The organism is Psychrobacter sp. BF1 (assembly GCF_019279065.1).
Classification (GTDB): domain Bacteria; phylum Pseudomonadota; class Gammaproteobacteria; order Pseudomonadales; family Moraxellaceae; genus Psychrobacter; species Psychrobacter urativorans.
The window spans coordinates 1-115,343 of sequence record NZ_JAGYWV010000010.1 but is presented as its reverse complement, the minus strand read 5'-3'; the positions used below and the strand labels follow the sequence as shown (position 1 = coordinate 115,343).

Below are 115,343 nucleotides of genomic sequence, written 5' to 3'. Positions count from 1 at the left end.
TTTGAGCTGTTAAAGCATGTCTTCGGTACAGTTATGAGTAACTTTACCAGCTATGAGGCTATTTATGGCGCCTTTGCAGCGCTACCGATTTTCTTGCTATGGATTTTCTTATCGTGGAATTTAATCTTGCTTGGGGTTGAGATTAGCTATACTTTAACTATTTTTGCAACCAAAGAGGTTTATCCCCGCCATCCGTTGCTAAGCCTGCTAGATATGCTAAATCTGGTTTATAGCCATCACTTAGAGGGTGACGCTGTCAGTGAACAAGACTTACGTAATGTGCTGGGTCGTAAAGAGCTGCCTAAATGGTATACCTATATTAATTATCTGCAAGATAGCAACTTGATTACTCTTACTGAAAAAGATGAATATGTTCTTAAAAAAGACTTAAATCGGATGACTCTATGGGACTTCTACCGCACCTTGCCCTATCCACTGCCTATCAAAGATGAATTGGATGAAATGAAGCGTGGCAGCCAATATCCTTGGCTCAGCTTATTGGTCAATCGTTTTGTCAATACTGAAGCTTGTGCCAAACAGCAGCTGGACTTGTCATTAGCGACTATCTTTACTCATAGTGAACCTGGGAAAAAAACCTCTGCAGATGGCAAGAAACACTCCCATAATGGGCTTATAAGTGAGCAAGAGCAGCATGATCGGCATGGCTATCAGAGCAATGGTCATAGCGACGATGACAGTACCCCACGCTTTGAAGCCGAAGCTTACGATAAAGACAGCGAAGTTATCCATGACAACAATAACCATGATATCGTCATTCCAGATGGTGATCCAGCTGAGGCTATGAGCAAAAATATGAACGTTAATCTTACTACTAGTAAGCCCGCAGCTATGCCAAGCAAAGCCAACATCATTACTGAAGCCGATAATCCAGCAGCGTCGCTGTAAGCTTGAACGCTTACATAAGGTTATTAGCCCAGCTAGCACTCAAGTTACGCTCTGTATTTGAGCTTGGCTTTAATAGAAAAACCTCTACTTATATTGCGGAGCTCGTGCCGGTGAAAGACCACTCTAAAGATAATCTGTCTGCCTCTATCTTTGCCACACTAATAGCTTGGTTAAAAGATTTTAGGCAGCGCTGGTCGTTTAAAAATCTGACCAATTTGCCCGATCGTTTAAAAAATATTTGGCAAAGGCTGCTTGGCTCTTATTGGTTTATTCCTACCGCTTGCATAGTATTAGGGCTACTTTTAGCGCCGCTATTGCTGTCTATTGATCAGCACTTTGATCGTGAAACGGTGAAAGACATTAGCTTTGCATTTACTGGTGATGCGGATGCTGCGCGGGCTATTATGACAGCAATCGCTGGAGCAGTATTAGGAGTAGCAGGCACCACGTTTTCTATTACTATTGCCGTATTATCGATGGCTTCATCACAATTTGGCCCACGGCTACTACGGAACTTTTTGACCGATACTCCTAATCAATTTGTTCTAGGTATCTTTTTGGGTACTTTTAGCTATAGCTTATTAGTACTGAAGGCTATTCATAAGTTTGACGTTGGTTTTGGTGTGCCGCAGTTGGCAGTTACTTTTGCTATCGCTCTTGCGGTCATTTGCGCGCTATTGCTAGTGTATTTTGTCCAGCATATGGTACATGCGATTCAGGCCTCACATGTCATTCAAGATGCCAGTAATGACGCCATTAACAATATCAATTATTGGTACAGTGCCACTTGTGATCTGCAGCATCAACAAAATATGACTGCCAAAGATATTGATCGCTATCAGCAGTGGCCAATGACTCCGCTCTATGCTCCAGCTTCAGGATATTTAGGACAATTATATGTAGAAACGCTGATAGCGCTAGCGAGTGACTATGGTGGCGTTATCCAACTGCATACTAATCTTGGCAACTTCGTTACTGATGCTAATGTTATAGGGCACTTCTATCAACGCCCAGCTGATCATGCAAGCTTATTACAAAAAACTAAAACCTCAAACTTAGCACTTCTACCACGCAGACCTGATGGTTTATTCTGGCAGCGCTTTGCCGCAGGCTTAGCTATTGACGCTAGACTGTCACACTCAAATGATATCGCTTACAGCTTAGGCCAAATGACTGAGATTGCGCTACGGGCCTTATCTCCAGGAATTAATGACCCTAAAACAGCAGTAAACTGTGTGCAATCTTTGACTACTTGCTTGAGTATCATGTTGCGTCGACAGCCTCCAAGCCCCTATCACTTCTATATACCACCACATGATAGCGATACTGACGATATGGCGGTCAACCAGCCAGTACCCGCAATCTTAGCGCTCATTACTAAGATCCCTAAGATATCAGACTTTATCGATACTTCACTAGGTGAAATACGGCGTTATGCTACCGCAGATTTGATGGTGCTAAAAGCGCTGTGTCAGGCGATTACTGATCTAAATTATGCTAGAGTGAATAGCGCTCAACGTCAGACCTTACTGCATGAACTAACGCTGATTGAACGAGCTGGACAACAAAACTTAGCTTATAGCGAGCTCACCGCCGACTTGCAAGCCATGTGTTTACAGGCAAGAGCGTTTATCCATGATGATAACGCTAAGCACTTACACTTTGAATATGTTAGCGAATTTAATGCTCATATTCGTAAGGCGCTAGAGACTCAAGCTAGCTAGCTTGTTTAATCCCCATTTTATATATTTGAGAATTTTTTATGGCTTCTGCAACTAGTCTAACCGTACTCGAAATCAGCGCCATATTTTTATCGATCACTGCTTTGCTGACTTATTTTAATCATCGCTTTATCGGTCTACCGACTACTATTGGCGTGATGGTAATCTCTATATTATTATCTATTGCCGCGATATTCCTAGGTTTCTTAGGCTTTGATCAGTTAATTGATTATGAGGTCAGCTTACTAGATCAGCTTGATTTCACTGAAGTATTGTTAGATGGTATGCTCTCAATGCTATTATTTGCTGGTGCTTTGCACGTCAATATCGGCGATCTAAAACGTTATAAGCTGCCCATTGGTATTTTAGCTTTCATAGGAACCATAGTCTCAGCCGTGCTTATCGCTGCTGCGGTCTATTATATGCTGCCCCTATTTGGTTTTGGTTTACCTTTTATTTGGTGCTTGTTATTTGGCGCTTTGATATCACCAACGGATCCGATTGCAGTGATGGGCATCTTAGCTTCAGCGAATGCGCCAAAGAGCATCGAAACTGTTATCGCTGGCGAGTCATTATTTAACGATGGCATCGGAGTAGTGATCTTTGTCATCCTTCTTGGCATTTTGAGTAGTGGTAATATCCCAACAGTCAATTATGTCGCTCATGCGCTAGCATTCGAAGCTGGCGGTGGTATCGTCTTCGGCTTAGTACTCGGAGCTATCTTGTACTATATGCTCAAGAGTATTGATAGTTATCAAGAAGAAGTGCTATTGACCTTAGCTGGGGTAATCGGTGGTTATGCACTCGCCAGTCATTGGCATCTATCGGGACCATTAGCTATGGTAATGATGGGACTAATGGTTGGTAATCGCGGTCGCGAATTAGCAATGAGTGATAAGACTCGCCACTATATCGATCTATTTTGGGAGTTAATCGATGAGATATTGAACGCTATTTTGTTTGTATTAATCGGTTTAGAAGTAGTAATGATTGCTTACTCAGGTAATCTATTTATCGCTGCAGGCTTAACTATTGTCATTGCTCTAGCAGCACGGCTTATCGTAGTCGGCATGACCACTAGGACCTTTAGACACCAACTCAATTTACCAGTAGGTGCTTGGAAAGTGCTGACTTGGGGTGGCTTACGTGGCGGTATCTCAGTGGCGCTAGTGTTGCAGCTACCATCCGGTGCCGAGCGTGATATCTTATTGGCCCTTACTTATGCGGTAGTTGTATTCTCAATCCTAGTACAAGGCTTAAGTATCGGTAAAGTTACCAAAAGCATTAGACCTATCAACGAGCTTTAGATGCAGGCTTATAAAACCATTAACCATTCACCATTAACTATTAAAGCAAAAAGCTATCTTATTAAATAATAAAACCGCCAGAAGAGAGTCTCTTTTGGCGGTTTTGTTTGTGCTGTTAAACAGGGCTAATAAACAATGCTGATAAACAATGCTGATAAACAATGCTAATAAATAACATTATCTGTAGTTATACCTGTCTAGTTAGGGAACTAAAATTATCAACAATCAACTTAGTAGCACAAACTAGTAAACCTAAATCAAGCCTTTATGCTTCATATTTCGATAAACTACGATAACGATGACTATGTTTAGTAGCAATATAAATAAGTTAAACCCATCAAATGTATTAGCGAACAGATAGTACAGCTCTACAGGTATAAAAATACCGTATCCGATGACGCTAAACCAATAGGCCCAAGTTTTATCTTGCCATAAGCCGTAAGCTTCCATGAATCGCAAACTGGCATAAGCAAAAATCAACAATAAGAATAACGTCCAGTTGTGACTAGCTTTTTGTGCTAGCTGTACTATGCTTTCTACTTGCGCTGCTAACAGCTGACCAAAGTTTTGCTGCCAAGTATTAGTAGCCGTCGCTAGCCACTGATCTAAATCTTTGTGCCATAGCCATAAAGCAGTCGCTCCTAGCAGCGCGCCAATACCTTTGATTATCTCATAGATAGCTACTGCCTTGATCGACTCACTAGATTGACTAGCTGTGCTCACCTTTATAGGCAGCTTGGCATTAGATAGATTAGCCAAAGAATGTCTCCACGACACGACCTTGTAACTGTTGGCCAAAGAAAGGGGTATTTTTACCATTAGACAGCATAGTTTCAGTAGTTACTTGCCATTTCATATCAGGGTCTACTAAGATAGCTCCGCCCGTTTCTAGATATTGATCTTCAATACCAGCAATCTTTGCCGGATTGAGACAAATTTTAGCTACTAGTTGCTCTACTGTTAGCACCTCATCACGCACTAGCTGACACGCCAGCGCCATAAAAGTATCGAAGTTGGAAATACCTGGGGTACTCTCAGCAAAAGGGGCTTTTTTGGCAGTAACGTTGAGCGGCTCATGATGGCTACAAATGGCATCGATAGTGCCGTCTTTAAGACCACGACGTAGCGCTTGCTGATCAGTGTTACTGCGTAATGGCGGCAGTACATATGACATAGCATTAAAGCCTTCTAGATTATCATCGGTCAAATGCAACTGATGCATCGCCACATCACAAGTGACTGGTAAACCCTTATCTTTAGCCCAGCGCATAAGCTCCACTGAAGACTTACAAGATAGTTGACTAAAATGAGCGGCAATGCCGGTCTCTTCAACCATTAGTAATTGCGTTGATAAAGCTACAGTCTCGGCAATCCAAGGAATACCTTGCAAACCATGATAAGAGGCGATATAGCCTTCATGAGCCACGCCATCACCAGATAAGCTAGGCTCATCAGGATAGAAGAATACTTTCATCCCAAAGGTAGCGGCATACTCCAAGGTACGCAACTGGACTAAATCATTTTCAAAAGGTCGACGAGCATTAGAAACTGCAATACAACCGCCTTTTTTGAGACCAGCAATATTAGAAGGCCTCTCCCCCTTTAACCCTGCCGTCAGTGCACCTAAAATATGTAAGTGAATGCCACCATCTTCTAACGCTCGTTCTCGTAAACCCTTTAGCAATGAGCCATTCTCTAATATAGGATTAGTATCAGGCGGAATGACTACATGCAAAAACCCGTTGGCCAGTGCTGCGCTGCCTTCTGATGCCAGCGTTCCATGCTGTTGCAATCCTGGTTCACGTAAGCGGGCGCACAAGTCAACCAAAGGCGGTAGTAGCCACAGTTGATGATCTGATGCGTTATTAGTCAACTGCTCACTCACTGAACTGGGTAGTGATTGGCTAAAAGCGGTAGGCAATAGGTCGATTATCTGTGCTGTAGTGTTATTATTATCGATCATGAGCTGGGTACCATGTAAATAAGTTAAATAGGAAAGTAGACAAAAACTAATCAACAGCTATGGGCTAAATTAGTATCACATCAAAATCTAATCTACTGTTAGCAATTATCCTCTATTCGCTTGGTGAGCACGCTGCCCTTCCATAGTCAAAGCCAATACTGCCATGCGGATAGCGACCCCATTACTCACCTGCTTTAAGATAACGGATTGCGGGCCATCAGCCACGCTTGAGGCAATTTCCACCCCACGATTCATTGGCCCAGGGTGCATAATTAGCGCATCGGGTTTGGCTAACGCTACCCGCTCAGGGGTAATGCCATACTGCTTATAATATTCACTCGATGAAGCTAGTAGAGGCGAGCCAATACGCTCGTTCTGTATTCTAAGCCCCATAATCACATCACAGTCACGCACGCAGCTGTTCATATCCTCATACACTTGCACCCCAAAACGCTCAATACCTTTTGGTAGCAGCGTACGTGGCGCTATCACTCTTATATCTTTGACACCTAAGGTTTGCAAGGCACTGATATCGGATCGAGCTACTCGTGAATGCTTGACATCGCCAATGATAGCCACTGACAACTCTTCAAACGGACGCGGCGCTTCACGGTGAATAGTGAGCATATCGAGCATACCTTGCGTAGGATGTGCATGCCAGCCATCACCGCCATTAATAATAGCAATATCTGGGGTCACCTCAGTAGCCATAAAATGTGCAGCGCCAGAAGCGGAATGACGCACTACAAAAATATCAGCAGTCATTGCTTGTAGATTCCACAGCGTATCGCGTAGGCTTTCGCCTTTTTTGGCACTAGAGCTGGCAATATCAAGGTTCAACACATTAGCACCAAGACGTTTTTCAGCGACCTCGAAGGTAGTCCGCGTACGAGTTGATGGCTCAAAAAACAGATTCATCACCGTACAACCTTCCAACTCAGGACGATTAATCAGTTGCCCATTTTCATCGAAGAAAGTTTCAGCTTTGGCAATGATAGCTTGCAATTGCGCTTTATTAAGACCTTCCACTCCCAAAAAATGCCTTATGCTACCATCACTATTTAATTGTGGTCGACTAAGCGAAGTATTGAGTCTTTGATGAATAGTACTAGGATCAAACTTGGCGTATTCAGAAGGGGAAACGTTATTCTTGGTATCGTGAGTATTTGGCATAATGGCAAGTCTTTATGATAGGTTTATATTTAGGATTGAATTTACTGATTCAAACTGAATATTACAGCTAAGGTTATTATACTTATAATCATTGGTATTTTGCTTAAAACACTTAGTTAACCGTCTAGCAATAAGGACATTTTGTCGCTTATTTGCTACACTTTACCGCAATAACTTTATAATGCTAATGACTACTGATAATGAATGCTACAACTTAAGGCTATTATCAACTCTTTTAATGACGGTTGTGCCAAAATTTATCAGCGCTAATGACATTAAGACGGATCATCAATTAGCGGATGAGGATAAAAATGCGCTACATTTTCGTCAATCAAAATAATTGTTGTAGAGAATATCATCTTATTGTCTATAAACGCTCAAAGAGTCACAGTAATATAGAGAGATAGCCATTTTAAGCACAGTAACTATTTATGCTGTTAAATAAGGACATGCCTTAGCCATAGTGTAGCTGATTTTGTCATAGTCATAAACATAGCGCTCTGACTAATTTAGCACAGTTATGTAGGTAGCTATTATTTGACTACTAAAGATAGGCTAAGGTCTATTAATATAACTTTTTATCGAGCTTACCAATAGCCTTCAACCGCCATCATTACCTTTAATAGCTAATAATTAACACTGTAATGCACTGCCTGATCACTATTTATTAAAGATTCAGTTAAGATTTATAGCCCAGTCGTTTTATCACTTTTTTATGATAACACTTTTATTATAATCCTACTTACTAGGAAGCTTTATGACCACTTTGACCGACTACTTAAACCATGTTTCTTGCGACGCTGCGCTTAGCGAAGTAATCACCACTGTTACTGACGTTGGTAAAACCATTGCCCAGCTATTAAGAAAGGGCGCGCTTGCAGATATCTTAGGGGAAGCGGGCAATCAAAACGTTCAAGGCGAAGATCAAAAAAAGCTCGATGTTTTGGCCAATGATTTGTTATTAGACGCTTTAGCACAAAATAGTCATTGCGCTGGGGTTGCCTCAGAAGAACTAGATCATGCTACTCCTGCCAATGTAGACGGTAGCTTATTAGTGTTATTTGATCCTCTTGATGGCTCTTCTAACATCGACATCAATATGGCGGTGGGAACTATTTTCTCCATCCTTCCTTATAATCGTCAAGGCCAAGCGAGCGAAGATCAAGACTTTTTGCAACCAGGCACTAAACAGCTAGCAGCTGGCTATTTATTATATGGCACTTCTACGATGCTAGCGCTGACTATCACTGATACAGTAGTTATGTTCAGTCTCGATCCTGATACTGGAGATTATATCGTGGTTGAAGAACAAGTCCAAATCGATGCAGACACTAGCGAGTACTCGATTAACAGCTCCAACTATCGCTATTGGCGTGCGCCTATGCAGCAATATATAGATGAGTTGATCGCTGGTGAAGCTGGTGTGCGCGAGCGTGATTTTAATACCCGTTGGGTAGCAGCCATGGTCGGTGATGTGCACCGTATTTTATGCCGCGGCGGTCTCTTTACTTATCCGTTTGACACTAAGTATGCCAATAAAGCTGGCAAATTACGCTTGATGTACGAGGCCAACCCGATGAGCTTATTAATTGAACGAGCTGGTGGTAGTGCTACTGATGCCGTCAACCGTATCCTCGATATCGAGCCTACAGATATTCATCAGCGGGTGCCTGTAGTCCTTGGTAGCAAAAACGAAGTCAATTATGTCAAAGAGCTACATTTACAGCATGCTAATAAACAGGGCTAACTTAGATGACCGTCTGTAATAGGCGGTTATCCATAAATGACCTTGACTGGGTTTACCTTTTTGACGACTAATTTTTAGCCAGTTGAACGGTTAAGCCGCGCAACTTTATATTGATTTTTAAGCGGTCTATTATGACATTATATGCAAACGAGCTAAACCCCCTAGTTACTTCTGATAAGAACCAAACGATAAAGCTGGCCAAAGCTTTATTAACTCAAGCACGCCAACGCAATAAGCAAGCGCAGACTGTACTTGAAGGCATACATTTAATTGATGCCGCTTTACGCAGCGATTACCCATTCGAACAAATACTAGTAGCAGAATCCGCTCATGGGCACCCTGAAGTACAGCAAATACTAAGCCGCCTGACTACTGACATTAGTGTTTTAGTCATGTCAGACTCGTTATACAAGAGCATTCGTAGTTTAGGCTCAGGTATTGATGTTATGGCCATAGTCAAGATACCAGCGCCTATTCTGCCGATGATTACTACTGACTGTTTGATATTAGATGACGTCCAAGACAGTGGTAACGTAGGTACTTTACTGCGCACGGCTGCAGCTGTTGGCATTGATACTATACTTTGTACTAGTGGCACCGCTCAAGCATGGTCACCGAAGACTTTACGGGCTGGCATGGGTGCGCAGTTTGCATTGACTATCTATGAAGGGCTAAGCGTGACCGATATTTTAGACAAAGTACAAGTACCGCTCTTAGCTACGAGCTCACACACTGATACTTTAATCTACCAGCATGATCTACGCCAGCCTACTGCTTGGATTATGGGTCACGAGGGTCAAGGGGTTTGCGCTGAGCTCATGCAATGTGCTACTCCTATCGCCTTGCCGCAACCTAATGGTCAAGAGAGCCTGAATGTCGCTATTGCCGGAGCGCTTTGTCTGTATGAAACTTTGCGTCAACGTCAATATTCCTAAAAACAGTGATTGAAGAAGCACTTTGATGGGTGACAAGTGTATAAAAAATCCCGCTATCATTGATAGCGGGATTTTTTATATAATAATATATTAAACAGTCAATGATTTGGCTAAGCTTAAATCTTGCTAGTCAACTCAGGTAACGCCTGGAATAAATCTGCTTCTAAGTAGTAATCAGCCACGCTAGCGATAGGTGAATCTGGATCATTATTGATAGCTACGATAACTTTAGAGTCTTTCATACCCGCTAAATGCTGAATGGCACCTGAAATACCAGCGGCAATGTATAGATCTGGGGCAACGATTTTACCAGTTTGACCAACTTGCATATCGTTAGCAACATAACCTGCATCGACAGCAGCACGTGAAGCGCCAATAGCAGCACCTAACTTGTCAGCAAGCGGTTCGATATACTTAGTAAAGTTCTCACTGTTAGCAAGCGCACGACCACCTGAAACTACGATTGATGCTGAAGTCAATTCAGGACGGTCAGACTTAGCCATCTCTTCATTAATAAAAGTTGCTTTACCAGCTTCTTGTACATTATCGATAGTTTCGACAGTGGCTGAACCACCTTCGGCAGCAACAGGATCAAAAGCTGTAGCACGTACCGTTATCATAACTTTTTCTTCTGTAGTCTTAACGGTAGCAGTAGCATTACCTGCATAGATAGGACGTTCAAAAGTTTGTGGATCTATAACTGCAGTGATTTCAGACAGCATACTTACATCAAGTAATGCTGCTGCACGTGGCATAAAGCCTTTACCAGTACTGGTTGCAGGAGCCAAAATATGGCTGTAGTCACTAGCAATATCAGCAACTAATAACGCAATATTTTCTGCCAATTGATGCTCATAAACGGCGTTATCTGCTAATAGGACTTTAGTCACCCCTTCAGCTTTCGCAGCTTCGTCAGCTACCGCTTGATTGCCACTACCAGCAACCAACACATGAACATCAGCACCTATTTGTTTAGCGGCGGCGATAGTGTTTAAAGTTGCCTTTTTTAGACTGGCATTGTCATGTTCTGCATATACCAAAATAGCCATGATTTTTGTCCTTTATTTATTCGTATCATCTATTCGTATGGTCAGCTGTTAGCCTAAATGACTTTGGCTTCATTTCTTAGCTTGTCGACTAATTCGTCTACTGACTTAACCGTGATACCCGCTTTACGCTCAGCAGGTGGCTCAACTTTGGTGATCTCTTGTTTAGAGGTCATATCTACCCCAAAATCAGCAGGCGTTTTTTCATCAAGTGGCTTTTTCTTGGCTTTCATGATGTTAGGCAGCTTGGCATAACGTGGCTCATTAAGGCGTAAGTCAGTAGTGATAACTGCTGGTAGAGACAGTGCTACTGTTTGTGCACCACCATCCACTTCACGAGTGACGTTTACTTTATCGCCTTCTACTTTAACTTCTGAAGCAAAAGTACCTTGACCAATGCCCATCAATGCCGCCAGCATTTGACCAGTTTGATTATTATCATCATCAATCGCTTGCTTACCTAACAAAATAATATCAGTACCTTCAGACTCAGCGATACTTTTTAGGATTTTGGCCACTTGTAGTGGATAAGGCTTAGCGTCAGTTTGTACCAATACGCCACGGTCAGCTCCTAAAGCTAATGCCGAACGAATCTGTTCTTGTGCTTCTTTAGGACCAATTGAGACTACGATAATCTCTTCGATAACGCCTGCTTCTTTTAGACGAACCGCTTCTTCAACCGCAATTTCATCAAAAGGGTTGATAGACATTTTGGTGTTAGATAAATCAACCGCTGAATGATCAGCTTTTACACGAACTTTTACGTTGTAATCAATGACACGCTTGACCGCGACTAATGCTTTCATACGTTCCTCGTTTGTTATATGTGAATTTAAAAGTATTAAATAAAAAACAGCTATAAATAAAAAGTGGAGCTTTACGGTCGTTCAAAGTTATATTTAGCAGTTTTAGCTTATAGCACATAATGGTTAGCACTTAGCTGTACTTATTAGACTAGACTATCTTGCGTGAGAGCGCTTATAAGGTCAAGATGACGCCGTGAATAATCGGTCATAAATTTGTCACTATTTCTAAAAAATAGCCAATATAAGCTTAAAACCTTTAGTTATAGCTAATTATATATAGTCATAATAATTATAATAGTTATGCTTTGTATCACAGCTAAGTGCTTATTTACTTAAGGTTTTATCATTACTTCTATAGTATCTAAAGCTGAGATTTTTGCTTGATATTACTATTATAAGTAGTTACTAATACTTGCTTATCATCGATATCATCAAATAATGACCAGTCAGGAACAACTTCATTATTCTTGATCACACTTATATCGGCCGTGGTTTCCATAATCACGGCAAAAACCTCAGACTTAGCCTTAATACCATTTTTGCGTAAAATCTGTTTAATATCATTAGTACTAAGTTTGGCTTTTTCTAAGTTATCCCAAAGATACTCACCGTTAGCCATCAAAACAACAGGCTGGTTGTCTATCAGCGCTTTGATGGGTTTAAATTTGCGTCTGACAATAGACAGCAGCGCTTGTAATAGAAACAACACGCCAATAGCAAAAACACCTTGTAATAGCGAGGTTGATTTTGATAGCACGGTAGAGGCCAAAATGCTACCAATGCCAACGGTCATGGCAAGATCGTAACTTGAGAGCTTAGAAAAGCTTCGTAAACCTACGATACGAGTAAACATTATCAAAAAGAAATAAAAACCAATAACCGATACAGTTATGCCAACGATTTGCTGCCAATCCATCCATAGCCAAGCTTGCCAATCCATAGTACACCCTCAATAGTTATCAAATTATTTATCTTCACTACTATCAATCACCAGCTAATGCAAAAATTTGCTTCTCCCCCTTGTTTTACTTATCTATAGCTAAATTTTGGCCAAAAAAAAGCAACCCAATAAGTGGTTGCTTTTGCGATACAGTCTAAACAATATTTTTTTTGTTTTAACAAACAAAGTAATCTGATGACGATTTAATCTTTATAGAATTAAGCTAACTGATAAATCAATTGAGCCTAATAAATAAGATTAGATAGCTTCGATTTGCTCAGCTTGTGGGCCTTTTTTGCCTTCACCTAAAACGAAAGACACTTTTTGACCTTCGGCTAGGGTCTTGAAACCACCACCTTGGATAGCGCTGTAGTGAGCGAATACGTCTTGTCCGCCGTTATCTTGCGCGATAAAACCAAAACCTTTAGCTTCATTAAACCACTTTACAGTGCCTTCAACTTTATCAGACATAAATTTTCCTAACTCTTTAACTGTTGGCAAGACGTATGTCGTTGCCTATTGATTGATGAATACTTAATTAATTTGTTAGCAGAATGCTAAAACTAAATAACGCTTTATCACAGTGATATTGCACTATTTTTGTCGCAAACCTCTTAAGTACAACTTTATTATAGCAGTTTTTATAATCAATGATAGATTAAATTAAGGAGTTTTGTAAAAGTTTTTTACTAGTACTAAAAGCTGTAAATACCACCGAAACTAGTGGTTATTAAATTTAACCTTAACCTTTATGGGTAAGACTTTTATAGCATTAAGGCTGCATAAATTCACTTAGTTGCATATAGTATCTTCTAGTAGCTAAACTGAGGTAAAAGCTGCACTACAGTTATAGAAAAGTCATAGAAAGCAAACAGCACTTGCCCAAACCAGCAGTTACTTGATCATCGAGTAGGTAGTGCTAGCCAAGGTGAAGATAATACTAATAAACACAAGGCAAAGAATACTAGCGCAAAAGATTGGCTGTAAGCGATGTATTTAGAAGGTACCACTAAGTCTTCAGTAGAATCAGGAATGCCTGTACGCTTGAGCAGACGAGTGCCGTATATCCAGCCAAATACGGTATAAATTCCATAAGCAGCAGGAACCGCAACTGCTAACGGGGTCAGCTCAATCACATATAGCATAGCTACTGAGATAAAGAACCAAGCCGTATCTAATAGTGAGCTGACTCGAAAAAATAATGATTTAGGAAGTTTGCCATTATTACGCTTAAGCATCTCCCCTTCTATCAAAATAAGTATAGCAACTACTGCACTACAACCTATATATGCAAACTGTGGATTCAACCATTCTGGAAAAGACATTAGTGCGACACAACCTATAGTTTATAAAAAGAGAAAATAAAACAATGGGGATCAAAGAATGACAAGATTTTAAATAGCCCTTTATTCGGTGGCTTTAATGACTAACAAGCACTCTATCGCTTGCTTATATTGGGCGGCTAATAGTGGTTTTCAACCATTATGCTCAACTTAATTGCAAAACATAGCTTAAATTTGTGCGTATATTCGCTTGCCTTTACCGCTATTATTTTATTAGCAGAGCAGCATGAGAATAATAGTGAAAGAACAGAACTGCCAATAAATAAAAGCCCATGCTATCAATTTGATAACATGGGTTATAAGTCGCGGATCTAATAACTATTAATAATTAGCTTTTACTAAGCAAAAAATTATTTGATTAATTAGTTTTTGTCTTTATCGATGATTTTATTACCACCAATCCAAGGCATCATACCGCGCAATTTAGCACCAGTTATTTCGATTTGATGCTCAGCATTGTTACGACGACGTGCAGTCATTGAAGGATAGTTAGTTGCCCCTTCAGAGATGAACATTTTCGCATACTCACCAGACTGAATACGTTTAAGAGCGTTGCGCATAGCTTCGCGAGATTGCTCATTGATGACTTCAGGGCCAGTAACATATTCGCCATATTCAGCGTTATTACTGATTGAATAATTCATGTCAGCGATACCGCCTTCATACATTAAGTCAACGATAAGTTTGAGCTCATGTAGGCACTCAAAGTAAGCCATTTCTGGAGCATAACCGGCTTCAGTTAGGGTTTCAAAGCCCATTTTAACTAGCTCAACAGCACCACCACAAAGTACCGCTTGCTCACCGAATAGATCGGTTTCTGTTTCATCTTTAAAAGTAGTTTCGATAATACCTGAACGACCACCACCAACACCAGCAGCATAAGATAAGGCTAGTTGTTTGGCTTGACCAGACGCATCTTGGTAGATAGCGATAAGATCAGGGATACCACCGCCTTTTACAAACTCATTACGTACGGTATGACCTGGTGCTTTTGGCGCTACCATGATCACGTCAAGATCGCTACGTGGCTCTACTTGGTTGTAATGAATGGCAAAACCATGAGCAAAGGCAAGGGTTGCACCCTCTTTGATATTAGGTTCAATCTCGTTTTGATATAGCGCTTTTTGGAACTCATCAGGAGTCAAAATCATGACCACATCAGCCGCTTTTACCGCATCGGCAACTTCAGCAACTTTTAGACCAGCATTTTCAGCTTTTTTCCATGAGCTAGAATCAGCACGTAGACCAACAGTAACATCGACACCTGATTCTTGTAGGTTCAAAGCGTGGGCATGGCCTTGTGAGCCGTAACCGATAATAGCAACTTTTTTGCCTTGGATAATAGATAGATCACAATCTTTGTCATAAAAAACGTTCATAGGTAGAGTCCTTTTCCTCAATCATGGAGAGCCATGGATAGTAAGATACTTATAACGCACTATTCCTATAAGAAAAAGTGCGCTTTATAAGCGTTATGTTAAATTCTAAGTGTTAATTTTTAAATTGAAATTTGGTCCTGGTTAAACGCTCAGCGTTCTTTCACCACGAGCGATACCGATGACGCCTGAACGTACCACTTCTAAAATACGTTCACGACCAAGCACATCTATAAAGCCATCAAGCTTGGCCGTATCACCAGCGATTTGAAGGGTATAGATACTAGCGTTAACATCAACGATTTGCGCCCGAAAAATATCCGCACTGCGTTTAATCTCTTCGCGTATATTACCGACTGCGCGAACTTTAATCAGCATCAGTTCACGCTCAACGTGTACAGTATCAGATAAGTTAAGGACTTTGACTACTTCTATTAGCTTATGCAACTGTTTAGTCATTTGTTCGATTTTTTCTAGTGAAGTAATAGTCGTCAAGGTCAAGCGTGAAATAGTAGGATCGTCTGTCGGTGCGACGTTCAGAGTCTCGATATTATAGCCGCGTTGGGAAAATAAACCAACGACCCGCGACAACGATCCCGCTTCGTTTTCCATCAATACCGAAATCAGATGTTGTTGCATTAGGTACGCTCTCCTTTAGTTAACCACATATCACGCATAGTCTGTCCAGCAATTTGCATGGGATAAACATGCTCATTACGATCGACATAGACGTCAATGAATACTAGTCTATCAGTCATAGCCATTGCTTCAGCTATCTGTGCTTCCATAGTCTGAGGATCAGTAATTTTGATACCCACATGACCGTAGCTCTCGGCGAGTTTTACGAAATCTGGTAAAGAGTTCATATAAGACTGGGCATGACGACCTTCATAAAGCATATCTTGCCACTGCTTAACCATACCCAACTGCGCATTATTTATATTTAGGATTTTGACTGGTATATTGTATTGTAAGCAAGTTGACAGCTCTTGAATATTCATCTGAATAGAGCCTTCACCAGTGATACAAACCACATCACGATCCGGACACGCCAGCTTAGCAGCCATAGCATACGGCAAGCCGACGCCCATAGTACCAAGGCCACCTGAGTTTAGCCATTGGCGCGGCTCTCTATAAGTATAATAAAGCGCAGCGAACATTTGATGCTGACCAACATCACTAGTGATGATAGCGTTGCCATCGGTTACTCTGCACATTGCTTCTACTACACTCTGAGGCTTGATGCCATTTTCGGTGCTAGTGTCATAGCGTAGACCATGACGCTTACGCCATTCATTAATCTGCGACCACCAATCTAACAATGCCGGCTGATCTAACTGACTATCAGTGCCAATCAGCTCTAACATATCAGTCAATACAGATTTTACATCACCAACGATAGGCACATGCGCAAAGATAGTTTTCGAAATAGAGGTAGGATCAATGTCAATATGGATAATAGTAGCATCAGGACAGAATTTTTTGACGTTGTTAGTCACTCGATCATCGAAACGCGCACCAATAGCTAAGATAACATCCGCATGATGCATGCTCATATTGGCTTCATAAGTACCATGCATACCGAGCATGCCTAGGAACTGCTCATCGAAACCGTCGAAAGCACCTAAACCCATCAAGGTATTAGTCACTGGTAAGTTCAAGCGATGAGCAAGATCTCTAAGCTCGTGATGAGCATTACTCCAAATTACTCCACCACCAGAATAAACAACCGGACGCTTGGCGGCGAGTAGAGTCTCAACCGCTTTCTTGATTTGACCACTATGGCCTTTTATCGATGGCTGATATGAACGGACAAATACTTCGCTTGGATACTCATAAGCATACTTCTCACTCGGAGCGGTCATATCCTTAGGCACATCGATAACCACTGGACCTGGACGGCCAGACTTAGCGATATGAAAAGCTTTTTTGACAATCATCGGGATTTCGCTAGCATGGCGCACTTGGAAGCTATGCTTAACGATAGGGCGCGATACACCGATCATGTCAGTTTCTTGGAAGGCATCTTCACCAATCAGGCTGCTCGGTACTTGTCCGGCAATCACTACCATCGGTACTGAGTCCATAAAAGCTGTAGCTATAGCAGTAACCGTGTTAGTCGCACCAGGACCTGATGTCGCTAGTACTACTCCAGTGTCACCTGTCACTCGTGAATAAGCATCAGCCATGTGACCTGCTGCTTGCTCGTGACGCACTAAAATATGCTCGATATTATCTTGTTGGAATAACGCATCATAGATATGCAGAACCGCACCACCTGGATAGCCAAAAATATATTTGACACCCTCGTCAGTGAGCGACTGTACTAGCATTTCAGCACCAGTCATCATTACTGGTTCGTTACCACCTTCAGCAAGCAGTTTTTGTTTCTCTTGGAAGTTTTTGGCAGCATTAGCCGTTTGAGTATGTCCAGTCATATTTGGACTTTGAGTAGTTTGCGTCACTGTCATCACCTTTATTTACGGCGCAGACTAGCAGAGTTTTGTCAGTATTTATAATGGCGTCAGTTATGGCTTAGACGTAGTTATAGTACCTAAAAATAGTGCTGGTCGTTGTCTATATAAGAATATGTACCCACTATGTAAAAGTAGCGCTACTTTGTAGGCTAGCCTGCTATTTGCACATAACAATTTATAGGGTCAGCTTTGTGATGGGATATTATCGGATACAGTGACAAGATGCGAGCGCATCTATAAAAGAAAAAGAAGCTTATTATTATTTTAAACACTCATATTCAACGATAAAGTAGAGAGGCCTAACAGTCATATATAGCTAGCAATCATTGTAGATTGTGTTATCGCTAACTGTTGCCCTTTGCAGGTTAACAGTAGCCTATTGACTATCATTTAAGCTGTCTATCCTATCTATCAAATTAGCAAAAACCATTATCCTGATATAGGCTTATGTCAGTAATGACAACCAGCAAATACAGCTATGGCTAATGAGTAGTACAAATAATGGTAAATAATAAGTTTATCTTAGTCATTGTAGACCGATAAGTCCGGAGACAAATAACACTGCTGATAATTATAGTCATGATGACCATTATCTTTACTGTGCTATTGCCACAAAGAAGGTAAACCAACAGAGCTACTGATAAGTAGCCAAATAGGCTTTATCTTCAAGTGCTACGGCAATATTGTAAATGCCGCTCACTGACCAACCAACTAGGATTAGTTTCAACGGTTTAGCCCCTATTGTCAAGAAAAAATTATAAAGCCTATCCCCAACTAATGGTTATTAAATAATATCCATTGATAAGTATTTTTTGTTAGAATCAATAGTTAGCATATAAGCATTGGCTATGCAAAGCCCTAAGGTTTTACTCCTAAGCTTGGCTTACTATTGCTCGAATCGATAACTGGCTGTAGGCCTTGGCGTTACCATACTTTTAATATTAAATCGACAGGACAGCTATTATGGCAGCAGTATCTATGATGAATTATGTGACTAAACTATTTATGCTATTAATGGCTATTAGTATGTGGGCACTATCAATAAATGCTAGCCACGCTGTTGAAGTTTATAAATCGATTGGCAGTTATGGCGAAGTCAAATATAGTCAACATCCGCCAAAAAACGGTGAGAGCATCGAAACGATTGAGTTTCGCAATGATGGCCGCCAGAATACTCCAGGGCAGCTGGCCGGTAAAACTGACGCTAATCAAACTAATAATAGCCAAAGCGCTGAACAACAGCGAGTGGCTCAGCTAGAAGCTCGTATTAAAGATCAAGAAGCGCAAGCTAATGCTCAGCGCTGTCAAACACTACGTAATAACTTGACTAACCTCAATGCCAATGGCCCTATCTATGAGACGGATGCTAGTGGCAAGCGTGAATATCTTGACAGTCGTGAAATCGAACTAAAACGTGAGCGAGTACAACAAACTATTGGTCAATATTGCAGTTAATCTATGCTATTGCTAGATTAGATAGCCAATACTATTAGCCCCTCTCTATCATTAGCCGATATTTAAAGGCTAATTAGCGCAATAACTTGTCGAACAGCCGCAGGCATATCTTGTGCTTGCAGGCCACGCTGACCTATTAAGGGTCGTCTATCTAAGTTTGCCGTACAGCTGAAACTATTATCCCCTTTGTCAGATAATTGGTTCATCAACAAATCTGCTGCTAGGCCATGAATAAGTACCGCTTGGCGTAGACTGTGCTGCTCAGCGCTCAAGTCTTGTTGAGCCAATAACCCAGCGCTCACCCCTGATAACACATCACCCATGCCAGCGCTTGCCATACCCGCATTACCAGCTGCGCAAACATAAACTTGACTCTGTGTTTCTGATACCTGCCCTAGCCCCTTTTCTAAAACTAAAGAACCGGCGCCTTTTAATACCCAATCACCACCATAAGTAGCTGCGCATTGTTTTATCGCCGCTAGTCGATCATCCTCTATAGCTATAATATCTTTATCTAATAGACGGGCTGCTTCGCCACTGTGCGGAGTCAAGCAAACTTGGTGAGTAACAGAGTAGTGTTTTAGCTGAGCAATTATTTTATGGCCTTGTTTATGTAATGAAGCCAAATGATAAAGGCCATCAGCATCGATTACTATGGCATGATCTTGCTGCATTACCGCTTGCAGGTAGTGGGCCAATAGATTTTCCGCACTTTTATCACGGCCAAGCCCCATCCCTATCGCCACGACACTCGCCTCTTTAATGAGACTTTTGACTCCTGCAATATCATGTAAATCAATAGTCATAGCGTCTGGTAGCGAGGTTAGTAGCGCCCCATGAAAGGCGGTATGACAAGCGACTGTTATTTTACCGGCCCCAGTAGCCATAGCACTAGCCGAGGCTAGGATAGCAGCTCCGCCCATACCTTGTGAGCCCTCTATCTGATTACCGCCTATTACTAACACATGACCATAACTGCCTTTATAACTGTTTTGGCGACGCGCAGATAATCTCTGTGCGGTACTCAATAAGGTAGCGGCGGCTGTTAGTTTGCCATAAGGTATCAGTGGGATATCGATGATGACGCCCGCATAGTCCATACCGTCTTTAGTATGGAGGCCAAACTTACGAGCTATCAAACACAAAGTTACGTCAGCTTCGATAGCTAGGCGCTCGAATACTTGGCCAGTTGTAGCTACTAAACCACTAGGAATATCTACAGCCACTACTAGCGCTTCACCATAGTTATGATGCTGTTTAGCAGCTTTATTAAAGCACTCAATAGCTTGTTTATAGATACCGCTTGGTGAGCGATTTAGACCAATACCGAATAGCGCATCGACAAAGACATCAGCCGATAAGTTAGAGGCAAATGCCATATTGTTAGCTTGCTGATCCTCGAAGCGTAGACAAGGAACAGCTGCCCTCAAAGCCAACTGCTGAGCTTTTATGGCGTCTGGCATTGGTTCATTTTTAGAGGCTTTATCTCCATCTTGTTCCTCATTACGGTTATGACTAAGGTCGTCAATAGCTACTGTCAGTACGGTTACCTGCCAGCCTGCTTGTTGCAGATAATAAGCTACTAGCCAACCGTCACCGCCATTATTGCCATGACCAACCCAGATAATTGCACTTGGCGTTCTATCAACAACAGCATAAAGGTACTCCTGTCTTAATGCAGCAGTAACTAGCTTTTGATGGTGCTGCGCTTCAAGTTGAATAATATGCTGAGTCATTTGCCAAGCTGCTTGTTGCATAAGTGCAAAACTATCATAACCTTGTGCAAACCAAGCTTGTTCCATAGCATAGAGCTGTTGACTATCATACAAGCTGACAGGTAACTTAGTAGTTGCCATCGCCATTGTTGGGTCACTAATTAATAGATGTTTTTTAGTAGGCATACATAGTCCTTAATGACTGGTTTAAAATGGCTATCTCTAAGCGGCTATCTGATAGTTTTAATAAGCTGATCTAAGCATACCTGATATTGTCTAATAACATGAATGACTATTTATTAGCGGTTATATTATTAGCTGCTATACTCACACTACTAGTCATCTAAGCTATGCATCTTATCACTATGGCATACATTTAATGATCTTAACTTTGTTCTTTCACGCTACTATTTATTACCCACTATGACTATTAAACCCACAGTAACAAATGTAGAAAACAATATTATAATGGTCAATCAAGGCGCATTTGCGACAGCCGATGATGTCAAGCTATGGATAAAAGCACAAGCGCAAGCCTTAGGCTTTGGCGACTGTGGGTTTTTATCTGTACATCATCCACTGTTTGCTCAGCAGATGGAACAGTTACAGCTTTGGCTAGCTAAAGGCTATGAAGGTCAGCTCCAGTTTATGCATCAAAACCATGAGCTGCGTGCTCATCCTGATCAGCTAGTGGCTGGGGCAAAAACTATCATTAGTGTGCGCATGGACTACCTGTCTCAAGCACCAAAATCCCGTACTGTTGAGGATAATGATCGCCCTAATCACGGCATCATTGCGCGTTATGCCCGAGGTCGTGATTACCATAAGACTATGCGTGCTAGACTCAAACAATTAGCTTTAAAGATAGAAACTATGCTTCCTGAGTGGCAACATTTGGCTATTGGTGCTGACAGCGACTTTGTGTTTCGACCTTTTAGCGACTCTGCACCCATATTTGAGCGTCCGATAGCGGATGCCGCAGGGCTTGGTTGGACGGGCAAACATACGTTATTATTGAATAAACAAGCGGGCTCGTTCTTTGTATTAGGCGAGCTGTTCATGAGCTTAGAGCTACCTGACGACCAGCCTATTGCTGCTCATTGCGGCAGTTGTAGTGCTTGCATCGATATTTGTCCTACCCAAGCAATCGTTGCCCCTCATGAACTCAATGCCGCCGCTTGCATCTCCTACCTGACTATTGAGCATAAAGGCAGTATCGACATAAAGTATCGCCGTGCCATAGGCAATCGAGTATTTGGTTGTGACGACTGTCAACTTATTTGTCCTTGGAATCGCTATGCGCAGCTGACAACCGTCAACGACTTTGCACCTAGGCATGGGTTAGATAACAGCAGTCTGCTTGAGCTTTGGCAATGGCAAGAGCCGGATTTTTTGCGTTATACAGAAGGTAGCCCACTTAGACGTACTGGCTACCTCAGCTTTCTACGCAATATTGCTATTGGTCTAGGCAATGTTGCTGGTAATCCTGAGGTTATAAGCCGATTACAAGCTAAATTAGGTATTCATGGTGATTTGCTCGATGAGCACATTGATTGGGCCTTATTAGAGCAGCAAGCAAAGATAAGCACTAATGACTAACTGGCTAGTCATTAAATAGAAAGTTATTGCCTCGAATGAAGAGCTATCCCCTCCTTCATTTTTGGTTTTTTGTTATTCATGGTTAATAATCGTTAATTAATAAAGGGCAATAGTAAAAAACTTAATAAATGAGGGCAATAAAAGCCCTTAACTAATAGTTACTATCAAAACACATTTAATAAAAATTAATTAATAGACAGCCTTTAATAAAGCTATTTAATAAAAAAGCGCCTCTTAGCTATTAAGAGGCGCTTTTTGCATTATAGTAACTAACTTAAAAAAATTAATACTAAACAGTGTTTTATTTAAAATCTTATGGCTTAGGAATACGTAGTACTTGACCTGGATAGATCTTGTCAGGACTAGATAGCATAGGCTTGTTAGCTTCGAATATTTTCATATAATCGTTAGCTGAACCGTATACGCTCTGTGCAATCTTAGACAAGTTGTCACCAGATTTTACGGTATACATAGTTGATTCAGGTGCATCTTCTTCAATATCGATGTTATCAATGACTTTAGCTACGTTTTGTACGTTACCAATAGCGATGATAGCTTTTTCACGATCTGCTTGAGTCTTAGCGTTACCACTGATTTCAGCAGTATCAGTAGATCCATCATACTTAATTTTTAAGTTAGTGATGTTAAGGTTCTGTTGTTGAATACGACGTAACAAGATATTGGCTACTGACTGGGCAGAAGGCTCACTATCTTTTACTGGCGTATTAGAATCTGCTTTACTTTCTTTTTTGGCATCGTGTTTAGCATCATCACGATTAAAAATTTTATCACCAATATCCTTTGCGAAACTAAAAATTCCCATTAAATTATTCCTTAAATTGTTGTTATTGAGGTTTGTGGCTTGTTCTGACAATAAGTATAACAAACCAATAAAAATTACATAGTAGGTGTTTGTTGAATAATGTTAAGGAAATTTAACTCATACGGTAGCAAAATATGGATAAACGTAAAGCGGATAATATTTTTCTCACAAAAAAACCGCTTATCTATAAAGATAAGCGGTCTAGTACTATCTACTAAAGTATTAAGTTATTACAATTGTGCTTGTACGTAGTCTACTGCTTTTTGAACAGTAGTTAATTCTGCTGAATCTTCGTCAGGAATAGTGATACCAAAATCACTTTCGAATGACATAACTAGCTCAACTAAATCTAATGAATCAGCACCTAAGTCTTCCATAAAAGAAGCTTCATTGCTGATATCTTCAACATTCATGCCTAACTGTTCTGCTACTGCAGACTTTACTCTTTGCTCAGTATCATTACTCATGTAGGTAACTCCCTTTTATTTATCACTTTTAAAAATAACCATCTGACTGCTTAGATGAGCCGATGGCATATATAGAATTTGGCAAATTATGTCAGATTAACACTCTCAACTTGCTTCAACGGTTTTAGGGCACACTTGATGTCAGTTGAGACCTTGTTATAATACAAGGTTTGACATAAAAGTGTCCGTTATTATATCACCATTATTTATAGTTTACACTCGTTCACACAGATTTTTGTTGATTGAATGTAACTAGTTATCCACTCTACATATACATGCCGCCATTGACTGGTATTACAGCGCCAGTAATATAGCTAGCTTCATCGCTGGCTAAGAATAATACTGCAGCGGCAATATCTTCTGGCTGCCCTAAACGACCGATAGGCACAGCGTCCAGCATAGAGTTGAGCAAACGCTCATCCATCTCATCCGTCATATCAGTTTCGATAAGTCCAGGAGCCACACTATTGACAGTGATTTGGCGTGAACCGATTTCACGGGCCAGCGTACGGCTGAAACCTTCAACACCAGCTTTGGTAGCAGCGTAGTTAGCTTGGCCAGCATTACCCATTTGGGCAACTACTGAACTGATATTAATAATACGACCACGACGTGCTTTCATCATGCCACGGATAGCACGCTTACTCATGCGATATACTGATGATAAGTTGGTATCTATGACATTATCCCAATCTTCATCTTTCATGCGCATTAATAAGCCATCTTGAGTGATGCCTGCATTATTAACTAGTACTTGTACCGCACCATAAACGCTCTCAATCTCTTCAAACAGCTTTTCGATCTGCGCACCATCACGCACATCCAATACTCGACCAATACCACCAGAATCATGCAAATAATCATTGATAAGCGTTGCGCCTTTGTCACTAGTGGCAGTACCTATAACGAAATGACCTTCTTTAGCAAAGCGTTTGGCTACTGCTTTTCCGATACCACGACTGGCACCAGTAACTAATGTAATCGTACGACTCATGATAATACCTCGATTAATTTGTCTAAGCGAACAGGTTTGTCGGTTGGGTAACTGGCGATAGGATGAGCCTGGCGCTTAGCTAAGTTACTCAACACATTACCACTGCCACATTCTATCAAAATATTAATTTGCTTATCAGCCAGCTCTTGCATAGTTTTCGACCATAATACGGGCTCACTAAGCTGCTCAGTTAAGGCTTGCTTAATACCTACAGCGCTGCTTTCAACATGAGCGTGACGGTTCTGAATAACTGGAATAGTAGCTTGGTCAAATTTTATTTTAGCCAAAGCTTCAGCGAGTGCTTGACTTGCTGGCTGCATCAAGGCGCAATGTGAAGGCACGCTTACCTTTAGCGCTATAGCCTTTTTGCCAGTATTTTGCACTTTATCTATAACGGCATTCACCCCTGCAGCATTACCAGAAACCACTACTTGTCCTGGACTATTAAAGTTCGCCGCCCCGACTATAGCCTCTTCCACATGTTCAGTAGCTTGCTCACATAAAGTGACAACTCTACTATCCTCAAGACCTAACACTGCAGCCATCGCTGTATCAATACCGACAACGGCGTCTTGCATCAACTGACCACGCTTATGGACTAGCTGTATCGCATCGGCAAAAGAGATCACCCCAGAGGCACATAGGGCGCTATATTCGCCTAAAGAATGCCCAGCAAAGTAGTATGGCATTTCAGTCATTTTAGTTTGCAAAACTCGCCAAATAGCAATACTAGCTGCTAGCAAGGCTGGCTGAGTATATTGAGTTTGATTGAGTAGGTCTTCATCTTGGCAGATCGCCCACAAATCTTCACCAAGCGCTTGGCTAGCCTCAGCAAACGTTTCCTTAATTTGTGGGTAAAGTTCACTCAGCTCGGCAGTCATTCCTAAAGCTTGCGAGCCTTGTCCAGGGAAGATTACCGCAATGCGTGGTGCCGGTAGTGCTGTATCGGGTGCCGATGCCATAGCCAATATTCCTTAAGTAAATTGGGCAGATAACTAGAACAGATCTGCTATCTTATTAGGTGTACTGCGTATTTAGATATAATAATTAACGAGATAGGTGCAAGAGAATTATAGCAACTGCTTAGTAGCAAACTATACACTGCTGAGCGCTATTCTCCTAGTCTAGCTAACCTAGGAACAATAACTATATAAAAAATTCGCTGTTTATGACCTGCACCTATTATTCATAATAGTAACAATAATAACTAGGTATCGGTAATAAATACTAAAGGGGACAAATTAAACATAATAAAAAGCCAAGTTATCCAGCCACATAATATATGGTAGCGAAATAACTTGGCTTTTATTAGCTCAATAGCTATGACTTTATTATAGTGATAAGCAGCAGTTACAAATGATGATAAACACCTTAGGAACTAACCGCCTAGACTATCATTAAGTCAATAAACTAAGCTTCTTGACTGACTTTAAACAATTGACGACCACGGTAGAAACCATCTTTAGTCATGTGATGACGACGATGTTTTTCACCAGTAGTGGCATCTATGCTTAGCTCAGCAATTTCCATGCGGTGATGTGAACGGCGCATGTCACGACGAGAACGGCTTTTACGACTTTTTTGAACAGCCATGATATAGCTCCTATGCTTAAAAAGGGTAAGCTTGAAATTCAGCTTTAATGGATATTGGCTTGGGCTTATATGATAATTTATATCACAATTATCACCAGCTGACCTACCATTGAATTAAAAGGGTGACTACTTGCAATAAACCGCTGATCGAATCTAAACTCTATGGATAAATCCGTTCAATCAGTAGTGCTTGGCAAACAGGGTATTGTCAGTATGCAATAAACCGGACATTATACGCATGTTTAACTAAATAATAAAGCCCTGCCAGCAACACTTTTATACAAAGACCACAAAAGGTCTCTCAAGACTTTATCAGCTAGTAGTAAATCGAAGTATAGCGACTATAGCTTACCTTTTAGTGCTCCTAGAGCGGCAAAAGGATTTTCGGTCTCTTCTTCAGGAATATCACCTACTTGCTCGACACCCATTTCGCAATCATCATGCTTGGGCGCCATTGGTGCTTTAAGCAATATTTCATCTTCAACTAACTTTTTAAAAGGCAGTAAACGTTCAGGCGCAGGCTCAGTAATGACTTCGTCTAGTACTAAGTAATCTTGCTCTTCATTAACCATGTTTATTTGGCTTTCATCATCCAACAGCGCGATATTATAGTCATCCGTAAGATCTATAGCTATAGGTTGCAGACAACGCTGACACGTAAGCCATACTTCACCAGTTAAGGTGAAAGCCAAGTGCAGCACATTATTACGACGGTATAGGGTCGCATTTAGTTGTAAATTGCTTTGTTGGTGCTCATCACTTAATAGCGTGGTAAGACGACTAAAGGTCGCTGGCGCTACCTCTCCTGTCCACTCAAATCCACTATCTGCCCACTTATCTAACGAGATAGTTTCAGGCATAGTTGCTGAGTCAAGCGCTTGGCTGCTGTCAGGACGAACATCAGCTGCAATGCTAGCTTTAGGGTTTGACATAAGCGGTCTCAACGATCAAAAAGGAGTATAATATTGCCTGCCATACTAACGGAAACTGTCTCTTGACGCTAGCGCTAGTATGTTACGATTTTTGCCACTGACAGTGGCCAATTTCAGGCTATAAGGACAAGTTGTGGCTCAATATTATTAGATAGTACTGCCTCCTGATTTTACTACTTTATTGACTAGCGATAGCGCTGCTTTTTTAAAAGCTAGACCCCAAAGCTTAGAATCAAACTACTTTTTTTGTGTATAAGTTTATATTCACAAAAAGGCCTCACCCATAAAATAGGCAAGGCTAAAACGCTAGTATTTATTTACAAAAACAACAATCCCAAACCAATGATTACTCCGCTGACAACCAGTACAATCGCACAAAACCCCATGATATCTTTGGCTTTGAGTCCAGCTATTGCCAGCGCTGGCAAGGCCCAGAATGGCTGAATCATATTAGTCCAAGCATCGCCCCATGCAACAGCCATGGCAACTTTCGCCGGGTCACTGCCAAGCATTTCGGCAGCTTCTAACATAATGGGTGCTTGAACGGCCCACTGTCCACCACCTGAAGGGACAAAAAAGTTGACGAGTCCTGCACTTAAGAAGGCAAAAAGCGGCAGAGTGTCCGTTGTCGAAACACTGACGAACGCGTCTGACATGACTCCGGCCAAACCGGATGCTGTCATCATACCCATGATTCCGGCATAAAACGGAAATTGAACGATGATGGCGCCCGCTCCTTTGACCGCTTCTTGAACCGCAATCAGATATTTGCGAGGCGTTCCATGGAATATAATGCCTAGGAACAAAAACATAAAGTTAACTAAGTCGAGTGTTAACGCAAATCCATTTTGCACAAAATAATAAATGATAAAGGCAATGCCCATTGCGCCAATGAGCATTGATAAGACCCAGCTGTTTTCTATACGCTCTGCTGGTGTCATAGCCGATTTTGCAGGGAGTTCCTCAATGACTGGATCCATTAGGACTTTGGGATCTACTGTAACCGTATCTTCTTTGCTCGGCATCATCAAACGGTTTAGTAAAGGTACAGTAATAACTAACGCAGCAACAATGATTAAGTTATAGCTCGCAAAAATGGTTGCGCTTGTTGGAATGATACCAATCTTATCAACGAACGGATGTCCTTCTGTCGCAATTGACAACGGAATAGATCCGGAAAACCCAGCATGCCAGATTATAAATCCAGAATAAGCGCTGGCAATCAACAAACGGTAATCGACATTTTCAACACGCTTCGCTAATTCCTTTGCGAATAACGCACCAATAACCAATCCAAATCCCCAGTTGATCCAGCTGGCTGCAAGCGATACTAAGGTTACCAATATAATCGCACTACCTGGCGAATTGGCAAAACTTGCCAATTTGCCTAATCCTGTTTTAAATATTGGACTACTTGCCAAGACAAAACCAGTAACTAGTACCAGCACCATCTGCATTGAGAACGCCAGCAACGCCCAAAACCCTTCACCCCAAAACGCCACCATCTGTACAGCTGAAGAATCGGTTAAGCCTAAGCCTAACCCAAAGATGACTACCGTTAAAATAATGACGAATAAGAAAGGATCCGGTAAATACCTTTCCATCAAATTATTTGAGAAACGTGTGATTCCTCTCATTTCCTAACTCCCTTTTATCAAAATTGCCACTTCCTTGTTAGTGCTGGCTAATTTTTTATTGTTAATTATTCAATAAAAAGCTGTTTTCTAACACTAGGTTGCCTTCTCAAACTGCCCTTATCACCTTTCAACACAAAAAGGCTCTGTAGAGTTCTATGGCTCTGCAAACATTTGCAGTCATTCTTATATAAAAAAAGATAGTAATCAGCTACCTATCATGATCTAAATACTTTTTATTTAACTATTTTTTATTTATATAAGCTGTAAAACGCAGTTGATAGTTAAAACGAACCAAACAGCGTACCTAAAGTAATCACTACCACTACGGCAACGAGCGGGATTGCCATAGTGACCATAGCAATGTTGAGATAAGACTGTCTATGGCTCAAGCCACAAATGGCTAGCAAGGTGATAACTGCACCACTATGCGGTAAGGTATCAAGTCCACCTGCGGCCATGACAGCCACGCGGTGCATGAGCTCTGGATCAATACCAGCTTTGAGCGCCATCTGCAAATAATCCTCACCCAACGTTGATAGCGCAATACTTAGACCACCAGAAGAGGAACCAGTAATACCAGCAAGAGTGGTCATTGCCACCGCTTCTGAAATTAACGGGTTTTCAGGACTTAAATTCAAGATGCTGTCACGAATAATAATGAAACCAGCAAGTGAGGCAATAACAGCACCATAACCCACTTCTGAGGCTGTGTTAAAAATAGGCAGCATTGAATCATAAGTACCACGGTTAATAGTTTTTTGTAGATCGTTCCAATGACCGATACGCATCACAATCAATACTATAGAGGCAACGACCAACGAGATAATAATAGACCATAGTCCCAGTGATCCTGCGATATTAAGATCTGGGAACTGAGTTTGCAAATCATTGAAATCCATTGAAGGAAAGATGGCATAAGTAAGAAGGGCATTAAGAATAATGACTAGTGTTAGCGGTATCATAGCAACTAGGAACGAAGTGTGATGAGTATCGCGTGCTTCAGCAGTAGCTGCTAGATTGCTTTGCCCATTATGATTTTTGACATCGCTATTATGCATATCGTTAGCGGATTTTTTTTCAATATCAATACTATCCAAATCTGCATCTTCATTATGCTCACCGTAGCCTTCACCCATAGCACTGGCTTTTCGCGCCCGTGACTGTAGCCATAACCAGCCCAGCATAAACATAATCGTCCCACCAATGATGCCTAAGATAGGCGCGGCGAAGACGTTGGTATTATAGTAAGGAATAGGAATAGCATTCTGAATCGCTGGTGTACCTGGTAGTGCCGTCATGGTAAAGGTGAACGAGCCTAAGGCAATAGCGGCTGGAATCAAGCGCTTAGGAATATCAGCAGCTTTAAATAGGTCTTTAGCGATAGGATAGATGGCAAAGGCTACAACGAATAGCGAGACACCGCCATAAGTTAAAATGGCACAAACCAAAATTACGGCAAGAATAGCTTTGTTTGCGCCCAGTTTGTTGACTACACTGTTAGCGATCGCTGTTGCCGCTCCAGAGTCTGCCATCAAGCGGCCAAACAGTGCGCCTAGTAAGAATATAGGAAAGAATTTGAGTAGAAAACCACTCAATGCGCCCATAAACACATCGGTATAGGCAGGAATACTGCTTAAAAAATCACCTGAAAATAAGACGGCTAAAGCAGCCATAATCGGTGCTAGAATTAGCACTGAATAACCGCGGTAGGCAAAGAACATCAATAATAACAAAGTAATTACAATAGCAAGTGTGCTAAACATGACCGCCCTCCTTGGCTAAGCTAAGCTTGAGAGTATGCAGTGCATAGAAAAATAGGTCAATAAGATTAAACTTAACGTATTTTATCCAACGTTATTCTAGCTAAATAGTGTAATTATCTCCCCTATATTGATCAAGCTGCTCTACCCTGTAGGCGCTTCATACTATCTTCTAGTCGCTACTAGAATTATATGTTAAGTTGTTACGGCTACACTCTGTATTTTATAGTGATATAAAATTTATTACTTTAAATGTAAGACTAATTAGTAATCTAGTATTTGCTTGAATGAGCGAAACCCATAATAAATCAATGTAAATAATAAAAACGAGACTTGCAAGGAGATAAGCATGAGTCAATCAAAGGTGTATCACAGCGCAAAAGCGGCGCTGAGTGGTGTTGTGCGTGACGGACAAACGCTCGCAATCGGTGGTTTTGGTCTATGCGGTATTCCTGAAGCATTGATTGAAGCACTGCATGATAGTGAGGTTAAAGATTTGACCTGCGTCAGTAATAATGCAGGAGTTGATGAATTCGGTCTTGGTCTATTGCTACAGACTCGGCAAATAAAAAAAATGATTTCCTCTTATGTAGGCGAAAATAAAGAGTTTGAGCGTCAGTACTTAGCTGGTGAACTAGAAGTAGAGCTCACCCCGCAAGGCACACTTGCTGAGAGACTGCGTGCAGGTGGTGCAGGTATTCCGGCATTTTATACCGCAACCGGCGTTGGCACCTTAGTCGCTGAAGGTAAAGAAACCCGTGAATTTGACGGTCGCACTTATGTGCTTGAGCATTCATTACGTGCCGATGTCTCTCTAATTAAAGCGCAAAAAGCAGATAAGGCAGGTAACTTAATCTTTAATAAAACTGCGCGTAACTTTAACCCAGACTGTGCAATGGCAGGCAAGATTACTATTGCTGAAGTCGAAGAAATCGTAGAGATTGGTGCACTTGACCCTGACGAGATTCATCTACCAGGCATTTTTGTGCAGCGTATTGTGCTAAATAGCAGCCCTGAAAAGCGTATTGAAAAGATAACGACTAAAGCGGTTGAGAGCGTTTAATTCATGCTACACACAAGTGAATATTATAAAAATTAAGGAAGATACTATGGCTTGGACACGAGAGCAGATGGCGCAGCGTGCAGCGCAAGAACTACAAGACGGTTATTATGTGAATTTGGGTATTGGTCTGCCAACTCTAGTTGCTAACTATATTCCAGAAGGTATGGATGTGTGGTTACAATCAGAAAATGGCCTATTAGGTATTGGTGAGTTCCCAACGCCAGAAAATGTCGACGCTGATCTAATAAATGCGGGTAAGCAGACTGTTACGACGGCACTAGGTGCCAGTTACTTTAGCAGCTCTGAGTCATTTGCAATGATTCGCGGTGGTCACGTTAACCTTGCGATTTTAGGGGCGATGGAAGTTTCAGAGAAAGGTGACTTAGCTAACTGGATGATCCCGGGTAAGATGGTCAAAGGTATGGGCGGTGCGATGGACTTAGTCGCAGGCGTGCAGCGCATCATCGTAATAATGGAGCAAGTCAATAAACATGGCGATCCAAAAATCCTTGCTCAGTGTGAACTGCCATTAACGGGTAAAGGTGTGGTTGACCGTATTATTACTGAGCTGGCGGTGCTCGATGTTACTGATAAAGGGCTAAAACTGGTTGAGTTAGCAGAAGGTATCAGCTTTGAAGAGCTGCAACAAAAAACGCCAGTAACTATTATTAAATAATTATTATCTCACGAGATAGCCACAATAAGGATCGTTCATGGCAACGCTATTAGAGAAAGACTTGACTGGTAAAGTAGCCTTAGTTACGGGTTCTGCTAGTGGAATCGGACGCGATATCGCCGAAATCTATGCACTAGCAGGTGCTGCTGTTGGCATTGCTGATATAAATATTAATGCGGCGCAAAGCACGGTTGATGCTATTGAAGCTGCTGGTGGACGTGCGCTGGCTATTGAGATGGATGTGACTTCTGAGGATGCTGTTAATAGTGGTGTGCAAAAGCTAATAGATACTTTTGGCAGCATTGATATCTTGGTTTCTAACGCTGGTATTCAAATTATTAATCCTATTGATAAAATGTCTTTCTCCGACTGGAAAAAGATGCTAAATATTCACTTAGATGGTGCATTTTTGACCACTAAAGCCGCTATAGAACATATGTATAAGGATAATAAAGGTGGTACCGTCATCTATATGGGTTCAGTACATTCTCACGAAGCGTCAATGTATAAAGCTCCTTATGTCACTGCTAAGCATGGCTTGCTGGGCCTATGCCGCGTACTAGCTAAAGAAGGTGCCGAGCATAATGTGCGTTCGCATGTGATCTGCCCTGGATTTGTCAAAACACCCTTAGTTGAAAAACAAATTCCGCAGCAAGCCGCTGAAAAAGGTATTAGTGAGGAGTCAGTAGTTAATGATATTATGCTAGTAAATACAGTGGATAAAGAGTTCACAACAGTAAATGACATAGCTCAGTTAGCACTATTTTTAGCCGCTTTTCCAACCAATGTGTTCACCGGACAATCCATAGTTGCCAGTCACGGTTGGTTTATGAATTAATGTTTTAGATAAATAATAGTGAATGGGCAAACTTTAAGTTTTAATACAAAAGGGCTATCGTTCGCTATCTATCAGACTGTTTTTAAGAGCAACGTTAGACTAGACTAAAAATTATTTTATGCATAATAAAAGATTCGGTTGAAACTAGGAATATTCAATACGACTGCAGTTTAAGCAATCTCAATAATAACTGCCACAGACTCACCCTCACTGATATATAAAGCTGCAATGCTAGCTTTAGGGTCTGACATAAACGGTCTCAACGATCAAAAAAGTGTATAATATTGCCTGCCATACTAACGGAAAGTGCCTCTTGAAACTTGCGCTAGTATTTTACGACTTTCACTAATGACAGCAGTTAATTTAAGGCTATAAGGATAGGTTACGGCTTTATGTTATTAAAAACTACCACTCCTGATTTTGCCGCTTTATTAACTAGCGATAATACTATTTTATTATTAAAACAACTTCATAGGCTAGCAGATACTAGCAGGCATGGTCTACACCAAACCTCTACACTCACTGATGATTTATGCTTTTGTCCAGCGATTGATCTAAAGCTTTTAGCAACTCACAACTCATCGCTAAATTACACAGCGTTATCAAGTTTGGACAACGAACCACTGGCTACTGAGTGGCTAATCGAATTATTTAATGCTTTGTTTGTTGAGCAAAATGTCCAGTTGGTACGCGGCGATGATGAGCCTGAGTACTTCCCTGCTACTGCCAGCAGTCCTGCACGTATCGAGTTCGCTCACGGGTTTTTTGCCAGTGCGCTACATGAAATAAGTCATTGGTGTGTGGCAGGTCATAAGCGCCGCCTACTTAGTGACTTTGGCTATTGGTATGCTGCCGATGGCCGTAGTCAGTCTCAGCAACAAGCTTTTGAGTCCGTAGAGATCAAACCTCAAGCGTTAGAATGTCTATTCACTACTGCCTGTCAGCAACCTTTTAAAGTATCACAAGATAATCTATTTGCCAGCTTTGATACTAGCGCTAGCACTTTCGCTAATGATGTCTATACACAGGCTAAACATTACATTGCTAACCCGCAAACGCTACCTAGGGATGCGCAGACTTTATTAGCAGCATTATTAATGTTTCAGCTAGAGAGCTAGATTTATAAGATACTGTTAGTCCTTAGAATGAAAATTAGTCAAAATAAAAGAGCTCTCAGAATACTGAGAGCTCTTTTATTTTAAAACGATTTCGATCAAACCTGATAAACAATTTTTCTAAATATTACCATTGACAAAGTCAGCACAGACTTGATCTTTCCAAGTTAACTTCTCAACACGGTTATTTCTATCAAAATCAATTCTCAAACGACAGTTTTGGTAGTCGTTATTTGCTGAGAGTTTCAACCCAAGGGCATAATTCCAAACTTTTGGGCTAAAAATACCTTCATTAAAATGAGGGTTACCCAATATTTGTCTGACTTGGTCTTTATGCTGTGCAACTTCGAGCAGACGTACTTGACTGACATCGTAATTTGGTAAACCCTTTAGATGACTATATTCTACCTCTGAAAACGCTGGTGTTTTTTGTGAATTATTCATAAACACGTTGGTACAAGCAGTTAACGCTAGTACAGCTGATAGCATTACAGCTTTCAAAATTACTTTCATAACTTTCTCTCAAATAGATTAGGTGAGGTGACCTAATAATTAGACCACCTGCAAAATATCTCTAGTTCTAGTTAATAACACCACTAATACCGATACGTGCACTTGCTCCGCCTTCAGAGTCTGTTGCTACACCACCGGTTAGACTCCAGCGACCACTATCAGCTGTACGACGCAATGAACCACCAATGGCATTTTCACCGCGATGATAACCTGCTCCTATAGAGTAAGTGAACTTACCTGGAATATATGGCGCAGACTCAAGTGACAAGGCTGCAGCAATACCAGCATTGCCTTGTTTTTCAACTTCATCGATACGGTCATTAGTGTAATAGAACGCATCATCAATCCTACTATTTAGAGAGTCAAAGCGTTTGAGAGAGGCGCTATCGACTGCCGCTAAAGCAGAACCAACATCAGTATATGCCTCACCTGCTACACTATAACTAGGGGCCGTAATATTACCACTAGCATCTACTTTAGAACCACCACCTAGAGCATTAGATATATTGGTATTGGCTGCATGTAATTGTGAGCCATTGACTGCCTCATTACTCTTAGCGGTCACTGCTCCGGCTTTGACACCGCTCACTGTACGATCACCAGCTGTCCCTGACATGTTGACTGAATTACCGCCTTTGTCTGCGGCAACTTTAATCTCCTGAGTTATCGCATCTTGCTTCACAAGACCAACTCCACCATTATTAATATCATTTTTTAAGTTATTAATATCAGTAGTATTGCTTTCAACTCGCTGCTCAGTTTGAAATAGCTGATCACCAGTTATGGCATCTTTACTACCTTTAGCAACTTTACCATTTTTTACATTGGTTAAAGTTGTGCCGTCAGCACCGCCACCTAAAGTAACCCTATCTTTATTAATGGAACCATCAGCGTTTTTATCATACTGTACTGCCGAATTACTTAGTGACTCATTAGCAGCTTTGATGTTATTAATAGCCCCATCTAGCGTATCTAGTGCATCGCCCACATTGTTCTGCGCGCCGCCTTGAACCTTGTAATTAGGGGCAGTTACTTGACCTGTGACTGGGTCATACTTCGAACCGCCACCTAAATTATTAGCGGTACTATTGCCCAAAGCATCGTTTTTAGCATTATTGCTATTTGCAATAGCATCCAACTGGCCTTTATTGACTGCATCATTGGCAGCAGTTCCATTAGCAATATTAATAATCTTAGCGCCACTAGCGTCGAAGCCGTTAGCTTTCACTTGACCAGTAAAGGTCGGAGCGTCTACAAATTGGATATCGATATTGCCATTAGACACTACGGTCTTGATATTGCTATTGCTTGCGGCAGCAGTAGCACCGCCGCTGATGTTAAGCGTGCTGCCAAGCTTCTGTGCTGTAGTGCCACTATTACCCGTAAAGGTCAGTGGTGTATCAGCCAGATTCCCTAAGCTGTTTGCCACATCTGATACTTGACCTTCTGTTGCCGCACGGTTACCTACCACTTGCGTCTTATCGTAGCTGGTATTGGTTAGACCAGTGATATTACCATCTTTACCACTTATAACGACTGGATTGGCGCCACCAACAGTTATATTATCAGCTGCAACATTAGTAGTATTAGTACCATCCGTAACACTAGAACCTGCTGCGCCATAACTACTAGTGTTAATGCCGTCAGTAACCGTTGTCCCTGTCGCTGTTAGAGCCGTTACGTTACCATTACGATCATTTGCGGTGACTGTCTTAACACTGATATCGTCAGCTAAATCGTAATTGATACCATTGTCATAGACTGTCGCTACTAAGTTTTTGTCAGTATTACTGTATTTAACAGTGTCACCTAGCTGCACATTGTCTGTAGTACCATTATCTGCACTAATATTAAAGCCTTTATTCGCTTGACCTTGAGCATTGGCGATAGCTTGATTAGTCTCAAACAACTGATTACCGTTAATAGCATCTGTGCTGTCTTTTGCGACAGTGCCTGCTGCGACATTTTTAATGACCGTGTTGCCAGCGTTGATACCTGCTCTGGTGATGCTTGGAGCATTGGTAATAATATCGCCATTGGTATCAACGAAGTTAAAGCCTTCAGAGCCATAGCGAGTGCCTGCCCCTGTCTGATCACTGACCGTGATGCCATTCGCCGCAGTGGTAGAGGTGTTCGTACCATCGGTAACGGTGCTGCCTGCTGCGCCATAGTTACTGGTGTTGGTGCCATCAGTGACGTTAGTGCCGGCAGCCGTCATTTGAGTCACGTTGCCCGCTTTGTCATCAATAGTCACACCCGCATTGTTCGTAACCGTGTTGCCCGTGGTGACACTGCCCGTCTCGCCTAAATCTAAGTTCTTCTTCAGGCTGTACTTGATGGTGTTGTTGGTTTTAACCACTTCTAAGTTGTTCTCAGCATCTGCTGTACCGATATCTACGGTATCGCCCGCTTTGATAGCCGCGCCATTAGCACCATTGGTTTGTAGGGTGAAGCCTTGATCTAAGGCACTGATAGCGGCGCCAACATTGTTGCTGTCAGTACCATTGACACTGTAAGTCGGGGCACTCACAGTACCCGTCTTATCATCGTACGTTGCACCGCCGCCAAGGTTAGTGGCTGTGCTGTTGCCTAAGGCATCGGTGTTGGCTTTGCCTGCCGTTGCTAAAGCATCTAATTGACCTCTGTTCACCGCATCTTTCGCCGCTGTGCCGTCTTGCACATTAACAATCTTGTTGTTGTTAGCGTCGAAGCCATTGGCTTTCACTTGGCCGGCGAACGTTGGGGCGTCTAACAATTGGATATCAACTTTGCCGTCAGTGACGACCGTCTTCACGTTACTATTACTTGAGTCGCCCGTAGCACCGCCACTAATGTTCAGCGTGCTGCCAAGCTTCTGCGCGGTTGTGCCACTATTACCTGTAAAGGTCAGTGGCGTATCAGCCAGATTCCCTAAGCTATTTGCCACATCGGATACTTGACCTTCTGTTGCCGCACGGTTACGTACCACTTGAGCTTCATCATAGCTGGTATTAGTTAGACCGGTTACCACGCCGTCTTTACCATTGACTACCACAGGGTTAGCGCCACCAGCGCTGATGCTGTCTGCGCCAATAGTACTAGTATCTGTGCCATTGCTGACCGTAACGCCTGCAGGACCCGTAGTCGTGGTGTTCGTACCATCGGTAACGGTGCTGCCTGCTGCGCCATAGTTACTGGTGTTGGTGCCATCAGTGACGTTAGTGCCGGCAGCCGTCATTTGAGTCACGTTGCCCGCTTTGTCATCAATAGTCACACCCGCATTGTTAGTGACGGTGTTACCCGTGGTGACGCTGCCCGTCTCACCTAAATCTAAGTTCTTCTTCAGGCTGTACTTGATGGTGTTGTTGGTTTTAACCACTTCTAAGTTGTTCTCAGCATCCGCTGTACCGATATCTACGGTATCGCCCGCTTTGATAGCGGCGCCATTAGCACCATTGGTCTGTAGCGTGAAGCCTTTATCCAAGGCACTGATAGCGGCGCCAACATTGTTGCTGTTTTGACCGTTGACGCTGTACATCGGGGCACTAACAGTACCCGTTGTTGCATCATAAATAGCACCGCCGCCAAGGTTAGTGGCTGTGCTGTTGCCTAAGGCATCGGTGTTGGCTTTGCCTGCCGTTGCTAAAGCATCTAATTGACCTCTGTTCACCGCATCTTTAGCCGCTGTGCCATCTTGGACATTAACAATCTTGTTGTTGTTAGCATCGAAGCCATTGGCCTTAACTTGGCCGGCGAACGTTGGGGCGTCTAACAATTGGATATCAACTTTGCCGTCAGTGACGACCGTCTTCACGTTGCTATTACTTGAGTCGCCCGTAGCACCGCCGCTAATGTTCAGCGTGCTGCCAAGCTTCTGGGCTGTACTGCCACTATTACCTGTAAAGGTCAGTGGCGTATCAGCCAAGTCGCCTAAGCTATTTGCCACATCGGATACTTGACCTTCTGTTGCCGCACGGTTACGTACCACTTGAGCTTCATCATAGCTGGTATTGGTTAGACCGGTTACCACGCCGTCTTTACCATTGACTGCCACAGGGTTAGCGCCACCAGCGCTGATACTGTCTGCGCCAATAGTACTAGTATCTGTGCCATTGCTGACCATAACGCTTGTAGGACCCGTAGTCGTGGTATTAGTACCATCGGTAACGGTGCTGCCTGCTGCGCCATAGTTACTGGTGTTGGTGCCATCAGTGACGTTAGTGCCGGCAGCCGTCATTTGAGTCACGTTGCCCGCTTTGTCATCAATAGTCACACCCGCATTGTTCGTAACCGTGTTACCCGTGGTGACGCTGCCCATCTCGCCTAAATCTAAGTTCTTCTTCAGGCTGTACTTGATGGTGTTGTTGGTTTTAACCACTTCTAAGTTGTTCTCAGCATCTGCTGTACCGATATCTACGGTATCGCCCGCTTTGATAGCGGCGCCATTAGCACCATTGGTCTGTAGCGTGAAGCCTTTATCCAAGGCGCTGATAGCGGCGCCAACATTGTTGCTGTTTTGACCGTTGACGCTGTAAGTCGGGGCACCAACAGTACCCGTTGTTGCATCATAAATAGCACCGCCGCCAAGGTTAGTGGCTGTGCTGTTGCCTAAGGCATCGGTGTTGGCTTTGCCTGCCGTTGCTAAAGCATCTAATTGACCTCTGTTCACCGCATCTTTAGCCGCTGTGCCGTCTTGGACATTGATGATCTTAGCGCCGCTAGCGTCAAAGCCATTGGCTTTAACTTGGCCGGCGAACGTTGGGGCGTCTAACAATTGGATATCAACTTTGCCGTCAGTGACGACCGTCTTCACGTTGCTATTACTTGAGTCGCCCATAGCACCGCCACTAATGTTCAGCGTGCTGCCAAGCTTCTGGGCGGTACTGCCACTATTACCTGCCACAGTAATGCTACGATTCACTGCCGTATCTAAAGTACTTAAAGCGCGACCGACATTATTACTAGTCGTAGTGCTACCAGCCCCACCATTTGGATTATTGGTTAATGTATAAGAAGGTGCTGTGTAAACACCAGTAGCAGGATTAGTCACTGCACCGCCGCCTAAAGCATCTTGAGTAGCTTTTGCCGCTTCGTTTAAAGCAGTACTAGTGATAAACAACTGACTGCCATTTACCGCATCAGTACTAGTTGCATTGATGTTAGCAGCCGCTACATTGGTAATTCTGCGCTCATTGCCAGCCGATCCTACTGACACCACGGACTTTGGAGTAATAGCAGCTGCTGTATTTGCCCCTATGGTAGAGTTAACTCGGTAAGTGCCAGAATTATTAACGGCAGCGGTTGAAGAGCTCTGACCTAAGGCAACATCACCCGCTTGACCTTCAGCACTAGCAGAAGATCCTATTACAGTAGTATTGGCCAAACTGGCTTTAGTACCACTACCAATTACTACAGCTTGAGTTGCAGTTGATGATGCTGTTGCTGAGTTACCTACTACCGTGGAGAATGCGCCATTGGCTTTGACAAAAAAGCCTAATGCCACCGCTCTATTAGCATCGGCTACGTTACCACGCCCTACCGCGACGGTTTGATCACCTGTAGCTTGTGAAGCCGAGCCTATGGCCGTGGCTTGATTACCAGTCGCCCTTGCACCATTACCAAAAGCAGTGGTCTGTTCATTCGATGCGGTGGCGCCTTGACCTACTGCCGTTGAATTTATTCCTGTTACTTGCGCGCCAAATCCTATAGCAGTGCCATTACTATTATTTGCAGTTGATCCTGAACCTATAGAAATATTACCTTGGTTACCTACTGCTTGAGAACCCTTACCAATAGCTATAGCATTAGTCCCTGTAGCAGTTGCCCCCTCGCCACAGGCTACTTCGCTATCATTACCACCTACATTTTGATTCGCCGGACCCGTACAAGTAGCATCGACAGCAAAAACTGTAGAATTCAAGCCTAATGATAGGAGTATGGCGGCTGAGAGTTTTGTCAGTCCACTTAACCCCATCGCATATCGGCTTACTGAACCCGCCTCTGAAGTAGCGCTTACCGCCCCTACTGTACCACTGCCTTTCTTACCATTTGCACGAGCAAACTCAGCTACTGCGACGAATGTACCGGTAGCTTTGCAAAAGATCACTTTATAAATATGGTTCATACTTTTTCCTATAAGCAAGGATTTAAAAAACAGTGTTGACTGAGTTTCCCCAAGCACCGTAAATAAAAGAAGCCATTTTCATGGCTATACTTTTATGAACATCAATAAACTCAGCTTCTTAATCCATGATTTCGACTATGAGTCTGCTTGTACCAATTCAAATGCAACATAACTAGATTGTTTGCTATGTCATTAACACCATAGACATTTCAGATTTTATGGTGAGCACCCTAAACGGTCAATCATTAACAGACAGAAGTCTATAATATGGTGATAAACTGATTTTTACATCCTTTTTTCCTATAATTAAAAACCGAACTTTAATCTAAAAATAAAATAGTACTAAATTAAATGTCTTATAAATTTGGTATCATTAACATAGGTTATTAACAAGTATTATGTTTTTATTTAAGGTGGTATTCATTTTATCTCGATTAGAGTATTGTTAATTAATAAACTATTGTTCAATAATAGTAACAATATAATATTAGCGATACATTTGTATTACCTTGAATTATATTTTATTTATAGACTATAATCGATTAAAATATATCCACACGATTATTTTATATTATTTATTTTAGATAATAATTGAAAATTTACGCTATTACCTTGTAATGGTCATTTAGGATATAGGCATTGAAATTAGCCTAGGAAAAGCTGGTCTCTAAGTTCTATTGCAGTAATTTTGGCCGTAGAACTATAAGAATATTTAACAAATAGCAAGAGCAGCCCAATATAAGAGTGATAGCTACTTATAGTTATTAATAACTAATTTATCACCTTGATAAACTGTGGAATTTGCTACTTAATGCTGAACTATTACTATCAAAACTATGAGGACTGTAAAGCTTTGCTAATTAAAATTAGTTATTCAATGCAAACCAATTAATATCTGAAGATAAAATCTATTTCGAGACCATCCCAGATTCTGTGTAACTGCCATTTAGATTAAATGCTTACTAATACGATCATCAAACATAATCATAAAGCGATTAAGGGCAGACGTCCAGTTACGGATCGGCATTGACCACTTCTTGGACGCCTGCTGAGTTGCTAAATACACCACTTTAAACGCCGCTTGGTCAGACGGGAACACCTTACGCTTATTCACCGCTGTTCGAATCACGCTGTTTAGTGACTCAATAGCATTAGTGGTATAAATAGCTTTTCTGATGTCTTTAGGATACTCAAAGAACACCGTTAAGCCCTCCCAGTTGCTGCGCCAAGACTTGACCACATGTGGATAGTTCTTGCCCCATATCTCATCAAAGTGCTCAAGATTGGCCTCTGCTATCTCAAGCGTATCAGCGCCGTAGATGGCCTTTAAATCAGCCGCTACTGCCTTCTTATCCGTCCATGGCACAAACTTCATGGAATAACGTACCATGTGTACGATACACAGCTGAACCTGAGCATTGGGGTAAACGGTGTTAATGGCATCAGGGAAGCCCTTTAGACCATCGACACAGGCGATTAAGATGTCTTGTACTCCACGGTTTTGTAGTTCAGTGAGTACGCCAAGCCAGAACTTAGCCCCTTCATTTTCTGATAACCACATGCCAAGCAGCTCTTTTTTACCATTAAGACCGACGCCTAGCGCCAGATAGATAGCCTTGTTGATGATCTGTTTGTCTTGACGTACTTTAACGACAATGCAGTCTAAATAGACGATAGGATAAACACTGCTCAGCAGCCGGTTCTGCCAAGCGGTGATGTCGTCTATGATGTGATCGGTAACCCTTGAGACAAGAAAGCTTGAGATGTCGACATCATAGAGCTCTTTGATACTCTCTACGATCTCAGTGGTGGTTTGACCCTTGGCGTAAAGGTATATGATTTTATCATCAAGACCTGAGATACGGGTTTGATGCTTACTAACGAGTACAGGCTCAAAGCTGCTATCACGGTCTCTTGGGGTGGAGATCTCAAGATTGCCTGTGTCGCTACGGACCCTCTTTTTAGTGTGTCCATTGCGCTTGTTAGGCTTGTCTGCCTTCTCATGCTTGGGGTAGCCTAGATGGTCTTCCATCTCAGCTTCAAGAGCGGTATCGATAAAGGATTGCATGAGTTGCTTTTGAAAGTCTTTGATGTCATCGAAGCTTTTCATGCTACTAGCCATTTGCTCGGCTAGTTTTTTAATGTCAGATTGAGTAGTCATTGCTTATTCTCCGGTTAGTGGATTATAAGCAGTTACACACTTTTTAGGAAAGGCTCTCTATTTCGTATAACTTACTTAACGCTTTGCTAGTATCATTAATCGAATATCTGTATATGATATAAGCGTTTATAGCTATACTTAACTTAGAATCAAGCACTTTATATTTACCAAGAATAAAATATCATTGAAATTATTGATAACCATAAAATAAGGTTTCATTATGCAAACATTCTATATTCACCCAGAAGACCCACAGCAACGCCTCATTGAACAAGTAGCTGAGATGCTACGCAATGATAAGTTGATCATTTACCCTACTGATACTAGCTATGCTTTTGGTTGTCGTTTAGGGGCAAAAGATGCGCTAGAGAAGCTTAAGCAAATTCGTGAATTAGATGATAAGCATCAATTCACTTTGTTATGTCGTGATTTAAGTGAAATTGCTAACTATGCAGCAGTAGATAACACCCAATTCAAGCAGCTAAAAGCACATACACCAGCTCCCATTACTTTTATTTTAAATGCCACTAAAGATGTTCCCAAAAAACTGGCCCATACTAAGAAAAAAACCATTGGTATTCGGGTACCAAGTAATGCTATTGCTCAGGCAATATTAGCGGCGATGGATGAGCCTATCTTAACTAGCTCACTGATATTACCTACTCACGACGGTGTACTCGATGATCCCTATGACATCGAAGAGTTGCTAGGCAATCAGATAGACGGTCTAATCAATGTGGGTATAAAAACCACCAAATTGACTACTATTGTAGATATGACTAGTGGTGAAGTGGCAATCATTAGGCAAGGTGCCGCTGACGTCAGCGCATTAATGCTCTAACTGTTTGCCAATTAAGGCATTGTGGTTAGCCTTAGAGGGAATTGCTAATAAAAACCATAAATTTTAGCCAAAAAAAAAGCTCCAATAAATTGGGGCTTTTTTTATAACAAAGATACTATTAATGTTACATTTAGCTTATAGAATTAGTCACGATCAACTAGCTCTACATAAGCCATAGGTGCATTGTCACCATCACGGAAACCGCATTTTACAATACGTAAATATCCGCCTGGACGCGTTTGGTAACGAGGACCCAAGGTGCCAAATAGTTTGCCAACCATAGCTTTGCTACGCATACGGCTAAAAGCCAAACGACGGTTAGCAACGCTATCTTCTTTAGCCATAGTGATCAATGGCTCAGCAACACGGCGTAATTCTTTAGCTTTTGGCAATGTAGTTTTAATCAGTTCATGCTCAAATAATGAGTTTGTCATGTTCTGGAACATTGCTTTACGATGACTGCCGGTACGACCCAGCTTGACTCCACTCTTACGATGGCGCATAGTCAAAAATCCTTAAAGTTTAACGGCTACGATAAGAGAAGCGATCATCAACACGTAAGTCAGCGGGTGGCCAGTTATCTAGGCGCATACCGAGCTCTAAATCTTTAGACGCTAGTACGTCCTTGATTTCGGTTAATGATTTCTTACCAAGATTTGGGGTTTTTAGTAGTTCAGTCTCTGAACGCTGTACCAAATCACCGATATAGTAAATGTTTTCAGCTTTTAAGCAGTTGGCTGAGCGAACCGTTAGTTCAAGGTCATCCACAGGGCGTAATAGCACTGGGTCAACCTCTTCTTTTTCTTTCACAGGCTCAGGCGCTTCTTCAGCTTCTAGGTCAACAAAGATAGAAATCTGTTGTTGTAAAATAGTAGCAGCTTTACGAATTGCTTCTTCTGGATCGATAGTGCCGTTAGTTTCAAGTTCGACGATAAGACGATCAAGATCGGTACGCTGTTCTACACGTGCGTTCTCAACCTGATAAGCAACACGTAACACTGGGCTAAAGCTTGCATCAAGCTTCAAGCGGCCAATTGCTTTAGTGTCACCATCTTCACGGCGCTGATTTGCTGGCTCATATCCACGACCCATAACCACACGCAAACGCATCTTTAGATGACCGCGAGCGCTTAATGTTCCCAATACCAATTCTGGATTGATAATGTCCACATTATGCGGCAAAGCGATGTCTGCGGCAGTGATAATGCCTGGACCTTGTTTGTCTAAGGTCAAAAATACTTCATTTTGGTCATGAAGAGTAATTGCTAAGCCCTTTAAATTCAAAAGCAAATCAAGCACATCTTCTTGCAATCCTTCGAGCGTAGAGTATTCATGGTCAACACCATCAATCTCAGCTTCGATAACTGCAGCACCAGGTAATGAAGATAACAAGATGCGACGTAAGGCATTCCCTAAGGTATGCCCAAAGCCGCGTTCTAACGGTTCGAGCGTGACTTTCGCAATCGTTTCATTAACCGTATCCACGTTAATGGCATTTGGTGTTAGAAACTCAGTTGCATTTAGCATCATGATGTCACCTCGATTTATTTAACTGGTTTAATTAACTTCATTAAATCGACGTTACCCACATAAGTGATAACGTCAATCATAATTTCAGTTACTTAGAGTATAGCTCAACGATCAAGCTTTCGTTGATTTCAGCTGGTAAATCAATGCGATCAGGTGCATGTTTGAATGTACCTTGAAGCTTGCTGTTATCAACATCTAGCCATTCTGGAATACCACGTTGTGAAGCTAATTCGATAGCATTCTGAATACGTAGTTGTTCGCGAGACTTCTCTTGGACAGCGATGACATCACCATCTTGCAGCTGAATTGATGGAATGTTCACACGAACAAACTCATCACGGCCGGCTTTTTTTACCATGATAGAACGATGGCTAACTAGCTGACGTGCTTCAGCGCGAGTTGAGCCAAAGCCCATGCGATAAACCACATTGTCTAAACGACTCTCAAGCATAGCTAATAGGTTCTCACCAGTAGCACCACGTTTGCGAGCAGCTTCTTTATAATAGTTAGCAAACTGACGTTCTAATACACCGTAGATACGCTTAACTTTTTGTTTTTCGCGTAACTGTAGTGCATATTCCGAGGTCTTATTACGGCTAACGCCATGTTGACCTGGTGGACGACCAGCTTTTTTCGTTTTTACGTCGTAGGGCTTTACGCCAGACTTAAGACCTAGATCCGTGCCTTCACGACGTGATAATTTCAGTTTTGGTCCAATATAGCGGGCCATCTTTATGTCTCCTATAAGCTTTTGTTATAAAAAGCTTCGTCTTAAATATTAGACGCGGCGCTTTTTCGGCGCACGGCAACCATTGTGTGGGATTGGGGTTACATCAGAGATGCTATTAATTTTATAACCCAATGCACCTAGTGCTCTTACCGCAGACTCACGACCCGGTCCTGGTCCTTTGACCAAAACATCGACATTCTTAACACCATATTCTTGAGCCGCTTTACCAGCGACCTCAGCTGCAACCTGCGCTGCAAATGGTGTAGATTTACGTGAACCACGGAAGCCTTGTCCACCTGAAGTGGCCCAAGCCAATGCATTACCTTGACGATCGGTAATCGTAACAATGGTGTTATTAAAAGACGCATGGATGTGGGCTATGCCCTCCGATACTGAACGACGAGTCACCTTTTTGCGACTGCGAGTGTCTTTTGCCATCTTTTAGCTTCCTAAGTTAATTATCTTTTGATTGCTCTACGTGGACCCTTACGAGTACGCGCATTCGTTTTCGTACGTTGACCATTAACAGGCAAGTTACGACGATGACGAATGCCACGATAACAGCCTAAATCAACCAAACGCTTAATGTTCATTGACACTTCACGACGAAGATCACCTTCGGTCATGTAGTTTGCAATCTGTGCACGGATAGCATCTAACTGCGTATCATCTAACTGACTGATTTTAGTAGTAGTATCAATACCGACTGCTTCTAAGATTTTCTGAGCAGTGGTACGACCTACACCAAAGATGTAAGTTAGTGAAATAACAGCATGCTTATTATCCGGAATGTTAACACCGGCAATACGAGCCATTGCTTTCTCTCCATTGAAGAAAAACAAAATTTATTCATAATAAATAGTGTATTGTTTTTCAGATTTATTGCTGTTAATACTCATGGCCGTATTATCTTAACTATTACAGTAACTCGCTAAGAGAAACTAATCATTGTTAATATAATAAAGTATGAGTAAGAACTACGGCAAGTGGCGGATGATATCGCATCCGCCATTGTTTTTCAAGTATTAATTCAATTAATAGCTTAGGTAAAATACCATATTCTATCTATTGACTAGCCTTGACGTTGCTTGTGGCGAGGTTCTGCTGTACATATAACGTGTACACGGCCTTTACGGCGTACAATCTTGCAGCTACCACAAATCTTTTTAACTGATGCTTGAACTTTCATTGCATGCTCCTTGAGATATCATCCTACTCATACATTGCTAGATTATTAATAACAAAAGTTACTAATAATTATTAAGGCTGAGTTGGCGACTGAATTAACGTCTGATCATTATATTGATGGGTCATCAAATGCGCTTGAATTTGCGAGATGAAGTCCATTACCACAACCACCATAATTAGTAGCGACGTACCACCGAGTTGAAACGGCACACCAAATCCTGATTGAACTAGCATTGGCATTAAACAGATGGCCGTCATATACATCGCGCCAATAAAGGTCAACCGGTTTAATACATGATCAAGATAACGCTGAGTTTGTTGTCCGGGGCGAATACCAGGGATATACGCACCACTACGTTTAAGGTTCTCAGCAACTTCGCGTGGACTAAAGACTAATGCCGTATAGAAGTAGCAAAAGAAAATAATCATCGCACCGAACAGAACTAAATAGAGCGGTTGTCCTGGGGACAATACCAAAGCCATATTTTGCAATATCTTCTGTACAAAGGTAGGATCAGTTGATTGACCAACCCACTGCCCTAAACTAGCTGGAAACAATAACAAAGAACTGGCAAAAATAGCTGGGATAACCCCTGCCATATTAATTTTCAACGGCAAATGTGACTGCTGTTGAGCATATATTTTGCGACCTTGCTGCTGTTTTTGCGCGTAATTTACAGGCACACGACGCTGGGCACGTTCAATATAGACGATACCCGCGGTAACCGCGACACCTAGTATCACAAAGATAAAGAGTACAATCAAGTTCATCTGACCTTGATTGACTTGTTCGATAGATTGCGAAATCATACCTGGCGTACCAGCCACAATGCTGGCAAAAATCAGCATTGAGATACCATTACCCACACCACGCTCTGTAATCTGCTCACCAAGCCACATTAAGAACATAGCCCCTGCCACTAACGAAGTTACTGCAGGGATATAGAAGGTAAGGCCGCTGGATAAAGTCAGGTTCTGACTAATCAGACCAGCACACATTCCTAAAGACTGTACTAAAGCTAATGCAAGTGTCCCTTGACGGGTATACTTGTTAAGCTTACGTCTACCCGCTTCACCTTCTTTTTTGATGGCTTCAAGCGAGGGTAGTACAGCTGACATCATCTGTACAATGATAGATGCTGAAATATATGGCATGATACCAAGCGCCATAATTGACATTCTTTCCAGCGCGCCACCTGAAAACATGTTAAACATGCTTAAGATAGTGTTTTCATTGCGTGAGAACAAATCGGCTAAATTCACCGGATTAATGCCAGGTACAGGAATATGTGACCCTAAACGATAAACAATCAATGCGCCGATCAAAAACAACATGCGTGACCAAAGCTCATCATACTTACGTATAAAAGCAAAAGGATTTAGCGGAATGCCAGACGATGACACTGATTGTTTTGACACGTTACTACTCCTCGATGCTACCACCAGCAGCTTCGATTGCTTGCTTGGCGCCTTTAGTCACTTTTACACCTTGGAAGGTATAAGCTTTAGTGACATCACCAGACAAGATAATACGTGCACGCTTCATATCATGACGAATAATGTTAGCCGTTTTAAGAGTAGCAACGTTAACGATATCGCCTTCAACTTTATTCAATTCAGACAGACGAACTTCAGCAGTTGTCATTGCCATTTTACTGGTAAAGCCGAATTTAGGTAGACGACGGAATAATGGCATTTGGCCACCTTCAAATCCTCTACGGATACCAGAACCTGAACGTGACTTCTGACCTTTTACACCACGGCCACCAGTTTTGCCTAAGCCTGAACCGATACCACGACCACGACGTTGGGCAGTTTTCTTGGCGCCAACACCTGGTGATAATTCATTTAATCTAAGACCCATTACGCTTCCTCCACTTTTACCATGTAGTTAACGCGATTGACCATACCACGGGTTGAAGGAGTATCTTCTACTTCAACAGTATGATTAATGCGGCGTAAACCCAATCCTTTCAAGCTAGCTTTGTGGCTCTTGAGGCGATGGGCACCTGATTTTACTTGAGTGACTTTCATTGTTTTCATCGTAACTCACCTAGTCTAAGTTAGCCCAAAATTTCGTCTACAGATTTACCACGTTTTGCTGCCATCTTTTCTGGAGTTGACATATCACGTAAACCATTAAATGTAGCGCGAACTACGTTAGCAGTATTGGTAGAACCATAACATTTAGTCAAAACATCTTTGACGCCAGCAACTTCTAATACAGCACGCATTGCGCCACCAGCGATAACGCCAGTACCTTCAGATGCAGGTTGCATATAGACTTTACTTGCACCATGACGTGCTTTGATCGGATGATGCAAAGTTGCATCATTAAGCTCAACAGTAATCATATTACGTTTGGCAGCTTCTAGAGCTTTTTGAATAGCAGCTGGTACTTCACGGGCTTTACCGCGACCGAAACCAACGCGACCATTACCATCGCCTACTACGGTTAACGCAGTAAAAGAGAAGATACGACCACCTTTAACTACTTTCGCAACGCGATCAACGGTAACTAAGCGTTCTACTAAACCGTCAGTCTGCTCATTCTTATCATTTTTATCATTTCTAGCCATGATTAAAACTCCAATCCGTTTGCGCGAGCGGCTTCAGCTAAAGCTTTAACTCGACCATGATATTTAAAACCACTACGGTCAAACGCAACTTTAGTGATACCAGCTGCTTTTGCGCGTTCTGCGATCATTTGGCCTACAGACGTAGCTGCATCAACGTTACCAGTTGCGCCTGAGCGTAAACTGCCGTCTAATGTAGATGCCTGTGCAATCACTTCACCACCGTTAGGAGAGATAATTTGGGCATAGATATGCTTTGGCGTGCGATTAACCGTTAGGCGATTAACACCTAAAAAACGGATATGCGCGCGGGTTTTCTTAGCTCGACGCAGACGAGCTGCTTTTTTATCAAACATTTCAACTCACCTTATTTTTTCTTGGCTTCTTTGCGAATCACATGCTCGTCACTATAACGAATACCTTTACCTTTATAAGGCTCTGGTGGGCGGAAACCGCGGATATTAGCCGCTGCTTGACCAAGCTGCTGTTTATTGTTTGATTTCAAAACAATTTCAGTTTGCGTTGGGGTTTCAGCTGACACGCTTTCAGGCAATGTATATTCTACTGGATGTGAATAACCGACGTTTAAGGTTATTTTATCGCCATTAGCTTGAGCACGATAACCAACACCGATCAACTGCAGGCGTTTTTCAAAGCCTTCAGTTACACCTTTAACATGGTTGTTAAGGATAGCGCGGATGGTGCCAGTGTGCATCATGGCTTCTTTTGAATCGACTGTAGGTGAGAGAATGATAGCATCATCTTCCTGTTTCAGCTCGACCAATTCGTGCAGGCGTAAAGACAAAGTACCGTTCTTGCCTTTCACTTCGACCTGCCGATCGTTCAAAGTAACACTTACGCCATTAGGCAGTATTACTGGGGCTTTAGCCACACGAGACATAGGAATATTCCTTAAAAAATTAATATCTTCTGTTAGCAAACTATTAGCAAAATAAATAGCGAAAAAACTAACAGGCTAAAAAGCGTGCTAGTTTAGCATAATCGATTCTATTATACACCCATCAATTCAATAGAATTATTATTCTATAATTTATCTGAGGTCTGATAGCTATAATTAATATAGATATCAGGTTTATGAGATATTGTTTAAATAAACCATAAACCTAATAAAATACAAATAGACTTTGTCGTGGCGCAGCTTACGCTACAAATGCAACGACTTCACCACCGATACCTGCAGCGCGTGCAGCACGATCACTCATGATGCCTTTACTAGTAGATACAATAGCAACACCCATACCTTGCTTAACAGTAGGGATAGCGTCTTTACCGCGATGCTGGCGTAAACCAGGACGGCTAAAACGTTGGATAGTTTCGATGACAGCTTTGCCTTCGAAGTATTTTAGTTCAATAGTTAGCGTTGCTTTGTTGTTGTCTTCAGCTTTTACAACAGCACTGGCTACATAACCTTCGTTAACCAATAGGTCAGCGATTGATTTACGTAGCTTTGAGCTTGGCATAGCTACAGAAACTTTATTAGCCATTTGTGCGTTACGAATACGGGTTAGCATATCCCCAACAGTATCTTGCATACTCATGTAACTACTCCTTACCAGCTTGCTTTACGAACACCAGGTACATCACCTTGCATGACACGTTCACGCAGCATATTGCGTGATAAGCCAAACTTGCGGAAGTAACCATGAGGACGACCTGTGATAGCACAACGATTGCGCAGACGTACTGGCGATGAGTTGCGTGGTAAAGCTTGAAGCTCTAACATCGCGTCCATACGCTCTTCGTCACTTGCATTCATATCACCGATAGTTTCTTTTAGCTTAATACGCTTTTCAGCATACTTTGCAACCATTTTTTCGCGCTTTAATTCGCGGTTAATCATGCTCTTCTTTGCCATAACGTCTTTACCTTATTTAAATGGGAAGCCGAATGCTTTAAGCAGCGCACGACCTTCATCATCAGTAGTAGCTGACGTAGTGATTGTAATATCCATACCGCGGATACGATCAATCTTGTCAAAATCTACTTCTGGGAATACGATTTGCTCTTTGATACCCAGTGAATAGTTACCACGTCCATCAAAGGCTTTAGGTGAAAAACCACGAAAGTCACGAACACGAGGAATTGCAACGGCAATGAGACGATCTAAAAATTCGTACATTTGCTCACCGCGTAGCGTTACTTTACAACCAATTGGCCATTCTTCACGAATCTTGAAGCCAGCGATTGATTTACGCGCTTTGGTGACTACAGGTTTTTGACCAGCAATTACAGTCATATCAGCAACAGCACCTTCAAGCAATTTCTTGTCTTGAGACGCGCCACCTACACCCATGTTTAATGTGATTTTGGTGATTTTAGGCACCTGCATCACGTTTCCTAAAGCAAGTTCTTCTTTGATCTTTTGCTTTAGTTCATTATTATATAAAACTTTTAATCTTGCCATTACCATTACACCCTTAGTGTCTTACGCAGTCGCCACAACTTCACCATTTGAACGGTAAACACGGTTTTTAACGCCGTCTTCGCCAGTCTGGTAAGAAATACGGTCTGCTTTTTGGGTTTGCGCATTTAAAATCGCAACGTTTGAGATATGTAGAAAAGCTTCTTGCTTAAGAATGCCGCCTTCAACGCCAGTTGCCTGATTTGGCTTCTGATGTTTAGTGACAATGTTAATGCCTTCAACTTTAATACGATCGTTTTTAACAGCTTGAACAGTACCTTGCTTGCCTTTGTCTTTACCAGCAATCACAACGACTGTATCGCCTTTTCGTAATTTAGCCATGGGTTACCTCACAATACTTCTGGTGCTAGGGATACAATTTTCATAAACTGATCACCACGTAGTTCACGAGTTACCGGTCCAAAAATACGAGTTGCAATCGGTGCTTTGTTTTGGTTCAACAATACCGCAGCATTGTCGTCAAAACGAATGACCGAACCATCTGGGCGACGAACGCCTTTTTTGGTACGTACAACTACCGCATTCATCACGTCGCCTTTTTTAACACGACCGCGAGGAATGGCTTCTTTAACCGTTACTTTGATGATATCGCCGACTGATGCATAACGACGATGAGAACCACCCAGTACTTTAATGCACTGAACTCGTCTTGCACCGCTATTGTCTGCAACTTCCAGCATTGACTCAACCTGAATCATAGCGTTACTCCACACGTATGAGCAATAAAAACCAGTTGCTGCCGCTAGCACAGTATGAGTTGACGGCATTTTAATATAAATAACCGCACCTTACTCTCAATGCTAGTGATACACGCTAGGTGCAATCAGCATCCTTAAAAAGGCGGCTATTTTAACAGCTTCTGGCTTTTAATGCAATTTACTTAGATTTTTTCTACTGTTTCAATCACTTCTACTAAAGTCCATGCTTTAGTTTTTGAGATTGGACGCGTTTCTTTAATACGTACAAGGTCGCCTTGTTGGCAAACGTTGTTTTCATCATGAGCTTTAATTTTAGTTGAACGACGAAGTTGCTTGCCATACAAAGGATGACGCACAAGACGCTCAATCAAAACAGTGATGGACTTGTCCATCTTGTCGCTCACAACTCGTCCGGTCAATAAGCTAGCATTGGTAGCTGGTTGATTGTTATCGCTCATGAGTCGCCTCGTTGTTTCTGGTTAATCAAAGTCTGAAGCTGAGCAATCGTGCGACGATTGCCACGAACTTCATGGGTACTCCCCAACTGACCTGTTGCTTTAGCCATACGAATACGGAAAGCATCAAGTTGCTTTTCATCAAGTAACTGAGTCAGTTCTTCTAATGATTTATCACGTAATTCACTGATCTTCATTACATTATCGTCCGCTTAACAATGGTAGTTTTAAAGGGCAGTTTTGCTGCAGCAAGCGTTAAAGCTTCGCGAGCAAGTTCTTCTGAAACCCCTTCGATTTCATATAGCACTTTACCAGGTTTGACTTCGCATACCCAATATTCTACAGGACCTTTACCTTTACCCATACGTACTTCTAATGGCTTTTTGGTAATAGGTTTGTCAGGGAATACACGAATCCAAATTTTACCACCACGTTTGATCTTACGAGTAATGGTACGACGTGCTGCTTCAATTTGACGGGCAGTCATACGACCGCGAGTCAAAGATTTTAGACCAATTTGTCCGAATGCAACGGTGCTTCCACGATGAGCAAGCCCAGTGTTACGACCTTTATGCATTTTACGAAACTTGGTACGTTTTGGCTGTAACATAGTTTAACCTCTGTCTGAGTTTCGACGGTTTCCACCACGACCACGGCGTTTTGGCGCGCGAGTCTGCTCTTCTTTAACGGGATTATAAACACTGTTCATACCGTCAAGGATTTCGCCACGGAAAATCCAAACTTTTACACCGATAGTGCCGTAAGTAGTTTCTGCACGTACTGACGCATAGTCAATATCAGCGCGAAGAGTATGTAAAGGTACACGACCTTCACGATACCATTCAGTACGAGCAATCTCAGCACCGCCTAGACGGCCAGACAACTCAACTTTGATACCTTTAGCACCAGAACGCATGCTGTTCTGTACCGCACGCTTCATAGCACGACGGAACATAACACGACGCTCAAGCTGACTTGCAATACCTTCAGCTACTAAACGGGCATCTAGATCAGGTGAGGTGATTTCTTCAATATTGACCTGAGCAGGTACGCCCATAATTTTGGTCAATTCTTTCTGAAGTCTCTCAATGTCTTCGCCTTTTTTACCGATAACAATACCAGGGCGCGCAGTGGCGATGGTAATCTTAGCAGCACCAGTAGGACGCTCGATCATGATGTTGCTGATCATAGCGTTATCTAGTTTTTTGCGTAGATAATCACGAACTTGAATGTCGTTAATTAGGTATTCTGAGTATTGTTTAGGGCTAGCATACCAGTTTGCGTTATGCTTTTTTACAACACCAAGACGGATTCCGATTGGATGTACTTTTTGTCCCATAACTTATTCCCCTACCTTTATAGTGATGTGACAGGTACGCTTGCTGATACGATCAGCGCGACCTTTCGCACGTGGTAGGATACGTTTTAGCGTAATGCCTTCATCGACGTAGATAGTAGATACTTTAAGCGTATCAATATCTAATCCGTCGTTGTGTTCAGCATTGGCGATGGCTGAGTTAAGACATTTCTTAACAAACACAGCGCCTTTTTTATTGCTATACGTTAGGATATCCAAAGCACGTTCAATAGATTTGCCACGAACTTCATCAGCAACGAGTCTAACTTTTTGTGCCGAGATGGCGGCACCGCGTAATTTTGCAGTTACTTCCATGGTAAGCACCTTATTTCTTAGCTTTTCTGTCAATGCCATGACCACGATACGTACGAGTCGGAGCAAATTCACCTAGTTTATGACCAACCATCTGTTCGCTTATAATAACGGGTACATGAGTACGACCGTTGTGAACAGATAAAGTTAGGCCAACCATTTGTGGCAGAATCATCGAGCGGCGCGACCAAGTTTTGATCGGTTTGCGTGAGTTGGCTGCAATAGCAGTTTCAACTTTGGCAAACAAATGCGCATCAATGAATGGACCTTTTTTCAATGAACGAGGCATGAAATTCTTCCTTTATTTCTTCTTGGCGCGACGGATGATCATTTTATCAGTACGCTTATTGTGACGCGTCTTAAGTCCTTTAGACTTCTGACCCCAAGGGCTAGTAGGATGGCGACCTTTGTTACGACCTTCACCACCACCATGTGGGTGATCAACCGGGTTCATTGCGACACCACGAACTGAAGGACGAATACCGCGCCAACGTGAAGCACCGGCTTTACCAAGTGATTTCAAGTTGTTTTCAGTATTAGATACTTCACCGATAACTGCACGACAATTGATATGCACACGACGAGTTTCGCCTGAACGCATACGTAGAATTGCGTAGATACCGTCACGACCTAGTAGCTGAACGCTTGCACCCGCTGAACGAGCCATCTGTGCGCCTTTACCGATTTTAAGTTCGATATTATGGATCACAGTACCCAAAGGGATGTTTTTAAGCGGTAAACAGTTACCTGGACGAATTGGAGATGCTTCACCTGACAATACTGTATCACCAACTGCTTGCTTTTTAGCGGCGATGATATAGCGACGCTCACCATCAGCATACTTCAATAACGCAATATGGGCAGTACGGTTAGGATCATATTCAATACGCTCTACAGTCGCTGGAATATTATCTTTAGTACGTTTAAAGTCAATTATACGATAATGTTGCTTATGACCGCCACCAATATGACGAGAAGTTATGCGACCATTATTGTTACGACCACCTGACTTACTTTTTGATTCGAGAAGCGCTGCATATGGACGACCTTTATAAAGGTGTGGATGCACCACTTTTTCAACAAAACGACGGCCTGGTGATGTTGGCTTTGCTTTTACGATAGGCATGAGTGTTATCCTTATTCGTTGTTCGCTGTTTCACTAGCAGGGGCAGCAGTAATAGCTACGTCCTCACCAGCATCAGCCATTTGTACATCTTGACCAGCTTTTAAGGTAACATAGGCTTTTTTATAGTCATTACGACGGCCGATGCTCTTACCAAAACGCTTTGTCTTACCTTTAACATTCAAAGTGTTTACTTTAGTAACTTCAACACCTTCAAACATCAGCTCAACTGCTTTCTTGACTTCAAGCTTAGTCGCTTTAGAATCAATTTTGAATACTTGTACACCAAGTGAGTCGCCAAGCATTTGAGATTTTTCTGAGAAGACAGGTCCTCTTAAGACCTCATAAAGTCTTGCGTTATTCATGCTAATGCTTCCTCAAATTGTTTCGCAGCTTCAACTGACATGATTACTTTATCAAAAGCAATCAAGCTCACTGGATCCACTTCACTTGTACCTAGTACATTGACGTGTGGAATGTTGCGGGCGGCTAAGTACAAGTTTTCATCAACTTCTTTAGTGATGATCAATGCACGTGGTGCATTCAATTCACTCAATTTAGCGATTAAGTCTTTAGTTCTAGGTGCAGACATAGTGATGTCTTCAACTAAAATTAAACGATCTTGGCGTATTAACTCGGCTAAGATGCACTGCATAGCACCGCGATACATTTTGCGGTTAACTTTTTGTGACCAATCTTGTGGTTTGGCTGCAAATGCACGTCCGCCCCCACGCCAGATTGGGCTACGAATAGAACCGGCGCGAGCGCGACCAGTACCTTTTTGACGCCATGGCTTAATACCACCGCCAGAAACTTCGGCACGGGTCTTTTGTGCGCGTGTACCTTGGCGAGCACCGGCTAAATAAGCGGTGACGACTTGATGCACTAGTGCTTCGTTGAATTCACGACCGAAAGCCGTATCAGAAAGCTCAACCGCCGCACCTGTAACTGTTTTTAAATCCACGTTAATCCCCTTGCTTAGGCTTTGACTGACGGACGTACGATAACATCGCCACCGGTGGCACCTGGGATAGCACCCTTGATGACAAGTAACCCTTTTTCGGCATCAACCGAAATCACTTCTAGGCCTTGAACAGTAACACGCTTGTTACCCATCTGACCCGCCATCTTTTTGCCTTTGAATACTTTACCTGGTGACTGGTTTTGACCAGTTGAACCATGTGCACGATGAGATACTGAGTTACCATGAGTAGCATCTTGCATGCTAAAGTTATGACGCTTTACAGGACCTTGAAAGCCTTTACCTTTACTATTTCCTGTAACGTCAACCATCTGACCTTCTGCAAACAAGTCAGCTAGAATTTCGCCACCAATAACGCGTCCTTCAAGATCGCTTTCATTGGCAAGGAATTCCCAAACACCACGACCGGCTTTTACGCCAGCTTTCGCGAAGTGACCTTTTTGAGCAGCAGTTACGCGGCTGTCACGACGAGTTCCAGTAGTGATTTGAATGGCTTGATAACCATCTGTATCAGTAGTTTTTACTTGAGTAATGCGGTTTGCATCGACCTCAATCACAGTTACAGGGATAGACGCACCTGCTTCAGTGAAGACACGGGTCATGCCGCATTTTTTACCGACTAAACCGATCGCCATTTTGAACCTCTTTATATCTTCTATTAATGGATTGGGCAATTAATGTGCATTAACCCAAAGCAATTTGAACGTCAACACCCGCAGCTAAATCTAACTTCATTAGCGCGTCCACAGTTTTGTCAGTAGGCTGAACAATGTCAACCATACGCTTGTGAGTACGGATTTCGTACTGATCACGAGCGTCTTTGTTAACGTGTGGCGAGGTTAAAACGTCGAAGCGCTCAATACGAGTCGGCAACGGTACAGGACCACAAACTTGCGCACCGGTGCGCTTTGCTGTATCAACGATCTCTTGTGCTGATTGATCAATCAAACGATGATCAAAAGACTTAAGACGGATACGGATTCTCTGGTTAGCCATGCCAGCAAGCTCCTAATATATGTTTTCGTCATTCTTGCAACGCAAGGTGATGACCAAAAGCCGTTTAAATAAATATTTACTCTAAGTCGTTGGTGATTCTTAGTAGAACTACTAACAGGCTAAAAGTAAAATAGTTTAAAGCCCCGCCGACTCTCCTATTAATTGGAAAGTAGCAAAGGCATATGAAATAGTGCTAGAAACGATGCTCTAGCTGTCATAGCGCCAGCGTTTTACTTGGCTGCGCTCTTATAATTCAGTAGTGGATATTATACAGAGTATTTGACTCAATGCAAGGGTAATGTTTAATGCCATAAAGAGTAATAATTAGCAGTATTAATTTTTAGTAAGGTTAGCTACTGCTAGTAAAAGCACAGATAAGATGGTTTTATCAATCCAAAACGATATCATATTGCTCTTGAGTATATAGATTCTCTACTTCAAAAGTAATAACTCGCCCTAGTAAATACTCTAAATCAGCAACGGTATCTGCCTCTGAGGTTAGCAGTAAATCAATGACTGCGGCATGCGCAACAACCGTAAACTTCTTAGGAGAGTTATAAGTACGCGCACAGCGCATAATCTCGCGAAATATCTCAAAGCATACGGTTTCGGCCGTTTTTACAAAGCCACGACCCTGACAAGTTAGACAAGGCTCACAAAGCAGCTGACCAAGCGATTCACGAGTACGTTTACGAGTCATCTCTACTAGACCCAACTCACTGACTTGAGTAATGTTAGTTTTGGCATAGTCTTGAGTAAGCTGTTCTCTTAAACTAGTAAGCACATCATCTTTATGCTCTTGTTCGAGCATGTCAATAAAGTCTAAAATGATAATACCACCTAAGTTGCGTAGGCGTAGCTGACTGGCAATAGCATGAGTGGCCTCTAGATTGGTTTTATAAACAGTATCCTCTAATGAGCGGCCACCTACATAAGAGCCTGTATTAACATCGATAGTGGTCATGGCTTCGGTCTGATCAATAATCAAATAGCCACCAGACTTGAGATCTACCCGACGCTTTAGCGCATCACGCAAATCTTCTTCAACGCGGTGTACATCGAATAGCGCAGGCTCAGCAGTATAATGCACAATGTGCGCTTCAATAAAAGGCACAAACTCTTTAGCAAAACGACGAACTTGCTCATAAATCTGGGCATTATCGACAATAACTTTTTCAGTGCCGGCATGTACTAGATCACGGATAGACCTTAGCGGTAACGACAGCTCCTGATAGATCAACTCTGAGCTTTGATGCTGTTTCATTTCTTGTTTACGGGCGCAAATAGTACGCCATAGTTGCAGCAAGTAATAAATATCTTCTTCTAGCTTATCTACTGGTACCCGTTCAGCTGCCGTACGAGCGATTAAACCCCCTTGTAGATTAACGGTTTGCATCAAGCTACCCAGTTCTGTCTTTAGCCGAGTACGCTCTTCTTCATTGTCGATGCGTTGCGAGATACCTATATGATCACTCGATGGTAGATATACCAAATAACGTGATGGCAGTGAAACATTAGTGGTCAACCGCGCGCCTTTGCTGCCTAATTGATCTTTAGTCACTTGTACTAACACGCGCTGGCCTTCGTGCAAGCGGTGTTGTATAAGGCTTTTACTAGCTACTGTGGCATTATCACTATCTTTTGAGCTGACTACTGGCAGGGTAACCGCTGATATATCAGGGATCTGATTACCATTCGTCTGATCACTATTAGACTGAGCACTATTGGCTGTGTCACTAAGGCTTTTATCACTATCTGATTGATCATCAGCCAAGTCTTTATTAGCTTTGTCCAAAGCCTTGTTAGTAGTAGGCAGTACGCGCGGCTCTCGTTGCATATCATTGACATGTAAAAAGGCGGTACGTGATTGGCCAATTTCGACAAAAGCGGCTTGCATGCCAGGCAGTACTCGTACTACTGTCCCTAAATAAATATTGCCTACTAAGCCAAGCTTATGATGACGCTCGATATAAATTTCACTAAGCACCCCATTATCTAAGACAGCTACTCGCGATTCTACTGGACTGACGTTAATTAGTAGCTCTTCCGACATAATATTTTCTCTTATCGCTAGTGGGGCTTATTAAGGGGTATTCTATAATCTATAGGTAGGTGTAATTTATAGCTAATATAGTGCACAAATAGGCAGTACTGATAGTGGATCAAAGCGCTGTGATTACAAAATTATAAAGCGTAGGCAGTGCCTTAGCTAAATTTGCCACCTACTGCGGTTAAATATCGAGGAGCAATTTTAACATCAGTCTTATACGGTATAGTTTTTTATTAGTAAATAAACTTCTCGCATCTAGTGTAACAAATGCGCCCTGCCCCTGCCTATCGTTGCCGTATCATTATGTGTCTTAACACCTTGGCAGCACAAGCAACTCTCGAACTAGATGATAGATTAATTAAAGCACTAGCCAGCAGATTAGCTATAGCTAATAATATCAGTATTGACTACTTGCTTCTTCGATCAGCGCTAAGGTCTGCGCCAAAGGCAATCCCACGACATTAGTATAGCTACCGTTGATAGCCGTCACCCAAGCGGCTGCTAAGCCTTGAATACCATAAGCACCCGCCTTGTCAGCTGGTTCACCACTGTCCCAATAATCAGCCATCATCGCTGGCGTTAAAGGTACAAAACTAACTTGGGTACGCTCGATAATTTGGCGCTGCCACAGCACTTGTAATGACAGCTCACTCTCAGCGTTATTTTGATCTCCTGAATCTGTCGATAAACTGGGTAATAAGGATATTTTTGTTGCTTGTACAGCGGTCCATACTTGATGGGTATTGGCAGACATCTGTTGCCACATCTGATAAGCGTGCGCACGATCTATCGGCTTTACTAATACCGTTTTGCCATCGGGCAATACCCCAATGGTATCAGCAGTAAGCATAATAAAAGGGTCAGATATACTAGCAAACAAACTGTTATTAGCTCGATAATCAGCGTTTAATTGCTCAACAGCAGCCGTTGCTTTGCTGGCTACCATACGCTCAATATAGTCTATTGGTGATTCATTACTTAAAGTACTTTCGTCGATATCTACACTAGTAATGTGCAAGTCGAGTTTGGCATTTGCCAATAGCTCACGCCGACGTGGTGAGCCAGAAGCCAATAAAATATGCATTATTTATCTCTTATTTGGTATTTTTGAATAATTAGCAAGTATTGAGCCTTCACAAATAGATACTGCTGATAGACGCTAGTGAATCAAAACGGCGCTGTAGACAAGACACCTATCGAAGCTAGTGCACATGGCTGTGTATCAGCATCAGTACTTATTAATATCATTACTTATTAACATCAGTATTTGTTAATGTAGCCAGCGAGAGTAGTCAGCCTTTAGCTAATAACCTCAAGTGCTGGTTTTGGCATCAGCTGCAACCGGTAGAGCTATTTTTTATCGCTACTATGCTGAGACTATAAGCTTAAAACAGAAGCTAGATATTTTTATTTATGCCATTATCTTAGGATTAGCATTTAATAAACACTGCCGATGGTTACAATGGTCGATGATCGAAAATCGAAGGTTTAAGGTCTGGGTAGTTATCGTGCGAATCTACGCAGGGCAAATAGCACTAAAGGCCAACTGAGAATGCTCATCAAGATAGATAACCCTGACTGGACGACAAATACATCTTGAGTAATAAGCTGCAATATCCAAAGACTTAACTGAAAAGCTATCAAGGCTAAAGTGGCAATCAACCAAGCGCTCGCTGTATTGAGCTGTTTGACATAGATACTGCTAATTTTGACTACTAAAGCTACAACTACTCCAGCGAAGGCTTGTTGTCCTAAGCGCGTATCTAACAATAAATCGGCAATAAGTCCGATAGTAAAAGCGGTGACCACCCCCACGTAACGTGGTTGGAATAATAGCCAAAAAATAAGTACCATCATCATCACCATCGGCCGTAAACTCGCCATAGCATGACTCAGCGGATAGACGTTTAGTGAGGAAGACAGTACAAAGCTCAAGGCAATGACTAACAGTAAAAGACCGGTTGCGTGCTCAGATTCTGGATATAGCATGACTGCCTACCTTAATGATGGATTGGTAGCCGTTACTAAGGTTTGGACGGGCCGATTACTTAATGACTGATTAGGGTGAGGACTAGAGGATTGTTGGTTAGCAGCTTGGCTTAAATTAGCGGTAATAGTACTATCGGTAGAGTCAGTGATCGCTGAAAATTCGGGCAGTTCACTGTCAGCAGCGATGCTTTTATCTTGTAAGATTAGCACATAGGCATTGTCAATGAAGTTAGCGGCTGGGGCGACTTGAATACTTCTAAAGTTATCTGCTGCCGTATCTTTAATAAGCTCTATACGCCCTACACTGTAGCCTGCCGGAATACGACCACCTAAGCCTGAAGAGATAAGCTCATCACCAACACGCACATCTGAAGTCTTAAATATATAATTTAGACCCAATGATGAAGGTATGCCTTTGCCAGTCACTATGCCACGCTGACCTGTACGCTTGACAGTAACAGCCACCGACTGCTGCTCATCCGTAATCAATAGAAGCCGGCTAGTATTAGGATAGACATTGATGATCTGGCCCAAAACCCCCTTTTCATCGATAACTGTCTGACCAACTTGTACCCCATCTTGTATGCCTTTGTTAAGCACTACGATTTGCTTCAATAGATTAGTATCAGTGCCAATCACTTGCGCCAGATTAAGATCAAACTGTTCCGGCTTAGTAGTCGATAGAATACCTTGCAAGCGTGCGTTTTGTGCCAATATATAGTCTTGCTGTTGCAGCTTAGCTTGGGCATGAATCAATTGTGATTTTAATTGTACGTTTTCGCGGCGTAGTGATTCCTTTGACTGACTCATACCTCTTGCCCAATGACCAGCATAACTAGGCAATAACGAAATCTCGTAGATAGGTTGCATAGCGACATGGCTCATATTACGGACTGGCTTAAACCATTCTGGATTTTTGCTATCAAACCACATAAGTATCAGCGCCGCTATTAATACAATAGCAGCTATACGTAGAGACAGGGGCTGGCGAGCAAAAATACTTGGAGTCATAAGGGTTCTAATTTAATCCGTAACCGGCGCTAAATATTAAAAAACGTTAACCAGCCTCATTTAGCACAGTGCCACTATCGCAAAAGGCAGCCTTTACGACTGCCTTTATTATTGGCTACTCTAACCTTATCGATAGTAACGAGAGTAATTTGAGCTTTCAACGTTAAACTTGCAGTCATTTATTTTAAGTGACAGGCTTTAAGCGACAGACTTTAACTGTTTATACAAAAATCATATTAAGACTTTTGTTATTAATGAAGTCTAGTGCCATACCGCCACCACGACTAACACAAGTTAAAGGATCTTCAGCGACAGAAACTGGTAGTCCAGTCTCTCTAGAGATTAGTTTATCCAAATCACGCAGTAAGGCACCACCGCCTGTGAGTATTATGCCACGCTCAGCAATATCTGATGACAGCTCTGGTGGTGTTTGCTCAAGCGCTGCTTTTACTGCGCTGACAATACCGCTTAAAGGATCGCTAAGCGCTTTTTGTACTTCTTCAGAATTGACAGTAAAAGTCTTAGGAACGCCTTCGGCCATACTACGACCACGGACTTCCACTTGTAATTGCTCGCTCTCATTAAGGGCAGAGCCTACTTCTTGTTTAATACGTTCAGCCGTTGTCTCACCGATAACACAGCCGTGAGTGCGACGTACATGAGTGATGATAGCTTCATCAAAGATGTCACCACCGATACGAATAGACTCAGCATAAACGCAACCAGACAAAGCGATGACTGCAATCTCAGTAGTACCGCCACCGATATCGACAACCATAGAGCCGCTAGCCTCATGTACCGGCAAGCCTGCTCCTATTGCAGCGGCCATTGGCTCTTCTAGCAGCAGCACTCTACTAGCCCCTGCTGAAGAAACTGCTTCACGAATAGCCTTACGTTCAACTAAAGTTGACTTACAAGGCACGCAAACCACTACGTTGGGCTGTGCCATAAAGCGTTTGGCTTTTACTTTAGCTATAAAGTGCTTCAGCATCTTTTGGGTGACTTCAAAGTCAGCGATCACACCGTCTTTTAATGGCCGAATAGCAGTGATGTTAGATGGAGTACGCCCAAGCATCTGCTTAGCATCGATTCCTACCGCTGCTACCGTTGGGTTTTGTGTGCGATTACTACGTAGGGCTACTACCGTAGGTTCATCGAGCACCACGCCTTTATTAGGAATAAAGATTAGGGTGTTCGCAGTACCAAGATCGATAGCGATATTATTTGACAAAAATCCAAACAGGTTCATGACTAGTTTATCCAGCGCTTTACAAATAAGGCAATTGAGGCGAATGAGATGGCTAAGACGTACTTATTGTCAACAAATAGGTTAGTGGTAGCCGCCTATAGTAGCGAAAGCTTACCCACACAACAAGTCGAACCTAAACAACAAAAATGAAATTGAAATAAATTATACCGATTTAGCTTGGTAAAAACACAGCTATTATGCATTAGTAAGATAATGAGTTTATTCTAAAATGCTAGAATTTGTTTCCGACAGCGCAATGACATAAGTCATGGTTAGTGCTATTAAGCACAAAGGCTGCAATTTTTTACAGTAAGGTTTACCTTCTACCCTTTATTCACTGTAACGCATTTAGAGTACCAATATCTGAGCTATTATTAATAACTAGATGAGGTATAGCGAGTATCGCCAATCAGATATCATTATCAAATAATCAAAGCAGCTGCTCTGTAAAATCAAGCTAGATGCTTTATAATAGCTCGTTTGTAATAGACTATTGCTAAAAACTATAACTATAACTATAACTATAACTATAACTATAACTATAACTAACTATAGGCTGTGTTGCTAGAATAAACAATTGTCACTAGGATAGAACGTACCATTTTAGGTCTATAAGGAAAAAACTGACTAGTAAAACAATTTTTGCCCTAAAGCTCACCAATTAGGCCCTAAAATATACGTTGGTCCCTAAATCTAAAGTTTTTATCCGTAAAAGTGCTATAAGTTCAGTTTTTTTAAGTGAATATTTGTGGGTTATTTTTATGGGGCTGTTTATATAAGGCTCTGTTAGCCAACACTAACTCTATGTGAACTAGCGTAGTGATTCACATTTATTATTATCAAGGCGTGTAAAATACTTATCTTTTAACATCGCTCTAAATCGGAGAAATTATGTCACAGCAAACGTCAACTAATAATAGTAGCGTCAGTCGTCAAGAAATCTTAGAAGTGGCCAGTTTGGCTCGGTTGGGTGTCGATGCAAATACCGCTGACAGTTATGCTAATGAGATCAGCAAAGTATTAGGTTTGATGCATACTTTAGCAGGCGTAAACACTGACGATCTTGCCCCTTTGGCTAATATTCATGAAGCTTGCCAAGACCTGCGCGCTGATATTGCCAAACACGATATCAACCGTGAACGCAATCAATCGGTTGCACCAGCAGTTGAAGAAGGCTTATACCTAGTACCGCAAGTTATTGAGTAGCTAATCGCTATAACTTTTTAACTACAGGTATTCTTATTTAGTGGCCCTGAGTATTATTATTCCTCTTAACTGCCATTATCTTATTCAGTGCTATGACTAGTGCTATCAACATTATGACGGACGACCCCTTATGTCTGAGATTCATCATTTAAGTACCCAGCAACTGATTGCTGGTTTACAAGACAAACAATTTAGCAGCCTTGAGCTGACCGAGCACTATATCAAGCGTATCAACGCTTTAGACAGCAAGATTAATAGCTTTATTACTCATACTTCTGAGACGGCCCTTGCCCAAGCAAAAGCGGCTGATGAGATGCGTGCGCAAGGTGATCAGCGTTTGCTACTCGGCATCCCTATGGCCAATAAAGATATTTTTTGTACTCAAGGGGTATTGACCACTTGCGGTTCAAAAATGCTGCACAACTTCATTTCACCTTATAACGCTACTATCGTCTCTAATATTGAAAAAGCGGGCATGATCAGCCTTGGTAAGCTCAATATGGATGAGTTCGCTATGGGCTCAGATAATGGTAGCTCGTACTACGGTGCTGTCCACAATCCTTGGGATCTAGAGCGTGTACCTGGTGGCTCATCAGGCGGTAGTGCAGCAGCAGTAGCAGCAGGGTTTGTGCCACTAGCTACTGGTAGTGATACCGGCGGCTCTATTCGTCAGCCAGCATCATTCTGTGGCTTAACGGGTATCAAGCCCACTTATGGACGAGTATCACGCTTTGGCATGATTGCTTATGCTTCAAGCTTAGATCAAGCTGGTAGTATGGGGCGTAGCGCTAGAGACTGTGCTTATCTATTGCAGCCAATGATAGGTCACGATCCACGCGATGCTACCTCTATCAAACACGATATGCCTAACTACGTTCATGACCTCGATGAAGCTGCTGCAAAAGCGGGAGATAAGCCATTTGCAGGACTGCGTATTGGAGTTGCCAAAGAGTACTTCGGTGCGGGTCTCGACCCTGAAGTTGAAACAGCAGTACGAGCAGCATTGAAAAAGTATGAAGAGTTAGGTGCTACGATTGTAGAAGTGACTATTACTGATCCTGAGATTACCTTAGCCACTTACTATATGATCGCTACCGCTGAAGCCTCGTCTAACTTGTCACGTTTCGATGGGGTGCGCTTTGGTTATCGTTGTGCAGATCCAAAAGATCTTATTGACCTTTATACTCGCTCACGCTCAGAAGGCTTTGGCCCTGAAGTGCAGCGCCGTATCTTAATGGGTACGTATGCGCTATCGGCTGGTTACTTTGATGCCTATTATACTAAGGCACAAAAAATACGCCGGATCATCGTTAAAGACTTTGCAGACGCTTTTGCTCATTGTGATGTGATTGCTAGCCCTACGGCTCCAACGGCTGCTTATAAGCTTAGTGAAGACTTGGATTCAGCCACTATGTATTTAGGTGACGTCTATACTATTGGGGTTAACTTAGCAGGCCTACCGTCAATCAGTCAGCCAGTAGGGCTCACTTCTGAGGGCTTACCTGTAGGACTGCAACTTATTGGTCAACATTGGCAGGAGAGTAAGCTACTGACTACCGCGCATCTGTTCCAACAGCATACCGATCATCATCTACAACATTCTGCTATCGCTAAGGAGACAGTATAATGACTACCGCAACAGCGACTACTGCTACTACCCCTACTGTCCGTAAAGACTTACTAGTTGATGGCTATGAAGTGGTCATCGGTATTGAGATCCATTGCCAGCTCAATACTGACAGCAAGATATTCTCTAGTGCTCCTACTGACTTCGGTCATGAGGCCAATACTCAAGCCAGCATCGTTGACTTAGGTTTACCCGGTGTACTACCAGTGCTCAATAGCGGCGTAGTCGAGCGGGCGCTAAAATTCGGTATTGGCGTCGATGCAGAGCTGGGTTTATTTAACACCTTTGATCGCAAGAACTACTTTTACCCTGATCTGCCAAAAGGCTATCAAATCACTCAAATGGCCAATCCAATCGTCGGTCGTGGTCATATCGATGTGCTAGTCAATGAAGGTGAAAAAAACGAATATCCTAAACGTATGGGTATTACTCGTGCGCATCTAGAAGAAGATGCTGGTAAGTCAGTACATGATGCTGTTGAAGGTATGACTGGTGTCGATCTTAACCGTGCTGGTACACCATTGATCGAAATCGTCTCTGAGCCCGATATGCGTTCTGCGGCTGAGGCGCTGGCCTATATTAAGGCCATTCATCAGCTGGTCACTTGGCTTGGCATCTCTGATGCGATTATGGCTGAAGGCTCGTTCCGCTGTGATTGTAACGTGTCGATACGTAGAGTTGGCGCGGCGCTGGGTACGCGTACTGAGCTGAAAAACTTAAACTCGTTTCGCAATATCGAACGTGCTATCCACCGTGAAATCGAGCGTCAAATTGATATCATCGAGGACGGCGGTGAAGTGGTACAGGCAACGATGCTCTATGATGCTGATGCCGACATCACACGCATTATGCGTATCAAAGAGAACGCTGATGACTATCGTTACTTCCCTGATCCTGATCTGCTACCAGTGCGTATTGAGCAGCATACTGTCGATGAAATCATTGCAGCGATGCCTGAATTACCCGTCGCTCGTCGTGCGCGCTTTGAGCATGACTTAGACTTATCAGAATATGACGCCCGTATCTTAACGGGTAGCCGCCAGCTAGCCGATTACTATGAAGCGGTAGTAGAAGCAACGGGTCAATCGCACGCTAAGATTGCCGCTAACTGGGTAATGGGTGATTTACTTGGTGCCCTAAATAAAGACGACAAACAGATTACTGAGTCTCCAATAAGTGCTAAACAGCTGGCTGGCATGTTGGAACGTATCTTCGATGATACTTTATCTGGCAAAATGGCCAAGAAGGTATTTAGTGCTTTATATGAACGCGCTGGTGGCGATAGTGATGATGCTGCTGATCAAATCATCGAAGCTCAAGGCTTAAAGCAAGAAACGGATACTGGTGCTATTAAAGCTATTGTCGAAGAAGTGATTGCTAACAATGCAACGATGGTAGAAGAATACCGTGGTGGTAAGCAAAAAGCCTTTAATGGTCTGGTCGGTCAAGTCATGAAAGCTAGTCGTGGTAGTGCTAATCCGCAACAAGTTAATGAGATATTAAAGGTTTTGTTGGATTAAGAAGTTATAATCAATAGCATGTACTGGCTACTGAGCGCAGAAACTTAGTAATAACCGCAAGCAATAATTAACCCTTGCAATATATAAGATTTTGCGTAAAATAGTCAGTCATTCGGGGCGTAGCGCAGTCTGGTAGCGCACTACACTGGGGGTGTAGTGGTCGCAGGTTCAAATCCTGCCGTTCCGACCAAACATAGATATAGGGTAGACCGTCATTGACTGTCTGCCCTTTATTTTGGGCGTTTTTTGGGTTTTCACTACTGTATAGGTGTATAGCGTTGTATATAAACTATTAGTGCGGAAAAACTATAGCTTAAAACACCTCAGTATAATGGCGAATATAACTGTTATTAATAAAAGCATTAAGTCGCTATTAAATAACGTGGCTCACCCTCAAAATCGCCGCTAGTATTATCAATACTGCGCCTATAGCTATCAGAACTCGTAACACTGTAGAACTACCCCTATTCATATTACTGCTGCTTATAGTCTGATGTGTAAATACCTAATTAAAACCAACATTCAATTATAAATCAAGTATATAAATATAGTTTTAAGTGGCCTTTATTTGCTATTACTTTGCTTAAATAGCATATTAGAATAATAAGTTTGCAACTAGCAGTGACAGATACTCACCCTACCTAGACTTTTATATGCCGAGCCGTTAGGGTGAATTCTTTACCAATCATTATGGTTCACCCTATGACCGAGCCTACCCCTACTCCTGATAATGCCAGCACTTATGCGCCTTGGGAACAGTTTCGCCGTCCTTATGTCCGTGATCTAGCTTACGTACTGGCCTGCCCTAATGTTTTGACTAAATGGCTCAATTTAGCACCGCCTCAAAACACTGCCGCTATTACCGTACATAGTGCCAGCTTCTGGCAAGCGCAGTTTGACAGTTATCTCACACGCTTACAGGAACTCGATACTACTCTTGACTATCAACAGTTGACCCGTTACCTATTGACAAGACCGAGTCCGAATCGTTTAGGGTTTCACTTTGAAGGATTATTATCGTTTTGGTTGACTGATGGTTATGCACATGGCCTGCATCCCTATGAAATAATAGCGAGCAACGTGCAGCTATATAAAGGTAAGCAGACTATTGGTGAGCTGGATTTGGTTTTATATAATCATCACCAAAAGCTCACTGAGCACTGGGAATTGGCGATTAAATTCTTTATGGGCTCAGCACCCTTTGCGCCTGAGAATTGGGTCGGTATCAACTCCAATGATAATTTGCAGCGTAAGATGGTCCACATGCAAACTAAGCAATTTTGTACCCTATGGATAGATACTAAGGATCATGGACGAGTAAAAATAGATAAGCGCTATGCGGTGATTAAAGGGCGATTTTTTCTACCTATTAATCATAATGACTTTGTTTATCCTGACTGGTTAGCCATCAGCTTCCCCATGCATAGATGGTACGATAGGCAAGATACAGCTAATCTAGCTGCCTTGGATTTAGCTACACTGCGACCAGCGCATTATGTAGAGTGGTTTACTAAGCGTGACTTTTATGATGACCCTCAACAGCCGCTACTATGGTCACAGAGTGAGCTACCAATGAGCGGCTTGTACTTTGACCATGATAAGCCGCTAGTGATCTACCCTGAGCAAGAAGTGCTAGTAGAAGCTAAACGCTGATCCCTGTTAATAACACCCCTATCAATAGCCGTAATAATACTAATAGTTTTCGATGGTCTCTAATAGCTTGTTATGAGCTTTAGTAACTCTCAATCACCTGCATAATCTCATATCTGAGCATATCAGCACTTGGCATACGCTCAGCATGAAAGCGTACGATAGCAATACCAGCACTGGCTAGCGCCTTATCCTTTTTATCATCGGCTTTTTGTCTAGCTTTACTGCTGTGCGTCCAATCATCTAACTCGATGGCAACTAAGGTCGTTTGGGCATCGATATCTGTAATGACATAATCAACGCTTTGTCGGCAGATACGATTGAACCAGAAGCTGCGTTCTGAGGCCTCCTCACTGTTGGCGGTGATAATCCGAGAAAGCTGAACTTGCACAAAGATATGGTATTCCGGCAGCGCATTTTGTAGCTTATTAAAAAACAGCACTTCAGTCTTAGTCATGATAGGCATAGGCTCAAATGGCCATATAGGTAAATCATCCCCACGTACTGGTTGAGGATCTGCTTCTTTGCTGGCAGAGCTGGGCTTAGTCAATAATTTTGGTAAGGTGATTAGCCCTAGAAACCCTACGGCCAAAAGCAAAAATATAACCCCAAATGACATAGCTTTACCTTATGTAAAGTTTAAGGCGATTGTGGCTGGTGCCAAGCAACCACAATCACAACATGGCAGCCATCATTGATTACCATGGTTATAAAAGAGAGAAAATAAAGTGCGGTTATACTAGCTGAGCTAATATTAATCAGCAATCCATAAATGATAAAACACGACATTTAATGTCGTGTTAGAGGATATAGCAACCAACTGGCTGCTAATAATAGCAGGAAAGACTTATAACATTGTTTATATGATGCTTTATATCAGCAAAGTCGATCAACGCCAGTATAGTACCCAAGCTCCATTGGAATTTACTTTAGGATCACTATCCACTTTATCCTTTAGAGCCAAAGCTGCTATTTTGCCGCGCTCAGGACCAACGATAACTCGTACACCTCGACTGGTATTACTTGTTTTTACTTTATAACCGGCATCTTTAAACTTCTTCACCACTTCATCCGCTGATGCTTGGTTACTTGCTAGTGCTACTTGGACACCAAAGCTGCCTTTAGCATCCGTTTCTTTGACTTCTTTTCGAGCTTCAACCAGTTTCTGCTGCGCTTGACGTTTGGTTTCAGCAGACCTTTTTGCTTGGGCCCGTTCATTGGCACGCGCTTTTTCGGCAGCTGCCGCTTCACGCTCTAGGCGTTGTACCTGTTTACGTGAAGGAATCACTATATTCTGGCCCAACTTTAAAGGGGCTGATGCAGAGGTATTATTTGCCTGCGCTAACGCAGCAACTGGCACATTATATTGTCGTGCTAACTTTATTAAACCGTCACCAGGTTTGACTTTATAATCTAAGGTAGAGGTGGGTGCTTCTGTCTTGGCAGCTTTGGCTGCTGCCGCTGCCTTTTGTTCAGCTCCTGCTTGCTGCTTAGCGGCTTTTTTTTCAGCAGCCAATTTTGCCTCTGCTTCGCGCTTGGTATCTGCTTTTTTCTTAGCACTATCTTCAGCGCGCTTTTTAGCTTCTGCCTGTTTTTTATCTAGTGTCTTTTTTTCAGCTTCTGCCTGTTTTTTATCCTCGGCTTGTTTTTCAGCTGCTAGCTTTTTTTTTGCTTCTGCTTGCTTCTTAGCTTCTGCTTGTTTCTTAGCTTGTGCTTGTTGTGCTTCCTTGTTAGTAGGGCTAGTAGCCTTAACTGTAGCAGCGGCTACCGTGTTAGTTGCCGTACTTACTCGTGGTTGAACTTTTGGTGCTACCACTGTAGTCTCAGCACTCTGCGAACTAGTACTAGCCTCCATATCTGGAGTAGTATTCTCAATATAGCGCTCGTTTTCATAACGTGATTTAGCTAATGCTTGGGACTCAGCAGTCTCTTGCTCAATTGAAAATTGCTGGGCACGTTTTTCTTGTTCGGCAACCCGAGCTGTGCGTTCCCTTTGCTTTTGTGCCAAAATACGTTTTTCAGTATCGATATCAGTAGTCAATGGGGCTGGCGTTGCTTGTTGTGTATCCGCCTTTTGGATCATAGCTGACTTATCAGCTGATTTATCGTTAGCGCCAATCTGTTGCACCATAGCAAATAGCATAACGCTACCGCCCATAATCATCCCAACGCCCAATAAGGCTTGTCTCGAAAAATTCATCCGTTCACATCTCTTAGTTGGTAAAAAGGTTGATTGAGCGACACGCTGTTGCCCCACCAGCTAGCCGTTTTTAAAACTCAATGACTGTCTGCCACCTTTTTGATTATAAAACATATTCTCAGCGCTGTCTGCTATAGCAGCACTGCTGTAAATTTTGACGGTTGCAGGCTGACGGTAAACTGTAAGAGTTAAGCCACATCCAAGGCTACTAGCGTCTCGCCAATAGTATGGAAAGATCCGCAAACGACTATTAAGTCTTGTGGCTGAGCCTCAGCTATCACCGCTGCTGTTGCTTGCTGCAAGTCAGCAAAGGCATGAATATTGCTTGCATCAACCTGACTAGCTAGTACAGTTTTTAACTGCTCTATAGAAGCCGCACGTGGATAATCAATCTCCCCAATAAACCAAGCACTAATCGGTAAATTAGCTTGCGTCAAACGTTGTACTACCATTGAGATATCTTTGTCAGCTAACATAGAGAATAGCATTTTAATAGTTGCAGGTTGCTTATTATCACTGCTTTGACTGTTTTGCTTGGCTTGCTTGGCTTGCTTGACTAAGTGCTGCTGCCAAAATGGTAACAGCTGCGCTAGTAAAAACTCAACCCCTTGCTCATTATGGGCAACATCAAACAACCAATAACGGTCTTTTATCTCGCGGTAATCAAAACGTCCTGCCAATTTGACAGTAGTGAGAGCTTTCTCAATGGCGTTAATATCTACTTCCAATGGACTAGCCAACACCGCTGATAGCGCGTTTGCGGTATTCGTTAAAGACAAAGCAGGTCGTGGCAGCTGTAGGGTGACAGCGGCATTGCTATACTGCCAAGTATTTTCATCGACCACACTATAACTAAAGTCTATTCCTACTTGATAGCAGCTGGCGTTATGCTGATTAATCAATTGCTGCACACTATTGGGCATCTCAGTAGCGCCATAAATCAGGCTGATATTATCACGTAAGATACCCGCTTTCTCGCTACCTATAGCCTCAACGTTATCCCCTAACCAATCGACATGATCAATACCTATATTAGTAATAACGGCTAAATCGGCATCGATAATATTGACTACGTCTAAGCGGCCACCAAGCCCTACTTCTAACACCCATACCTGACAGTCGGCTTCTGCAAATATCAACAAAGCCGCTAAAGTAGTCATCTCAAAAAAGGATAAAGTCAATCCGCACTGTAGACGGGCCGACTCCACTTTATCAAAAGCAGCGATGAGGGTCTCATCACTGACCATCTCGCCATTAATACGTACTCGCTCATTGAAATGGCTAAGATGCGGCGACTGATATAATGCAGTCTTATAGCCTGCTGCTTGGCAAAGTGCACTGATAACCGCAGTGGTTGAGCCTTTGCCATTAGTACCGGCGACCGTAAAGACATAAGTGTCCTCTTTGGCAGACTGTACGATGCCTAAATGCTCCGCTACGGGCAACACACGTGATAACCCCATATCTATCGCCGACACATGTATCTGCTGCATATAATCTAGCCATTGGGTCAAGCTAGCATCAGACTTAGGGCTATCAGGATTACTAGGTAAAGAGACGGACATGGACAAAACCTATATATAAAAGTAATAAAAATAAATGACTAGCTGAAATTTTACCCTAGTGTATAACAACAGCACTGAAAACCAAAATCGAAACCGCAGTTAACACAGTACTTAGGCCCTTAGAGTGACGATTACAGCCAATTGCGCTGCTAGTATAAAGCTAAAACCTTAGCCTAAAAGCAAAAATAGCACTTATCGTCAATTGACAATAAGTGCTATAGATACTTACTTAAAGAATGATCTTAACCAACTTTGCGGCACTAGATTATCAATTAAGCATCCACGTTAGGTTGACTGCACAGCTTAGCCAGTAAGCGATAGGTAGTATCAATGAGCTGATGACGATGAACGACTTCATCAACTACCCCATGCTCTAACAGAAACTCTGCACGCTGGAACGGCTCTTCTAAAGTTTCGCGCACCGTCTGCTCAATAACACGTTTACCGGCAAAGCCGATCATTGCTTTTGGCTCTGCTAAATGAATATCACCAAGCATAGCTAATGAGGCTGTTACCCCACCATAGACAGGATTAGTCAATACTACGATATAAGGAATACCTGCCAGCCTGAGACGCTCGATAGAGGCTGCTGTACGTGCCATTTGCATCAATGACAAGATACCTTCTTGCATACGTGCCCCACCTGACGCTGCAAAACAAATCAATGGCTTACGTTCCGCCAAAGATTTTTCAGCGGCTTGTACGAATCGATCGCCAACTACTGAGCCCATAGAACCGCCCATAAAGCGGAAGTCAAAGGCACAAGCAACCACTTCTATATTACGTAGTTTACCGTATAGCACTATTAGTGCTTCGCTCTCGCCAGTTTTGCTCTGTGCCTCAAGCATACGCTCTGGATAAGGCTTGCTATCGATGAAGCCTAAAGGATCTTTGGCAGTGAATTCCTGCCCGAGCTCGCCTTGGACTTCATCTAAAAACCATTGCAAACGCTCACGTGCAGACATCGGTAGATGATGATCACAAAGCGGGCAAACATAGCAGTTGAATATCAGAGCTGTATTGGTAATTACTGAATGACAATTACTACATTTAGTTGATGGTTCAGTCTCAACGGCGGTTAAAGGAGCCGTCAAGTTCTGTTTAACGCCAGGTACCGGGCGATTAAACCAAGAGTTACCAGCCGTATGAGTAGCGGCTACATCGCCATCGTTTTCAGTATTAGGTGCGGTTATAGTATCAGTCATATTATTCGCCATCATTAAAGGCTCATCAGCATTTTAGTTGTTGATTAATCGCTGAGAGTTAAATTGGGAGTTAAAGTCAGTCATAATATAAGCGGTGATGAGACACGCCTATGATAGTTGTAACAATTTATACGTTATATTAGTTTACACACGTAAACTAAATTTAGCAAAGTCATTCGTCTTTGTCATCACTAATATTATAAAAACCAACAGACCATACAATATCTAAACTTTGTTTAAGCTTGCTGTAGGCTATCTAACGCATCGCGTAGCTCGTCCATTTTTAGCATAATATTTTGCTGAGCACTAGCAACAGCATCAACATCATTAGCGTCTATACCAGCGAAATTCTGTACTAAGGCACTACCAACAATGATACCGTCAGCATGTTCACCAATCGCTTTAGCAGAGGCACCATCACGAATACCAAAACCTACGCACACTGGTAAATCAGTTTCTGCCTTAATGGCTTGTACTTGCTTCGCCACATCATCAGTGTCTAAAGTCGCTGAACCGGTGACACCTTTTAGTGATACGTAATAGATGTAGCCGCCACAATGAGCCAATACTTGCTGGCGACGCTCAGCTACCGTAGTAGGTGACAATAAGAAAATCTCATTCATCGAATTATCGGTTAGATGCTGAGTAAAGCTACCAGCTTCTGCTGGTGGCAAGTCGACCATTAAGATACCATCTACCCCTGACTGCTCACATAGTGCCACAAAATTATCATAACCAATGATCTCTACTGGGTTGAGATAACCCATCAAAATAATCGGCGTTTGGCTGTCTTGCTCACGGAACTTTGCCACCATCTTTAGCGCATCACGAGTACTAGTACCAGCGGCTAAAGCTCGCTCACCTGCTAAAGACACTGTTGGGCCGTCAGCCATAGGATCTGAGAATGGTAAGCCAAGCTCAATCATATCTGCGCCATGTTTCACTAAGTCATGTAGCAAGCCTACAGTAGTAGTAGGGTTAGGATCACCGGCCATTACGTAAGGAATTAAAGCTTTTTTATTTTGAGCTTTTAAAGTCTCAAAGGTACTTTCAATACGAGTCATAACGATCTCTTTATTATTTTTTAACAAGTTTAATTTTTATTATCAAATCACTCAATATATGTATTGGTGTGATTTGATAGTTATAAAAAATAGCTACTAAAACTCAAGCCCTTCTGCCTTCATGACAGAATGCAAATCTTTGTCTCCACGACCAGACATATTAACCACGATAGTCTGATCAGGGGTCATAGTCTTAGCAAGCTTGAGGGCATAAGCAAGCGCATGGGCAGATTCGAGTGCAGGAATAATCCCTTCTTTGCGCGTCGCTTGATGAAAGCCCTCTAGAGCTTCTTTGTCAGTACAGCCTACGTATTCAACTCGCTTCATGTCTTTTAGGAAGCTATGCTCAGGACCAACACCTGGATAATCAAGGCCAGCTGAGATAGAGTGTGTTTCTTGGATTTGTCCATCATCATCAGCCATTAGGTAAGTCCGGTTGCCATGCAATACCCCGATACGACCTGCAGCTAGTGGCGCAGAATGACGGCCGGTTTCGATACCATCACCAGTGGCTTCAACGCCATACATTTTTACAGCAGTATCGTTCAAAAAGTCAAAGAACAGGCCAATAGCGTTAGAGCCACCCCCTACACAAGCTACCAGCGCATCTGGTAATTTGCCGGTTTTTTCTAAATGCTGTACACGCGTTTCTTTACCAATAATTGCCTGAAAGTCACGCACTAATAACGGATAAGGATGCGGGCCTGCGACAGTACCAATAACATAATAAGTAGTATCAACGTTAGTTACCCAGTCGCGCATTGCTTCGTTCAAAGCGTCTTTTAGAGTACGCGAACCAGAAGTAACTGGCACTACAGTAGCGCCCAATAGCCGCATGCGATAAACGTTCATCTTCTGGCGTTCAACATCGTCAGCACCCATGTAGACTACACACTCTAGCCCTAAACGTGCGGCAATCGTAGCGGTAGCTACACCGTGCTGTCCAGCACCAGTCTCAGCGATAATACGCTTTTTGCCGCACATCTTAGCCAACAAGGCCTGACCGATAGCGTTATTCACCTTATGAGCGCCAGTGTGATTAAGATCTTCACGTTTAAAATAAATCTGTGCCCCACCCATCTCATCACTCAAGCGTTTGGCATGATATAACGGGGTTGGGCGACCGACATAATTGACTAAATCATCATGGTACTCTTTCCAAAATGCTGGATCGGCCTTGACTTTGTTATATAGCGCTTCTAACTCTTCTAGAGCAGCCATCAGGGTTTCAGAGACAAAACGTCCGCCATGTACGCCAAAATGTCCACGGGCATCAGGATATTGATTAAAGTCTTGCACGTTTTCTGGATTGCTAAAACTATTAACTGCTTCTGGGGTAGAAGAAGACTTAGTATTGGGGGTTTGGTTTGCTACAGAACTCATAATAATTCCTACGATAAGGGGTTTTTTATAGTAATAACTCAAAAAGTTAATGACTTAAATGAGTGGTGAACAATTAACTTTGAAAAGTGATGATAAAAATGAGGTGTCAGAAGATTCAAGGACTTGTCCTAAAACCTTAGCAAGCAAATAAACCATGACTAAGCATTCAAAACTAAGCATTCAAAACCAGGTGTTGAAAACTTGGTATTCAAAACTAAGCATTGAGAAATAAGCGTGAAAAGCTAAGTATTAACTTCTAGCTAATAAAAACTAGGGATAAAGAACCAAGCATTTAACTCTACTTACTTAAGCTTTAGTTGGCTACTGCTGCACTGTGCGCTGCGCTTTGCCATCGATCGTTGTTAATGGCTTTCATAAAGCTACGCATTTTGGCATTGTCTTTTATACCTTTAGCGCTCTCTATACCGCCACTTACATCGACGCCGTAGATAGGTAAATCTAGAGTAGCAGCGACATTTTGGTCGTCGAGGCCACCAGCTAGAATAATCGGTAGCACACTATCAGTCGGTATTAAACTCCAATCGAAGCGATCGCCAGTACCACCGTACTTATGCTGATGATAAGCATCGAGTAATATACTGCTAGCACCTGCTGCTGCAAACTGCTCAATCCTAGCACTAACGCTAGCTGGGGTATGTCGCTGAGTATCTATACGCAAAGCTTTTATCCAGCGTTTATTGACTACGCCAGCGAGCTGCTGGCACTGCTCAGGGCTTTCGTCACCATGGAATTGAATAATATCAAAGGCCACTTGCTTAGCCAATTCAATGAGCTCAGCTTCAGCCATATTAACTACTAAAGCTACTACACTGACGAATGCAGGCAGCGCCGCACTTAAAGTTTGCGCTTGTGCCCAACTGACTGCTCGTGGGCTTGGTGGATAAAACACTAAACCTACCGCATCTACCCCTAATAGGGTAGCAGTATTTATATCATCGATTTGAGTGAAACCACAGAACTTTACGCGCATCGTATAACCTTACGAACAGCAAACGTTGATTAGGGATAGAATACCAAGTAAATCATAAAAAATGCTGGTAATAAGTGATGATAATTTGTTATTTAGATAGCAAATGAATTGCATACAAAAACTTATCCTAGCATACTTTTATTCATAGTTTTGTTTATGATTAAAATAAGGATTTCTCAATGTCTATAAAGACAGCGTCAATTAACGATAATACTAACCAAGTTGACCAACAAGCTGATAGTAGCAACCTACCCTCACCCCACTATTTGATGTGGTTTCGCCGTGATTTGCGTATTCACGACAATACAGCTTTGACAGCGCTCTGTGAACGGGCCGTTACTGAACACTCTACTGACGATATAAATGCTGAAAACATAAAAATTTCCGCCGTATATTTTTGTACTCCTGAACAGTGGCTTGAGCACGATAACTCAGTAGCACAAGTCGATCATATTGCGCGCACGCTGCCGATCCTTGCTGAGGACTTGTATAAGCAATTAAATATTACTCTAAGCGTCTACGTTTGCCCTGACTTTGCAGCTTGTGCAGAGGCTATGAATGAGCTATGCATTAGTCAAAATGTCAGTTGTCTCATGGCCAATCACGAATACGAAGGTAATGAAATCGACCGTGATCGACAGCTAACAGAGCGATTAGCAAAGCATGATATTGAGTTTATCCGCTGGCATGACCAATGTGTCTTACCGCCCCTTAGTATCACTACTAACGACGGTGATAGTATGTACAAAGTGTTTACCCCTTTTTATAGAAAATGGCGAGACACCGTAGAAGCCAGTCAAATGCATAGTCATGATGCTCAACAGCTGGCTAGTAATAAAAACAGCACGGAACCAACTGCGCTAAAATCAGTATCTGCTAGCGCTCATAACACTGAGGGCAATAGTAGCGAGATAAGCTCATTAGGCGATCAGCTGGTTAATGACTATCAACAAGCTCTGCTCAGCAACAAAGAGCTTAAAGGATACAGCGATAGCACGGCGCAACTTAAACAGTCACGTGCTGACTACCCTGCTGGAGAAACAGCAGCTAAGGAACAACTGGCGCAGTTTATAGCCGACGATATCGACAATTATAATATCAGTCGCGATGTCCCAAGCTTGCAGGCCACTAGCCATATGTCTGCCTACCTAACTATCGGAGCCATCAGTGCTAGAGAGTGCTATATGCAAGCGGCAAAAGCGCAACAACAGTTGGAGGTTCATGACAGTGATAGTGAAGATATCAACCGCTGGATTAGCGAGCTGGCATGGCGCGACTTCTATCGTCATGTGCTAGTAGAGAAGCCTGAACTGATTCGGCATCAAGCTTATAAAAAGGCTACCGATGAAAAGGTTGACTGGTCTTATGATAAGCAGGACTTTGCTGCTTGGTGTGCTGGTAAAACTGGGGTGCCATTGGTAGATGCAGCGATGCGCTGTCTCAATGCGACAGGCTTTATGCACAATCGTTTGCGTATGGTGACTGCGATGTTTTTGACTAAGGATTTGTTGATTGATTGGCGGTGGGGCGAGCGTTACTTTATGCAGCAGCTGATAGATGGCGACTTTGCTTCTAACAATGGCGGCTGGCAATGGAGTGCTTCGACTGGCACCGACTCTTCGCCCTACTTCCGCATTATGAATCCCTTTAGCCAAGCTAAGAGCCATGACCCTGATGCGATCTTTATTAAAACTTGGCTGCCTGAGCTAAAAGCGCTTCCTGCCAGCATCTTACATAGCGAAGATAAAATGCGTAAAGCTTTTAGTAGCGGTGGTAAGTTCGTTAATACTGCCTACCCGGCGCCGATAGTTGAACATAAACAAGCTCGACTAGCCGCTATTGCTGAATTTAAGAAATAACTGTTAAAGAGTAACTGTTAAAAAGTAACTGTCAAAAAGTAGCTACTAAAAGTGGGCCATTAAAAAGCGGCCTTTAATAGACCGCCCTCAATAATAAACTGGTAAAAAACGCTTATATTACATCAGCAACCTGAAAATAAACGGTGGTAGATTAATAGGTGTAGATAAGCGTATTCTAAGATGCTGTGGCGTTACTCATTGGCATCTGACAAGCGCCAGTACCTTGCGTATTAACCGTAACGGTCGCCCCTGTTAAAGAAAACAGCTGCTGCAACTGAGTTTGAGCGTTTTCGAGAGCGATCGTCATAACATCGCCACGACAAGCGCGCTCTAGTACTTCTTTTTTGGCCATGCTCTGCGCTTGCGCCAAAATAGCAGGGTCTACTTGCATCATGCCGAATACCCCAGTTTGCCAATCATAAATCTCTATATCATCCAAATACACTGCGAATATCTCTGAGGGCGGTATAGTAATAATGATCTGCGGCATAGTAGAGACGGGGTTATTCGCATCGATAGACTGCGCGCCCTTACCCTCTACATTCAGCGGTTCAGCAGGCTGTACTACTTGTACCATCTCAGGAGTCAAAGCACTCAAATCGATACCCGCTTGCACCCGACCTTTAGCGATAAATAAAGCCTTTTGCTCATCTTGCCACAACTTCATCCAACTGCCCGCGCGTTCGCTAGTAATGATAGTATCCACATTAAAAGCCACAGTCTGTAAACGATTGAGCTGCTGAATCCGAGTGACTACCCCCTCGCGAGTGATAGTATTAATTTTTGCCTCATCTTGACTGCTTTGAGAAATATAAATAGCCGCTACTAAAGCTGCCAAACCAATAATCAGCAATAACCAAGACATTTTTGCAATGGTTGGTTTCGATTTAGGCTGCTTACTAAGCGAACTATCGCTGTTGACAGGTTTATGGTCAGACGTGGTCATATCAGCTACCTCATAAAAGTTATTAATAATAGATAAAAGCGCTACAAGCCTTAGATACTTTGCTATAAATGCTGCTTGCTAGCTGTCAGTTCAAGTAACCGCTACTATATCTCTACACAATTGCTGAGAGAGCAGGTAGCTATAGTCAGGTAGTTATAGTCAGACCCATTCTGCTATGTTGCTATAAAAATTAGTCGATAGGTCTTTATTAGTAGCGTAACTTTACGGTTTAAGCTTAGTTATAGTTGAAAAGATAAAAAGTCATTGCGTCTTAGGCGAACTTTACCTACCATAGTCCATAGCTGTCTATGCTAGGTTGTGTCTATGCTGTATAAGCACAATTAACTATCAAGCTACTGGCTTGATAAGTACTTATTATAAGTATAGCTATGGACACCCTAACCGTTAGATATACCCCACTAAGAAGGCAAATCAAAGGTGAGATTAAACTATTAATCGAACTCCCAGTGCCTTATTTATTTATTGTTTGATCGTTGATAAGGTTACGCTTTATTTATGAAAGCCAGTCAGTTTTTGTTCGCTACGCTAAAAGAGACCCCGAGTGATGCCGATATCGCCTCAAGCCAGCTAATGGTTCGTGCCGGTCTTATCCGCAAAATCGCTTCTGGATTATATATATGGTTGCCGCTAGGTTTGCGAGTCCTGCAAAAAGTTGAGCGCATTGTTCGTGAAGAGATGCAGAATGTTGGGGCACAAGAAGTGCTAATGCCAATGACTCAGCCTGCTGAGCTTTGGCAAACCACTGGTCGTTTCGACGATTATGGTCCTGAGCTGTTACGCTTCAAAGATCGTCACGATCGCGACTTCGTATTGGGACCTACTCACGAAGAAGTTATTACTAACTTGGCACAAGGTGAACTACGTAGTTATAAGCAACTGCCTATTACCTTTTTCCAAATTCAGAATAAGTTCCGTGATGAGATTCGTCCCCGCTTTGGCATAATGCGCGCTCGTGAATTCACTATGAAAGATGCCTATTCTTTCCATGTCGATCAAGCTTCATTAGCCAAGACTTATCAAGAAATGTTCGAAGCTTACGTGCGTATCTTTACTCGCTTAGGCTTAGATTTCCGTGCTGTACAAGCGGACACTGGCTCGATTGGTGGCTTTGCCTCACACGAGTTCCATGTACTGGCCGATAGCGGTGAAGATGATATCGCCTTCTCTGATGCCTCTGATTATGCGGCTAACGTCGAACTTGCTGAGTCAATCAGTACTGCTGAGCGTCAAGCCCCTACTGCTGAACGTCAAGACGTACTCACTGAGAACATGCCTACTTGTGAAGCAGTCGCTGAACATTTACAGGTTCCATTAGCAACTACCGTTAAGACCCTTATTGTCCACGGTCATACTGTAGAGGGTGATAAGCAGCTTATCGCTTTAGTGTTGCGTGGTGATCATAAGCTCAACACTATTAAAGCGGAAAAAATAGAAGAAGCTGATACGCCTTTAACTATGGCTTCAGAAGAAGAGTTAAAAGCAGCTGGTCTACATAAAGGCTATATTGGCGTTGAGCTAGATATGCCAGTGTTTGTTGATCGTGCGGCAGCAGCGCTTTCCGATTTTGTTTCTGGTGCTAATGAAGTTAATAAACATACTATCGGCATGAACTGGGCTCGCGACGCTAACATTACTCGTATTGTCGATATTCGCAACGTCAATGAAGGCGATCCTTCTCCTGATGGCAAAGGTACTTTACAGATCAAACGTGGTATCGAAGTTGGCCATATCTTCCAGTTGGGTGATAAGTACTCACGAGCGATGAACTGTAGCGTATCGGGTGAAGATGGCAAGCCAGTTATCTTGATGATGGGCTGTTACGGTATAGGTGTTAGCCGTATTATTGCCGCTGCTATCGAACAGAACCATGATGAAAACGGGGTGATGTGGCCAGTAACTCCTAACGTTAGTGATTCGCTAGCGCCTTTTGAAGTAGCTATCGTGCCGATGAAGTCTAAAGAAGATACGGTGATGCAAACGGCTACTGCTCTATACGAAGAGCTAAAAGCGGCTGGTATTAATGTATTGCTTGATGATCGTAACGAGCGTCCAGGCGTTAAGTTTGCTGATTTAGAACTGATCGGTATTCCGCATCGTATCGTTGTCTCAGATCGTAACCTTGCTGAAGACAAGTATGAGTACGTCAATCGCCGTGACAGTGAAAAGCTTATGCTTAGCCGTGATGAAGTACTAGCAAAAATTAGTGCTAAATAGCGTTATTGTTAGTAAATACTGAGTTAGTAAATACTAAGTTAGTAAATACTGAGTTAATAAAAACAACTGTTAACTAGCTCAGCAAGATAATAATCAGTATAGAAAAGCGCCTGTCTTATTCAATAAGATAGGCGCTTTTTTTGCTTATAATCAGCATTGGCTATGAATCGGCTTTATTCACAGACTGGTTTATTTATACCTTATCCTCATCAATAGCCCTATTGACGGATTAGACGACTCGGCTTAGGTAATAAACTTAGATCACTGACTCGGCAAGGATTGATATCGATACCGCCGCGGCGTGTATACCAAGCTCTTACCATTAATTCACTGGGCTGGAAATGCTGGCTTAAATCCGCAAATATCTGCTCTACACATTGCTCATGAAAGCCATTATGCTGACGAAAGCTTAATACATAACGCAGCATATCAGCATGAGCAACTGTGTTGGCGCTGGTCATGGTAACGGCTAAGGTACCCCAATCTGGCTGATTGGTCACCGGACAATTACTACGCAACAGGTTGGAGTAAAAACTAACGCTGTGCTGTACTGGCGGTTGTTTGTTAACACTATTGTCTGACCCAGCCTTTAATAGAGAAGCGTCAGGATGTAGGGTCAATGCCACCTTGTCTGCACACTCTGCTAAAGCATCATCGATACTAGTCCCTTCTGGCTCAATGATTAGCAATCCCGACTGCATATCATCTAACGCTATTAACTCAACGCTTACCTGTGCTTGGACGCAAGCTGATAGGTCTTTGGCAAGCAAGGTTTGTACTTGCTGCCAGTTAGCGAACTCAGTAAAGTTAAGACTATTTAAGTACAGCTTTAACGATTTGGACTCAACGATATAGGCTGAAGTCGCTGGAATACTAAAGCGGGCCATTGCTACTTGCGAGATACCTTGCAGATTAAGCCATGACATCTCAAAAGCATGCCACCAGTCCATACCCACTTGCAGCTTGTGCTGTTGCCAGCCGATAACATCACGACCTATGCTACGAGCAATCGGATATAGCGTCTCTGGGCTGTACTGAGTGGGATAGTCAGTAGTTTGCTCACCTAAAATACCGTGAATACTCATAAATTACCTTTGAAATTCGCCATGACTTTAAAAAAGAATAGTCATGTATAAAAAGAGAATCATTTTACCTTAATGTAGGGCTTGTTGAAAAACCATTACTGAATCTCACATTCTAAAACCAAGCTATTTTCAAATATGATGTGACGATGTTAGACACATGGGTGGGGCGCAGCTTGCGATCTCTAACCTTCCGTCGCTACTCTTCAATTACTTGACGCTTTTTAGCCTCGACTGTAGCGGTTATCCTTGTCTGATTGCTAGGTTGCGACGGCTTGGCTGGGCTGAGTCTCGCGGCAGCAGGAATCGGCTCAGCCATTAGCCGACGCCCTAGCAGACTGGCAAGATAATAGCGGACGGCGAGATTGGCTAGCAAAAATCAAATAATCGCCAATGCACTCTCATAGAATTAGCTACTAGCTATTCGCGGTTAGAAAGAATGAAAAACTGCCCTTTGTAGCGAGAATAAAAAAAGCCCAACCACGTTGGACTTTTTATAGAGCTCTATTCTAGCTGTCAGCAATCCCTTTACAAGCGAATGCGTGAGCCATTACTAAGCAAACGATAACAGATAACATAGAATATTACGCAGAAGGCAAAAATAGCCGCCATTGAGTACCAAACGTTGACGTCAGAATAGCCCAAAATACCATAGCGAAAAGCGTTAACCATATAGACAATTGGGTTTAATAAGGAGATGTTTTGCCAAAAGCTCGATAAGTCTTCCATTGAATAAAACACCCCACCTAAGAAGGTTAGAGGCGTTAATACAAAGCTTGGAATGATGGAGATATCATCAAAAGAGCGCGCATATACGGCGTTAATAAAACCGCCCAATGAGAACAAAATTGACGTCCCTAAAACGGTGAATATAGTGACAAATAAATGCTCTATACCCAGCTCAGTAAAAAACAGCGCCACGATTGAAACAATGACAGCGATAGTCAAGCCGCGAAAAATACCGCCACTAACATATCCCATCAAGATTGCATGCTTAGAGACGGGAGAGACTAATAGCTCCTCAATACTAGCGGTAAACTTAGCACTAAAAAAGCTCGATACCACGTTCGAGTAGCTGTTGGTAATGACTGCCATCATAATCAAGCCCGGCACGATGAACTGCATATAAGGCACACCGCCCATTTCGCCAACTCTATCGCCTATCATCGTCCCAAAAATCACAAAATATAGCGCCATAGTAATCACTGGCGGTAGTAATGTCTGCGGCCAAATACGTAAGATTCGGCGAATCTCTTTCATAAATATAGTATTAAAAGCTATCCACTTCTTGTTCCATGACATGGTTTCGTTAGGATCTATTCTTATGTCCTTACTCATAACCCTGCCTCCTTCATACTGTCAGCGCTTTGAATATTCTTATCTACTAAACGCATAAATAGCTCTTCTAAGCGGTTTGATTTGTTACGCATACTGGCCACTGAAATATTTAGGTCAGTGAGTTGCTCAAATACACAGTTAAGACTCTCGCCTTCACTTAAGGTGACTTCTACTGTCAGCTCGTCAGGCTGGGTAATCGCCGTGACTTTATCGATTACTAGCGGCTGATGAAGGGGCTGCTCTAAGTCTAATACAAAGGTCTCAACCGATAGCTGGCCAAGCAAATCTTTCATCTCAGTATTAATACGGATTTCACCATGATCTAAAATAGCGATGCGCTTACACAGCTGTTCAGCTTCCTCTAAATAGTGAGTCGTCAGAATGATAGTAGTGTTCTCTTCGACGTTGATCTGTTGCATAAACTCCCACATTGAACGGCGCAGCTCAATATCTACCCCAGCCGTGGGCTCATCAAGAATCAACAGCTTAGGTTTGTGAATCAGCGCTCGAGCAATCATCAAGCGTCGTTTCATACCGCCAGATAGCTCGCGGGACTTACTGTTGCGCTTGTCCCATAGACCTAAGGCTTTAAGCAGACGCTCAGCACGTGGCTTAGCTTCTTTAGCAGGGATGCCAAAATAACCCGCTTGGGTGATAATAATATCTTCTACTTTTTCAAACATATTGAAATTGAACTCTTGCGGCACTATACCTAGATACTGCTTGGCAATAGACGGGTTCTCTAACAAGTCGATACCGAATATCTTCACGCTACCGGCAGTTGGCTTAAACAGTGAGCTGATGATACCAATCATCGTTGACTTACCAGCACCATTAGGTCCTAATAAGGCAAAAAACCCACCTTGAGGGACGACTAGGCTCACGTCTTTCAACGCTGAAAAGCCATTATCGTAAGTTTTGGATAAATGCTCGATGGCAAGTGCAGGTACTTCAGACATGAAGGCCTCTTTGTTATATATTTAAGAATGATTAAAAACGTATCTAAGGCCTTAATGTGAGGCTAGTTACAATCGATTTCAACTGCCTACGCCTATAACGATGAGATAAGAGTAACTTATCGACTATTTACAGTCACTAAACAATAGATTGGAGCAATATATTCAAGCAATAGCTTGGAGTAAATCGCACAAATAAAAAAGCACCTACTTTAGCTAATAAAGTAGGTGCTCTATAAACTCAATAGTATTGCTAGCCGTTAGCTGGCTTCACCAACCATATAATCAACAGCGTTTTGTACTTCTTCATCAGGGATATCAGCCCCGCCTTTAGCAGGCATAGCGTTATAACCATTGATTGCATGAGTGTATAGCGTCTCTTTACCTTGTGCTATACGAGGTCCCCAAGCACCAGCATCACCTAGTTTAGGTGAGCCTAACAAACCTGTTGCATGGCAAGTATGACAGACGGCATTATAAACAGCACCACCGTCGCGAGGGCCATCACCAGCCGAGGGGCCAGAAGAACGTGCCGTTACATCACAAATCTCGCCATCTTCAAAACAAACCTGACCTACAGGCTGAATACGGGCAATTAGATTTGGATAAAGAGCAATAAGCTTCTGAACTTGTGGAGTATCTTGAGGAATAGGCTCCTCTTCAACAACCGCAGCAGCCATGGCAGGCTCAGCAGCAGCTGGATCTGCCGCGCCATCAGCTGCAGCAGCAGTATCTGTACTAGCAGTATCTGTACTAGCAGTATCTGTACTAGTAGTATCTGTACTAGTAGTATCCGCAGCAGCTTTAACTTCACCACCTACTGCTGCAGGAGCTTCAGCGGCCGTATCTTCTGCTACTGCAGAAATAGCTACAGGCTTATCTACAACTTCTTCAGCTTGGCTCACCGCGATACTAGCGATTCCTAGAATGGCAGCTGCCGATAACATCACTACTTTTCTCATTCGTCACGTTCTCTTATATCTTGTACAAATGGCTAGCACTTATTAAATATATTAATTAATATATATCAATTCTACTAGTACACTCGTAATCGGTGGTCATTAATAGTTATTTCCCCTATCATTATAAGGGAAAAGAGGGGTAAATTGCCATGCCTGTTTGCTGACTATAGTGTTTTTTCTAAAGAAACCTCAATAGCGAACTTTGTTGATTGGCTTTACAGCTTTTATTTGTTAGACTAAGCGGTCTTAATTTCAAGCCTAATGCGCTCGTAGCTCAGTTGGATAGAGTATCGGTCTCCGAAGCCGAGGGTCGTGGGTTCGATTCCCGCCGAGCGCACCAATCACCGTGTTTGTACATAACCTCGCATTACCTCCAAAGCCTTTATTCCTTTACCTTAAAAGGTTTATGTCTTTCAACATTACTTGCCATTACCTAGCAGCACCACTACAATGTTGTTAAAATAGTTGTTAAAAACCTTTAACATCTCATGGTGATGTCATGATTAAAAGAAAAGATTATCAACTGACTGATGCTGGCGTGAAAGCGATCGCCAAGCAACCGGTGCCAGATAAAATCACTCGTCATGGCGATGGTAATAACCTATACCTAATCCAACACACCAATGGCACATTATTTTGGCAAATGACCTATCGCTATCAATCTGATAAAGATATCAAGCCAAAACAAAAAACCTATCAAATTGGTGTTTATAAATCCTGCAAACAAAACGCTGATGCAGCATTCAAGCCTGAAATATCATTGAAGCAAGCGCGGCTGGCACGTGATAAAGCTAAAGCATTGCTTGCTGATGGTATTGATCCTACCGAACACAAAAGCCACTTAAAGAATAACTATGAACAAAGAGATTTGTTTAAAACCATAGCAAAAAGCTATCTAGACGAAAAATCAGAAACCACATCAAAGAACGTACAAAAGCTGCAAGGATTTTTGGATAATCATATTCTCAAACGTTTGGGCTCATACCCTATTGGCGCTATCACCGCGCAAGATGTGATTAAAACAGGGCTAGATATTCAAGCAGAGTTCGAGAAGCAAGGTAAATACACGTCAGAGACTGCTCATAAGTGTATGGGACTCATCAGCTCCATCTTTGAGCATGCTATCAATACTCTAGGGTATGACATTATCAACCTCGCCAGCGGACGTAATAAAGCTTTAAGACCTCACAAAGCCAAGCGCATGAAAGCCGTTGAGCAGCATCAATTCCCAGAACTGCTACGTAATATCGATAACTATATAGAGAAGCACCCGAACGGGCACCAGCAAACAGTGGCTGGCTTGCAGCTCATGACGCTTTGTTTTGTGAGAACTAAAGAGCTTAGGTTTTTTGAATGGTCAGAAATTGATTATCATAAAAGCGTCTGGCGTGTACCGGCACACAAGATGAAAATGCGACAAGACCATATCATCCCACTGTCACCGCAAGCAGTAGCTATTATCGAGCGTATGCGACCACTGACAGAACGAACAGGTTACGTATTCTACAACTTTGAGAGCGGTAAACCATATAGTGAAGTTTGGTTCAATCAAGCATTAAAACGAATGGGTTATACGGGCGACCCCTACCCCAAAATGACTGGCCATGGCTTTAGACAGCTTGCCAGCACAGGATTATATGAGTTGCAGTTCCCGGAGAACATCATTGAAATACAGCTTGCGCACCTTGAACAATCAAGCGTGAAAAAGCGTTATGACTTATCAGCGCATTTATTCGAGCGGCAAGTAATGATGAATCAATGGGCAGACTATTTAGACGACTTACGTGCTGGCAAGGCTATTAACTTTGAGTTGTTGACGCCTGATGAGGTATCAGAAGAAATACAGATTAGGAATAAACAAGCGACTGATATAGCTGTGCATGACAAGGACGCTCTGATAAAGAGCCTGAAAGCACAAGGGATATCAAAAGAAGTTTTAATGAAGCTTGCAGAGCAGCTTTAACAAATAACGTCAGTATTGGACTGACAAACCGAACTTGATAGCGTCAATCGCTATCGATACCAATTGCAAGGCTAGGGCTGATCCCCCGAACGACAGATATTCACACCCTTAAACTGTCACTGCCTTGCTCCTATTATGGTTAAGGGTGTAAGGGTGTGTACTGTGAGCTTAGTAGATCTAATAAAAAAAGAAGATGATGAATATATTAGTGTTAATGCATTCATTAAGTTGGTTTCTAATCATACTAAAGATAGTAATGACTTAGTCATTGAGTACATAGGTAAATTTTGTTTATCCGATCGCCATGACAGCATCAGTATTTATATCAAAAATTCTGGTAATGGGTATTCATTTGAGGGCAATATAAAATATTTAATATCTAAAAGTGACAAAACAGATAGTCATCGCTTTTATACCATGAGTGAGTTAGAGAAAAATGATGAGTTTCTAACATCTTATTTTCTGAAAGATGAGATTTTTAATGCTAGTTTTATAAAGAGCCTTAATCTAAATCCTAATAGCTATAAGAAGCCCTTTATTAACGTTGAGGATATCAACAACCCAGTTGATAAATGGCTTGCAGAAGATAATCGAAAATACATTTCTGCGCTTCAATATGTAAATAATCTAGGCAAAGGTATTGGTTCGGGAAAACCTTTGAAGGTAGTGCTTGAGTGCTTGATTCAAAATGTTTCATTCAATGAAGTTGAGCTTTATTTACATAAAGACCAAAAATACTTATTAGTTACAGAAGCCGATATTTTAGACTATAAAACCTCAATTGAAGTATTAGGAAATATTTACCATAGCCTAGACAGTAGTCAATTCGGTATAAATTTCACAGATGAAAACCTTAAAACTTTCATAGACTTTCACTTTAAATATGCAGACTTGCCAGACTTGAGTGATATAGATATTGATACGTTTGAACGAGGAGAGTCGAATCAAAGTGAAAGTCAATTACCTACCCCAAAGCTATCAGATAATAGTTCTGTAATTAGCAACCTGGGTGAAAACCAAAGGCTGTTAATAACCTATGCGTTCTTCACTGCATCAGATATGACTTGCTTGATCGTTGACGAGAACCCTGCTTACATTAATAACGACGCTAATTATCTAAGGCATCATCGCATGGTTTGTAATGCCATTGATGCCGGCTTCTTAGTCCCTAATGACACCGACCAAATTCCAGCTGAACAAGTTAAAACATGGCTAGCTAACCATAACTTTATTTACAAGGGCTTTAACGACAAACTATCGAATGATAATGACAAGGTGGGATTGCCAGCAGTAGGACACGTCATTAAAACCTATGATCAGCTTGTTGAGGAGCTGGCGACCGCTAATAATAGAATCAAGCAGCAAGATATACATATAAAAAGTCTTGAAGATAAGCTAATTCAACAATCAAATATAAAACCAACGCTTTTTTATGACTGGAAAGGGAGCAGTCAATATGATTACCCTCCCGAACTTCATTTAGCTTTAATCATATGGGAGAAGAGTTATATCTTGAATGAGATTGATAATCCTCATATAAAAGACCACTCCGATAGATTTGGTATTATTGCTGGAAAAATAGGACTAGATAAAACCATTCATGGTGCAGCATTAATTAGTAGGTTAAGTAAAATAACCAATCCACAAATCAACAAACAAAAAAAAGATGTTGAAAACTTTAAAATCATTAAAGGTTTAAATATCAAAGACTTAGATGACGATAACCCCCAAGAGTAACCCTTGACGGTGACCCGTTATTTAATGGGTTACCCCTTGCAGTAACCCCACTGAGAAAAGTTATATTCACCTCATAGCAGGGCATTACCGCCCATTACTTTCAACGCTAAGAGGTGAACTATCATGACGTTAGTCGATCAATATCTAAGAATGGCAGATCTTGCCAACCAGCCAGCGCGAGCCGCTAAGACCCACATCACAAAGTCAGGGCAAAAGCGCAACGTGACCGCCAAGCCTGCTACGCGCGGTATCACTGGCTTCTCTATTAAACACATCTATCATCTGATTAAAAACGACAAATTCCCGGCTCCTATAAAAATTGGAAATGCCAGCGTTTGGCGCTTATCTGAAATAAATCAATGGTTGGATAGTCATAGCCAAGCTACTACTAGTAGTGAGGCATAACCATGATCACTCCACGGCACATGCCCGTCAAATCTCAAAACGTTAAAGTCAAAGAACATATGCTGGCAGGTCATACTATTGACACTTGGCAAGCTTATAAGCTTTATACGATTACATGCTTAGCACAACGTATCTATGACTTGAAGAAAGCTGGAATACCTGTCGTAAGCAAAATGGTCACTAGAAACGGTAAGAGATTTAGCGTTTATTGGATAGAAGCTGAAGACCGTTCTTTGCTTACTACTGATGTGGGAGCAGTTAGTAATGACTAATAATACTAATACCCAGCTAAATACCCGCTGTTTAGCAAATTCGAGCCTTAATGACATGAATTCGAGTGTAAAGGTACAGAATTCGAGTCTTTATGCTACGAATTCGAGTTTTAACAGTAAAGTTATCAATATTGCCAATAAGATAAATAAAATCGTTAAAAACCTGTCTATTTTTGGTGCTAAAAAAACTGATGTAACAGGGGCGGTTACCCATTTATTGCATTTTAGCGGTAGTGAAAAACAAGGCTTTACAAGTGATGATAACAAGCGTTATCATGGTTGCACAACAGAACATTCAGCGTCAAATCCAAGGCGTCATTCATTGGATATTTTTATGCCTAAAACTTACCTGGTTAACACCCAGCAAGTTACCACGGGCATGAATAAGTTAGTTTTAAGATTTAAACGTTATACCTATGGCACTGGACACAGTGACGTAAGTTGTGACGGGATGAGTGAACCTAATAAAATACCCCTTTGGGGAAATAAGTTCCGCGGCCTGAATGTCGTTGTTGTAATCCCGTTTTACCCTTTTTTTACGATATACAACAAACACACTAAACATTCAGGAGGGCATTATCATGCCTAAATCTATCCGCACGACCTCAAACACTCAAAACACCCCTACACTAGCCACATTCAAAGCTGGTGATAGTGTTCTGTGTCCATCATTAAGCTTCACCTCGTTTGTACTGACAGCCGACCCATACGGCAAGCGTGACCTATTGGCACTTACTCACGATGGCAGCAACATCTACTACGATTATAAAGGCTATTTTGTTTCAGCATGCGATACAGAAACAGGTGACTATCAGCCGTCGCTATTCAAAAATACCGAAGCCAATCGCCACGCAGTTGCAACGCTATATAACGGAAGGTTTACCAACCAAACTAGCCAGCGCACAGTAATCGATACTACCGAAGCTGATGACGATGAGGTTATTTTAATACCATCAATCGAGCTATCGGACACCGCTTGTGATATTGGCGGGGCTATTGGCTTATTAAATGATATTGGCATGCTGTTATGGATGATCTATCAAGAGAAGATGACGCCAAGCCAAGCGGAATCAATGGCGCGCTTGTCACATGATTCTATTGACACATGGGCCGACTTACTTAGTAGTAGATTGAACACCATCAATAAATCATTGGCTCAAAGCACCTTTGGTAACGAGGTGGCAGCATGAGCATTAATAAGCTATCTAACGATTTGATAAATGCCAAAGAAGCTGAAATACAACGCCTGTCATGGTTTGACGCTTTATTCACCACCATCAAGAATGACCTTGAAAGTGGTGATACATACAAAGCTCAAAAACTTGCCGACCTCGGACAATATCTAGCACAAGACTTCCATCATTATTCAGAAGATGATTTGGCTGGTCTTAAGATAGAGCCGGAGGTGGCACTATGAAAAATAGCTACCCATCGAAGCAAAGCCGCCGTCATGCGAAGCGTAAAAGCTACTTCAAAAAGTACCGCGCTACTCGCCAGCCTTCCAAACAAGACATTAAGCAAATAAACAAGCAGGGAGGGAGCGATGACTACCCTACTGCATAAAATGAACGCTCACGAAAAAGCCCAAGCAATTAGCTCAGGCTTCTTGGAACTGATAAAAGCTTTAACACCTACCCCTCGGCAAGGGCTGGCAAGCAAGCGAACATCATTCAGATCAGTGATGAAACACCACACGAATGATGGTAGCACACCTGTCTGCGATATAACATCCGTTCAAGCAGCTAAATGCGATAAATCAAAAAGCTTATGGCCCGCTAATCGATGGAGGGCTGAGTAATGAGCGACGACAAACAGAAAAATGAATGTGAGGGCTTATACCAATCGCAGTGGTATAAATGCCCTAACAGTATGATTGACTGGGTGGCAGGATTAGAGCTTAAGCCTGGTGCATTGGTAGTAGCTATGACGATAATAAGGTACACAGTAGGTATGCGTGGCAAGAAATCAGCAGCAATCCCTACTGAAGTGTTCATGCGTGTGCTGGGTACAAACAGAGAGAAAACAGCTTATGAGCATGTTAGGCAAGCCGTGGAATCAGGTCTAGTGAAGGTAATAAAAAAACAAGGCTGTGTTAGCGTCTATTCAATCAATCAAGACTCTGACTTATGGCATAAAGCGCCAGTAGTGGCGGAAAGCGCCAGTAGTGGCGAAAAGTGCCACATAGGTAGTGGCGGAAAGCGCCATAAGGTGGGGGCGGAAAGCGCCACAGGAGTAGTGGCGGAAAGCGCCACACTTATAAAGAGAGATATTAATAAAGACATTCTTAAAGAGGAAAATGAATTAGAAGTTTTTGATAGGTCTTATGAGGTAGTTAAAAACCAATTGAAGATGGCAGGAATAATTCCAGTTGGTAAGCCAGTCAATGATGATGAATTAAAGCCAGAGATCTATAAATTTATTACCTGGTGTAATGAAAAAGGAATAGCTGAGCTACAGCGGTCCCGATCAGTTGTTAAGTGGTTTCAGAAGATGGATGCAGAAGACCGCAAACGTTTCTACACTTTCGCTGATGAAGACAACCGTTATTACATGGATTCTGTTAATGAGATTGAGGATGCTCAGGTATCAGACGAACGTGCAGAAGAAATTAGAGCTCAGCACGCTGATGCACTCATAGGGATGGGCTTCTGATGACACTACTTACTCAGCAGGAGCTGCACAGCATAGAAGTTGAGCAGCGCATCTTAGAAGTGATAATGACCCGTGATGAAGCTTATGACAAATATAGCGACTTTATCAGATTAGATTTGTTTTTTGCTGAACGACACAAAATAATTTATCGAGCTATTGTTAGCCTTAAAAAAACAGACCCAAAACAAGAGCTTGATCTTGTGCTAGTTAGTGACCGGTTGAAGCAGGTTAATAAATTAAAAGAAGCTGGCGGGGATGAATATCTGTCACAGATATTTAATACACCTCATGTAATGCTTTCATACAACCTAGATGAGCATATTAAGACGCTAGAGGACTTACGGTTAAGGCGTGAGATGTCAGATAAGTTAAGTATTGCCGTTCACTCACTAAGCGATAGAGAGAACGATGCCTTAGATGTATTGCATAACTGCGTAGATAGTATGGTCAATGTATCGACTGGTCATGTTGAGAGCAAAACGCAAAATATGACCAGCTTGTTACATGCAGTCATAGATCAGGTCGAATATATTAAAAAGCATGGCGTGACATTCATGCGTACAGGCTATGACGACTTAGATAAATCAGTCATGGCAGACGTAGGTAATCAATGGGTTATAGCTGGGCGTCCAACAATGGGTAAAACCATACTTGCTGAAAACATCACTAGGTTTATCACGAAAACTACTGGTAAAGCAGGTGTTGTCTTTAGTTTAGAAATGAAAGCCTCTGATATGGCAATACGTATGCTTAGTGCTGAGGGTTCTATACCAGTACAGGCACTTAAGAAAGAAAAGATTAGTGAAGATAATTATGCAAGATTCTACGCAACCACAGCAATCATTCAGGGGCTAAACATACACGTCAATGACGACAGATCAATAACGCTAGCAGGCATCAAGACAGAGCTTGCCCGCATTTATAGAAATCATGGCGAAATAGGTGTGGTTATGGTCGACTACATTCAAATCATGAAAGAAGTTATTGAGGCTGGTGGAGAGTTACGGACAAAGATTGCTGAGATTAGTAGAGCCTTACGAGCAGTTGCTCAGCAATACAACTGCCTAATGATTCTGCTGTCTCAGGTCAACCGCCAATGTGAATCAAGACCTGATAAGCGCCCTCATATGGGTGACCTGAAGGATTCCTCAGCGTTAGAGCAAGATGCAGATATTATCACCATGGTTTATAGGCATGATAAGTATGAAAAAGACGTAAGCAAGCATACCAACGTAGTAGAGGTCATCGTGGCTAAAAACCGTAATGGCAGTGATGGAACGGTGAGACTTGCTTTTGAAGGTCAATACAGCCGCTTTAGTAATCTAACAACATACAACTCTGGCGATGAAATACCGCCTTATAGGAGTAATCACTGATGATTATCAAGAAAGAAGCAATTAATGATGTAGTAGCTAAAAGCTTTTGTACTGGGTTTTCAGAGCTCGACAAATTAATGAGGGTTGCTGCTGGCAACGTAGTTATTATCGCAGGTCGCCCATTAATGGGTAAAAGTGCTTTAAATCTAAATATCCTGACTAATATTGCCAAATTCAGAGAAGGTGAAGCAGTATTCTTTAGTGCAGAAATGTCATCGAATCAAGTCATGGACAGGCTGGCAAGTGCTGAAACTAGCGTTAATCTTACGTCTATCAGAAAAGGAGATTTAAGTACCGATGATTGGGCCCGGATGCAGCGGTTTATCTCAGAAGAGAAAAACATACCTTTGACTATCGTTGGCAACAGTAATCTTAATATCGATGAAATGCGCACTCAGTTAAACAGAATAAAGCGTGAGACGGGAGGTAAGCTATCGGCTATTGGTGCCGATTACCTGCAGCTAATGGAAGGCGTTATCGGACAGTACAATGTTGATAATGTTAGTACCATTATTCGCACGCTAAAAGCATTAGGTCATGAGTTTGGCTGTCCCGTGTTCTTACTGTCCCAGTTGAGCCGCGACGTTGAGAATCGTCCTAATAAGCGCCCTATTATGTCGGATTTACGCGACTCAGGCGCGATTGAGCATGACGCTGACATTATCACGATGATTTACCGTAATGATCACTACGAGCAAAGAGAGAATGGCGGTAGCGCTAAGCTCGACGGTATGGCAGAAATCATCATTCTTAAAAATACAAACGGATCGACTGGAACCGTAAGGCTAGGTTTTGAAGGTAAATACGCGCGCTTCACCAATCACATGCCAGCGATGCATGATTTGGACGACGAGCCAAATTATGAAGAACAATGAGCAGTTGTGAATATTAATATATGGTAGCTCTCACCATAGAGCCTATTAATTAAAACAATAAAAAGCACCCATGTTGGTCGCATGAGTGCTTAAGCTGGCAAGTAACAGAGCTGTGTTATCGCATGTCTATTATACAACTTTTAAGGGTGATAGTATGCGCGTAACAAATAAACAGATGGTTTTAGATGCGATTATTGACTTGAATAATCAAGAGCAGTCAGTCACTCGTGAGACGTTATCGGGTTTGATTGACTTGTCGCTTGCTGTGATTGACGAAAAACTAACGTCATTAGTTAACGAGGGATTAATCTATCGTATTCAACGTGGTGTCTATGTACCAGTTGTCACTCATAATCAAGCACGTATCATCAGTAAGATAATTCTACCCTGTGGCACAGTTAAGATCGACATTGGTGATGACGTTTGGACATTAACGCCAAAAGAGGCAAGGATTATCGGTAGCTTAATGGTTGCTGACGCCATGCAGTATAGCAATATCGAGATAGGTCATCATGCAGCACTTACGACTGCTAAAATGGATTTACAAACTAAAGAGATGCGTCGAGATATTAAAGATCTGCAAGGGTTGCTGGCAAGTAGTAATCACGCATAATACTATATCTACCCTACTTCTTAACCTCAGATAGAGCTCATATAGACTATGCTATATCCACATCAGTACGTTCACCATCATGGTGAACGCCTAATAATCGCAACTTTAAGAGGTCCTTGCTGACACGTTACAACAGAAGGCAGTGTGCTGGTTAAATAAATTTGGTTATACAGCGTTATATAAGACACAATATACAACCGTATTGTTATATAATAAGACCAAAGAGAGATCTATCATATGTACGAATTAGTTTTTACTGATGAATTTAAGGGGTGGCTAGAGTCACTTACCGAAGCAGAGCAAGACGATGTGGTAGCCTCTTTAGTGGTTCTGCGCCAAGAAGGCCATCAACTTGGTAGACCCCATGCTGATACCGTTTATAGTAAAAAGATGACCAACTTAAAAGAGTTACGCATTCAACATGGTGGCAAACCATATCGTGCCTTCTTTGTCTTTGACCCAAGCAGACGTGCAATTATGTTATGCGGTGGAGATAAGACAGGCGATAAGCGTTTTTACAAGAAGATGATACCAATAGCAGAAAAGGTTTATAAGCAATACCTTGCAAGAAAAGACGACAAGGAGATTAAGAAATGAAAGGTCTTACCAGCTTAGATGACTACATGGCTGCAATGCCAGCCGAGAGACAGGCGCGTATTCACACTAAAGCCAAACGCCTAAATCAATCTATTCAACTAGGCAAACTTCGCCAACTGAATAAACTTAAACAGGTTGATGTGGCTAACCTGATGGGCGTATCGCAAGCCAGCATATCAAAAGTAGAAAGCGGCAAGGATATTCAACTATCAACACTGCAACAGTATGTTCATGCTTTAGGTGGTGAAGTTAGTATTACTGCAAAGATGCCAGGCGGTGAAGTCATACTGATGTGATGCCTTCACCCTCTAGGCGAACCCAAACCGATACCAAAAGGTGTACGTTAAGCGTATGCCTTTTTTTGTGGCTGGCGTGCTAATTCTTTAATAACCCATAAAGTAGCTTTTGCATGTCTGACCTTTATATTTAGGCTCAGTATAGAGGCACCCGCACGCGATAGAAATGCTAGCAGAAGCCATTGGGAAGGTCGTGCCCCTCGCATTGTCCAAAATACAAGATGAGCTGTCTTTGCTGGAGAACAACCCTTGCCCTGATCCTTGTTCAATATCTTGGTACAAACTTGGAAATGCTGTAGTACAAGACTTATAGATTGCAGAAAAGACTTGGGGGTTCTGCACGTCATCCATATCTGCAATGATACATTCAGCAAAATTACTAGGCCTACTGCAACCAGTCAGAGCCACAGCCAAAACAAGACCGAAAAATACTCTATTCATCATACACCCTCATCGATTATCCCTACATCACGCCACATATTGACCACCACAGCCAATCCTTATCATTAGTGGCTACCAAAGCCTATACTATCCTTTAAATAACTCTATGGGCGATTTAAGAACGACTATGAGTGACAGAACATAGACATATAATCGCGCAAATGCACCGCTATAAGGTTCGACTTCACGCACATCAGTGTAGTCAAATGCATACATACAAAGGCATTGGAGTCTGTAATGGGCGATAGATTGAAGGTAAATTGGGAAAAAGTTGAGCTTGCGTATCGTGCAAACGTTAAAACAGTCGCGCAAATAGCAAAAGAGGCTGGTCTTAAAGACAGTACGCTACGATCAAGAGCCAAACGCAAGGGTTGGTCGCGTGACCTTGGTAAGCGTATTAGATTAGAAGCGAATAGCATTGTTAATGCCAATGCTGTTAAGCGCGAAGTCGGACGCTTAGAGAGTATGGATAACGCCACCGTAGAGGAGAATGCCAAGCTTACAGCTAGCATTCGCATATCTCACCGTGAAGATATTGGTAAGGCACGCGCATTAACCATGATGTTACTTGATGACTTGAAAGCTCAGATCGGCACAGATAACCGCAAGCGCTTAGAAGACTTGTTTATCGCAGCATTAAAGGCTGGCGTGATAGATGAAAGTGCTCTCGAAGCATACGAGCGCGTCACTTCGGTATCTAATCATATGCGAACACTAAAAGACTTGGCAGACATCATGACCAAGTTTGTCGCGTTAGAACGCCAGGCTTATGGTCTTGATGATAAAGACAATTCACCAGTTGACGCGCTAACCAGCCTTCTACATAGCATTGCTAACAGCAACGGCAATGCCTTTGGCGTAGTGAAAGATGATCCTGCGTACGAGGTTGAGATAGATAACGTCGCAACTAATACGATAGGTGTTAAGGCTGATGTTTACTAATATGACAAAACTATCTGCCTCATTCATCGGTGTATTCTGATGGCGCAAAATTGCGTAGTGAGAATTTATCTGAGCAATACCGTTTAAGGGACTTTATCAGCACTGCTGTAAGGTTTTAGATATCACGCAATATTGCTCATAATGAACTCATAATCATTCAATTAGTGAGTAATATCATGTCTTTTGATTTTATGTCAGGCTTTAAGCCTTCTGAAGAAGAAAGAAAAAAACGTCGTGAACAATTCGACGACAACAAAGCGAAGATGGGGGTTGGTGCTAACACAGGTCAAGGTGGCTTGCTTGGTGCTGGCAAGTTAAATCAGCAAGTACAAGAAGCACAGATAGCGCCTACTCCAGCACAGACTCAAATGCAGGAAGCCTCGAGTAATGGAAGACAACAACGTGCTCAGGCTTTAGGGCAGATTGATATCAACAGACAAGAGCGGGATAAAACACAAGCTGCAGCGTTAGCGCAAGCTCGTGATGTGGCTCGTCTGCCTGTAAGAGAGCAAGCGCAAGCAGTACAGCAAATGAGAGCACAAGGGCAAGAGCGAGCCGGACTCGCGACAACTCCAGTGGCAGCAAAGCCGTCCCCAAACTTAGGGGTTGGTACTACATCGAACATGGTTGCCAATCAGCAAGCACGACGGCAAGTGGTCGCACCGCAGTTAGGCATAGTCAGTAATACCAATGCTAGCGTGGCAAGTAATAATAATGTGAGCGACAAGACGATAGCGGATGAAGCTGATGCGCTAAAACCTGTGTATAGCGACAGTCCTAAACTCGGTTTCGGTGCCAATAGTGTGCAGCGCGGCAATCCTGATAATAAATCATTTGGATTATCAGTGGATAACAATGCAGCAGTAGCGCAGCCGCTTGCACCAGCAATGGGTGGGGCTAATGGTGGCTTTGGTTTTAGTGTGATGCCACCACCTCGAAAAGCATATGGTGAAGATAGCCGTCGCGCCGCACTAGCAATGGATATTAAGCCATACAAAAACGGTATGGGACTGACTACCGGTCAAATCGCCCTTAAAAACTCAATCCTAAATGGTGATGATGAGAAGTACGCAAACGAGCAATACAAAACACAGATGAGTGCCGCGCAAAAACTAGCGCAAGAAGGCATGACACAGAGTGGTGAAAACTCACGCGCTGAGTTGAGCGAGCTCGGTGCGAATAGCCGTGCTAGCCAGCAGCTCGGTTTTGATGCAGATAAGTTCCGACAGACCGCGGCACAGGCCCAGCAAGAAAATAGCCTTAATAGCCGACGTTTAGATATGCAACAAGCTAATAATGATGTTGCCAATCACATGCCAAAGCAATTAAACGCTCTCTACGACAAGTATGCTGCCGCTGAAACAGAAGAGCAGAAGTCAGCGGTTTCCACCCAAATCCAAATGATCAAAGGCTCTAATGCTAATTCAGATAAAGAGTATTGGACCAGTATCGGTGGTGGCGAAACCTTATCTGAAGATGGTTTGACGTCAACTAAAAACCCTGACGTACTTCTCAATAGAAATACTGGTGAGACTCGCTCCATTCCTTTAGAACCCATCGACTATGCCAACGATCCACGCGCTATAGCAATAAAAAACAACACCAGTCTCAGTAATGAAGAGCGTCGCAAACAACTTGAAGCATTGAGGTAGTCGATATGGATAACAATCAGAATAAAGAGCAAAAACCATATAACCGTAACGATGCTATCTCAGCTTTCATGCAAGACGCGCCAGCCAAAGACAAGGGTGTGCTAGGACACGTACGCGATGCAAGCTTATCATTCCTTGCTGACGGCGTTTTAGGTGTCGGTGAAGCAGTGGTTGGCTTGAATAGCATGGCTACCGGTGGTCTTACGGGTAAAATCCTTAAAGACACATTAGGCTATGATGCGAAAGCGGCTCATGAATTTATCGGTGAATTGAAAACCGACAAGTACAAAGAGCAGCAAAAAGAGTTTCAGGATGCCGACGGTATTGGCGCTAAGTTTGGTAAAGCCATAAGTAATCCGTCATTGGTTACTAATACAATTCTTGAATCCCTGCCATCAATGGCGCTTGGCGGTGCATACTCTAAAGGCATAGGCATTGCTGCTAAAAGTCTATCGCCAATAGTAAAGGGTGCCATAGGAGAAGGCTTGGTTGGTGCTGGCATGTCAGCTGAACAGATACGTCAACAAACTGATGACGGTCTATTGACTGGCAAGCAAACGGCACTTGCTGCCGCTACTGGTGCAACAACAGCGGGCTTTGGTTTTGCTGGCGGTAAAGTTGCACAGAAACTTGGTGTCGGTGATATCGATACTATGCTGGCTGGAGGCACGCGCGCAGCAAGTGGGCGTGCTGCTAACGAAGGTGCAGAAGGTGCGGTCAACCAAAAGAACATTGTTAGACGCGCCTTGGAAGGTGCGGTCACCGAAGGTTTGTTAGAAGAGCTACCACAGTCTATATCAGAGACAGTACTGCAAAATATCGCTCTAGACAAACCAATAGAAGAAGGCGTCGATGCTGCTGCCGTACTCGGTTTGTTATCAGGCGCAGCGATGGGAAGCTTTGCTGGCGGTATTACTCGAAACAATAAACCAGCCAGCGACGTTACCCCAACGGAAGACATGGGACAAGAAGTGCCTAGGCTTGGCTCGCCCAATCCTGATAGACCGGGTGGCGGCAACCAACTTGGCTATCAAGGTGAGGTAAGCGACCCAAATAACCCTAATTGGATTGAGAACGCTAACCCAGATTACTTTAATCGCGGTCAAGGTCCTGATGCCGGTGGTATGCGTAACCTAAATCCTGACCCAGAGCTTACTTATAACAGCGAGCTTGGTGGTCAGTTTAGTGCCACGCAAGATGGAACGGTATTTAGTGAGGCTGAGTACAACGACTATCTAGCACAGCAACAAGCACAAGCAAGAGCTACCCGTGACGCTGGCATGAGCGATATTAATGATGTCACCCAAGTGCCAGAAGGTTATGAGCAATTTGGAAGCGACCCGCGCTTGCCAGCACCTCGCAGTGATTTTGAAGTGACGCCTGACGGTACAGCGCAAACGGCAGCCGACGTAAATGCCAACATCCAAAGTGTACGAGCTGCTAACGTTGAAAGACTTGCGAGGCGACTACGTGGTGAGTTGCAAGACAATACGCCAGTACCAGAAGGTGCATTAGGGTTTGGCAACCTTGAAGCTACTGATAACCGTAAGCTATCTGAACGTATGGGCCTTAATCCTAATGCTGGCGGCTTAAGTGCAGCTGCTGCTATTGCCGTGGATAGTGGCGCTAGTTCGGTCTCTGCCAACTTTGAACAGGCAAGCGCTAGAAACGTGACACCTAATTCTTATGATCAGTCAGCTCCAAACAATGCCCTCACCCAAACATCAGGAATAAATCCAGTCTCAGGAAATAGTGGAATTACTGAAGCTCAGGACTTGCCCACACAAACCAAGTGGCAGCAATCTATGAGCGCACGCTTGCAAGGTGCCGACCAATCAAGCCCAGAGTATGCACGCTTATTACAAGCCATTATTGATGAGCCCAAATCTATTCCAGTTAAAAATAAGATGCTGCGTGAAGCCTCATTGATACCACAAATGGAAGTACAATCAAAACAGGTTGACCCTAAAGCGCGCGTCGTTGATGAAGCAAAGGCTAAGACAGTCGCATACACTCCTAAAGGCGATGAAATACAATCACAGTGGGATGTAATCGATGCAAGCCAGCTTATCACTAGCAATACCGATACCTTTAGCCCGAACCCAGACTTCCCTTCTGAGCGTCAGCCACGCGACCGTACACGTGCCGGCAGTCAAAAACAAGTCAATGACATGGCTAATAAGCTACAGCCAAACATGTTGGGTGCAAGCTCTGACATATCAACCGGCTCGCCCTTCATTGGTGCCAACGATAATGTAGTCGACTCAGGCAATGGCCGAACGATGGCCATCAGACGCGCTTATCAACAAGGCGGCGAGAAAGCGCAAGCATACCGTCAGTTTGTCAGTGAGAGCGCTGGCAAGTATGGCCTTGATACAAACGCTGTCAATAATATGCAAGCGCCGGTACTGGTACGCCGCAATATGTCAGACATGGATAGAAATGAGTTCGCTGCAGCAGCGAATCAGCCAGCAGTTGCTCGCATGAGCTCGACAGAGCAAGCAGTGAGCGACGCTAAGCGGCTACCCGATGCCAGTCAATTAGCTTTTGGCGCCGATGGTAATATGAATCTATACCAAAGCAGCAGCTACGTTAAAAACTTTATATCTGGTCTTCCTGCTACTGAGCAATCAGCCATGATGGATGATGCTGGCGCGTTATCACAAGAAGGTAAACGTCGTGTTGAATCTGCCATCATTCAAGATGCATACAATGCGCCAAACTTAGTGACTGCTATATCTGAGACGCTAGGGGAAGGCTCGCAAAACATTCTTAAAACGTTGACCAGTAAAGCACCACAAATAAGCCAAATTAATAGCAATGTGAAAAGTGGTGACGCTTTTACCAATACATTAGCTACAGACTTGGGCGATGCAGCACAGGCTTATATAGATATCGTTAAAAGCGGTCAAGACGTAGAGACTTATTTAAATCAAGACGATATGTTTGGTGAAGGGCTAAGCGCTGGCGCGACTGAAATGCTTAAAGTGTTCTCTGACAATCGACGCTCAGCCAAAGCCATTGGTGAGGATATCCAGCAACGTATCAACGCTGTGACTGGTAGAGGCAACCCGAAGCAGGGCGGTCTATCGTTTGACGATGAGCAAACCTCAGCACCTACCCCTGCAATCAATGGCAATAGAGGTCCAGTAGTACAGGACTTGCCAGCTGCTACTCCAGAGGTTGCTGCTAACAACGCAACAGCCCAAGATGATAGTTCTATAAGCGAGCTCTCAAGAAAGTATGGATTCAACGATGACAATCGACTAGATCATGGTGAGCTATCCATCCCAAACCGTACACGCAACATAGATAAAGAGCTTGATGGTTATAAGCGCGATAAAGCAAAAATCGATGCCAAAAAACTTGATGAAGTGAAGGCTAAAAACACCGAGAAGGCGGAGGTGGAGAAAGAACGCCTAGTACCAATCAAAGAGAAGGCCCAAGTAGCGTACAAGCAGTATGGCGCCGCGATGGTCAAAGCATATAAGGGCAAGCTTGAAGCACAAGGAGTGAATGCGCGTGACTTTATACGTGATGAAGCGCAATACAATCCTGAATCGTTCCTGAGGCTGTCTAGCAAGTTTCAAGAGGAGCAACAAGCCAAACCTCAATCACCTGTAGCAAAACAGGAAACAGTGGTTTCTAACCCAATGAAAACGCCTCAGTCTTCTGTAGTAAAAGCAGAAACAGAAAAACCAGCTGCCAATACTGAGCCAAAACCCAAGCCTAAGTCAGTTGTACCAATAACAGATGAGGCAAAATTCAGCCGCTCTGCAACCAACATAGATAATATTAAGGGCACCACTAGCACCACGCGCAAACAAGTACTTGGCAAGTTAAATAATAAGTTCGGCAAAGAGACTATTGCCAAGCTCATGGCTGACGGAAAACTTGATATAAAAATGCTGTCTGACTTTGTACAGGAAGGCAGGCTAACCATTCCAAACGATGTAGATGGCTTGTACTACAATGGCAAAGCGACTTTGATTGCCGATAACTTATCTGACGATATGATTATCCCAACCTTCTTGCATGAGCTTGGCGGTCATGGTGGCTTGCAAACCATGATGAGTGACAAGGCTTATGCCGCCTTGATGAAAGATTTTGATGCCATGGTTAAAGCGGGCGACCCATTGGCCGTAGAAGCAAAAGCCATGGCTGATAAAGTTGCTCGCAACGAGCAAGACGCGCTTGACGAATACCTGCCCTACCTGATTACTTTGGCGTCACGCCAGCAAGGTAAGCAAGGCAAGGTTGCTGGCATGATTAATCGTATGATTATGGCTATCCGGTCATGGTTAAAAAATACGCTTGGCGCACCGGTTAAAATTAACTCAAAAGACGTGTTGGCACTAGCTGAACGTATGGTAGAGACTCGCACACGGACGCCGCTACTCAACATAGAGTCGTCAGTTAATAGTTTTGAGGGTATCAACGCACCTGAAGAACAGATCAGCGCTGTTAAGAAAGAACAGGCAGCCGAACCAAGAAAAGCACCTAACGGCAAGCCTAGTAACTTGAATGAGCAGCAATGGCTGCAAGTTCGTACACCAGCATTCAAGCAGTGGTTCGGTGATTGGGAGAATGACCCAGTTAATGCGTCTAAGATACTCGATGATAATGGCGAGCCTCTTGTTTTATATCATGGTGCCAAAAGTGATTTTTGGGCGTTCGATATGAGCAGGTCTGTGCCTGAGCGCAATAACGGCATGATGGGCATGTTCTTTACTGACAACGCTAAAATGGCGGCAGGGTATGCAGTTGATCTAGCAAAAGAAAAAGAAGTGTTTTCAGCTAAATCTAATCAGTTTAAGGTTGCACGTACTTTTAATGATAAAAGATACATGCTCGAAGCTGAGGGCAAGACTGGTGATGAAATCCAAGAGCTGACCAAAAAAGAATATGCCGCCATAAAAGACGCTGAAAGAAACTTTGAAGCGGCTAGAAAAGCAGCATATGACCAAGCATTCAATAACGCCACCGATAGAACAAAGGCTGTGTTCATCAACTCACAAGCACCGTTTGTGCAAGACGCTAAGGGTGAGGGTTTTTGGGGTGTGAATAAAAAAGCGGCAGAAAATTACGCCACTGGTATTTATGATGGGATTGTAAACGACAATGTACTTGATGACGTTAGTTCTGAGTTCTCACAAGGCCCAGCCAAAGTGGTTATTTCTTTTGACGCCACTAATATCAAGTCTGCTACCGATAACGTAGGCGCGTTTGACGCCAATAACGATGATATTCGCTACAGCCAAGGCTCTGACGGTATGAAGTTTAGTCGCGCTGCTGGTGGTATAAATGACCCAATGGACCCACGCAACATTGCCAAAGAAAGCATGACGCGCTTTTACGACTGGGTATCTTCAGCTCCGCCCGGTAAGCTATCATGGTGGCACAAGACCATCGGCACCATGTACAACTTGGCACAGCGTAACCCTATGTTTAAACCGGTCTTTGATAACACTGAGAAGTTCATCAATGACGTGTCTTACTACGCCTCAAAAGCCAGTGAGTTTGCGCCACGACTACTGCCACAGCTTGATTCACTACGTGATATCACCAAGTCCGCTATCGGTGCCAAGGATAACGAGGCGCTAAGTAAGCCAATTTTTGAGGGCACACTGCTATGGGGCCGCGACCTTAATGGTAAAGCGGTACTCATTGAGGACTGGCGCAAAAAGGTCATGTCCGCCTCAAAGCAAGACCGATTGCAAATGCTAAAAGATGCCAACCGTATCACGCCAGCACAGTTGCAAGAATTGGCCAAGATGAACAACATCCAAGCCAATCGCTTTATCAATGGCATTATCGATGAAGAAGTTAACGCTGGTCTTGTTTGGAAAGATGCTGAGCTGCGATCTAAATTCAATCTTGACGATAAGCAGATTGAATTATACCGAGAGTTCCGCGCTACCACAGATAATAGCCTTGATAGTATGACGCGCTCAGACATGCTCAGACGTTTGGGTAAAGATGCGGCCGCTATTGAAACAGCGGTCATGGAAGCTGGCACGTTACGCGAGGCAGTATTTAACATTGAGCAGCATATCAATAGCCTGATACAAGCCAGCCCGAAAAAAGAAAAGTCACTTAAAAACACGCTCAAAGATATCAAAGAGTCGCAGTTCCGTACCAATAAACTTATCGATGACGGCTATGCGCCACTGTCACGTTTTGGCCAATACACCGTCGATGTGGTAGATAAAGACGGCAACCGTGAATACTTTGGCATGTTTGAATCTGCTTATGAAGCACGCAAGATGAAAGCGGAGATGGACGCGCTGTATGGTAATGACAATGACTTTACTGTCACCCAAGGCGCATTATCTAACGAAGAATTTAAACTGTTCGCTGGTGTGACGCCTGAGACGGCTGAATTGTTTGGCGAGATGATGGGGCTTGATGCAACAGGTGACAAAGCTGCTGATGATGCATTCCAAGAGTACCTACGCCGCACTAAAAATAACCGTAGCACCATGAAGCGCCTGATGCACCGTAAAGGTATCAAAGGCTATTCTGAGGACGTTGGGCGTGTGCTGGCAAGTTTTGTGTACTCCAATGCGCGTCACACGTCTGCCGCTTTAAATATGGGCAACCTTGACCGTAGCATTCAAGACATTCCAAAAGGCGAAGGCCAGTTAAAAGATGCAGCTGTAAAATTAGCAGAGTACATTAAAAACCCACAAGAAGAGGGTAACGTCATTCGCGGCTGGATGTTCGCACAATACTTAGGTGGTTCTGTTGCTTCTGCCGCGGTCAACATTACGCAGCCTATCGCTGTATCGTTTCCCTATCTCAGTCAATTTGGTGGCGGAGTGAAAGCTGCTGCTCAGTTAAATAAATCATTGATTGATTGGGGTAAATCGCTGAAGAGCAAAAACAATGACCATTTCGAAGCGGATTTACGTGAAGCTATTGAACGTGCAGAGGCAGACGGTACGCTTAGCCCGCAAGAGGTCCACAACCTACTCAGACAAGCCAGCGGTAAGAATCCACTAAGCGCTGGTGACGGTACAAAAATTGGTGATGCCAAAGCGCTTGCAGGTAACACACTGTCTCGCGTTAGTCTGGCATGGGGTTCGTTATTTAGTTTGGCTGAGCAGTTTAATAGACGAGTAACATTTGTGGCCGCTTATCGCATGGCGAAAGAGCAAGGCATGGATGATCCAGCAGCGTTTGCCACTCAGTCAATCAAAGAGACGCAGTTTGTGTATAACAAGGCCAGTCGCATGAACTGGGGTCGCGGCGCGGTAGGTGGTACGCTAATGACCTTTAAAACTTATACCGTGTCTTATATGGAGTTGATGCACCGTCTATGGACACAAGGCGAGAAAGGTTCTGTTGAGCGCGACCAAGGTCGTAAGGCTGTTGGCATTATGATTGGTACATTGTTATTGCTAGGTGGTGCTGGTGGCTTACCATTCATGGAAGATGCCGAAGACTTGGTAGATGGTATCGGTCAAATTATGGGCTATAACTTTTCATCTAAGAAGGTGCGTCAGCAGTTCTTGGATGAATGGGTGGGCGAGATGGCTGGCGACTTTATTGACGGCGGTATCTCAAGCGTATCAGGTTCACCAACCGATGTATCTGGTCGCTTGGGTCTGGGTAATCTAATACCAGGTACAGGTATCTTTAAAGAGCGCACCAGTAACTCGCGTGATGTACTCGAGATAGTTGGTCCTGCTGGTGACTTTGTGGGTCGTGTTGCTACCGGCACAAGAGATATCGCCAAAGGCGTCGCTAATCTTGATAGTACTAGCCTTAAGAAAGGCGTTCTAGAGTTTGCACCTACAGCTGTAAGAAACGCCGTCAAGGGTACCAGCATGGCAACGTCTGGCATTTATAAAGACACGAAGGGTTATAAAGTCGCTGACGTAACGCCGGTCGATGCTGCCTTTAAGTTCTTTGGCTTCCAGCCACGCGATATATCTAAAATCCAAGAGGCTAACTATCTTGGGCAGTCGTCAACGTCTTACTACAACTTACGCGCTTCTAGCATACGTGCGCTGTGGGCGGCTGGCGTGGTCGAAGGCAATCAATCCAAGGTCGCTGATGCACGCGCTGCAGTCAAAGATTGGAACAAGAAAAACCCTAATCAAAAAATCATCATCAAGCCAAACGATATAGCAAGACGTGTGCGCGAGATGAAGATGGATAAGGTAGATCGCGTTATCAAGCTCGCACCAAAGTCAGGGCGTGGCACACTGGCGCAGGAGTTAAACAATGTGCGTGACGGCATGTAATCCAACTATTAGATAATCTTTAATAGCTCACCCTAAGTGGTGGGCTTTTTTATTACCACTCGCCAGATAGCAGATATTCATTAGTCGGCCTGCCACCTTGGGTATTCGACATTAAGTCGTAAACCCCGTATAGCCTACTCTCTCACGAATAACCACAAACTGTGGGAATTCCAGCATGCCAAGAGAGCAGCGCCAGCATTAATTATTTTTCCTCTATGTACCTATCTGGAAACTCGGTTTTTATAATGAAATCAACTGTCGTGCGCTTCCACCATTTAAGTTGTTTATTGGTTCTATCAGGCGGGTACTTCTCCATATAATTGTTGATGAAAGTACGCGTATCTTTAAACCCGCATTCATTAGATACTTGCTTCAGCGTTAACCATTCAATCACTTTGTTACCTCACTAATATAGAGAGCATCATGCCTGCATGCCCAGATAATACCAACGGTTGTATTACTCTGCAGAGCTTGCTGGCCAATGATTATTCACTAACAGATGGCTATTTATATTTCGAAGTGCTCGATAGGCTGGCTGGTTGCAGTTGAAACTATCGGTACGAGACTCACTGGAAGCTATGCGATGTAGCCAGCATCTTCGGCCAGTGGCTTTTATTATTCACATCTTATCATTTGAAGACCTTAACGTCGGTAAAATCAGTACCGATCAGTTATAGAGCTATGCTGAGCGTAAAGGTTGGTATGGGGAGACTGCTGAGAAGTGGTTAGATCCGAATTTATATATTTTAACTTAAACATAACAATCTAATAGAAAATCTGCCGTATATTTTTTACGGTATGACATGCTACAATCAGATATTATACTAGTTTTAGGTAGGATTTCTCATGTTAAAAAGATTCTCTGTATCTAACTACCGCCAATTTAAAGATATTTTAGAGTTTGATTTATCGGCAAGTAATTACGATTACAATAAAGACTGTACGAAAGATAACTTGATCAAAATGGCTTTAATTTATGGCAAAAATGGTACAGGGAAATCAACTCTTGGATGGGCAATTTTTGATTTAATTTCGCACTTAACTGACCATCAAACAAGCGATATAAATGACTTCTATCTTAACGCCCTATCCACTGAAAAAGTTGCCTATTTCAAATTTGAATTTGTTTTTTCTATTAAAACTAAGCCAGTTGATGTTATATATGAATACACAAAAAACAATAAAAAAATCCTTATGTCAGAGAAACTAACAATTTGTAATAAAGTTGTTTTAGACTATCAATTAAACAAACCTCTTTCAACAAATCTTGTTGGTACTGAACACCTGAATAAAAACATTAACCCAGCTCAAAATTTATCAGCAGTAAAGTACATATATAGCAATACTAACCTAGATAGAAGGAACACCAATAATAAGTTATTTATGGCTTTTATAGAGTTTATAAGTCATATGCTGTGGTTTCGTAGCGTTTTTGATGGCATGTCATTCATGGGATATCAAACAGGCTCTAGGAAATTTTTAGAAGACATTCTGAAGAATAACAATCTTAAAGATTTTGAAATTTTCTTAGGTGATATGGGTTTAGATTACGCTTTAGTTCCGTTAAAAACCGTATCTGGACTTGAAATAGGTGTTAAATTTTCTAAAGACAGTACACCCATTCCTTTTTTTGAAATCGCTTCGACAGGTACAAAAAGTCTGACACTTTTATATTATTGGTGGCAAACAATAAAAAAAGATGAAATCCGACTATTATTTATTGATGAATTTGACAGCTCTTATCATTTTTATCTATCTCAAGAGTTGATTAAAAGACTTAAAGGTTTGAAAAATACACAAGTTATTTTAACAACTCATAATACGGACTTATTATCTAACGAGTTAATTAGGCCTGATTGTGGTTATATAATAGATGGAAAGACTATAAGGTCATTAAATAAATGTACTGATAAAGAATTGCGTCAAGCCCATAATTTAGAAAAACTATATCAGGCAGGTAAGTTTAATGTCTAGCATAATATTATGTGTTACTGAAGGAGAAAAAACTGAAGTTAAAGTGCTTGAACGTCTTCAAGCAGAATTTCTGGATAAACCAATAGAAATTATATGTTTTGGAACAAATATTTACCAACTCTATCGAAAGGTTAAAGATGAAGATATTGAATTTTTAATCACATACGAAATTTTGCAAGAAATCAGTCAAGAAAGGAAAGGTAAAAGAGATGACGTGCTATCACAATATTCTCAAATTGAAATAGCAGAAATTTACTTGTTTTTTGACTACGATGGACATGATAACTTATCAGATAAATATCCAGAATGCATTGAGAATATGTTAGATATTTTTAATAATGAAACTGAGAATGGTAAGTTATATATTAGTTATCCTATGGTAGAGGCATTTAAACATCCTGTAAACAAAGAGGAAATATATGATATATCTCAAGGCAGTAAATATAAAAATTATGTTTCAAAAATCTGCCCAGAACAACTTAATAAATTCATTAATCAACCATTAAATAAAAGAGATTGGTCGAACTATTTTATTGAGCATATGAAAGCCATAAACTTTTTAGTTCGAAATGACTTTTCTTACCCTAGTGATTATCTATACATAAATAAATCATTCACTCAAGTTGGTATTTATGAGAATCAAATTACTAAATATATTAAACCAAAAAACCATATATTAGTCCTGACCCCATTCGCTCTTTTTTTAATTGAATATCTTGGGGAGACTTTGTTTGAAGAATGGGCACAGTTAGCGTTAACAACTTAGAATCAATTTATCTATAACTAGCTTAAAGCTATTAGTCCTTTCCATCGCCGACAACTTTCAGAACAATAAACAACCTGTACCCAATCTTTTTCCCATTCCTTGCGCCAACTAAAGGGACGCTGGCACGGTACACGGTAACAAGTGACAGCGACGGCTGTCAGCTGATAAGTTACAGGTCAACATGTAACTCAACGCTACCGAAAAATGTTACAGGGTAACGCTACATGAGAGATATACACCGCAAAAGCCCGATCATTCCACTCGCCAAGACTAATGTTCAAAGGCAGATAGAATGACAGCAACGGCAGAAGATCAAGAAAGAATATGCTGAACAGCTATGATTTCACTCCACAGTCGTGATAGATGCGCAGCACATTATCGGTAACGCTAATATAAACACTTTTTGCTTGCCAGCCAATAATTACTCACTGACAAATAGTTATTTATATTCTGAAGTGCAACGATAAGCTGGCTGGCTTGTTAGATATTCGTCTAAATCGCTTTTATAGTAAACAATACATCTATGGCTAGGCTTAAAAAAACGTATGCCATTGGTGTCTTGGCATCGCATTTTTTGCAATGTCGCTGTTGATACACCTAGGTAGCTCGCTGCATATTCAGGCGTCAGCGGCGTGTTCGGTGGATTGTTAATAACAAACTGCTTCATCTTCACTTTTTCGTCTTCAGTGACGTTCTTCCATAGCTTCTTAGCCATCATCGCTCTCCTTGTTAATGATGATCTACTCGTACTCATCTGACTACGATTCAAACTTCAGTCTACCTGACAAGCTAAAATCATATTAAATAGATACGCTCAAATCTGAGCCTATTAGGGTGTAAAGAATTTAACACCCTACTCTCTAAACACATGACATCAATCATCATTCAAATCTGAATCATCTATACTTCCTATCAAACAGCACGTACCAGCAGACGCAGCCTGACGCAATCAATCCGCAACTGGATGCAACGAGATAACCCCAAGCTTGGGGGCATCTATCTCCATTTTGGAAACAACCACTTCACGAGCATTTCTCGGCAACTGAGTTATCCGGTAATTCCGGACAACTGAACTGTTTGAATTTTTCTAATAGTTGCGCAATATCAATTATGGCCAATAAATAGCAAGTACCAGGGCTTCCCCAAAAACTTGCACACCCAATAGCAAATATTAAACTGTGATCGCTAATAATTATCCATCCGCCATTGACGGTTGGAGGTAAGCATTGCCCAGAAGTAGGGCGTACGTTTGGTACGCCCTACTTCCTAAGTACCTGATACTCATGATAATTCAAAAATGATTTACCTATTTTCTCAATACTAATCAGCGCCTAGTATTGCTTATGAGACAAAACTGTCTCACCTACCTTCTCGCCTGTGTGGACGATACCATCAGAAAGCACGGACTACGGGGTTTACACCTCGATGGTGAATACCCAAGGATAATAGCATCACCACCAATTGTGAGCGTACTAAAGAAAGGATTCAAAAGGCTTGCAGCCCGCAGCCCGTGGTGTCATTGAATTACCACAAAATGTGATTATCTCTACAAGCAGTAAACCAACAGGGGTTGTGAGGAAACTCTATGCTGTTTTAAATATGAAAGACTTGGAACGTCGCAGGAACGTCTCTTTGACATATTTAAACAAGGTGCGACTATTCAAACATAACTTTCCATAGCCAACGCAGTTTTGCGTTGGCTATGGAATAGGTTGCTTATAAATTCTTCAAAGTGAGTAGACCCTTGCCCAATTTTGGGCATGGCCATTAAAAGCCTAACATTCAATTTAAACCTGCCAGCGTTCTATTCCGCATTTCAAACACTAAATCAATAGGTCTAATCACCATTGGTGACTAGGGACTACAGGGTGTCCTAGAATTTAGGACACTCATATTCATAATTAACCCCAATTCGGGATAAGCCTTATCATAAAGCATTGATTATATTTGGATTATGACTTTTATCCTTGTAATGGCATATATTTAATAGTGGGTTTATAGGGAAACCAGCAATACGCGATTAAACC

General features: G+C 42.4%; 105 protein-coding genes, 2 tRNA genes and 2 pseudogenes (1 of these 109 running past the window's edge). 38 read left to right on the top strand and 71 right to left on the bottom strand.

Translation table 11 applies throughout. The features are described from left to right. From KZA12_RS11730 to KZA12_RS11720, 3 genes are all read left to right on the top strand, one after another. On the top strand, positions 1 to 906 hold the 3' portion of the coding sequence (locus tag KZA12_RS11730) for a YihY/virulence factor BrkB family protein (RefSeq protein WP_218690342.1). It extends 669 nt beyond the left edge of the window; 906 of the gene's 1,575 nt are visible here — the last part of the coding sequence; the start codon falls outside the window, past its left edge; the stop codon is at positions 904 to 906. A gap of 110 nt (positions 907 to 1,016) precedes the next feature. Continuing rightward, a complete protein-coding gene (locus KZA12_RS11725; protein ID WP_218690341.1) occupies positions 1,017 to 2,630 on the top strand; it encodes a DUF2254 domain-containing protein in 1,614 nt (537 codons plus the stop codon). A gap of 38 nt (positions 2,631 to 2,668) precedes the next feature. Beyond that, positions 2,669 to 3,934, top strand: a complete 1,266-nt coding sequence (locus KZA12_RS11720; protein WP_218690340.1) for a sodium:proton antiporter — start codon at positions 2,669 to 2,671, stop codon at positions 3,932 to 3,934. A gap of 252 nt (positions 3,935 to 4,186) precedes the next feature. Here KZA12_RS11720 and KZA12_RS11715 read toward each other — a convergent pair whose 3' ends face one another. The 3 genes from KZA12_RS11715 to KZA12_RS11705 all read right to left on the bottom strand — a co-directional run bounded on the left by KZA12_RS11715 (position 4,187) and on the right by KZA12_RS11705 (position 7,070). Then, positions 4,187 to 4,693 carry a DUF2127 domain-containing protein gene (locus tag KZA12_RS11715; RefSeq protein WP_227677228.1) on the bottom strand — a complete coding sequence of 169 codons (507 nt, stop codon included), beginning with the start codon at positions 4,691 to 4,693 and terminating at the stop codon, positions 4,187 to 4,189. Beyond that, positions 4,686 to 5,897 carry a dihydroorotase gene (locus tag KZA12_RS11710; protein ID WP_218690339.1) on the bottom strand — a complete coding sequence of 404 codons (1,212 nt, stop codon included), beginning with the start codon at positions 5,895 to 5,897 and terminating at the stop codon, positions 4,686 to 4,688. Before KZA12_RS11710 ends, KZA12_RS11715 begins: the two co-directional genes overlap by 8 nt. Before the next feature lie 105 nt (positions 5,898 to 6,002). Beyond that, a complete protein-coding gene (locus KZA12_RS11705) occupies positions 6,003 to 7,070 on the bottom strand; it encodes an aspartate carbamoyltransferase catalytic subunit (RefSeq protein WP_201623052.1) in 1,068 nt (355 codons plus the stop codon). Between the two features lie 757 nt (positions 7,071 to 7,827). On the opposite strand from KZA12_RS11705, the gene KZA12_RS11700 reads away from it, so the two are divergent. Further along, positions 7,828 to 8,817, top strand: coding sequence for a class 1 fructose-bisphosphatase (locus KZA12_RS11700; protein ID WP_201623051.1), 990 nt, complete (start codon positions 7,828 to 7,830; stop codon positions 8,815 to 8,817). Between the two features lie 131 nt (positions 8,818 to 8,948). Then, positions 8,949 to 9,752, top strand: coding sequence for an RNA methyltransferase (locus KZA12_RS11695; protein ID WP_201623050.1), 804 nt, complete (start codon positions 8,949 to 8,951; stop codon positions 9,750 to 9,752). Positions 9,753 to 9,868: 116 nt separating this feature from the next. Here the strand turns inward: KZA12_RS11695 and KZA12_RS11690 are convergent, their stop codons facing one another. The 8 genes from KZA12_RS11690 to KZA12_RS11655 form a co-directional block, all read right to left on the bottom strand. Beyond that, a complete protein-coding gene (locus tag KZA12_RS11690) occupies positions 9,869 to 10,801 on the bottom strand; it encodes an electron transfer flavoprotein subunit alpha/FixB family protein (RefSeq protein WP_218690338.1) in 933 nt (310 codons plus the stop codon). A gap of 53 nt (positions 10,802 to 10,854) precedes the next feature. After that, positions 10,855 to 11,604: an electron transfer flavoprotein subunit beta/FixA family protein gene (locus tag KZA12_RS11685; protein WP_201623048.1), complete on the bottom strand. Its 750-nt coding sequence runs from the start codon at positions 11,602 to 11,604 to the stop codon at positions 10,855 to 10,857. Positions 11,605 to 11,965: 361 nt separating this feature from the next. Beyond that, the gene (locus KZA12_RS11680; protein WP_218690337.1) at positions 11,966 to 12,544 is read right to left on the bottom strand and encodes a DUF421 domain-containing protein; all 579 of its coding nucleotides are present in this window, start codon (positions 12,542 to 12,544) and stop codon (positions 11,966 to 11,968) included. Positions 12,545 to 12,802: 258 nt separating this feature from the next. Further along, the gene (locus KZA12_RS11675) at positions 12,803 to 13,015 is read right to left on the bottom strand and encodes a cold-shock protein (RefSeq protein ID WP_201623046.1); all 213 of its coding nucleotides are present in this window, start codon (positions 13,013 to 13,015) and stop codon (positions 12,803 to 12,805) included. 431 nt (positions 13,016 to 13,446) lie between these two features. Further along, positions 13,447 to 13,869 (bottom strand): hypothetical protein, encoded by a 423-nt coding sequence (locus KZA12_RS11670; RefSeq protein ID WP_218690336.1) that lies wholly within the window; start codon positions 13,867 to 13,869, stop codon positions 13,447 to 13,449. 380 nt (positions 13,870 to 14,249) lie between these two features. Continuing rightward, complete coding sequence (gene ilvC / locus KZA12_RS11665) at positions 14,250 to 15,266, bottom strand: ketol-acid reductoisomerase (protein ID WP_201623044.1); 1,017 nt, start codon at positions 15,264 to 15,266, stop codon at positions 14,250 to 14,252. 141 nt (positions 15,267 to 15,407) lie between these two features. Further along, the gene (ilvN, locus tag KZA12_RS11660; RefSeq protein ID WP_218690335.1) at positions 15,408 to 15,902 is read right to left on the bottom strand and encodes an acetolactate synthase small subunit; all 495 of its coding nucleotides are present in this window, start codon (positions 15,900 to 15,902) and stop codon (positions 15,408 to 15,410) included. After that, on the bottom strand, positions 15,902 to 17,614 hold the full coding sequence (locus tag KZA12_RS11655) for an acetolactate synthase 3 large subunit (protein WP_201623075.1): 1,713 nt from the start codon (positions 17,612 to 17,614) through the stop codon (positions 15,902 to 15,904). The genes ilvN and KZA12_RS11655 overlap by 1 nt, the downstream gene beginning before the upstream one ends. Before the next feature lie 1,089 nt (positions 17,615 to 18,703). Between KZA12_RS11655 and KZA12_RS11650 the strand changes: the two genes are divergently transcribed. Beyond that, positions 18,704 to 19,195 carry a DUF4124 domain-containing protein gene (locus tag KZA12_RS11650; RefSeq protein ID WP_201623042.1) on the top strand — a complete coding sequence of 164 codons (492 nt, stop codon included), beginning with the start codon at positions 18,704 to 18,706 and terminating at the stop codon, positions 19,193 to 19,195. Positions 19,196 to 19,257: 62 nt separating this feature from the next. Here KZA12_RS11650 and KZA12_RS11645 read toward each other — a convergent pair whose 3' ends face one another. Further along, positions 19,258 to 21,096 carry an NAD(P)H-hydrate dehydratase gene (locus KZA12_RS11645; protein ID WP_218690334.1) on the bottom strand — a complete coding sequence of 613 codons (1,839 nt, stop codon included), beginning with the start codon at positions 21,094 to 21,096 and terminating at the stop codon, positions 19,258 to 19,260. Between the two features lie 282 nt (positions 21,097 to 21,378). Between KZA12_RS11645 and queG the strand changes: the two genes are divergently transcribed. After that, positions 21,379 to 22,509, top strand: a complete 1,131-nt coding sequence (gene queG, locus KZA12_RS11640) for a tRNA epoxyqueuosine(34) reductase QueG (protein ID WP_256932953.1) — start codon at positions 21,379 to 21,381, stop codon at positions 22,507 to 22,509. A 313-nt stretch (positions 22,510 to 22,822) separates the two neighbouring features. Here the strand turns inward: queG and lysM are convergent, their stop codons facing one another. The 8 genes from lysM to KZA12_RS11600 all read right to left on the bottom strand — a co-directional run bounded on the left by lysM (position 22,823) and on the right by KZA12_RS11600 (position 30,718). Further along, positions 22,823 to 23,332, bottom strand: a complete 510-nt coding sequence (lysM, locus tag KZA12_RS11635) for a peptidoglycan-binding protein LysM (protein ID WP_201623039.1) — start codon at positions 23,330 to 23,332, stop codon at positions 22,823 to 22,825. Between the two features lie 230 nt (positions 23,333 to 23,562). Continuing rightward, positions 23,563 to 23,799 (bottom strand): acyl carrier protein, encoded by a 237-nt coding sequence (gene acpP, locus KZA12_RS11630; protein ID WP_201623038.1) that lies wholly within the window; start codon positions 23,797 to 23,799, stop codon positions 23,563 to 23,565. Between the two features lie 265 nt (positions 23,800 to 24,064). Then, positions 24,065 to 24,799 carry a 3-oxoacyl-ACP reductase FabG gene (fabG, locus tag KZA12_RS11625; protein ID WP_373416616.1) on the bottom strand — a complete coding sequence of 245 codons (735 nt, stop codon included), beginning with the start codon at positions 24,797 to 24,799 and terminating at the stop codon, positions 24,065 to 24,067. After that, positions 24,790 to 25,755, bottom strand: a complete 966-nt coding sequence (gene fabD / locus KZA12_RS11620; protein ID WP_218690331.1) for an ACP S-malonyltransferase — start codon at positions 25,753 to 25,755, stop codon at positions 24,790 to 24,792. Before fabD ends, fabG begins: the two co-directional genes overlap by 10 nt. 448 nt (positions 25,756 to 26,203) lie before the next feature. Next, positions 26,204 to 26,386, bottom strand: coding sequence for a 50S ribosomal protein L32 (gene rpmF, locus KZA12_RS11615; protein WP_201623035.1), 183 nt, complete (start codon positions 26,384 to 26,386; stop codon positions 26,204 to 26,206). A gap of 341 nt (positions 26,387 to 26,727) precedes the next feature. Next, positions 26,728 to 27,318, bottom strand: coding sequence for a DUF177 domain-containing protein (locus tag KZA12_RS11610; RefSeq protein WP_218690330.1), 591 nt, complete (start codon positions 27,316 to 27,318; stop codon positions 26,728 to 26,730). A gap of 317 nt (positions 27,319 to 27,635) precedes the next feature. Further along, on the bottom strand, positions 27,636 to 28,955 hold the full coding sequence (locus tag KZA12_RS11605) for a short-chain fatty acid transporter (RefSeq protein WP_218690329.1): 1,320 nt from the start codon (positions 28,953 to 28,955) through the stop codon (positions 27,636 to 27,638). A 281-nt stretch (positions 28,956 to 29,236) separates the two neighbouring features. Next, positions 29,237 to 30,718, bottom strand: coding sequence for a GntP family permease (locus KZA12_RS11600; protein ID WP_218690328.1), 1,482 nt, complete (start codon positions 30,716 to 30,718; stop codon positions 29,237 to 29,239). Between the two features lie 346 nt (positions 30,719 to 31,064). Between KZA12_RS11600 and KZA12_RS11595 the strand changes: the two genes are divergently transcribed. The 4 genes from KZA12_RS11595 (at position 31,065) to KZA12_RS11580 (ending at position 34,410) form a co-directional block, all read left to right on the top strand. Continuing rightward, positions 31,065 to 31,778 carry a CoA transferase subunit A gene (locus KZA12_RS11595; RefSeq protein ID WP_218690327.1) on the top strand — a complete coding sequence of 238 codons (714 nt, stop codon included), beginning with the start codon at positions 31,065 to 31,067 and terminating at the stop codon, positions 31,776 to 31,778. 46 nt (positions 31,779 to 31,824) lie between these two features. Then, positions 31,825 to 32,454, top strand: coding sequence for a CoA transferase subunit B (locus KZA12_RS11590; protein WP_201623030.1), 630 nt, complete (start codon positions 31,825 to 31,827; stop codon positions 32,452 to 32,454). Positions 32,455 to 32,491: 37 nt separating this feature from the next. Continuing rightward, the gene (locus KZA12_RS11585; RefSeq protein WP_201623029.1) at positions 32,492 to 33,292 is read left to right on the top strand and encodes a 3-hydroxybutyrate dehydrogenase; all 801 of its coding nucleotides are present in this window, start codon (positions 32,492 to 32,494) and stop codon (positions 33,290 to 33,292) included. A gap of 392 nt (positions 33,293 to 33,684) precedes the next feature. Continuing rightward, complete coding sequence (locus tag KZA12_RS11580; RefSeq protein WP_218690326.1) at positions 33,685 to 34,410, top strand: elongation factor P hydroxylase; 726 nt, start codon at positions 33,685 to 33,687, stop codon at positions 34,408 to 34,410. Between the two features lie 117 nt (positions 34,411 to 34,527). Here the strand turns inward: KZA12_RS11580 and KZA12_RS11575 are convergent, their stop codons facing one another. The 3 genes and pseudogenes from KZA12_RS11575 to KZA12_RS11565 form a co-directional block, all read right to left on the bottom strand. After that, positions 34,528 to 34,920 carry an outer membrane protein assembly factor BamE gene (locus KZA12_RS11575; RefSeq protein WP_201623027.1) on the bottom strand — a complete coding sequence of 131 codons (393 nt, stop codon included), beginning with the start codon at positions 34,918 to 34,920 and terminating at the stop codon, positions 34,528 to 34,530. Between the two features lie 67 nt (positions 34,921 to 34,987). Then, positions 34,988 to 41,011 (bottom strand): annotated as a pseudogene (locus KZA12_RS11570) (ESPR-type extended signal peptide-containing protein); the annotation flags it as partial. Positions 41,012 to 41,969: 958 nt separating this feature from the next. Further along, positions 41,970 to 43,184 carry an IS256 family transposase gene (locus tag KZA12_RS11565; protein WP_218690324.1) on the bottom strand — a complete coding sequence of 405 codons (1,215 nt, stop codon included), beginning with the start codon at positions 43,182 to 43,184 and terminating at the stop codon, positions 41,970 to 41,972. A 220-nt stretch (positions 43,185 to 43,404) separates the two neighbouring features. On the opposite strand from KZA12_RS11565, the gene KZA12_RS11560 reads away from it, so the two are divergent. Then, positions 43,405 to 44,025 (top strand): L-threonylcarbamoyladenylate synthase, encoded by a 621-nt coding sequence (locus tag KZA12_RS11560; RefSeq protein WP_201623025.1) that lies wholly within the window; start codon positions 43,405 to 43,407, stop codon positions 44,023 to 44,025. A gap of 143 nt (positions 44,026 to 44,168) precedes the next feature. Here the strand turns inward: KZA12_RS11560 and rplQ are convergent, their stop codons facing one another. The 33 genes and pseudogenes from rplQ to KZA12_RS11395 all read right to left on the bottom strand — a co-directional run bounded on the left by rplQ (position 44,169) and on the right by KZA12_RS11395 (position 64,714). Further along, positions 44,169 to 44,528 (bottom strand): 50S ribosomal protein L17, encoded by a 360-nt coding sequence (gene rplQ, locus KZA12_RS11555; protein ID WP_201623024.1) that lies wholly within the window; start codon positions 44,526 to 44,528, stop codon positions 44,169 to 44,171. Positions 44,529 to 44,547: 19 nt separating this feature from the next. Continuing rightward, entirely contained in the window at positions 44,548 to 45,555 is a 1,008-nt protein-coding gene (locus tag KZA12_RS11550; protein WP_216581161.1) for a DNA-directed RNA polymerase subunit alpha, read from the bottom strand. Positions 45,556 to 45,643: 88 nt separating this feature from the next. Then, on the bottom strand, positions 45,644 to 46,285 hold the full coding sequence (gene rpsD / locus KZA12_RS11545) for a 30S ribosomal protein S4 (protein WP_201623022.1): 642 nt from the start codon (positions 46,283 to 46,285) through the stop codon (positions 45,644 to 45,646). Positions 46,286 to 46,333: 48 nt separating this feature from the next. Further along, positions 46,334 to 46,723 (bottom strand): 30S ribosomal protein S11, encoded by a 390-nt coding sequence (rpsK, locus tag KZA12_RS11540; protein WP_201623021.1) that lies wholly within the window; start codon positions 46,721 to 46,723, stop codon positions 46,334 to 46,336. A 20-nt stretch (positions 46,724 to 46,743) separates the two neighbouring features. Next, positions 46,744 to 47,100: a 30S ribosomal protein S13 gene (gene rpsM / locus KZA12_RS11535; RefSeq protein WP_201623020.1), complete on the bottom strand. Its 357-nt coding sequence runs from the start codon at positions 47,098 to 47,100 to the stop codon at positions 46,744 to 46,746. A gap of 257 nt (positions 47,101 to 47,357) precedes the next feature. Beyond that, complete coding sequence (gene rpmJ, locus KZA12_RS11530; protein ID WP_025644371.1) at positions 47,358 to 47,474, bottom strand: 50S ribosomal protein L36; 117 nt, start codon at positions 47,472 to 47,474, stop codon at positions 47,358 to 47,360. 71 nt (positions 47,475 to 47,545) lie between these two features. After that, the gene (gene secY, locus KZA12_RS11525; RefSeq protein ID WP_227677230.1) at positions 47,546 to 48,808 is read right to left on the bottom strand and encodes a preprotein translocase subunit SecY; all 1,263 of its coding nucleotides are present in this window, start codon (positions 48,806 to 48,808) and stop codon (positions 47,546 to 47,548) included. A gap of 88 nt (positions 48,809 to 48,896) precedes the next feature. Beyond that, positions 48,897 to 49,337 (bottom strand): 50S ribosomal protein L15, encoded by a 441-nt coding sequence (gene rplO, locus KZA12_RS11520; protein WP_201623018.1) that lies wholly within the window; start codon positions 49,335 to 49,337, stop codon positions 48,897 to 48,899. Then, positions 49,337 to 49,516 carry a 50S ribosomal protein L30 gene (rpmD, locus tag KZA12_RS11515; protein WP_201623017.1) on the bottom strand — a complete coding sequence of 60 codons (180 nt, stop codon included), beginning with the start codon at positions 49,514 to 49,516 and terminating at the stop codon, positions 49,337 to 49,339. Before rpmD ends, rplO begins: the two co-directional genes overlap by 1 nt. Before the next feature lie 20 nt (positions 49,517 to 49,536). After that, complete coding sequence (gene rpsE / locus KZA12_RS11510) at positions 49,537 to 50,052, bottom strand: 30S ribosomal protein S5 (RefSeq protein ID WP_057758716.1); 516 nt, start codon at positions 50,050 to 50,052, stop codon at positions 49,537 to 49,539. 2 nt (positions 50,053 to 50,054) lie between these two features. Continuing rightward, positions 50,055 to 50,405, bottom strand: a complete 351-nt coding sequence (rplR, locus tag KZA12_RS11505; protein ID WP_201623016.1) for a 50S ribosomal protein L18 — start codon at positions 50,403 to 50,405, stop codon at positions 50,055 to 50,057. Between the two features lie 11 nt (positions 50,406 to 50,416). Beyond that, positions 50,417 to 50,950: a 50S ribosomal protein L6 gene (gene rplF / locus KZA12_RS11500; protein WP_201623015.1), complete on the bottom strand. Its 534-nt coding sequence runs from the start codon at positions 50,948 to 50,950 to the stop codon at positions 50,417 to 50,419. Between the two features lie 259 nt (positions 50,951 to 51,209). Beyond that, on the bottom strand, positions 51,210 to 51,608 hold the full coding sequence (gene rpsH, locus KZA12_RS11495; protein ID WP_201623014.1) for a 30S ribosomal protein S8: 399 nt from the start codon (positions 51,606 to 51,608) through the stop codon (positions 51,210 to 51,212). An 11-nt stretch (positions 51,609 to 51,619) separates the two neighbouring features. Then, complete coding sequence (gene rpsN / locus KZA12_RS11490) at positions 51,620 to 51,925, bottom strand: 30S ribosomal protein S14 (RefSeq protein ID WP_201623013.1); 306 nt, start codon at positions 51,923 to 51,925, stop codon at positions 51,620 to 51,622. A gap of 12 nt (positions 51,926 to 51,937) precedes the next feature. Continuing rightward, positions 51,938 to 52,474 carry a 50S ribosomal protein L5 gene (gene rplE, locus KZA12_RS11485; RefSeq protein ID WP_218690323.1) on the bottom strand — a complete coding sequence of 179 codons (537 nt, stop codon included), beginning with the start codon at positions 52,472 to 52,474 and terminating at the stop codon, positions 51,938 to 51,940. A gap of 21 nt (positions 52,475 to 52,495) precedes the next feature. Continuing rightward, positions 52,496 to 52,813: a 50S ribosomal protein L24 gene (gene rplX / locus KZA12_RS11480; RefSeq protein ID WP_201623011.1), complete on the bottom strand. Its 318-nt coding sequence runs from the start codon at positions 52,811 to 52,813 to the stop codon at positions 52,496 to 52,498. An 8-nt stretch (positions 52,814 to 52,821) separates the two neighbouring features. Then, the gene (gene rplN / locus KZA12_RS11475) at positions 52,822 to 53,190 is read right to left on the bottom strand and encodes a 50S ribosomal protein L14 (RefSeq protein ID WP_201572055.1); all 369 of its coding nucleotides are present in this window, start codon (positions 53,188 to 53,190) and stop codon (positions 52,822 to 52,824) included. A 182-nt stretch (positions 53,191 to 53,372) separates the two neighbouring features. Continuing rightward, a complete protein-coding gene (gene rpsQ, locus KZA12_RS11470) occupies positions 53,373 to 53,648 on the bottom strand; it encodes a 30S ribosomal protein S17 (protein ID WP_201623010.1) in 276 nt (91 codons plus the stop codon). Then, the gene (gene rpmC, locus KZA12_RS11465; protein ID WP_201623009.1) at positions 53,645 to 53,842 is read right to left on the bottom strand and encodes a 50S ribosomal protein L29; all 198 of its coding nucleotides are present in this window, start codon (positions 53,840 to 53,842) and stop codon (positions 53,645 to 53,647) included. The genes rpsQ and rpmC overlap by 4 nt, the downstream gene beginning before the upstream one ends. Continuing rightward, the gene (rplP, locus tag KZA12_RS11460; RefSeq protein WP_201623008.1) at positions 53,842 to 54,255 is read right to left on the bottom strand and encodes a 50S ribosomal protein L16; all 414 of its coding nucleotides are present in this window, start codon (positions 54,253 to 54,255) and stop codon (positions 53,842 to 53,844) included. Before rplP ends, rpmC begins: the two co-directional genes overlap by 1 nt. 3 nt (positions 54,256 to 54,258) lie before the next feature. Next, complete coding sequence (gene rpsC, locus KZA12_RS11455) at positions 54,259 to 54,984, bottom strand: 30S ribosomal protein S3 (RefSeq protein ID WP_201623007.1); 726 nt, start codon at positions 54,982 to 54,984, stop codon at positions 54,259 to 54,261. Positions 54,985 to 54,987: 3 nt separating this feature from the next. After that, on the bottom strand, positions 54,988 to 55,317 hold the full coding sequence (gene rplV, locus KZA12_RS11450; RefSeq protein WP_192523466.1) for a 50S ribosomal protein L22: 330 nt from the start codon (positions 55,315 to 55,317) through the stop codon (positions 54,988 to 54,990). Between the two features lie 10 nt (positions 55,318 to 55,327). Beyond that, on the bottom strand, positions 55,328 to 55,603 hold the full coding sequence (gene rpsS / locus KZA12_RS11445; RefSeq protein WP_201623006.1) for a 30S ribosomal protein S19: 276 nt from the start codon (positions 55,601 to 55,603) through the stop codon (positions 55,328 to 55,330). 12 nt (positions 55,604 to 55,615) lie between these two features. Beyond that, on the bottom strand, positions 55,616 to 56,440 hold the full coding sequence (gene rplB, locus KZA12_RS11440) for a 50S ribosomal protein L2 (protein WP_201623005.1): 825 nt from the start codon (positions 56,438 to 56,440) through the stop codon (positions 55,616 to 55,618). 11 nt (positions 56,441 to 56,451) lie between these two features. Continuing rightward, complete coding sequence (gene rplW, locus KZA12_RS11435) at positions 56,452 to 56,802, bottom strand: 50S ribosomal protein L23 (RefSeq protein WP_201623004.1); 351 nt, start codon at positions 56,800 to 56,802, stop codon at positions 56,452 to 56,454. Then, positions 56,799 to 57,401, bottom strand: a complete 603-nt coding sequence (rplD, locus tag KZA12_RS11430) for a 50S ribosomal protein L4 (RefSeq protein ID WP_201623003.1) — start codon at positions 57,399 to 57,401, stop codon at positions 56,799 to 56,801. The genes rplW and rplD overlap by 4 nt, the downstream gene beginning before the upstream one ends. 14 nt (positions 57,402 to 57,415) lie before the next feature. Next, the gene (gene rplC, locus KZA12_RS11425) at positions 57,416 to 58,054 is read right to left on the bottom strand and encodes a 50S ribosomal protein L3 (protein ID WP_218690322.1); all 639 of its coding nucleotides are present in this window, start codon (positions 58,052 to 58,054) and stop codon (positions 57,416 to 57,418) included. Positions 58,055 to 58,103: 49 nt separating this feature from the next. Continuing rightward, positions 58,104 to 58,415, bottom strand: coding sequence for a 30S ribosomal protein S10 (rpsJ, locus tag KZA12_RS11420; RefSeq protein WP_025644420.1), 312 nt, complete (start codon positions 58,413 to 58,415; stop codon positions 58,104 to 58,106). A 388-nt stretch (positions 58,416 to 58,803) separates the two neighbouring features. Further along, positions 58,804 to 60,468, bottom strand: a complete 1,665-nt coding sequence (locus KZA12_RS11415; protein WP_218690321.1) for an Rne/Rng family ribonuclease — start codon at positions 60,466 to 60,468, stop codon at positions 58,804 to 58,806. Positions 60,469 to 60,862: 394 nt separating this feature from the next. Beyond that, on the bottom strand, positions 60,863 to 61,549 hold the full coding sequence (locus KZA12_RS11410) for a nucleoside triphosphate pyrophosphatase (RefSeq protein ID WP_218690320.1): 687 nt from the start codon (positions 61,547 to 61,549) through the stop codon (positions 60,863 to 60,865). Between the two features lie 419 nt (positions 61,550 to 61,968). Further along, positions 61,969 to 62,454 (bottom strand): rod shape-determining protein MreD, encoded by a 486-nt coding sequence (gene mreD / locus KZA12_RS11405; RefSeq protein ID WP_201622999.1) that lies wholly within the window; start codon positions 62,452 to 62,454, stop codon positions 61,969 to 61,971. Between the two features lie 189 nt (positions 62,455 to 62,643). Continuing rightward, positions 62,644 to 63,465, bottom strand: a pseudogene (gene mreC, locus KZA12_RS11400) (rod shape-determining protein MreC); the annotation flags it as partial. Between the two features lie 220 nt (positions 63,466 to 63,685). Next, positions 63,686 to 64,714 (bottom strand): rod shape-determining protein, encoded by a 1,029-nt coding sequence (locus KZA12_RS11395; RefSeq protein ID WP_201622997.1) that lies wholly within the window; start codon positions 64,712 to 64,714, stop codon positions 63,686 to 63,688. 891 nt (positions 64,715 to 65,605) lie between these two features. Between KZA12_RS11395 and gatC the strand changes: the two genes are divergently transcribed. From gatC to KZA12_RS11370, 5 genes are all read left to right on the top strand, one after another. Next, on the top strand, positions 65,606 to 65,920 hold the full coding sequence (gene gatC, locus KZA12_RS11390) for an Asp-tRNA(Asn)/Glu-tRNA(Gln) amidotransferase subunit GatC (protein WP_218690318.1): 315 nt from the start codon (positions 65,606 to 65,608) through the stop codon (positions 65,918 to 65,920). 130 nt (positions 65,921 to 66,050) lie between these two features. Then, positions 66,051 to 67,547 (top strand): Asp-tRNA(Asn)/Glu-tRNA(Gln) amidotransferase subunit GatA, encoded by a 1,497-nt coding sequence (gatA, locus tag KZA12_RS11385; RefSeq protein ID WP_218690317.1) that lies wholly within the window; start codon positions 66,051 to 66,053, stop codon positions 67,545 to 67,547. Next, positions 67,547 to 69,067, top strand: a complete 1,521-nt coding sequence (gene gatB, locus KZA12_RS11380; protein ID WP_218690316.1) for an Asp-tRNA(Asn)/Glu-tRNA(Gln) amidotransferase subunit GatB — start codon at positions 67,547 to 67,549, stop codon at positions 69,065 to 69,067. The genes gatA and gatB overlap by 1 nt, the downstream gene beginning before the upstream one ends. A 113-nt stretch (positions 69,068 to 69,180) precedes the next feature. Next, positions 69,181 to 69,257, top strand: a tRNA-Pro gene (locus KZA12_RS11375). Between the two features lie 512 nt (positions 69,258 to 69,769). Then, on the top strand, positions 69,770 to 70,720 hold the full coding sequence (locus tag KZA12_RS11370) for a DUF1853 family protein (RefSeq protein WP_218690315.1): 951 nt from the start codon (positions 69,770 to 69,772) through the stop codon (positions 70,718 to 70,720). Positions 70,721 to 70,799: 79 nt separating this feature from the next. Here KZA12_RS11370 and KZA12_RS11365 read toward each other — a convergent pair whose 3' ends face one another. From KZA12_RS11365 to KZA12_RS11335, 7 genes are all read right to left on the bottom strand, one after another. Beyond that, on the bottom strand, positions 70,800 to 71,336 hold the full coding sequence (locus KZA12_RS11365; RefSeq protein WP_218690314.1) for a DUF2726 domain-containing protein: 537 nt from the start codon (positions 71,334 to 71,336) through the stop codon (positions 70,800 to 70,802). A gap of 270 nt (positions 71,337 to 71,606) precedes the next feature. Further along, positions 71,607 to 72,917, bottom strand: coding sequence for a LysM peptidoglycan-binding domain-containing protein (locus tag KZA12_RS11360; protein WP_218690313.1), 1,311 nt, complete (start codon positions 72,915 to 72,917; stop codon positions 71,607 to 71,609). A 188-nt stretch (positions 72,918 to 73,105) separates the two neighbouring features. Further along, on the bottom strand, positions 73,106 to 74,482 hold the full coding sequence (locus KZA12_RS11355) for a folylpolyglutamate synthase/dihydrofolate synthase family protein (RefSeq protein WP_218690312.1): 1,377 nt from the start codon (positions 74,480 to 74,482) through the stop codon (positions 73,106 to 73,108). A 272-nt stretch (positions 74,483 to 74,754) separates the two neighbouring features. After that, complete coding sequence (accD, locus tag KZA12_RS11350) at positions 74,755 to 75,699, bottom strand: acetyl-CoA carboxylase, carboxyltransferase subunit beta (RefSeq protein WP_218690354.1); 945 nt, start codon at positions 75,697 to 75,699, stop codon at positions 74,755 to 74,757. A gap of 224 nt (positions 75,700 to 75,923) precedes the next feature. Continuing rightward, positions 75,924 to 76,751 (bottom strand): tryptophan synthase subunit alpha, encoded by an 828-nt coding sequence (trpA, locus tag KZA12_RS11345; protein WP_201622989.1) that lies wholly within the window; start codon positions 76,749 to 76,751, stop codon positions 75,924 to 75,926. A gap of 96 nt (positions 76,752 to 76,847) precedes the next feature. Continuing rightward, entirely contained in the window at positions 76,848 to 78,134 is a 1,287-nt protein-coding gene (gene trpB / locus KZA12_RS11340; protein ID WP_256932952.1) for a tryptophan synthase subunit beta, read from the bottom strand. Between the two features lie 313 nt (positions 78,135 to 78,447). Then, the gene (locus KZA12_RS11335) at positions 78,448 to 79,125 is read right to left on the bottom strand and encodes a phosphoribosylanthranilate isomerase (RefSeq protein WP_201622988.1); all 678 of its coding nucleotides are present in this window, start codon (positions 79,123 to 79,125) and stop codon (positions 78,448 to 78,450) included. 179 nt (positions 79,126 to 79,304) lie between these two features. Between KZA12_RS11335 and KZA12_RS11330 the strand changes: the two genes are divergently transcribed. Next, positions 79,305 to 80,984, top strand: coding sequence for a deoxyribodipyrimidine photo-lyase (locus KZA12_RS11330; RefSeq protein WP_218690311.1), 1,680 nt, complete (start codon positions 79,305 to 79,307; stop codon positions 80,982 to 80,984). Between the two features lie 175 nt (positions 80,985 to 81,159). Here KZA12_RS11330 and KZA12_RS11325 read toward each other — a convergent pair whose 3' ends face one another. After that, entirely contained in the window at positions 81,160 to 81,930 is a 771-nt protein-coding gene (locus KZA12_RS11325; RefSeq protein ID WP_218690310.1) for a DUF4230 domain-containing protein, read from the bottom strand. 516 nt (positions 81,931 to 82,446) lie between these two features. Between KZA12_RS11325 and KZA12_RS11320 the strand changes: the two genes are divergently transcribed. Further along, entirely contained in the window at positions 82,447 to 84,165 is a 1,719-nt protein-coding gene (locus tag KZA12_RS11320; protein WP_218690309.1) for a proline--tRNA ligase, read from the top strand. 218 nt (positions 84,166 to 84,383) lie between these two features. Here the strand turns inward: KZA12_RS11320 and queF are convergent, their stop codons facing one another. The 4 genes from queF to KZA12_RS11300 all read right to left on the bottom strand — a co-directional run bounded on the left by queF (position 84,384) and on the right by KZA12_RS11300 (position 88,503). Next, positions 84,384 to 85,250, bottom strand: coding sequence for an NADPH-dependent 7-cyano-7-deazaguanine reductase QueF (queF, locus tag KZA12_RS11315; protein WP_218690308.1), 867 nt, complete (start codon positions 85,248 to 85,250; stop codon positions 84,384 to 84,386). A gap of 525 nt (positions 85,251 to 85,775) precedes the next feature. Beyond that, on the bottom strand, positions 85,776 to 86,549 hold the full coding sequence (locus KZA12_RS11310) for an ABC transporter permease (RefSeq protein ID WP_201623072.1): 774 nt from the start codon (positions 86,547 to 86,549) through the stop codon (positions 85,776 to 85,778). A 32-nt stretch (positions 86,550 to 86,581) separates the two neighbouring features. Beyond that, positions 86,582 to 87,544: an ABC transporter ATP-binding protein gene (locus KZA12_RS11305; RefSeq protein ID WP_218690307.1), complete on the bottom strand. Its 963-nt coding sequence runs from the start codon at positions 87,542 to 87,544 to the stop codon at positions 86,582 to 86,584. A 257-nt stretch (positions 87,545 to 87,801) separates the two neighbouring features. Continuing rightward, positions 87,802 to 88,503, bottom strand: a complete 702-nt coding sequence (locus KZA12_RS11300) for a cytochrome c5 family protein (RefSeq protein ID WP_218690306.1) — start codon at positions 88,501 to 88,503, stop codon at positions 87,802 to 87,804. 263 nt (positions 88,504 to 88,766) lie between these two features. Here KZA12_RS11300 and KZA12_RS11295 point away from each other — a divergent pair. The 14 genes from KZA12_RS11295 to KZA12_RS11230 all read left to right on the top strand — a co-directional run bounded on the left by KZA12_RS11295 (position 88,767) and on the right by KZA12_RS11230 (position 99,289). Beyond that, positions 88,767 to 88,843 (top strand) — tRNA-Arg (locus KZA12_RS11295). Positions 88,844 to 89,002: 159 nt separating this feature from the next. Beyond that, positions 89,003 to 90,466 (top strand): tyrosine-type recombinase/integrase, encoded by a 1,464-nt coding sequence (locus tag KZA12_RS11290; RefSeq protein ID WP_218690305.1) that lies wholly within the window; start codon positions 89,003 to 89,005, stop codon positions 90,464 to 90,466. Between the two features lie 162 nt (positions 90,467 to 90,628). After that, positions 90,629 to 92,203, top strand: a complete 1,575-nt coding sequence (locus tag KZA12_RS11285) for a hypothetical protein (RefSeq protein WP_218690304.1) — start codon at positions 90,629 to 90,631, stop codon at positions 92,201 to 92,203. 123 nt (positions 92,204 to 92,326) lie between these two features. Next, complete coding sequence (locus KZA12_RS11280) at positions 92,327 to 92,608, top strand: AlpA family transcriptional regulator (protein ID WP_218690303.1); 282 nt, start codon at positions 92,327 to 92,329, stop codon at positions 92,606 to 92,608. Between the two features lie 2 nt (positions 92,609 to 92,610). Next, positions 92,611 to 92,880, top strand: coding sequence for a helix-turn-helix domain-containing protein (locus KZA12_RS11275; protein WP_218690302.1), 270 nt, complete (start codon positions 92,611 to 92,613; stop codon positions 92,878 to 92,880). Continuing rightward, the gene (locus KZA12_RS11270; protein WP_218690301.1) at positions 92,873 to 93,469 is read left to right on the top strand and encodes a hypothetical protein; all 597 of its coding nucleotides are present in this window, start codon (positions 92,873 to 92,875) and stop codon (positions 93,467 to 93,469) included. Before KZA12_RS11275 ends, KZA12_RS11270 begins: the two co-directional genes overlap by 8 nt. Further along, on the top strand, positions 93,462 to 94,070 hold the full coding sequence (locus KZA12_RS11265) for a hypothetical protein (RefSeq protein ID WP_218690300.1): 609 nt from the start codon (positions 93,462 to 93,464) through the stop codon (positions 94,068 to 94,070). Before KZA12_RS11270 ends, KZA12_RS11265 begins: the two co-directional genes overlap by 8 nt. Further along, positions 94,067 to 94,297, top strand: a complete 231-nt coding sequence (locus KZA12_RS11260; RefSeq protein WP_218690299.1) for a hypothetical protein — start codon at positions 94,067 to 94,069, stop codon at positions 94,295 to 94,297. The genes KZA12_RS11265 and KZA12_RS11260 overlap by 4 nt, the downstream gene beginning before the upstream one ends. Before the next feature lie 380 nt (positions 94,298 to 94,677). Beyond that, the gene (locus KZA12_RS11255) at positions 94,678 to 95,532 is read left to right on the top strand and encodes a hypothetical protein (RefSeq protein ID WP_218690298.1); all 855 of its coding nucleotides are present in this window, start codon (positions 94,678 to 94,680) and stop codon (positions 95,530 to 95,532) included. After that, a complete protein-coding gene (locus tag KZA12_RS11250; RefSeq protein ID WP_218690297.1) occupies positions 95,532 to 96,908 on the top strand; it encodes a DnaB-like helicase C-terminal domain-containing protein in 1,377 nt (458 codons plus the stop codon). The genes KZA12_RS11255 and KZA12_RS11250 overlap by 1 nt, the downstream gene beginning before the upstream one ends. Further along, a complete protein-coding gene (locus tag KZA12_RS11245) occupies positions 96,908 to 97,783 on the top strand; it encodes a DnaB-like helicase C-terminal domain-containing protein (RefSeq protein WP_218690296.1) in 876 nt (291 codons plus the stop codon). Before KZA12_RS11250 ends, KZA12_RS11245 begins: the two co-directional genes overlap by 1 nt. Positions 97,784 to 97,937: 154 nt before the next feature. Further along, positions 97,938 to 98,396: a hypothetical protein gene (locus KZA12_RS11240; protein WP_218690295.1), complete on the top strand. Its 459-nt coding sequence runs from the start codon at positions 97,938 to 97,940 to the stop codon at positions 98,394 to 98,396. Positions 98,397 to 98,633: 237 nt separating this feature from the next. Beyond that, positions 98,634 to 98,993, top strand: a complete 360-nt coding sequence (locus KZA12_RS11235) for a type II toxin-antitoxin system RelE/ParE family toxin (protein ID WP_218690294.1) — start codon at positions 98,634 to 98,636, stop codon at positions 98,991 to 98,993. Continuing rightward, positions 98,990 to 99,289, top strand: a complete 300-nt coding sequence (locus KZA12_RS11230; protein WP_218690293.1) for a helix-turn-helix domain-containing protein — start codon at positions 98,990 to 98,992, stop codon at positions 99,287 to 99,289. Before KZA12_RS11235 ends, KZA12_RS11230 begins: the two co-directional genes overlap by 4 nt. A gap of 87 nt (positions 99,290 to 99,376) precedes the next feature. Here the strand turns inward: KZA12_RS11230 and KZA12_RS11225 are convergent, their stop codons facing one another. Then, positions 99,377 to 99,733: a lipoprotein gene (locus KZA12_RS11225; RefSeq protein ID WP_218690292.1), complete on the bottom strand. Its 357-nt coding sequence runs from the start codon at positions 99,731 to 99,733 to the stop codon at positions 99,377 to 99,379. A gap of 234 nt (positions 99,734 to 99,967) precedes the next feature. Between KZA12_RS11225 and KZA12_RS11220 the strand changes: the two genes are divergently transcribed. From KZA12_RS11220 to KZA12_RS11200, 5 genes are all read left to right on the top strand, one after another. Continuing rightward, positions 99,968 to 100,672 (top strand): hypothetical protein, encoded by a 705-nt coding sequence (locus tag KZA12_RS11220; protein WP_218690291.1) that lies wholly within the window; start codon positions 99,968 to 99,970, stop codon positions 100,670 to 100,672. A gap of 176 nt (positions 100,673 to 100,848) precedes the next feature. Further along, positions 100,849 to 102,324: a hypothetical protein gene (locus KZA12_RS11215; RefSeq protein WP_218690290.1), complete on the top strand. Its 1,476-nt coding sequence runs from the start codon at positions 100,849 to 100,851 to the stop codon at positions 102,322 to 102,324. A gap of 5 nt (positions 102,325 to 102,329) precedes the next feature. Then, a complete protein-coding gene (locus KZA12_RS11210; RefSeq protein WP_218690289.1) occupies positions 102,330 to 110,576 on the top strand; it encodes a PLxRFG domain-containing protein in 8,247 nt (2,748 codons plus the stop codon). 846 nt (positions 110,577 to 111,422) lie between these two features. Next, complete coding sequence (locus KZA12_RS11205) at positions 111,423 to 112,550, top strand: ATP/GTP-binding protein (protein WP_218690288.1); 1,128 nt, start codon at positions 111,423 to 111,425, stop codon at positions 112,548 to 112,550. Next, positions 112,543 to 113,316 carry a hypothetical protein gene (locus KZA12_RS11200; RefSeq protein ID WP_218690287.1) on the top strand — a complete coding sequence of 258 codons (774 nt, stop codon included), beginning with the start codon at positions 112,543 to 112,545 and terminating at the stop codon, positions 113,314 to 113,316. Before KZA12_RS11205 ends, KZA12_RS11200 begins: the two co-directional genes overlap by 8 nt. Before the next feature lie 17 nt (positions 113,317 to 113,333). On the opposite strand, the gene KZA12_RS11195 is transcribed toward KZA12_RS11200, so the two are convergent. After that, positions 113,334 to 113,477, bottom strand: a complete 144-nt coding sequence (locus KZA12_RS11195) for a DUF2256 domain-containing protein (protein WP_218690352.1) — start codon at positions 113,475 to 113,477, stop codon at positions 113,334 to 113,336. Between the two features lie 278 nt (positions 113,478 to 113,755). Beyond that, positions 113,756 to 114,031 (bottom strand): helix-turn-helix domain-containing protein, encoded by a 276-nt coding sequence (locus KZA12_RS11190; RefSeq protein ID WP_218690286.1) that lies wholly within the window; start codon positions 114,029 to 114,031, stop codon positions 113,756 to 113,758. Positions 114,032 to 115,343: the final 1,312 nt, after the last annotated feature.

Coding starts and splice junctions, on each gene's coding strand:
- KZA12_RS11720 (WP_218690340.1), top strand. CDS start 2,669: ATGGCTTCTGCAACTAGTCTAACCGTACTCGAAATCAGCGCCATATTT.
- KZA12_RS11710 (WP_218690339.1), bottom strand. CDS start 5,897: ATGATCGATAATAATAACACTACAGCACAGATAATCGACCTATTGCCT.
- KZA12_RS11705 (WP_201623052.1), bottom strand. CDS start 7,070: ATGCCAAATACTCACGATACCAAGAATAACGTTTCCCCTTCTGAATAC.
- KZA12_RS11700 (WP_201623051.1), top strand. CDS start 7,828: ATGACCACTTTGACCGACTACTTAAACCATGTTTCTTGCGACGCTGCG.
- KZA12_RS11695 (WP_201623050.1), top strand. CDS start 8,949: ATGACATTATATGCAAACGAGCTAAACCCCCTAGTTACTTCTGATAAG.
- KZA12_RS11690 (WP_218690338.1), bottom strand. CDS start 10,801: ATGGCTATTTTGGTATATGCAGAACATGACAATGCCAGTCTAAAAAAG.
- KZA12_RS11685 (WP_201623048.1), bottom strand. CDS start 11,604: ATGAAAGCATTAGTCGCGGTCAAGCGTGTCATTGATTACAACGTAAAA.
- KZA12_RS11680 (WP_218690337.1), bottom strand. CDS start 12,544: ATGGATTGGCAAGCTTGGCTATGGATGGATTGGCAGCAAATCGTTGGC.
- KZA12_RS11675 (WP_201623046.1), bottom strand. CDS start 13,015: ATGTCTGATAAAGTTGAAGGCACTGTAAAGTGGTTTAATGAAGCTAAA.
- KZA12_RS11670 (WP_218690336.1), bottom strand. CDS start 13,869: ATGTCTTTTCCAGAATGGTTGAATCCACAGTTTGCATATATAGGTTGT.
- ilvC (WP_201623044.1), bottom strand. CDS start 15,266: ATGAACGTTTTTTATGACAAAGATTGTGATCTATCTATTATCCAAGGC.
- ilvN (WP_218690335.1), bottom strand. CDS start 15,902: ATGCAACAACATCTGATTTCGGTATTGATGGAAAACGAAGCGGGATCG.
- KZA12_RS11655 (WP_201623075.1), bottom strand. CDS start 17,614: ATGATGACTGGTGCTGAAATGCTAGTACAGTCGCTCACTGACGAGGGT.
- KZA12_RS11650 (WP_201623042.1), top strand. CDS start 18,704: ATGGCAGCAGTATCTATGATGAATTATGTGACTAAACTATTTATGCTA.
- KZA12_RS11645 (WP_218690334.1), bottom strand. CDS start 21,096: ATGCCTACTAAAAAACATCTATTAATTAGTGACCCAACAATGGCGATG.
- queG (WP_256932953.1), top strand. CDS start 21,379: ATGGTCAATCAAGGCGCATTTGCGACAGCCGATGATGTCAAGCTATGG.
- lysM (WP_201623039.1), bottom strand. CDS start 23,332: ATGGGAATTTTTAGTTTCGCAAAGGATATTGGTGATAAAATTTTTAAT.
- acpP (WP_201623038.1), bottom strand. CDS start 23,799: ATGAGTAATGATACTGAGCAAAGAGTAAAGTCTGCAGTAGCAGAACAG.
- fabD (WP_218690331.1), bottom strand. CDS start 25,755: ATGGCATCGGCACCCGATACAGCACTACCGGCACCACGCATTGCGGTA.
- rpmF (WP_201623035.1), bottom strand. CDS start 26,386: ATGGCTGTTCAAAAAAGTCGTAAAAGCCGTTCTCGTCGTGACATGCGC.
- KZA12_RS11610 (WP_218690330.1), bottom strand. CDS start 27,318: ATGTCAAACCCTAAAGCTAGCATTGCAGCTGATGTTCGTCCTGACAGC.
- KZA12_RS11605 (WP_218690329.1), bottom strand. CDS start 28,955: ATGAGAGGAATCACACGTTTCTCAAATAATTTGATGGAAAGGTATTTA.
- KZA12_RS11600 (WP_218690328.1), bottom strand. CDS start 30,718: ATGTTTAGCACACTTGCTATTGTAATTACTTTGTTATTATTGATGTTC.
- KZA12_RS11595 (WP_218690327.1), top strand. CDS start 31,065: ATGAGTCAATCAAAGGTGTATCACAGCGCAAAAGCGGCGCTGAGTGGT.
- KZA12_RS11590 (WP_201623030.1), top strand. CDS start 31,825: ATGGCTTGGACACGAGAGCAGATGGCGCAGCGTGCAGCGCAAGAACTA.
- KZA12_RS11585 (WP_201623029.1), top strand. CDS start 32,492: ATGGCAACGCTATTAGAGAAAGACTTGACTGGTAAAGTAGCCTTAGTT.
- KZA12_RS11580 (WP_218690326.1), top strand. CDS start 33,685: ATGTTATTAAAAACTACCACTCCTGATTTTGCCGCTTTATTAACTAGC.
- KZA12_RS11575 (WP_201623027.1), bottom strand. CDS start 34,920: ATGAAAGTAATTTTGAAAGCTGTAATGCTATCAGCTGTACTAGCGTTA.
- KZA12_RS11565 (WP_218690324.1), bottom strand. CDS start 43,184: ATGACTACTCAATCTGACATTAAAAAACTAGCCGAGCAAATGGCTAGT.
- KZA12_RS11560 (WP_201623025.1), top strand. CDS start 43,405: ATGCAAACATTCTATATTCACCCAGAAGACCCACAGCAACGCCTCATT.
- rplQ (WP_201623024.1), bottom strand. CDS start 44,528: ATGCGCCATCGTAAGAGTGGAGTCAAGCTGGGTCGTACCGGCAGTCAT.
- KZA12_RS11550 (WP_216581161.1), bottom strand. CDS start 45,555: ATGATGCTAAATGCAACTGAGTTTCTAACACCAAATGCCATTAACGTG.
- rpsD (WP_201623022.1), bottom strand. CDS start 46,285: ATGGCCCGCTATATTGGACCAAAACTGAAATTATCACGTCGTGAAGGC.
- rpsK (WP_201623021.1), bottom strand. CDS start 46,723: ATGGCAAAAGACACTCGCAGTCGCAAAAAGGTGACTCGTCGTTCAGTA.
- rpsM (WP_201623020.1), bottom strand. CDS start 47,100: ATGGCTCGTATTGCCGGTGTTAACATTCCGGATAATAAGCATGCTGTT.
- rpmJ (WP_025644371.1), bottom strand. CDS start 47,474: ATGAAAGTTCAAGCATCAGTTAAAAAGATTTGTGGTAGCTGCAAGATT.
- secY (WP_227677230.1), bottom strand. CDS start 48,808: ATGTTGTTTTTGATCGGCGCATTGATTGTTTATCGTTTAGGGTCACAT.
- rplO (WP_201623018.1), bottom strand. CDS start 49,337: ATGGGTCTTAGATTAAATGAATTATCACCAGGTGTTGGCGCCAAGAAA.
- rpmD (WP_201623017.1), bottom strand. CDS start 49,516: ATGAAAACAATGAAAGTCACTCAAGTAAAATCAGGTGCCCATCGCCTC.
- rpsE (WP_057758716.1), bottom strand. CDS start 50,052: ATGGCTAGAAATGATAAAAATGATAAGAATGAGCAGACTGACGGTTTA.
- rplR (WP_201623016.1), bottom strand. CDS start 50,405: ATGTTTGATAAAAAAGCAGCTCGTCTGCGTCGAGCTAAGAAAACCCGC.
- rplF (WP_201623015.1), bottom strand. CDS start 50,950: ATGTCTCGTGTGGCTAAAGCCCCAGTAATACTGCCTAATGGCGTAAGT.
- rpsH (WP_201623014.1), bottom strand. CDS start 51,608: ATGAGTATGCAAGATACTGTTGGGGATATGCTAACCCGTATTCGTAAC.
- rpsN (WP_201623013.1), bottom strand. CDS start 51,925: ATGGCAAAGAAGAGCATGATTAACCGCGAATTAAAGCGCGAAAAAATG.
- rplE (WP_218690323.1), bottom strand. CDS start 52,474: ATGGCAAGATTAAAAGTTTTATATAATAATGAACTAAAGCAAAAGATC.
- rplX (WP_201623011.1), bottom strand. CDS start 52,813: ATGGCTAAATTACGAAAAGGCGATACAGTCGTTGTGATTGCTGGTAAA.
- rplN (WP_201572055.1), bottom strand. CDS start 53,190: ATGATTCAGGTTGAGTCAATGCTGGAAGTTGCAGACAATAGCGGTGCA.
- rpsQ (WP_201623010.1), bottom strand. CDS start 53,648: ATGAGCGATAACAATCAACCAGCTACCAATGCTAGCTTATTGACCGGA.
- rpmC (WP_201623009.1), bottom strand. CDS start 53,842: ATGAAGATCAGTGAATTACGTGATAAATCATTAGAAGAACTGACTCAG.
- rplP (WP_201623008.1), bottom strand. CDS start 54,255: ATGTTACAGCCAAAACGTACCAAGTTTCGTAAAATGCATAAAGGTCGT.
- rpsC (WP_201623007.1), bottom strand. CDS start 54,984: ATGGGACAAAAAGTACATCCAATCGGAATCCGTCTTGGTGTTGTAAAA.
- rplV (WP_192523466.1), bottom strand. CDS start 55,317: ATGGAAGTAACTGCAAAATTACGCGGTGCCGCCATCTCGGCACAAAAA.
- rpsS (WP_201623006.1), bottom strand. CDS start 55,603: ATGCCTCGTTCATTGAAAAAAGGTCCATTCATTGATGCGCATTTGTTT.
- rplB (WP_201623005.1), bottom strand. CDS start 56,440: ATGCCTATCGTAAAAGCAAAGCCAACATCACCAGGCCGTCGTTTTGTT.
- rplW (WP_201623004.1), bottom strand. CDS start 56,802: ATGAATAACGCAAGACTTTATGAGGTCTTAAGAGGACCTGTCTTCTCA.
- rplC (WP_218690322.1), bottom strand. CDS start 58,054: ATGGCGATCGGTTTAGTCGGTAAAAAATGCGGCATGACCCGTGTCTTC.
- rpsJ (WP_025644420.1), bottom strand. CDS start 58,415: ATGGCTAACCAGAGAATCCGTATCCGTCTTAAGTCTTTTGATCATCGT.
- KZA12_RS11415 (WP_218690321.1), bottom strand. CDS start 60,468: ATGTCGGAAGAGCTACTAATTAACGTCAGTCCAGTAGAATCGCGAGTA.
- KZA12_RS11410 (WP_218690320.1), bottom strand. CDS start 61,549: ATGCATATTTTATTGGCTTCTGGCTCACCACGTCGGCGTGAGCTATTG.
- mreD (WP_201622999.1), bottom strand. CDS start 62,454: ATGCTATATCCAGAATCTGAGCACGCAACCGGTCTTTTACTGTTAGTC.
- KZA12_RS11395 (WP_201622997.1), bottom strand. CDS start 64,714: ATGAACCTGTTTGGATTTTTGTCAAATAATATCGCTATCGATCTTGGT.
- gatC (WP_218690318.1), top strand. CDS start 65,606: ATGTCACAGCAAACGTCAACTAATAATAGTAGCGTCAGTCGTCAAGAA.
- gatA (WP_218690317.1), top strand. CDS start 66,051: ATGTCTGAGATTCATCATTTAAGTACCCAGCAACTGATTGCTGGTTTA.
- gatB (WP_218690316.1), top strand. CDS start 67,547: ATGACTACCGCAACAGCGACTACTGCTACTACCCCTACTGTCCGTAAA.
- KZA12_RS11370 (WP_218690315.1), top strand. CDS start 69,770: ATGACCGAGCCTACCCCTACTCCTGATAATGCCAGCACTTATGCGCCT.
- KZA12_RS11365 (WP_218690314.1), bottom strand. CDS start 71,336: ATGTCATTTGGGGTTATATTTTTGCTTTTGGCCGTAGGGTTTCTAGGG.
- KZA12_RS11360 (WP_218690313.1), bottom strand. CDS start 72,917: ATGAATTTTTCGAGACAAGCCTTATTGGGCGTTGGGATGATTATGGGC.
- KZA12_RS11355 (WP_218690312.1), bottom strand. CDS start 74,482: ATGTCCGTCTCTTTACCTAGTAATCCTGATAGCCCTAAGTCTGATGCT.
- accD (WP_218690354.1), bottom strand. CDS start 75,699: ATGGCGAATAATATGACTGATACTATAACCGCACCTAATACTGAAAAC.
- trpA (WP_201622989.1), bottom strand. CDS start 76,751: ATGACTCGTATTGAAAGTACCTTTGAGACTTTAAAAGCTCAAAATAAA.
- trpB (WP_256932952.1), bottom strand. CDS start 78,134: ATGAGTTCTGTAGCAAACCAAACCCCCAATACTAAGTCTTCTTCTACC.
- KZA12_RS11335 (WP_201622988.1), bottom strand. CDS start 79,125: ATGCGCGTAAAGTTCTGTGGTTTCACTCAAATCGATGATATAAATACT.
- KZA12_RS11330 (WP_218690311.1), top strand. CDS start 79,305: ATGTCTATAAAGACAGCGTCAATTAACGATAATACTAACCAAGTTGAC.
- KZA12_RS11325 (WP_218690310.1), bottom strand. CDS start 81,930: ATGACCACGTCTGACCATAAACCTGTCAACAGCGATAGTTCGCTTAGT.
- KZA12_RS11320 (WP_218690309.1), top strand. CDS start 82,447: ATGAAAGCCAGTCAGTTTTTGTTCGCTACGCTAAAAGAGACCCCGAGT.
- queF (WP_218690308.1), bottom strand. CDS start 85,250: ATGAGTATTCACGGTATTTTAGGTGAGCAAACTACTGACTATCCCACT.
- KZA12_RS11310 (WP_201623072.1), bottom strand. CDS start 86,549: ATGTCATGGAACAAGAAGTGGATAGCTTTTAATACTATATTTATGAAA.
- KZA12_RS11305 (WP_218690307.1), bottom strand. CDS start 87,544: ATGTCTGAAGTACCTGCACTTGCCATCGAGCATTTATCCAAAACTTAC.
- KZA12_RS11300 (WP_218690306.1), bottom strand. CDS start 88,503: ATGAGAAAAGTAGTGATGTTATCGGCAGCTGCCATTCTAGGAATCGCT.
- KZA12_RS11290 (WP_218690305.1), top strand. CDS start 89,003: ATGATTAAAAGAAAAGATTATCAACTGACTGATGCTGGCGTGAAAGCG.
- KZA12_RS11280 (WP_218690303.1), top strand. CDS start 92,327: ATGACGTTAGTCGATCAATATCTAAGAATGGCAGATCTTGCCAACCAG.
- KZA12_RS11275 (WP_218690302.1), top strand. CDS start 92,611: ATGATCACTCCACGGCACATGCCCGTCAAATCTCAAAACGTTAAAGTC.
- KZA12_RS11270 (WP_218690301.1), top strand. CDS start 92,873: ATGACTAATAATACTAATACCCAGCTAAATACCCGCTGTTTAGCAAAT.
- KZA12_RS11265 (WP_218690300.1), top strand. CDS start 93,462: ATGCCTAAATCTATCCGCACGACCTCAAACACTCAAAACACCCCTACA.
- KZA12_RS11260 (WP_218690299.1), top strand. CDS start 94,067: ATGAGCATTAATAAGCTATCTAACGATTTGATAAATGCCAAAGAAGCT.
- KZA12_RS11255 (WP_218690298.1), top strand. CDS start 94,678: ATGAGCGACGACAAACAGAAAAATGAATGTGAGGGCTTATACCAATCG.
- KZA12_RS11250 (WP_218690297.1), top strand. CDS start 95,532: ATGACACTACTTACTCAGCAGGAGCTGCACAGCATAGAAGTTGAGCAG.
- KZA12_RS11245 (WP_218690296.1), top strand. CDS start 96,908: ATGATTATCAAGAAAGAAGCAATTAATGATGTAGTAGCTAAAAGCTTT.
- KZA12_RS11240 (WP_218690295.1), top strand. CDS start 97,938: ATGCGCGTAACAAATAAACAGATGGTTTTAGATGCGATTATTGACTTG.
- KZA12_RS11235 (WP_218690294.1), top strand. CDS start 98,634: ATGTACGAATTAGTTTTTACTGATGAATTTAAGGGGTGGCTAGAGTCA.
- KZA12_RS11230 (WP_218690293.1), top strand. CDS start 98,990: ATGAAAGGTCTTACCAGCTTAGATGACTACATGGCTGCAATGCCAGCC.
- KZA12_RS11225 (WP_218690292.1), bottom strand. CDS start 99,733: ATGATGAATAGAGTATTTTTCGGTCTTGTTTTGGCTGTGGCTCTGACT.
- KZA12_RS11220 (WP_218690291.1), top strand. CDS start 99,968: ATGGGCGATAGATTGAAGGTAAATTGGGAAAAAGTTGAGCTTGCGTAT.
- KZA12_RS11215 (WP_218690290.1), top strand. CDS start 100,849: ATGTCTTTTGATTTTATGTCAGGCTTTAAGCCTTCTGAAGAAGAAAGA.
- KZA12_RS11210 (WP_218690289.1), top strand. CDS start 102,330: ATGGATAACAATCAGAATAAAGAGCAAAAACCATATAACCGTAACGAT.
- KZA12_RS11205 (WP_218690288.1), top strand. CDS start 111,423: ATGTTAAAAAGATTCTCTGTATCTAACTACCGCCAATTTAAAGATATT.
- KZA12_RS11200 (WP_218690287.1), top strand. CDS start 112,543: ATGTCTAGCATAATATTATGTGTTACTGAAGGAGAAAAAACTGAAGTT.
- KZA12_RS11190 (WP_218690286.1), bottom strand. CDS start 114,031: ATGGCTAAGAAGCTATGGAAGAACGTCACTGAAGACGAAAAAGTGAAG.